Genomic DNA, 115,007 nt, shown 5'->3' on the forward strand with positions numbered 1-115,007 from the left:
ACGCTGGATCGCTCTCAGTGACGATCGCTCGGAGAAGGCGCCCGCTCGCTTCTACAAGCTGACGCTCGACTATGACGCCTCGGGCTTTCGCGCGGTGACAATCGACCAGGCCGTGCCCCTTCGTGACGCCGATGGGAAGCCATTCCCGACACGACGTGTCGACCCGGAGGCGCTGCGCCTCGATCCGGGAAGTGGCGCGCTCTACTGGACGAGCGAAGGGGACGCGACCGCCGGGATCGACCCCGTGCTGCGGGCCAGCACCGCTGACGGGCACCATCTGCGCGAGATCCCGCTGCCTGCCCGCTACCGCGTCAGCACCGATGGCAAACGCGGGCCGCGCAACAATCTCGCCTTTGAAGGACTGGCGCTGACCCCGGACGCGGGAACATTGATCGCGGCGCTGGAGAATGCGCTGGTTGAGGACGGCCCTAAGGCCTCACTGACTGAAACCAGCCCTGTACGTGTTTCCACCTTCAACATGGTATCCGGACAGGCCGGCCCCGAATGGGTCTATGTCACGGATCCGATCCGCATGGCCCCTGCCAAGCCCGGCGGCTTCGCAGACAATGGCGTCTCCGACATTCTCGCTCTCGACGAAGGATCCCTGCTCGTCATGGAACGCGGCTACAGCGCGGGCAAAGGAAACGATATCCGTCTTTACCGTGCGGACCGGCGGAATGCGACCGACGTTTCCGCCATCGACGCTCTTTCCGGCGCAAGCTGGGTGCCGCTCGCGAAAACGCTGGTCCTGGATCTTGCCACCCTCGGCACAGCGCTCGACAACTTCGAGGGCATGGATTTCGGCCCCCGGCTGAATAACGGCAACCGCACGCTGGTGATCGTCTCCGACGACAATTTCAACGAGGCGCAGACCACGAAATTCCTGGCCTTCGAGGTCATCGAAACAGGCGGGACATAAGGCCTATCGACATTCACGCTCTTGGCGCGGATGTAATGCGGCCTCATCCGGACGTTACCGCTCCAACAGGACGGCGCCGTGTAACGGAAGGTGGGCCCCTTGGGCCGTACCGTTACCGGATCCCGGCGCGAGCCCGCGCTCGTCCCAGATGACGTCGCGGGCTATCGATGCGTGTTGTTGGGCTAGAACGGAATATCGTCGTCAAGGTCACTGGCGTATTTTGAACCGCCGCTCGCGGCCGGGCGCCGGTCCGGGGAGCGCTGCTCCATGGGCGAGGCCCGACCAAAGTCGCCTCCACGCGAGCCCCCATAGCTGTCGTCCTCAATGGCCCCACCGCCTTCGCCGCCGCGGCTGTCGAGAATCGTGAGCTCGCCGCGAAAGCGCTGCAGCACGATCTCCGTCGTGTAGCGCTCCTGACCATCTTTGTCCTGCCATTTGCGGGTCTGCAGCTGCCCCTCGAGGTAAACCTTCGATCCCTTGCGCAGATATTGCTCGGCGATCTTCGCGAGATTTTCGTTGAAGATCACTACACTATGCCATTCCGTGCGCTCCCGGCGCTCACCGGTGGCCTTGTCACGCCAAGTCTCCGAGGTGGCGATGCGCAGGTTGACGACGGGGTCGCCCGAGCCGAGCCGACGAGTCTCGGGGTCGCGCCCGAGATTCCCCACCAGAATAACCTTATTGACGCTGCCTGCCATCACGGACCTCCACGGCCAAGCCGAACCAACTAATCACGAACGCAGCCACACAGTCGGAAACCAATCGGGCGCATAAGAGCTACCCAGGCTCTCCTGACGTGGGCACCGGGATTTGGCTCAGCAAATTCCAAAGCCTACACTTGGTCCGGACACTAGCCGATCATCCCCGCTGCCGTCGCCCGAAGGCACCGGCTTGTCCACATGCAATGGCAGCCGTGATGACAACCCGCAACACGCCCGAACCGCGGCGCGATAAAATGTTCCCTTTCTGTTCTAGACAGAATATCCAAAGTCTGCAACTCTCCGTGAGCCAGAAAAACTCATCGACCAGTCCGGGAACGGAGCCGTAGCGTCGGCATGGGCGCTCCGGTGAGATCCTGGTCGGCAGGATGTGGGGATTGCGGAGGCTAACCCGTGATCGGCCCAACCAGCGTGCCTGACCGCAGCGCCCGTGTCCGGGGATTTCCCGTCAGATACGCAGCCACTGGCATAAATGGAGTGGAAGGCCCATGTAGTTGCCCGAACCTGCCCTTGAATACGGGGTTACGATCTCGTCCTTCCCGCAAGCGACAAGCCATGCGAGAAGAACGGGCTCATTCTTCAAGTCGTTCGTCGTTCAGCGCTCCAGGCGCCGTCCGCTCCTGTCGATCCCACTTGTCCGTTGAGAGCCATGGCTCAGAAATCGAAGAAGAATCCCGCAGCCACCGTTTCCGCGGCGGCCAAGTCACTGGCTCCCGAGGCGCCGGCCGCCAAGGCACGGACCGCGAAGGAACCCGCGGCCGAGACATCCGTCGCGGGGATCTCCGTCGCGAGGTCTGCAGTCATGCTGCCCGAAAGCAAGCGCCTCCGTCATGACGGCCCGACGCGCATGCTCACCATTCGCGGAGCGCGGGAGCACAATCTCAAGAACGTCGACCTCGCGGTTCCGCGAGACAAGCTGGTCGTCTTCACGGGCCTTTCCGGGTCGGGCAAATCCTCACTCGCTTTTGACACGATCTACGCAGAGGGCCAGCGGCGGTACGTCGAATCGCTTTCAGCCTACGCTCGGCAGTTCCTCGAGATGATGCAGAAGCCGGACGTCGACGAGATCGACGGTCTGTCGCCCGCGATCTCCATCGAGCAGAAGACCACGTCGAAAAACCCGCGCTCGACCGTCGGCACCGTCACTGAAATCTATGACTACATGCGCCTTCTCTGGGCGCGCGCCGGCGTGCCTTATTCCCCGGCCACCGGCCTGCCCATCGAGAGCCAGACCGTCAGCCAGATGGTCGACCGCATCCTGGCCTTGCCGGAAAAGACGCGCCTCTACCTGCTCGCGCCGGTGGTGCGAGGCCGCAAGGGCGAGTATCGCAAGGAACTTGCGGACTTCATGAAGCGCGGCTTCCAGCGCGTGAAGATCGACGGGACCTATTACGAGATCGCCGACGCACCCAATCTCGACAAAAAGCTGAAGCACGACATCGATGTGGTGGTTGATCGCGTCGTCGTTCGCCCCGATATCGCCGCGCGCCTCGCGGAGTCGCTGGAGACGGCGCTGGAGCTCGCCGAAGGCATCGCGGTTATCGAATTTGCCGATGAAACAGACGCCAAAGGCAGTCCACGCCGCGATGTGCTCTCGTCGAAATTCGCCTGCCCGGTGTCCGGTTTCACGATCCCGGAGATCGAGCCGCGGCTTTTCTCCTTCAACAATCCCTACGGCGCCTGCCCGGTCTGCGACGGGCTCGGGCATGAGATGCGGATCGATCCCGACCTCGTGGTGCCGGATCATACACTGACATTGCGCGGCGGCGCGATCGCTCCTTGGGCGCGCTCGACGTCGCCCTATTACGGCCAGACGCTCGACGCACTGGCGCGCCACTATGGTTTCTCCGTCACGAAGCCGTGGAGCGAGCTTCCGGACAAGGCGCGGGACGTCATCCTTTACGGCAGCGGCTCGACCTCGGTGCGCTTCTCTTACGAGGACGGACTGCGCGCCTACGAGGTCAACAAGCCCTTCGAGGGCGTGATCTCAAACCTCGAACGCCGCTGGAAAGAAACCGAAAGCGACTGGGCACGCGAGGAGATCGGCCGCTTCATGAGCGAGACGCCCTGCGCGGCCTGCGGGGGGCACCGGCTCAAACCGGAAGCGCTCGCGGTCAAAGTGGGCCGTCATCACATCAGCGAGGTGGCGCAACTGTCCGTGCGCGCTGCCCGGGACTGGTTCGATGCCGTTCCTGATCAGCTCAACGCCAAGCAGAACGAGATCGCCGGTCGTATCCTCAAGGAGATCCGCGACCGTCTGGTGTTTCTGCTGGACGTCGGCCTCGACTATCTCACCCTGGCGCGAGCCTCCGGCACCCTCTCGGGCGGCGAGAGCCAGCGCATCCGTCTGGCGAGCCAGATCGGCTCGGGGCTCACGGGCGTGCTCTACGTGCTCGATGAACCGTCGATCGGCCTGCACCAGCGCGACAACGAGCGGCTGCTGCAGACCCTGAAGCGGCTACGTGACCTCGGCAACACGGTCATCGTCGTCGAACACGATGAAGACGCCATCCTGACGGCCGATTATGTGGTCGATGTCGGGCCGGGTGCGGGCATCCATGGCGGCGAGATCGTCGCGCAGGGTACGCCCGACGAAATCCTCGCCAATCCAGCCTCTCTGACTGGCCGCTATCTCACCGGCGAACTCGGCGTGCCGCTGCCGGCGAAGCGCCGCAAGCCGCAGAAAGGGCGCGAGCTCACCATTACCGGAGCGCGCGGCAACAACCTCAAGGACGTGACCGCTTCATTTCCGCTCGGCACCTTCACCTGTGTCACGGGTGTGTCCGGAGGCGGCAAGTCGACGCTCGTCATCGACACGCTCTACAAGGCCGTGGCGCGGCGGTTGAATAACGCTCTTGAGCATCCCACGCCGTTCGAGGCCATCGAGGGCTTGGAACATCTCGACAAGGTCATCGACATCGACCAGTCGCCGATCGGCCGCACGCCACGGTCGAACCCGGCGACCTATACCGGCGCGTTCACGCCGATCCGCGAATGGTTTGCCGGCCTGCCCGAAGCCAAGGCGCGCGGTTATCAGCCGGGACGTTTCTCCTTCAACGTCAAGGGCGGACGCTGTGAAGCCTGCCAGGGCGACGGCGTCATCAAGATCGAGATGCACTTCCTGCCCGACGTCTACGTCACCTGCGACGTCTGCAAGGGCAAGCGTTATGACCGCGAGACGCTGGAGGTGAAGTACCGCCAGCGCTCCATAGCCGACGTGCTCGATATGACGGTCGACGAGGCCCGCGACCTGTTCCATGCCGTGCCGGCAATCCGCGACAAGATGGAAACGCTGTCGCGCGTCGGCCTTGGCTACATCAAGGTTGGGCAGCAGGCGACCACACTGTCGGGCGGCGAGGCGCAACGGGTGAAGCTGTCCAAGGAACTGTCGAAGCGCGCTACCGGACGGACTCTCTATATCCTCGACGAACCGACCACCGGCCTGCATTTCCACGATGTGGCGAAGCTGATGGAGGTCCTCCATGAGCTCGTCGAGCAGGGCAACACCGTCATCGTGATCGAGCACAACCTCGAGGTCATCAAGACGGCCGACTGGGTCATCGACATGGGGCCTGAAGGCGGCGACGGCGGCGGCACCATTGTGGCGCAGGGAACGCCGGAGACGATTGCCAAATCTTCGAGCAGTCATACGGGCAAATTTCTGGCAGAGGTCCTCGAGAGGCGCCCACTTCGCACACGCAAACAAGCGGCTGCGGAATAGCTCCGTGCCGCGATTTCGCCGTTTTTGCGGAATTTCGACCCAAATGTAACTAAATCCTTACCCTGCTGACGCCTTCGTCATGCTCCCCACGCATGACTGTCATACAGAATCTCCCCTGCCTGAAATCGAGGCAAAGGCCTATATGCTGCATCGCAACAAGGCGAGATCGGCAGCATCCGCTAAGCCCCTCGCCGTCAGGAGATTAAAATGATCGTCACGCATATCCTCGCTAAGATCCGCAGCTACCTGCGCTACCGCGACACCGTCCGCGAGCTTTCTCGTCTGTCGGACCGCGAACTCAACGATCTCGGCCTGTCCCGTTGGGATATCCCCTTCATTGCGCGCAAGCACACGAAGGTCGGCGCCTGATCGTCGGGATCACTCACAAGATCCTGGCTCGTAACGCCCGCCCGTTTGGCGGGCGTTCGTGTTTTGAGACTACGAACGCGCCGGATGCTCCCAGCGCGCCTTCAATAAGCCGTGACATCGCTGTTTGTCGCTGCCGCCGACAAAGCCCGGCTGATGTTACGGAGAACGACCATGACAAAGATATACGCTGTCGATGAAGCTGGCAGGCGCACGCTCATCCCATCCCGCCTGGTGGTCGTCGAGACAGCGGCTGGTGATCACATGAAGATCGAGGCCGGCATGCACCGCTTGGGAGAGGTCACGCTCTTAGCCGAGGCGGATCCGGCCCGCGCCGCGGTGCTGGCAGTGCGCAGCGGCGGTTGCAATGTCCTCCATATAACGCTCGAACGACTGAACAAATCTTGACGATGGCCAAGCCACCCGACACATAGGGCGGCATGACGCTTCAACCAACTCACATCATCGGCGGTGGCCTCGCCGGCTCCGAAGCCGCCTGGCAGATCGCCCAGTCGGGCCAACGCGTCATTCTCCATGAGATGCGGCCGACCACGGCGACGCCCGCCCACAAGGGCGAGGGCCTGGCGGAGCTCGTCTGCTCCAACTCCTTCCGCTCCGACGACGCCGAAACGAACGCTGTCGGCCTTCTCCATCAGGAGATGCGTGGGCTGTCCTCGCTCATCATGACAATGGCAGACCGTCACCAGGTGCCGGCCGGAGGCGCATTGGCCGTCGACCGTGAAGGCTTTTCCGCCGCTGTCACCGCCGCTCTCGCGAACCACCCGAATGTCCACATCGCCCGGGCAGAGGTCTCCGGACTGCCGCCGGAGGACTGGGGCGAAACCATCATCGCCACAGGTCCCCTCACCTCTCCGTCCCTGGCGGATGCCATCAGGGCGCTCACCGGCGAGGGGGAACTCGCGTTCTTCGATGCCATCGCCCCCATCATCCATCGCGATTCCATCAATATGGACATCGCCTGGGCGCAATCGCGCTATGACAAGGCCGGTCCGGGCGGCACGGGAGCCGACTATCTCAATTGCCCCATGACCCGCGAGGAATACGAGGCCTTCGTTGATGCCTTGCTCGCAGGTGAAACCAGCGACTTCCGCGAATGGGAGAAGGATACCCCCTACTTCAATGGTTGCCTGCCGATCGAGGTCATGGCCGCGCGCGGACGTGAAACGCTGCGGCACGGGCCCATGAAGCCGGTTGGCCTCACCAACCCGCGCAACCCCGACGAAAAACCCTATGCCATCGTGCAGTTGCGGCAGGACAATGCCCTTGGCACGCTTTTCAACATGGTGGGCTTCCAGACGAAGCTCCGCCACGGCGCGCAGGTGGATGTGCTGCGCATGATCCCCGGCCTGGAGCGCGCGGAATTCGCGCGTCTCGGAGGGCTGCACCGGAACACCTTCCTCAACTCCCCTAAGCTTCTCGATCCGCGCCTGCGCCTGAAGGCCCTGCCACGCCTGCGATTTGCCGGGCAGATCACCGGCTGCGAAGGGTATGTGGAGAGCGCAGCCATCGGGCTGATCGCCGGTCGGCTTGCGGCGGCTGAGCGCGAGGGGGGCGGCGAGATCACAATGCCGCCGGCGACGACCGCCCTCGGCGCCCTCATCAACCACATAACCGGCGGGCACATCGCGGCAATCGACGCTGGACCGCAGTCCTTCCAGCCGATGAACGTCAATTTCGGCCTGTTCCCGCCACTCGAAGGCGCGATCAAGAGCCCCGACGGCAAACGCCTGCGCGGCCCCGCCAAGGCCGTCGCCAAAAAGAAGGCGTTGACCGACAGGGCAAGGGCTGATTTTGCGCGCTGGCGAGCGACGTTGCCGGAACCTGCGGTGGCCGCGATCTGATCGATCAGCGGCGAAATTTAGAATGCGCCGCGTCTTGAGCCACTCCCGCCGTCATTCCGGGTCCTCCAGTGAGCGAGGAGCCGGACCCATAGGCACGGGACAAGAAGACACGCCGACTCAGAGGGTTTCCGGCTTGCCGTCGTGCTCGTCGATTCCGGGTTTGGGCTATCGGCTCGCCTCGGAATGACTAGGTGGCTCGGTATGAGATCAGCTAAGTTCTAGCGCAACCGCCGCGAAGCGCGCCACAGCAGCCATTGTTTGCGCCATTGCGGGAGGTCGACGATCGACCGATACGGGTCATAGTCGCGCCGCTCAAATTCCCTGAGATAAGCTGGTACAAGCATCGCCGGCAGATAAACCGGCCGGACGCGCGCCGGCACTTGAGCGAGCCCATCGAGGCCGGCGCGATAGTGCCGTTCCGCTAGACCGCGCATGGCTGCGATGACCCTCCCAAGGCCCGGCGTCCGCTCGCCGGCCAAGAGCTCCGATGCCGCCATCCCGGCTTCCGCCAGGATATCCGCCGGTACATAGACCTGACCGCGCCTGAGATGCCAGGGCAAGGCCCTGAGTAAACCGGTCACCGCCTGAGCCACACCGAGGTGCCCGGCGGCATCGGCCGCGCCCGCGTCGCCGCCATCGGCCAAGATCAGCGAAGCGAGCCGCAGCAGCGCCGAGCTGGTCTCCCCGCTGTAGCCCTCGAGATCGCTGGTCGGCCCCATCGGATCGTCATAGAGGTCGAAGATCCGCGCATCGATCAGATCAAGAAGGGCCTGCTGCGGTAGTCGGAAGCGCGCGACGGTCGCAAGCAGGGCAGCAACGACAGGATGGGCGGCGACATCGCCGCGCGCCTCCTCCTCACCAAGTGCATCCCGCCACCACTGGTAGCGAAGCTCCCCCGGCAGTGGTGAGTTCACCAATTCCCTGACGCGCGCGATTTCATGGCTGAAAGCGTAGAGCGCGAAGCAATAGCGCCTCTTGTCGGCCGGAATGAACAGGCCTGCGAGGAAGCGATCGATATCGTTGTCGCGGACGAGTTGCTCGCAATGGGAAAACGCTGGCGCCAGGGTAGTTTCGTCGCCCGGGCCAGCCCAGTCGGCCATCATGTCTAGCTTACCGCGATCAGCGCGGCCGCGACATGACGGTCTTCGGCGAGCAGTACGTTGTAGGTGCGGGCCGCGGCCCCAGTCTGCATGACGTCGACTTTAAGGCCCGCCTCGCTGAGGGCCTGCCGGATAGCGGGTGCCAGCGGAACCATGTCCGAGCCCGTACCTATCAACAGGAGTTCGATATCCGCCGCCTCGGCGATGACCGGCGCGAAATGGTCGATCCGAAGCTCATCCGCATCCGTGACCTCCCAGGCTTTGATGCCGGACGGCAAGGTCAGGATGGAGCCGCGGTGTGACATCTCGGCGAAGCGGAAACCGCCGTTGCCGTAGGCGTCGAGCTTGAAGCGGCCGGGAACGAAACCGTCGTAACGTCGGCTCTCGGCCATTACACTCTCCGTCAGGATGCCGGGCGCGGCGCCTTCTTGCTGTCGGATGCGGGCGCCGGAGCCGCCGGAGCTGGCGCGCGCGCACTGCGCATGCCGAGATAGATCAGCACAGGCGTGGAGACATACATTGCGGAATAGGTGCAGACGAAGACGCCGAACAGCATGACCTGCGCAAAGCCCTGAATGGCCTCTCCGCCGACCACCACCAGCGCGACCAGCGAGAGAATCGTCGTGGTCGCGGTCATCGAGGTGCGCGAGAGGGTAGAATTCACGGACAGGTCGAGCAGCTCCTCGATAGGCATGGTCTTGTATCGCCGCAGAAGTTCGCGCGTCCGGTCGAACACCACGACTGTTTCGTTCAACGAATAGCCCACGATGGTCAGAATCGCGGCTATCGAGGTCATATTGAACTCGATCTGCGTGATGACGAAGAACCCGACCGTCAGAAGGATGTCGTGCATCGTGCCGATGATGGCGCCGATGGCAAAGGTGAGCTCGAAGCGGAACCAGAGATAGGCAAGCACCGCGATGATGGCGAGCACGACGCCGAGCGTGCCGGATTGCACCAGCTCACCCGAAACGCGGGGCCCGACCGTCTCGACCCGACGGAACTCATAGTCCTTCTCGAACACATCACGCGTCTTCTGGACCACCGTTCCCTGTGCCTCTTCGCCGCCCTCCTGAATGGGGAAGCGAATTGACACACCGCCGGCATTGCCGAACTCCTGCACCTCCGGCGTGCCGAAGCCGAAGCCCTCGGCCGCCTCGCGGATGGCGCCGACATCGGCCTTGCCCGAGCGGGCCTGGATCTCGACGAGAGTACCGCCTTTGAAGTCGATGCCGAAGTTCAGCCCGATCGTCAGGGCAAGGATAACGGTGATAACCGATATCGCAGCCGAAAACGGGATCGTGACGCGCCGAAAGCGGACGAAGCGGAACTTTGTGTTGTCGGGGACGATGCGGATCAGGCGCACGCGCGAAAAGCTCCGGTTCAGAACGGCAGTTGTTTCGGCCTGGCGACGCGGTACCACAACGCGATCATCATGCGCGTCATGGTCACCGCGGTGATCACCGTGGTCAAAATACCGAGGATAAAGACGACAGCAAAGCCGCGCACGGGTCCTGATCCCAGGAAGAACAGGATCAAGGCGGCGATCAACATCGTGGAATTGGAATCGAAGATCGTCGCGAAGGCCCGGGTGAAGCCCGCATCGATCGCCGAGATGATCGACCGGCCGCCATGGGCCTCCTCCCTGATACGCTCATAGATCAGCACGTTGGAATCGACTGCGGTGCCGATGGTCAGCACGATGCCCGCGATGCCCGGCAATGTAAGCGTCGCGCCAAGCAATGACATCAGGGCCAGGATGAAGACCACATGGACCAGCAGGGCGATGTTCGCGAAAATGCCGAACAGGCCGTACGTCGCCAGCATGAACAACGCCACGAAGATCGTCGCGACGTAGATCGCCATGGTCCCGGCCTCGATCGAGTCCTGCCCGAGGCCAGGTCCCACCGTGCGCTCCTCGACGATCGTGAGCTTGGCCGGCAGGGCACCGGCACGCAGCAGCACTGCCAGATCATTGGCCTGCTGCACGCTGAAGCTGCCTGAGATCTGGCCCTGACCGCCCGTGATCGGGGTCTGGATGCGGGGCGCCGAGATCACCTCATTATCAAGAACGATGGCCAGGAGCCGCCCGACACCTTCCGACGTGGCTTGGCCGAACCGCTGCGCCCCGCGAAGGTTGAAGCGGAAGTTCACGATTGGCTGCGATGTCTGCGAATCAAAGGCGGGCTGGGCATCGGTCAGATCCTCGCCCTCGACAATGACCCGCCGCTCGACAGGCACCGGCTGACCGGCATTGTCACGCGACGGGATCATGTCCACGTCGGCCGGATTCGCGCCGCCTTCCGCGATGAAGCGGAATTGCAGCTTTGCCGTCCGGCCAAGAATTTCCTTAAGGCGCTGGGGATCCTGTAGGCCCGGCACCTGCACCAGCACGCGGCCGGCGCCCTCGCGCTGGATATTCGGCTCGGTCGTGCCCAGCGCATCGACGCGGCGCCGAAGCACCTCGATGGTCTGGTCTACCGCGCGTCGGACCCGATCGGTAACACCGACGTCGGTCAAGGTGACCTGAACGAGCCCGTCCGCGCCTTCCGACACATTGATCGTACTGTTCCCCGGCGTGCCGAGGATGGCATTGCCCGCCGGGCGCGCCAGCTCATTGAGCCGCGCCAGCAGACGCTGGCGATCGGCTTCGCTCGGCACACGCATCTGCAGGCCGCGCGGCAACGCCACGATACCGCCCTGGGGCGCTATACGCGTCTCGCGGAGAATACGGCGGACGTCGTCGCGAAGGCTGTTGACCTGCGTGCGGATCAGGTCGTTCTCGTCGACCTCCAGCACAACATGCGAGCCGCCTTGCAGGTCAAGACCGAGCACCATGGCGCGATGCGGCACGATCCAGGCGGGGATCCAGCTTGGCACCGATGCCGCGATCCGCTCGCGCGTTGTCTCAGAAAACAGGTTTGGCGCCGCATAGGCGAAGCCAAGCAGCGTCAACAGGAGGATCGAGATGATCTTGGCTTTTGAATAGCGCAGCATGGGCGGCGGCCTCCGCCTCAGCTCTTGACCGGCTCGGCCTTGGAACGCACATCCGAAATCATACCACGCACCACGCGCACTTTGACCCCATCCGCGATCTCAGCCTCGACTTCCCCATCATCGACCACCTTCGTCACCTTGGCGATAAAGCCGCCCGAGGTCACGATCGTATCGCCGCGGCGCACGTTCTTGATCATCTCCTGATGCGCCTTCTGCCGCTTCTGCTGAGGACGGAGAATCAGGAACCACATGATGACGAAGATGAGGATGAACGGGACGAACTGAATGAGCATGTCGCCCCCGCCAGCGGCAGGAGCCGTGGACTGGGCGAAGGCTGGCGTGATCACGAGAGGTCCCTCCGAAACAAGGCCCGACTGAAGGCGGGTGGAAGCGTGCGGTTTGTATGAGGCGCGGACTATACCCATCGATCGATGGAAAGCAATCCAGCCGTGTGCTTAGAGCATGGACCGCACCTGTGAAAGGCAATATCCAACGGTCAAGATTTGCGGAGCGAAACGGAGAAGCTGATAATGGGGTTGAAAAATCAGCAGCATGAAGATCCTGGCCTTCACGAAAGCGTGCTCGCCCTCACGCTGGAGCGCATTGCCCAGGCCCTGGAGCGCCTTTCGCCACCGCCGCCGGCCCCGACCGACCTTTCCTCCGCCGATGCTTTCGTATGGCACCCTCCGGCGCGGCTCCAGCCCGTTCCGCGTGTGAACCGCGTGGAGATGTCGTTGCTGCGGGGCATCGACCGGGTGCGCGACACCCTCGCCGAAAACACCGAGCGCTTCGCCCGCGGTCTTCCGGCCAACAACGCGCTCCTCTGGGGCGCGCGCGGCATGGGCAAATCGTCGCTGGTCAAGGCCGTCCACGCCGAGACCAACAAGCGCCTTTCGGATACGGGGCAATCCACCGACGCCAGCCGGTTGAAGCTCATCGAGATCCACCGCGAGGACATCGAGAGCCTGCCGAACCTGATGGGCCTGATCCGCGATTCCCATCATCGCTTCATTATCTTCTGCGATGATCTGTCCTTCGATACGGACGATACCTCTTACAAGTCACTTAAGGCTGTGCTTGAAGGCGGCATCGAGGGGCGACCCGATAATGTCGTGTTCTACGCCACCTCAAACCGCAGGCACCTCCTGCCTCGGGACATGATGGACAACGAACGCTCCACAGCCATCAATCCTGGCGAGGCGATCGAGGAAAAAGTCTCCCTGTCAGACCGATTCGGGCTCTGGCTCGGCTTCCATAAATGCAGCCAAGACGAGTACCTGGACATGGTGTTTGGTTATGCCAGCCACCTCGGCCTGTCCTATGACCAGGCGAAGCTGCGTGCCGAGGCGCTGGAATGGGCCACCACACGCGGAGCGCGCTCTGGCCGGACAGCCTGGCAGTTCGTCCAGGATCTCGCCGGCCGGATCGGGACCGTAATACCGTCCTGAGGGAGCGCTCCAGCCGTATGGCGATGGGTTCGCGCTCGACAACGACATCGTCATAAAAAACCCGGCACGTCGCGCGTGCCGGGTTTCTTGTTTCAGAAGCGGAATTGTTGCGGTGGGTCAGAGACCGGCCAGATGGTTCATGGGATCGACCGGGGTCGAGCCCTTGCGCAACTCAAAGTGCAGCTGGGGCGAGGAGACATTGCCCGTCTGCCCTGACTTGGCGATGGTCTGGCCGCGCTTCACCTTTTCGCCGCGCTTCACGAGAAGCTCGCCATTGTTGGCATAGGCGCTGACCCAGCCGTCCTCATGCCGGATCAGCACGAGATTGCCGTAGCCCTTCAGTTCGTTGCCGGAATAGGCGACGGTGCCGCCCTCGGCCGCCTTGACGGGCGTTCCCTCCGGCACGGCGATGTTGATGCCCTCATTGCCGCCTCGGCCACCGAAGCCCTGAATGACACGGCCACGGGCCGGCCAACGGAACTCATTGGCGGAAGCGCTCGCCTTCGGAATGCTCGCCGTCGTCTCCGGCTCTGTGGGATGGGCCACGGCGACCTGCTGCGGAGCCGCTGGCTTCTCGGGCTGAGATTGTGCAGGCGCCGGCTTCGCCGCCGCGACCGAGGCTGCTGGCTGCGCCGGTTTCGTTTCAGGAGCCGTAGGCTTGGTCGCGGTCTTTGCCGGCGGCGTGAGGACCTGCGTCTTCGCGGCCTCGACAGCCTGCGTGGCGGGCTTGGTCACCGTGGAGGTGGTGAGACGCGGGGCGGCCGGTGGCTGCACCTTCGAGATCTGCGTGCGCGCGGACTGGTCGAGCGCCGCAACCTGACGCTGCGGCTGCGCAGCGAGATTGCCTACCGCTGCTCGGCCGTTGGATACCGTGGACTGGAGCTGGTTGCGCTGGGCAGTCAGGGACTGGCTGGCCTGCTGGACCGGCGCGGCGGCAACCTGGCGAGCCACAGTCGGCGCCGCAGATGGGTTATAGACCGGGATGGTGATCTGCTGACCAGGCGCCACGCCCGAGCCCTTCAGGCCATTGGCGGCAACGAGGGCTGAGACTGGAACATTGTAGCGGGCGGAGATGGCCGCCAGCGTGTCACCGGACCCGACCACGAACGGGGTGCCGCCCTGCGCCGTCCAGCCGGTGGCGCTGCCGATGACAGCCTCTGCCGGCGCGTTCGAGCGGGGTGCGGATTCGGGCGCTGCAAGCGGCGCGCTGGCGACCTGGGCAGGCGGCGTGTAGCCTCCCTGGCCGGCGTCATAGCCACTGACGGGCGCGGAGCCCCCGAGGCTGCCGGTTGCCACCTCGTCCTGCCCCTGCGACTTGAAGGGGTCCGAGAAGGGGTTTTGAACGAAGCGCATGCTGTCCGAGCCGCAGCCGGACGCGACGCTCGCGAGAAGCCCTACAATAGCCACCCGCGACAACAGCCGCGGCCGCAACGACGCTAGACGATCACGCATCGACACACCCACTTCAACGCAACAAATCCGCAAGCTGATTAAAAACGGATTCAGGTTAAGCAAGCGTTGCTTTGGGGGGTGTTATGGATAATTTCCGCTATCGAATCGTCGCAATCTTCAAAGCGCTTTCGCAGCTCCATGCGCCAAAGGCGGGAGGCGGATTGCGACACCCAACTCTTCGGTGAGCGTGTCCTCGGCGCCTCGCGTGATGCGCAGCAGTTGTTGCCGGCCATCCACCGTGCGCGCGCCGATCAAGCGCCCGCCTGGCGCGAGCCTCGCCGTCAGCGATGGGGGCGGCGGTTCGTCGAGGGCCCCGTTCAACAAAATACGGTCGAATAGCCCAATATCCTCGTCCTCGCCCTGATTGGCCGCTCCTATTGCCAAGCCATCAGCGGCCATGATGGCAACATTGTCGAGATCGAGCGTGGCGATGCGCTCGGTCGCTGCGAGCGCCAGCGTCCGGAAGCGCTCGACCGACACCACCGAGCGGCCGAGATGCCCAAGCACGGCCGCCACATAACCTGAACCGGTTCCTACCTCCAGCACGCGGTGGCCGCGCTCGACGCCAAGAGAAAGCAGCATGGTGGCGATCGTGGCTGGCGCGGTCATTGTCTGGCCGCAAGGCAGGGGCAGCGAAACGTCAGCCCGCGCCAGATCGCTGAAACGCCGGGGCGCGAAGAGATCGCGGGGCACCATTTCCATGGCGCGCAGCAAGGTCGTATCGCGGATGCCGCGCGCCCTGAGGCTCAGCAGGAAGGCGACTGTCTCCTCCGCACCCGATACAGGGCCGCCGCGCTCAGCATCGACGCCCGGACCTGGGATGGTGAAGGGAGCAGCCTGTTGCGGCATCGAATCAGCCGAACAGCTGCGCAAAACGCGTCATGGTAGGCTCGTGGGTCATATTGAGCTGCAGCGGCGTCACCGAGATCTTGTGCTCGGCGAGCGCCTTCAGATCCGTGCCATTGGCGAGTTGCGGCGTACCGCGCGTGGGCGTTAGCCAGAAATAGGGATTGTTGCGGCCGTCCACCCGTTCATCCAGCCGGAGCACGTCGAGGCCACGACGCCCCTGCATGGTCACTGCCACGCCCTTGACCTCTTCAGGCTGACAAGCCGGAAAGTTGATGTTCACGAGCGTGCCCTCGTCGAGGCCGTCTTCCAGAAGCTTGCTGACAAGCGACGCGGCATGCGTGGCAGCGCAATCCCACGGGGTCTTGTCGCGCTGCCCCGCCGGAAACGCCTGCGACATGGCGATGGCGGGCAGGCCTAGAATGGCGCCTTCCATGGCCCCGGCGATCGTGCCCGAATAGATCACGTCCTCGGCGACGTTCTGCCCGCGATTGACGCCTGATAGCACGAGATCAGGAGCCTTGTCGGCGAGCACCTTGCGCAGACCCATGATCACGCAGTCGGAGGGCGTCCCCTTGACCGCGAACTCGCGATCCCCCACCTGCCGAAGCCGAAGCGGATCATGAAGCGACAGGGAATGGGACACGCCGCTCTGGTCGGTCTCCGGAGCCACCGTCCATACATCGTCCGACAGCTCATGCGCGATCTTCTGCAGGACCTTCAGTCCCGGCGCATGGATGCCGTCGTCATTGGTCACGATGATGCGCATGGCGTTTCCAGTTCCTGTCTTGCGAATGGCATGGACGGGAGAATGCTCGCCGTCCGGACATCTCTGGTCATCGCGGCATGGTGCCACCGCCAGAGCGTAAACCTCAAAAGTTACCTGATCTTGCCAGCTTGGATCATGCGTTCGCCAGGGCCCTCTCGCCACGAGCCGCGAACTGCCGGATCGCAATCGCCGGCGTAGCAATCAGGCCGGGCGTTCCAGCGTGGTCTGGCCCATCATATACGGGCGCAACGCCGGTGGGATGGTGACCGATCCATCTTCGTTCTGCCAGGTTTCCAGCACAGCGACCAGCGCACGGCCTACCGCCGTGCCCGATCCGTTGAGCGTATGAACAAGCCGCGTCTGCTTGGCGCCGGCCGCACGGAACCGCGCCTGCATGCGCCGCGCCTGGAAGTCGCCGCAGACCGAGCAGCTCGAGATCTCGCGATAGGCGTCCTGCCCGGGCAGCCAAACCTCGATGTCGTAGGTCTTCTGCGAGGCAAAGCCCATGTCGCCGGTGCAGAGCGTCACGACCCGATAATGCAGCTCGAGGCGCTTCAGGATCTCTTCGGCAGCGGCGAGCATACGTTCATGCTCCTCGCCGGATTTCTCCGGCGTGGTGATGGAGACGAGCTCGACCTTGGTGAACTGGTGTTGGCGGATCATGCCGCGCGTGTCCCGTCCGGCCGAGCCTGCCTCGGCGCGGAAACAGGGGGTGAGGGCGGTGAATCGCTTTGGCAGCTCTTCCTCGGAAAGGATTGATTCACGGACCAGATTCGTCAGTGGCACTTCCGCGGTCGGGATCAGCCAGTGGCTGCCCGCGGCGCTGTCCGCCTCGGGCCGTCCCGCTGTCACGCTGAACTGGTCTTCCTCGAACTTCGGCAGCTGCGCCGTACCGAACATCGCGTCGTCGCGCACCAGAAGCGGTGGATTGACCTCCGTGTAGCCATGCTCGCCCGTGTGGACATCGAGCATGAACTGGCCGAGCGCCCGCTCCAGCCGCGCGAGCTGACCCTTGAGCACGACGAAACGCGCGCCGGAGAGCTTCGCCGCCGTCTCGAAGTCCATGAGGCCAAGCCCCTCGCCGATCTCGAAATGCTGCTTCGGCGCGAAGGCATAGTTGCGCTTGGCGCCATGCTGATGGTGCTCGACATTGTCGTGCTCGTCGGCGCCGGTCGGCACCTCGTCGAGCGGCGTGTTGGGGATCGCCGCCAGTTCCCGGTCGAGTTCCGCCAGCGCCTGCCGTTCCTCGGCCTCGAGCTCAGGCGCTTTGTCTTTCAACGCAGCGACCTCGGCCATCAACGCCTGCGCGCGCGTCTCATCCTTCGCCTTCTTGGCCTCACCGACCTCCCGCGACAGCGCATTGCGCCGCTCCTGCACCGACTGGGCCGCAGCGATGGCCCCGCGCCGGCGGTCATCGAGTTCGAGAAGCCTGTCAAGAAGGGCTTGCGCCTCCGCCTTGGAGGAGCCACGGCGGATCAACCCTGTCACGAAGGGCTCAGGGTTGTCGCGAATGAGGCGAATGTCGTGCATGGGCCTGTGCTATCTCAGCCGCCGGGCGGTCTTCAACGGCGTGCTTGCTGCAAGGCTCACTCCGCTTCGCGCGCGGCCTCGGCTTCCGCCCGCTTCTTCTCGACCATGCGGACCGAGACGATAGAAAGCTCGTAAAGGAGGAGCGTAGGCAGGGCAAGGGCTACCTGGCTGATCACATCCGGCGGCGTCAGCACGGCCGCCACGATGAACACGCCGACGATGGCGTAGCGCCGCTTGTCCTTAAGGAATTGGCTGTCGATCAGCCCCGCCCGCGCCAGAAGCGTGAGAATCACCGGCAACTGGAAGCAGATGCCGAAAGCGAAAATCAGCGTCATGATCAGCGAGAGATACTCGCTGACCTTCGGCAGAAGCTCGATCGCCGCATGGCCCGCGCCGCCTGCCTGCTGCTGCCCGAGCGAGAAATTCATCACCATCGGCATGGCGATGAAATAGACCACGGCAGCGCCCAGAACGAAGAAGAACGGGGTGGCGACGAGATAGGGCAGGAAGGCTTGTCGCTCGTTCTTGTACAGCCCCGGCGCGACAAATTTGTAGATCTGCGTTGCCACCACGGGGAATGACAGGAATGCCGCTCCGAATACGGCAATCTTGATCTGGGTAAAGAGGTACTCGAGCGGCGCAGTGTAGATCAGACGCACGTCAGCGCCAGGCCCCGCAGCGAACACATAGGGCCAGACCAGGATGTTGTAGATCTGCTTCGCCAAGAGGAAGCAGAGGAAGAACATCACGATGAAGCTGATCAGCGCCTTGATCAGACGCGAGCGCAACTCGATGAGATGATCGATCAAGGGCGCCCGTGAGGCCTCAACCTCGTCGAGCTCCTCCTCGACGGGTGGCACGCTGGTCTGAACCTCGCTCATGTCAGGCTTCCCTCGCCCGGCACGTCAGGCTTGGCCACAGGAGATATACCGGTCGGCACGGACTCGCTCGCGACCGGAAGCGCAGACGGTTCGGTCCCCGGGGCGTTCGCGGATGCACCGCCCTGCCCTGATTGAGGCTGAGATCCCGATCTTGAGCCCGTCCTGGATCTGGGGGCGGTCCCAGACTTGGAGGCAGTCTTGGTCTCGCGTGGCGGCGCGTCTGCCTTGGGCGCAGCTTTGGTGGCAATCTTCGCCTTGCGACCCCTTGCGGGTTCGCTCGACACCACGGCCGCATCACCCTCCATCGCGGACGCCGGTTTCACCGCGGCTCGGGGCTTGGTTGCCCGCGCGGTCGTGGCGCGATCGTCCGTTAGATCCGCGTTGGGCACCTTGCGCCTGGATTTGGCCGCAGGTTTCGGCGTCGCACCCTGTCCTTCCTGGGCGGCGAGGGTGGTCGCCGGGAGCTTTGGCGGCTCAGCGCCCGCAGCTGGCACGGCCGGGGCCGGGACGCCCTTGGCGGCCTCTGGCTTGCTCGGCTCGGCGGCCTTCGCGGATGAGTTCGCCGCATGCAGCACCACCGCAGGCTCGGGCGCTGCGGGTAACTGGGCGAGACCGAGATCAAGGGGTGGCAGCGGATGGTCCGGATGCGGTGCCGCGAGGCTGTCCGATGCCGATGCCTGGATGGTGTCGGAGGTCCCGCCGACAACCGTGTCACCGGGCTGCGTCTCGGTACCGGGGGCGAACTCGGCCGGTTCTGGCGAACCCGTATCTACCGGCTTTGCCTCAACGCTATTGCGGATATCGTTTCGAACCGTCTGCAGCTCGTCCCGTACCTTCTGGAGCGGGTTGAACGACTTGGTTGCGTCCTTCACGCTGTCAACGCTGCGCTTGATGTCGTCGAGTTCGGCCTCGCGCATCGCCTCGTTGAACTGGGACTGAAACTCCGCAGCCATGCGCTTGAGCTTGGTCGTAAACTGCCCAACCGTCTTCAATGCGCGCGGCAAATCCTTGGGTCCGATGACGACGAGCGCCACCGCACCGACAAGGAGTAATTCGCTCCAACCTATATCGAACATGTCAGGCTCAACGGCGTCCGGCGATCCGATCGCACCATAGTCTTGAATGCGGCCGGGCCGCCGCGCGCATTATCGTGCTTAGCCGGCCTTACGCTCGCCAGCGGGCGCCTCGACGGTCGCGCCGGTGGTGGACTGATGGCTAAGCGGACGCGGCGGCTCAGAGGCGGAGGGCTGCGCCGCCTTCTCCTCGTCCTCACTCATGCCCTTCTTGAAGGCCTTGATGCCCTTGGCGACGTCGCCCATCATGTCCGAAATCTTGCCCCGCCCGAACAAGAGCAGCACGATCACGCCGACGACGATCCAGTGCCAAATGCTAGCTCCACCCATAACTCAATCTCCGAGAGCACCTCTTCGGCGCACCACAAATGCCTACACGCTCTGCAGGCTGGACTTTCATCGAAACTAGGCGTCCGCAACGGCGAAAACAAGCACTTCGTCATCGCCATTGCGTGACCGCTGTGAAGCTTGCGCTGCACGCGGCAACACCTACGCTCGAGCTTGTCAGGCGCTGTCTTCGTCGAGCCCGCGCTCGTCACCAAGCCGGTCGAACAGATTATCCTCGAGCGGGCCGTCCTCGAGGGGGTCCTCGTCCCCGGTCAGGGCGGGACTGTCGCTCGGCAGGGGCACGCTGAAGGCCGATGGCACACGGCCCTCGATGAAACCGGCTCCCTTCAACTCGTCGAGCCCCGGCAGGTCGTCAATGGCATCAAGCCCGAAATGGCTCAGGAAGGTCGCCGTAGTCCCGTATGTGACGGGACGCCCCGGCGTCCGCCGCCGGCCACGCAGCCGGATCCATGAACTCTCCAGAAGCGTGTCGAGCGTTCCACGAGAGGTCGCCACGCCGCGGATCTCCTCTATCTCGGCGCGTGTGACAGGCTGATGATAGGCGATGATAGCCAGTGTCTCGAGGGCAGCCCGCGACAATTTGCGCGGTTCCTCGACCTCGCGTGCCAGGGAGGCAGCGAGGTCCGGCGCCGTGCGGAACGCCCACATGCCCGCGACGCGGACGAGGTTGACGCCGCGACCGGAATAATGCGCCTGCAGCCGCTCAAGCACAGCCGGCACGTCAATGCTCGGTGGAAGGCGGCCCGCAAGATCTCGCTCGCTGACAGGCTCGCGAGATGCAAACAGGACGGCTTCCGCTGCGCGCAACGCCTGTGCGAAGACAAAAGCCTCCTCGTCGTCAGTCGCGATGGCCGCCATGTCGGCCGTCATGCCGCGTCCTCTTGAATCTCGCCTTGTGAAACACGGCCTCCATGGCCGTGCCCTTCCGGCGAAGCGCCGCCCTCGACATCATTTCCGACATGGCCAACAGCACCCTTCGCGGTGCCCCTCACCTTCTCGCGCCGGCGCACCCAGAGCGGCGTAAAGGCTCCGTCCTGCTGCAGGTCGAGGAGACCTTCGCGCACCATCTCGAGCGTCGCGGAGAAGGCGGACGCCCGCACGGTCGTGCGCATGGCGGGGTCGACGGCGTAGTCGACGAGAAAATCGTCCAGTTGTGTCCAATTCGTGGCGACGCCAACGAGCCGCTCAAGCGCCTCGCGGGCATCGACCAAGGACCACACGAACCGCTTGCGCAGCGTGACCCGCGCATTGACGTTCTTCATCCGTTGGCGGGCATAGGCGCTCAAGAGATCGTAGAGCGTCGCCTCCCATTGCGGACGCGCCACATCGCCGATGGCCTCTGGTTGACCGCGGCCGAAGAACTCGCGCCCCAGCTGCGGACGCTCGGCAAGCTTCTTCGCCGCCTCCCGCATGGCCTCCAGCCGTCGCAGGCGAAGGGCGAGGGCCGTCGCGAGATCCGCCGCGCTCGGTTCATCACCCTCTCCTTTCGGAGCCTCCGGGAGGAGCAGCCGCGATTTGAGATAGGCGAGCCAGGCCGCCATGACGAGATAATCAGCGGCAAGCTCGAGGCGCACACGGCGCGCCTCTTCCACGAAGCCGAGATACTGCTCCGCAAGCGCCAGAATGGAGATCCGCGCCAGGTCGACTTTCTGTCGCCGCGCAAGTTCCAGCAGCAGGTCGAGCGGACCTTCAAATCCGTCCACATCGACGATCAGGGCCGGATCGTCATCGTCGCGCTCAGGTTGCGCGACATCTTCGAACGCGAGTTCGCGAGTCACGGCATTTCGCTCCGGATGCGATGATTCGTGCCAGCGTTAACCTTCAGCGCGTCACGCGGCCGTCGCAAGCGCTAGATTGAGGCAAGCCATGCCTTCCACAGGATCGAAGGGCTCCGCCCCCGCGGCAGTCGCCCTCAGCGCCGCCGTCGCACGTGCCTCCGGCTCTCCGGCGAGCAGCGGCACCTCCGCGGCGACAAGGCGCATCTCGGCGAGATCGCCGTTGCAGTGAAGAACGACATCGCAGCCCCCGTTCAAGGAAGCCCGAGCGCGCTCCGCAGCCGTGCCGGAGAGCGCGTTCATGGAGAGATCGTCACTCATCAAAAGCCCGCCGAACCCGATCGCTTGGCGAATAACGCGGCTGATGACGACCGCTGAAGTGGTCGCGGGATGGCGCTCGTCGATGGCCTTGTAGACCACATGGGCTGTCATCGCGAGCGGCAGGTCCGACAGAAGCCGGAAGGGCACGAAATCGCACATCTCCAATTCGGACAGGGGGACGTCCACGACGGGCAACTCATGGTGACTATCGACGCCGCCTCGCCCATGCCCAGGCATGTGCTTGATCACCGGCAGCACCCCGCCCGCCATCAACCCGTCGGCAACTGCCCGGCCGAGATCCGCAACGAGGCGTGGCTGCGAGCCATAGGCACGATCACCTATCACCGAACTGGCCCCCGGGATCGGAATATCGAGAACAGGCATGCAGTCGGCGGTGATGCCGAGAGAGAGGAGATCATGCGCAATCAGGCGTGCTCCAAGCCGCGCGATCTCCCGACCGAAGGCCTCATCCCGCTCGTAGAGCTCGCCATAGGCGCGGGCCGGCGGATAATCCGGCCAGTGGGGAGGCCTCAACCGCTGCACCCGGCCGCCCTCCTGGTCGATGAGGATGGGCGCATCCGCGCGGCCAACGGCCTCCCGCAACGCGGCGGTCAACGCCCGCACCTGGTCTGGCGTATCCACATTGCGCTTGAAAAGGATGAAACCCCACGGGTCCGCATCCCGATAGAAGCGCGCTTCCTCTGCGTTCAAAGTTAAACCGGAACAACCGGCGATCATCGCGCGCATCATGGCACACCGTAGCTGTTGGGATGGCTTAGAAGGAAATCTAGCGACCTGCGGGCCGCAGACACAACCCTGGGGCAAGCTCGTCTCGTGCGGCCTTGTGCCACTGAAATCGAGATTACCACCGGCCATCTGACCTCAGAAACAACAATCCCCCGGGCATGACACCCGGGGGAGCGTTGGGCAACCCGATAAGCGGCAGCGATATCCTTCACCGCCACCATCGTTAACTCAGTTGCGGGCTACGAAGCACTGCCCGCCAGAGGCCTGAAGTCGCGTGCACAGCGAGGTTGCGTCTTCACGGGAAAACGGTCCGACGCGGAGACGGTAAATCGTGCGATCATTGACCTCTGCCCGACGGATCTGCGGACGGTACCCACCAAGGTCGCCATAGCGACGCTGAAGGGACGCAAAAAGATCCCGTGCTTCCTTCTCGCTGCCGGGAGCCCCGAGCTGCACGGCGAAGCTGCCGCCGCTCGTTGCGGCCGGCGCCGCGCCACTGGCGGTCGGGGCCTGGGTGTTGACGGAAGCGACCTGCTCGGGCTGAGCGGGCGCGGGCGCTGCCGCGCGCTGCTGGGCCGGCGGCGTGATCCGCAGCGGTGCCCGTGTCGGTGGACGGGGCGGAGTCGGAGGCGCGACGGCCGGTTGGGCCTCCGCTTGGGCTGGCGGCTCATTGGAACGCTGGGGCGGCGTCGCCGGCGTAGCGTTCACCGGCGTCGGGTCAGCCGCAGCAACACGGGCAGCCTGCGGCGGAGGCGCCTGAGGCGCATCCGTCATGATCGTTCCGTCAGGACGCACGGATACGGTCTTTACCTTCCGGGGCTCGCCCAGGACGGCGGTGGCTGGATGCGGAGCCGTCGGGCCGCCCATGCCCATCTCGCTCGTTCCGGATGGCGAAAGCGCATTCGGCACACCGTCAATTGGCCCGGTCGCCCCCGTGGCCGAGGGCTGTTCCTGGCGCAGCGCCTGATTCACGTCGAGCGGCTGCTCCTGACGACTGACGACCTTTGTTTCCGTGGCGATGGGATCGCCTGCGCGTTCATAGATCGCCTTATTTTGATCCGGCACGACAACGCCGCCCGGATTCTCGGGCTGCACCTTGACCGGTTGATCATCAGCCGCGATCACCGGCGGACCATCGCTGGAGACGCTCGATCCCCCCCTGAACACAAGCGCTGATGCGACACCAACGCCCGCCATGCCCAGGATAAGCAAAACGGCGATCAACCCCTTGCGCGAACGGCGCTCGGGTATTGTCTCATCAGCATAGGCCGACTGATCATAGTCGCCTTCGCGGCCATCGGACCGTCGCTCATCATCGTCTTGGAATTCATCAGGACCACCATCCTGGTAGCCAGGATAGGCATAGGTTCCCGTCGTCGGATCAAAGCGTGGCTCTGCGCCGATCTCGGGCGCGTAGGACTGGTCGTAATGCCCCGGCCGCGGCTCCTCATCCGATTCAGCCGCGAAAGACCTGGCGGGCTGATCACCGCGGGCCTGCGTAAGCCATGCCGGCGGCTCGACCGGATCGTAGTGGTCGGCGCGCGGAGGCGCCATCCGGTCATCGGCTCCGAAGCCCGGCAAGCCGCCACGCAGCGGCGCCCGGTCGTCAGGCTGTCCGAAACCGGGGGCGAAGTCGTCGTTCAGTGGCTTAGGTGAATACCGTGAACCAGCATTGTTCTCGCCCTGCGAGCGAAAATTCCTATCGTCAGCCAGCAATCCGCGAAAGGGATCGTCCTGACCGACGATTCGTGCCAGCTCGGCCAGCGGATCATCGCCGGCGAAAGGTTGCTGGTTGCTCCCGGACGGCCGCACGGGACGGTCGTCAAACGTGGGATCCTCAGCAAAGCGGGCCTTGTTTCTCTCAATCATGGGCGCAGTCCGAACTCGCGGCGCAGCCGAAGGAGCTACCCCTGTCCAATACTCGCACGCCGCCTACGACCTTTGCCAGCGATTCAGCGACATTATGTCGCGCACAATAAAAGCCGCGGTTAGCGCATCTCGTCTGGTGCCGCAACCCCAAGAATTGCAAGACCAGATGCAAGGACGGATCTAACAGCTAGGACTAGACCCAGCCTTGCAGTGGTCAAATCTCGATCGTCAGCATTAATAAATCGTAATTGGGGCGAGTCTTTGCCTTTATTCCATAAACTATGAAACGCACTTGCCAGTTCATACAGGAAGAACGCTACCCGGTGCGGCTCATGTGACGCAGCCGACGCCTGCACGACTCGGGGATACTGGGCCAAGCGACGCAAAATCTCGACTTCCGAATCATCATTCAATCGAGAAAAGTCAGCGGATGCAAGGGCCTCGCCGGTCATACCCACATCCGCCAGCGCTTCCCCCGCCTGCCGGAAGACCGATGCGCAACGCGCGTGGGCGTACTGCACATAGAAAACCGGGTTGTCCTTAGACTGTTCGACCACCTTCGCGAGATCGAAATCAAGCGTCGCGTCATTCTTGCGGAAAAGCATCATGAAGCGCACCGCATCGCGCCCGACTTCATCGATCACCTCACGCAGCGTGACGAAATCGCCCGAGCGCTTCGACATCTTCACGGGCTCGCCATCGCGCAAGAGACGGACGAGCTGGCAGAGCAGCACGATCACCTCCGTGTCCTTACCACCGATGGCGCGACCAACCGCCTGCAGGCGCTTGACATAGCCGCCGTGGTCAGCGCCGAGGACGTAAATCAGCTCGCGAAAGCCGCGCGCATGCTTGTCCTCGAGATAGGCGACGTCAGCTGCAAAATAGGTGTAGCTGCCGTTGGACTTCATCAGAGGACGGTCAATGTCGTCACCGACGTCCGTTGCCCGGAACAGAAGCTGCTCACGGTCCTCCCAATCCTCGGGCAGCTGTCCCTTGGGTGGAGGAACGCGACCGCGATACACAAAACCGCGCTGCGTCAGCTCATCGATGACTGTCTTGATGGCCCCGCCGTTGGCGCCATGTAAAGTGCGTTCCGAGAAGAAAACATCGTGGTGAATGCCGAGCGCCGCAAGGTCATCACGGATCATCGCCATCATGCCATCGATGGCGACCTCGCGCACGATCGGCAGCCATTCCGCCTCGGACTTGGACAGCAGCGTATCGCCGAAGCGCGCCGCGAGCTCCGCCCCCACCGGTCTCAGGTAGTCACCGGGATAGAGCCCCTCCGGGATTTCACCGATGTCCTGGCCAAGCGCCTCGCGATAGCGCAGGAACGCCGAGCGGGCGAGGACATCGACCTGCCCACCGGCGTCGTTGATATAATACTCACGCGTCACCTGCCGTCCCGCGAAGGCAAGCACGTTCGCCAAAGCATCGCCGAAGACGGCTCCGCGGCCATGACCTACATGCATCGGCCCGGTTGGATTCGCCGACACATATTCGACATTGACCGGAGCCGCCGCATCGGCTGTGCCGCGGCCGAAATCAGAAGCGCCTGTGAGCACCGCGCGCATCACATCGTGGTAGACACCCGGCTCGAGCGTCAGATTGATGAAGCCCGGCCCGGCTACCGCAACGTCCGCAACCCCGGGGGCAGCCTTGAGCGCATTGCTGAGGAGCTCAGCCAAGGCGCGCGGATTGGTCTTGGCATCCCTTGCCAGCACCATCGCGGCATTCGTCGCGAGATCGCCCATCGTGGCATCGCGCGGTGGCTCGACCACAACGCGCGACAAGTCGAGCCCTCCAGCGAGATGGCCCGAAGCCACCTGTTCCTCGATGATGGTGGACAAATGGCGCTGATACAGGTCGAAGATATTCATGGGATGTCCATGCGGGCTTCGCGGCCGAAAACCAGAGCTCAATCAGGTTTTCAGCTGCTCGAACGCGGCGAACGCCAGCCAATCGCGCAGACAGCGACTGAAAAACCGGATATAACCGCCTGAATTTAAACGACAATATGATAATCGTATCACATTGTCAGATGGGTTCCACTAGCGCAAATCAGGTGTTGCGTCAAACAAGCGCCGGTGTTCCTCCAAAGCGTAGCGATCGGTCATCCCGGCGATGTAATCCGCGACGCGCCTCATCAGGCGGCTGTCGTCAGCCCCCGCGAGGTCCACGCACCACTCCGCAGGCATCAGTCGAGGCTCCGCCACGAAACGTTGGAAGAGCTCGCGGACCACGCGATCAGCCTGGTGGCGCACCGCCATGACCGTCGGGTGCCGATACATATGAGGATAGAGGAAGCCCTTAACGCCCGCCTCCGCCTCGGCCATGCCCGCAGAGAAGGCAACCACCGCATCGCCCGCGGCGCGAATGGCGTCGGCGTCCGCTGGCGCAAGCAGCGCAAGGCGTCGTTCGCTCTCGGCGATCACATCTTCGACGAAGCGGGTAATGATGCGGCGCACGAGCTCGTGAATGACGCGACTGCGCTCAAGCCCAGGATAGGCCCGGTCGATCTCACGGAGGATGTCGCGCAGGAAAGGAACACCGGCGAGATCGACGAGGTCGAACAGTTCGGCCCGCAATCCATCGTCTATGTCATGCGCATCATAGGCGATGTCGTCTGCGATGGCCGCGCATTGGGCCTCGGCGCTGGCAAAACTCGCAAGCTGCAGGTCCTGCAGCGCGCAATATTCCAGGATGGCGCCGGGTACCCCGTGCTCCCGATAGGCACCGATCCCCCGGCCCTCCGCATCCACCAGCGGGCCATTATGCTTCACCAGCCCCTCGAGCGTCTCCCACGTGAGATTGAGCCCATCGTAAGCGGCATAGCGACGTTCCAGGCGCGTGACGATGCGCAAGGCCTGCGCGTTGTGATCAAAACCGCCCTGCCCCAGCATTTCCGCGTCCAACGCATCCTCGCCGGTGTGACCGAACGGGGTATGGCCAAGATCATGCGAGAGAGCGAGCGCCTCCGCGAGGTCCTCGTCGAGACCAAGCGCGCGGGCAAGTGCGCGGGCGATCTGGCTGACCTCGATGGTATGTGTCAGCCGCGTCCGATAATGGTCGCCCTCATGGTAGACGAACACCTGCGTCTTGTGCTTCAGCCGCCGGAATGCCGTGGAGTGGATGATACGGTCGCGATCGCGCTGGAAAGGACTGCGCGTGGGCGAATCGCTCTCTGGATGGAGCCTGCCACGGCTCGCTCCGGGGTCGCAGGCATAGGGGGCTCGCCAGCGTTCGCCATTGGGCCGCACGTCTCACTCCACCGTTGAACGTCCATCGCGCCGCACTTATCTATGAGCTAGGCGCTTTGCCAAGGAGATATTGGCGAAGCGAGCGGGTTGGCCGAGCGGTTCGGCCGTGCCTGTCCTGGTAAGCGGGCGCGGGCGGCTTTGCAGTAGACTACGCGCGTGGCAGTGTGACGACGCTATGAGCAGCATGGGTGACATGAGCATGACGCCGATTTCCCTCACTGAGCGTGCCGCGGCGCGCATCCAGGAAGTCCTCGCCGGAGAACAGGCCGGGGCCATGCTGCGGGTCAGCGTCAACGGTGGCGGTTGCTCCGGCTTTCAATATGTCTTCGACGTAGACCATGAACGCGCGGATGACGATCTCGTCGTCGAGCGTGATGGGGCCACCGTGCTGGTCGATTCCGTCTCGCTGCAATACATGGACGGGGCAGTGATCGATTTCGTGGACGATCTCATTGGTCAGTCCTTCAAGATCGAAAATCCGCACGCAACCGCTTCATGCGGCTGCGGCACGTCATTCTCGCTGTAAGCGGCGCATTCGCTCCTACCGGCGCGTGAAAGTTTCGGCGAATTCCTGCAGCGGAAACGATCGTCATCCGGTTGTTCCCGCGCGCTACTGCATGCACTACGGTAGATTGGGCAGGAACCGCCCATCCCCACGATCTGAGGAAAACCACCATGGCCCGGCCGCGCTCGAAAGCCGTCTTGCTGTCCGCAGTTTCATTGGCCGCTCTTGCGGGCGTTGGCGCCTTAGGCGCAAAATTCGCAACCGAACACGGCGTTGTTGCGGCCGCAGCACGGGCGGGCGTCACCATTGGCATGGTGGACGCCAACCCGATCAACGGGCGGATCATCCTGCAGGATCTGCGTCTTGCTGGTGAAAGCGCAGCGATTGCGATCGGTCGCGTCAGCACCACCGGCAGCCTGGCGCTGATCGCGCCTGCCATTGCCGCCGAAGACGTGACGCTCGAGAACGTCACCGTGACCGTCGGCCCCATCCGCTACGACATTCCGCGCATGAGCTTCACCGGCTCAAACCTCGATCGCACGAGCCTTGCAGCGCTGTTCGCCCCCAATGCGCCGGACACGCTCGCCAGCCGGCTGGCGAAGATCTCGGCCAGCAGCGTGGTCATTCCCGAACTTAAATACGAATCGAACTTTTCCTTCGACGGCGCCTCGAGCCATACGACCGGCACGTACACGGGCATCGTATTTCGTGATGTGGTGAATGGTGTTGCCGCCACCTTCTCGCAGGATAGCGGCCGTTACAGCACGACGGCACGGGCGGACAAACCCGCCTCCCCCACTCAGGGGAGTGGCGACGGTGCCAACAACCAAGCCAACCCCGTACCGGAAGTAAGTACCACGAGCGGCAGCTTCGGTGCGCTGACCATACAGGCGTTCGACATTGGCGCGATGACACGCCTTTATACCGAGCGTGCGAGCGCGGGCTCCAATCCGCCCATGAAAATCCATGGTCCCTACACCATGGTCAATATGGTCATCACAGATCCGGAAAGCACAAAAATCAGCATCGCGGAGATTTCCGGCGATGGCTTCGTCGCGCGGCAGAGCAAGACACCCCTGCTCTCTCTGGTGGAGAGCTTGCAGAACCTGCCTATGGACGACGCGCATAAGCAGGAAAGCTCGTTCAAGATCCTGACCGAAGCCTTGTCGATGTGGGACAGCATCGTCGCTACCGCGGCAACGATCAAAAACATCCAGGTTGAGGTTACCGAGCCCACGCCGTCAAAGTTCAGTGTGGGCGATGTCGTGGTCGGCGTTGGCAACAATCCGAACCCGCAACAGGCGAACCCGGCCTATCCTGCGCAGGGTGGGCTACGGCTAGCGGTCAACAATGCCCTCTTCGCCCTGCCCGCGGATGCGGAGAACGATTTCGCCAAACGCCTCACAGCGATGGGATACAAGGATCTGTCCCTCTCCTTTGCCATCGAGGGCCGGCTCAATGAGAGCGGCAAGGAACTCCTGCTGAACGAGTTTTCGTTCGGCGGCAAGGACATGGGCAAGGCCACCGTCAGCGCGGTTGTCGGCAACGTCACGCCCGACCTGCTGTCCTCGGACGAGGCCGTTCGCAATGCAGCCGGCATGGCGCTGACCGTGAAGAACCTTGCGCTCACTGTGGATAACGCGGGCCTCGCGGACAAGCTGCTGGCGGAAGAAGCGGCCAAGCAGAACAAGTCTCCTGAGGCGCTCAAAACAGAATACGGCATGATCGCCACCGTCGGCGTGCCGAGCTTCCTCGGCGGCAGCGCGGAGAGCAAGGCGCTGGGCGCAGCAATCGCGCGCTTCATCGCGAAGCCGGGGCAGCTCGCCGTGAGAGCGGCGGCCAAGGACCCCGCCGGCTTCGGCCTCGCCGATTATGGCGCGACCGGCGGTCAGCCTGCCGCGATCCTCGAGCACATCGATCTCAGCGCCGAGGCGAAGTAGAGCGTTCCCATCCCATAGTGGGTGCGAACGCCCGGATCGGTGAACGATCCGGGCTTTTTCGTTGCCGGCCGGACGAATGTCCGATCTTCAACTTGTGAAGTTTGGGAGCGAGCGCGGGCGCACTTGTCGCAGTCTTTAAAAGCTGAATTGAAGTATAAAAGGCATGGGGCTGGAGTCACTAGGACATCGAACCATGAAGCCTCGTCTTATTGCGTTGTATGCAGGCATTGGCCTGGCCCTCAGTGCAGGACCTGCTTTTGCCACTGATCCCGATCTCTTCATATTTCAGCAGCAAGACGCCGCCCGAATGCAGCAGGATCACAATCTCGCCGGTATTCGCGACGCGCAGGAAAACGTGAAGGCCTATCAGCGACTTCTCAACGCGGAGCAGATGCAGCAGCATGCCGCGCCGGCTCCGCAGACGCATCCGACGATGCACCGCCGTCACGCTTCGTAAGTTGCAGCAACAAGGGCGGCGGTGAACGCCGGATCTGGCGCAACACACCGCCCTTCCTCAGCCGACTACTGAAACGACGATCGCGCAGTCCCGGCTCTGCAGCTCAAGCCTTCGCGGTCGTGCTTTCACCGTTGCTGGCCTGCGCTTCCACGACCGCCACGGCCGTCATGTTGACGATACCGCGTGTCGTGACCGATGGCGTCAGAATATGGGCAGGTTTTGCCGGCCCGAGAATGATGGGGCCGACCGGCAAGGCGTCTGCGAGAATCTTGGTGAGTTGGTAGGCGATATTTGCCGAGTCGAGATTCGGCATGATCAGCACATTCGCCGCCCCCTTGAGCCGCGACGTCGGCAACACCTTTTCGCGGATGACCTGGGACAGCGCCGAATCGGCTTGCATCTCGCCGTCGACCTCCAGGGAGGGCGCACGTTCGCGGATGAGCGCCAATGCTTGGCGCATCTTCACCGCGCTGCCCGTATCAGCCGAACCAAAATCCGAGTCGGCAAGCAGCGCGATCTGCGGCTCGATGCCGAAGCGGCGCACGTGCTCGGCGCACATGACCGTCATTTCGGCAATCTCATCTGCGGTCGGGTCATCACGGACGTGGGTATCGGCGAGGAAGTAGTGTCCTTTTGAGGTGATGATCAGGCTCATCGCCGAAAGAGCACGCACACCCGGCGCCAGGCCGATGATGTCCTCGATATGCTTGATGCGGGAGGAGAAGCGTCCCTCCAGCCCGCAGAGCATCGCGTCCGCATCGCCACGGGCGAGTGCCAGCGCCGCAATGACTGTGGTGCTGGTGCGCACCAGGGTGCGCGCGATATCCGGAGTGATCCCCTTGCGACCGGCCACTTCGAGGTAGGTCGCCACGTAGTCGCGATAGCGGGGGTCATCTTCCGGGTTGATGAGCTCGAAGTCCCTCCCCGCCTGGATGGAGAGACCGAAGCGTTTGAGGCGCGTCTCGACGACGGCCGGACGGCCGATGAGAACCGGCTGTGCGATACCATCCTCCAGCACCGCCTGCGCCGCGCGCAACACGCGTTCGTCCTCGCCCTCCGCATAGATCACGCGCTTTGGCTCCTTGCGGGCCAAGGCGAATACCGGCTTCATGATGAAACCGGACCGGAACACGAAGCGCGAGAGCGACTCCGTATAAGCCGCCATGTCCGTGATCGGCTTGCGGGCTACGCCTGATTCCATGGCCGCGCGGGCAACCGCCGGGGCAATGCGCAGGATAAGCCGGGGATCGAAGGGATTGGGGATCAGCGAGGTCGGGCCGAAGCCGCTGACATCCCCGCCATAGGCCCGCGCCACGACATCGGACGGCGCCTCACGGGCGAGCGCTGCAATGGCCTTGACGGCCGCGGCCTTCATCGCCTCGTTGATTGTCGAGGCTTCGACGTCGAGCGCTCCGCGGAAGATGTAGGGAAAGCAGAGGACGTTGTTGACCTGGTTCGGGAAATCCGACCGGCCGGTGCAGATCATGGCATCCGGGCGCGCTGCAATCGCGGCATCGGGCATGATCTCGGGATAGGGATTGGCAAGTGCCAGGATCAGGGGTTTGTCCGCCATGGTCTTGACCATGTCCGCCTTGAGCACGCCCCCGGCGGAAAGGCCGAGGAACACGTCCGCGCCCGGAATGACCTCGGCGAGTGTTCGTGCGTCGGTCTTCTGGGCATAGACGCTCTTCCAGCGATCCATCAGGGCTTCTCGTCCTTCATAGACGACACCCTCGATATCGGTGACCCAGATGTTCTCGCGCCGCGCGCCAAGCGTCACCAGAAGATTGAGGCACGCAAGCGCCGCCGCGCCGGCTCCTGAGGTCACGATCTTGACGTCGGCGAGCGACTTGCCCGCGAGCTCGAGCGCATTGCTCACGGCGGCGCCGACGATGATCGCCGTGCCGTGCTGGTCGTCGTGGAAGACCGGGATCCCCATGCGGGCTTTCAGGCTTTCCTCGACTTCGAAGCACTCCGGCGCCTTGATATCCTCTAGATTGATGCCTCCGAATGTCGGCTCCAGCGCTGCCACGACATCGACGAGCCGCGCGGCATCGTTTTCCGCCACCTCGATATCGAAGACATCGATCCCGGCGAATTTCTTGAACAGGACAGCCTTGCCTTCCATGACCGGCTTGGAGGCCAGCGGCCCGATGTTGCCAAGCCCGAGTACCGCCGTGCCATTGGAAATCACGGCAACGAGATTTTGGCGGGAGGTGAGCTGCGAAGCCTCCGCCGGATCGGCGACGATCGCCTCGCAGGCGGCCGCGACGCCGGGAGAATAGGCATGTGCCAGGTCCCGCTGGTTGCCGAGCGGCTTGGTGGGCTGGATCTCGAGCTTTCCGGGCCGGGGAAAACGATGGTAGTAAAGGGCTCCGGCTTTCAGATCATTCGACATTTCATCAGCCATCGCCGCGCTCTCCCATCGTTCCGCTCCAGTACATAAGCCTTGTGCGCGCTAAGGTACGATGGCGTCAATGTCGATTTGGCGTCACAGGAATGCGCTGGGAGCAAAGCAACAGGGGTGAGATCGTCGATGCGGCTTTTCGAGCGTCTGAGAGTGAACCGAAATCCGCACAACGAGACCCGCCTTCACCTCGAAAAGCTCATCCGCAAACATGGCGCAGCGATCGGGCCTTATTCCTACGGCCGGCCAAAGGTACGCTTCGCCGATTGGGGAGCGAGACTGACGATCGGGCCCTATTGCTCCATAGCCGATCAGGTGGAAATCATGCTCGGCGGCAATCATCGCGCCGATTTCGCGAGCACCTACCCCTTTTCCGCCTTCCCTGAGCAGTGGCCGGAGGCTCCCGGTGGCCTCGATCATCAAGGGCGGACTGGAGATGTGGTGATTGGCGCGGATGTCTGGATCGGCTCAGGCGCCCTCATCCTGCCCGGCGTGACGATTGGGCCGGGAGCCATCATCGCCGCCCGCGCGGTGGTCAGCCGCGACGTTCCGCCCTACGCCGTGGTGGCGGGTGTGCCGGGGCGGATCATGCGCAAACGGTTCGACGATGACACGATCGCCGCACTTGTGGACTGCGCCTGGTGGGAGCTGCCGCGCGACGATGTGGCGGCTCTCATTCCCCTACTTCAGAGTGGCGATGTCCACGCCCTCATCGCCGCCGTCAGGGCGCGACGGATGGAGCGTCCTGGCGGCGTCCGTGATTGAGAATACGAGCCTTGAGGCCGAGCGCCGGCTTCTCCACCAGATGCCAAGAGACCAACGCGACGAGGAGAGACAAGCCCATTGCGATGGGGAGCATCGCCTCAATGGGCATCTGAGGCGAGAAGGCCTGAAGGGTCTGCTGCACCGGCCAGCCGAGTAGATAGACGCCGTACGACAGATCTGTCTTCAGGTCGAAGGCCCGTGAGGACAGCCCGGGCGCAACTGCCAGCCAGATGATGCCGTATGCCCCCGCCATGAAATTGAGCGCCTTGTAGAAAGCGGTGTCCTGTGCAAGCCACGTCGCGCCCACGAGCATGAGCACGAGCCAGGAGGTGATCCGCACCTCATCGCGGTACAGGAAGAAGACCGCCCCCAGCCCGAACAGGAACGGCAGCCGGAGAGACGTCTGCACGGCCTTTCCGGCCTCCGGATCGAGCGCATCCAGGAGGACGATCGCGATGCCGAGTCCGGCGACGATGGCCAACGCGATACCGCGACGGCTCAGGCCGACGGTCACTCCGAAGACGAGCACGCCGAGATAGCACAGCACCTCATATTTCAGCGTCCAGACCGTGCCGAGCGGATAACGCAGGGGATTGTCCGCAAACACACCGGGCAGAAGGCCGGCGCTCTTGAAGGTGGTGAGCGTCGCGACGACGAAGCGGCCGACCTGCGGATCACGCCAGTAATCGGCGAAGCTCAAGGTGGTGATCACCGAGCCGAATGCCGCCATCGCGAGCGTCACGACAATGAAGGCCGGGGCGATGCGCAACGTGCGCGCGACGATGTAGTCGCGCCAGCCGCGCCGCGCGAAGCTCATGGTCACAAGGAAACCGGAGACCGTGAAAAAGCCATTGACCGCATACTCGCCCAGGCTGAAGCCGGTCGAGAGGTAAAAAGGCTCATGGCCGCCGGTCGAGACGCTGAAGGCGTGGGAGACCACCACGGCAAGCGCCAGGATGAGTCGCAATATGGAAAAGTTGTCGTAAGGGCGCGCAATGCAGTCCGCCAGAGTTGGCAGCTCGGCGAGCAGCCCCGGCCGGGCGGAGGACGTCGCGGTTGTCGAGGTCATTACGACTGCTATTCACCTGATGATACAGATATCGCCTGAAGGATGATCGTCGGCCTTGCTCTCGCCTCGGTCGCCGCGGGAAACACCCGGGACGACGCTCCAGGTAGAGTTCAAGGCCGCCGCGCCTCCTCCCTGCTCGGAAGCCCTTGATAAGCCAGCGCGTCGGCTCCACGCAAGGCGGCGATAGCCCCCGCCGCCGATCCGCCGTAGCGCGCCATGCGACCGCGATGGAACAGCAACGCGGCTCCCAGCCACTTCAGCGCGTTCTTGAAGGCCATCGCCGGCGCCGGATTCGGCAAGCCGTACTTACGGCTGACGTAGGCGCGCGACCAGGCCTGATGCCAGCGGCCGCGAAAGATGCGTCCCGGCGCCGGGGCGCTGGAACGACCGCGCCCATGGCGCGCCACCGCTCCGGCTACATGGATAAGAGAATGGCCGGCATCCGCCACGCGCCGGCAGAGGTCATCATCCTCGTAAAACAGGAAGATGCGCGGGTCGAAGCCGCCGAGCCCAAGGAAGAGCTCGCGGCGCATGAGGAAAACTGCCCCCGACAGGAAGGGGGTGCAGCAATCGCCCTCCGGTAAGCGTTCAATACCCGCGGGATTGTGAAGATACGGGGCGAGTAGCGAGCGCGGCTGGAAGAAGTGGCGCCCATCCGGCTCGATCAGGACGGGCGCGAGAAGGCCGGCGTCGGGATAGCGCTCCGCGGCCTTCAGAAGCGCTGCCGCGGCTCCCTCTTCGAGGATCACGTCCGGGTTGATAATCAGGACAAAGGGCGTAAGGGCCGCAGCGACACCGCGGTTATTCGCGCGCCCATAGCCTTCATTGAGCGGATTGCGAATGACCTCGGCGCCAAGGCGCCCCGCCACCTCGGCGGAGCCATCGGCGCTCGCATTGTCGACCACGACCGCCGGCACGCCCTCCCGCGCCAAGGCGCCGAGACAATCCGGCAAGGCATGGGCGCTGTCGAAGGCGACGACGACGGCGGTAACGGGGGCGATCCGCATCTATGGCTCCCGTCCAGCGCGCAAACGCCGCTCATCCCTCCCCCGCGAGGGAGGGTACTCCGCGAAGCGGAGGGGGTGGGAAAAAGCCTCGGCACCCCACCCGGCTCCGCGATCCGCGCGGATCGACCCTCCCCCGAAAGGGAGGGATGGAATCCTCACTTCTGGTCCGGCAGGTTGAGCCGGATGTGGAGTTCCCGCAACTGCTTCGCCGAGACATCGGACGGGGCGCCCATGGTGAGGTCGAGCGCCTGCTGGTTCATGGGGAACAGCGAGATCTCGCGCAGATTGGTCACGCCGCAGAGCAGCATGACGATGCGATCGACGCCCGCCGCCATGCCACCGTGGGGAGGCGCGCCGTACTGGAAGGCACGGTACATGCCGCCGAAGCGCTCGACCACCGTGTCCTCGCCATAGCCGGCGATCTCGAAGGCCTTCACCATGGCATCGGGGCGATGATTGCGGATGCCGCCCGAGGCGATCTCATAGCCGTTGCAGGCGATGTCGTACTGGAACGCGTTGATCGTCAGGGGGTCCCGCGTCTGAAGGGCCTCCAAGCCGCCTTGGGGCATCGAGAAGGGATTGTGGGAGAAATCGACCTTCTTCTCGTCCTCGTTCCACTCGTACATCGGGAAATCGACGATCCAGGCGAGCTCGAATCGATCGTGGTCGACGAGGTTCAGGTCCTCACCTACCTTCGTGCGCGCGGCTCCGGCGAACTTAACGAATTTGGCCGGGTCACCCGCGACGAAGAAGGCGGCATCGCCATCCTTCAGGCCGAGCTGAGCCTTGATGGCAGCAGTGCGCTCCGGTCCGATGTTGTTGGCGATGGGACCCGCGCCCTCCCCGCCTTCCCGCCACATGATGTAGCCGAGACCGGGCTGGCCCTCACCCTGCGCCCAGGCGTTCATGCGGTCGCAGAACGCGCGTGAACCGCCGCCGGGACCGGGGATCGCCCAGACTTCATTCTTCTCATCCTCGAGCATGCGCGCGAAGACCTTGAAGCCCGAGCCGCGGAAGTGCTCGGAGACATTCTGCATGACGAGCGGGTTACGCAGATCCGGCTTGTCCGAACCGTATTTGCGCAGGGCCTCGGCATAGGGAATGCGCGGCCAGTTGTGCGTGACGGGCTTGCCCTCGGCGAAGTCCTCGAAGACGCCCGTTATGACCGGCTCCATGGCCGCGAAGACGTCCTCCTGCGTCACGAAGCTCATCTCGAGGTCGAGCTGGTAGAACTCGCCCGGCAGACGATCGGCGCGCGGGTCCTCGTCACGGAAGCAGGGCGCGATCTGGAAATAGCGATCGAAGCCCGACATCATGATGAGCTGCTTGTACTGCTGCGGCGCCTGCGGCAGGGCATAGAACTTGCCGGGATGGAGCCGCGACGGCACCAGGAAGTCACGCGCGCCCTCGGGCGAGGACGCCGTCAGGATCGGCGTCTGGAATTCGAAGAAACCTTGATCCTTCATGCGGCGGCGCATCGAGTCGATGATGGCGCCACGCGTCATGATGTTCTTGTGCAGCTTCTCGCGGCGCAGGTCGAGGAAGCGATATTTGAGGCGTGTCTCCTCCGGAAACACTTGGTCGCCGAAAACCTGCAGCGGCAATTCGGCGGCCGGGCCAAGAACCTCGATCTCGCTGACATAGACCTCGACATCGCCGGTCGGCAGCTCTGCGTTCTCCGTGCCGGCGGGGCGCGCACGAACGAGGCCATCGATTCGCACCACCCATTCGGCGCGCAGCGCTTCCGCCGCCTTGAAGGCCGGCGAATCCGGATCGATGACGGCCTGCGTCAGTCCATAGTGGTCGCGCAGGTCGATGAACAGCACGCCGCCGTGGTCGCGGATGCGGTGGCACCAGCCCGACAGGCGGACCTTTTCACCAATGTCGGTCCCGCGGAGCGCGCCGCAGGTGTGAGAACGATAGCGATGCATGGCGAGACCGCCCAGGGATGAGCGGGGCTCCTGCGGCCCCGCGATTTCAAAGGCCGGAAAAACCCATGAGATGCGCTTCTTGTCAAGGATGAGCGCGACAAATGCGCCTGTCTCGGTTATAGCGCGGTTTCATGGATCTGATCGACTCAACAGAAATGCTGCAGGCCGCCTGTGACAGGCTCCGCCAGCACCCCTTCGTCACCGTGGACACCGAGTTCCTGCGGGAGACGACCTTTTACTCAAAGCTCTGCCTGATCCAGCTGGCGAGCCCGGACGAGGCCATCCTGGTCGACCCGCTGGCGCCGGAGATCGACCTCTCCCCATTTTTCGCGCTGATGGCGGATCAGACGACCGTCAAGGTCTTTCATTCCGCGCGCCAGGATGTGGAAATCATCTGGCAGAAGGGCGGCGTCATCCCCTGCCCTCTGTTCGACACCCAGGTCGCGGCCATGGTCTGCGGCTACGGCGACTCGGTCTCTTACGAGCAGCTCGCCAACGACATCGCCAAGGCGCGCATCGACAAGACCTCGCGCTTCACGGACTGGTCGCATCGGCCGCTCAGTGAGCAACAGCTCGCCTATGCCCTCTCCGACGTGACCCATCTGCGCACGCTCTACCGCTCCCTCGCCGACGAGCTGGCCAAGACCGGCCGAGAAAGCTGGGTCGAGGAAGAAATGGCTGTGCTGACCTCGCCGGCGACCTACGAGATGAAACCGGAGAATGCGTGGACGCGTCTGCGGGGACGGGTGAAGAAGACGCGTGACCTCGCGGTTCTGATGGAGGTGGCGGCCTGGCGCGAGCAGGAGGCCCAGAGCCGCGACGTGCCGCGCTCACGGGTCATGAAGGACGACAGTCTCATCGACATCGCGACCCATGCGCCACGCTCAGCGGAGGCCCTCGGCCACCTGCGCTCCGTCCCCAATGGTTTCGAGCGTTCGCGCGGCGGCGCGGACGTCCTCGCGGCTATCGAGCGCGGGCTCGCGCGGGATCCCAAGACCGTCCCCTCGCTGGAGAAGCCGCGCGGCAAGACGACAAACGGTGCTGTGCTCGAGATGCTGAAGGTGCTGTTGAAAGCTGTGGCAGAAAAGGAGCGTGTCGCACCGAAGATCCTCGCGACGGTCGATGACCTCGAAGCCATCGCCGGCAGCGATCACGCCGACGTTCCAAGCTTGCGCGGCTGGCGCTACGAGCTGTTCGGCGAGCGAGCCATCGCGCTCAAACATGGCCGTCTAGCGCTCTCGATCGAGCGGGGCCGCGTGGTCACCTTCGAGCGCTGACGCCGGTCAGATCCCTCCCATTCACGGCGGGGAGATGCGCAGACGGACAGGCTGTCACCTTCCTGTCCCCTATTTGCCGGTGACGACCGCAGGCTGGCAGCCGATCAGCCGCGCGAGCTGCTTCACACGGCCTTGCAGCTTTTCATTCGCAAGATCCATCAAATCCGCCGGGACATGCAATTGCAGCTTTTGATGGCTGAGGGTGAGCGGCATCCGCGGCAAGGTGCCAGGCATGGCAGCGGAGGCAATATAGGCAATCCGCATGGCGCCAGCCAGAATGCGGGCACGGTCCATGAGACGTGTCGTCATCAGCTCGCGCAGGCGAAAACCAAAGTCCACTGACAGGCCGATATGGCGCAGGGCGACCGCGAGAGCGATATAAGCCCTGCCGGGATGATCGATACCGACGAAGGCGGCCTGGGATATCGCATCCATGCTCTGGTCGCCGCGGTAGTCCGGATGCGAGCGCCAGCTGATATCGGAGAGGAGGCATGCCGTGTGCCGCAGCCGCTTCTCATCCGCCGTCTCGTCGATATGGAGCGACTTCATTAATCGGTCGGTCCAGACGATAAGCTCTTCGGCATGGGCAGGTGAGCGCGAGCGCAGACAGTTGATCTCGCGGGCAGCATAAAGCAGGGGATCGACAATACGACTGTCGGTGTCCAGGCGGGTATGCAGCAGCCCTTCCCGCACGCCTGCCGCCGAGATCACGATCTCCTTGGGTTTACCCCGCCGCACGATCTCCTCGAGCACGAGCGCGCCATAAGCGAGAAGCGGCTGGCGGGCATCGGAGACAGCGTCGATATCGCTCAAGGCCTCGACGCCGGTGCGCTCGATGATCTTGGCGAATTCGATAGCCTCGCCTGCCGTCAGCGTATAGCCGTGCAGCACGTGCAGGGGATAGCCCTTCTGTCCCATGTGGAGCCGCGCCAGCGCCCGCCACGTCCCGCCGACGGCATAGAACGACCGGCCGCGCAGCCCATCAAGCGGTCCGGCGCTCAGGAGTGCCTGACGCACGACCTTCTTCGCCTTGCGGACCGACCCTCCCGACACGTCGCGGAGATTGAGCCCGCCTATGGGCAGGGTGATGCCATCAGCGAGCGCCCTGCCCTTGACATTGATCAGCTCGAGGCTGCCACCGCCAAGGTCACCGACGACGCCGTCCGGCTTGTGGAAGCTGGATATAACGCCATAAGCGGAGAGTTCCGCCTCCTCCCGGCCCGACAGCAACTCGACCGAGTGCCCGATGGCCTCCTCTGCCGCCGTGAGGAACGCGGGGCCATTCGTCGCATCCCGCGCCGCCGCTGTGGCCAGCACATGGACAGACGAAATCTGCATATGCGCGCAAATAACCCGGAAACGACGCAGAGCCCTCAGCGCCTTGGTCATGGCGCCTTCATCGAGCTTGCCCGTCAGCGCAACATTGTGACCGAGCCCGCACAGGACCTTTTCGTTGAAAAGAGGCGTCGGCGCGGGGGTCAGACCATCATAGGCAACGAGACGGACGGAGTTGGAACCGATATCAACGATGGCGACCGGCTCCAGGGACCTGCGCAAGCCAGTCGCGATCGCTCGGTCAGCGGTCACCTCGCCCGGACTTCTTGGCGAGGGTACGTGGGCGGGAGTCTTTGAGGGATTTTCCACGTCCGGATAAGCTCGGGTTCGTCATGAAATATTGATGGGCGTTGAAATGCAGCTCGTTCGCCGCAGGCTTCACACGCTGGCTGGTCCCATCCGGTAGAATGGTCCAGCTCTGCTCGTTATCGAGCAGATTCGCCAAGAGGATCTGGTCGAGGATCTGTTGATGCACCGTCTCGTTCGTTATTGGACATAGGCATTCCACTCGCCGATCGAGGTTGCGCGGCATCAAGTCCGCAGACGATACATACAAGTGCGCTTGCGGATGCGGCAACCCATGGCCGTTGCCGAATGCGTAGATTCGGCTGTGTTCGAGGAAGCGGCCCACAATCGATTTCACCCGGATGTTCTCCGAGAGGCCCTTTAGTCCCGGCCGCAGGCAGCAGATCCCCCGCACCACAAGATCGATCTGCACGCCGGCGGAGCTCGCCTCATAGAGTGCGTCGATGATCACCGGGTCGACCAACGAATTGCATTTTCCCCAGATCGCGGCTGGGCGACCGGCCTTCGCGTGTTCGATCTCTTCTGCGATGTGCTGCAGGATACGCGGCTTCAGCGTCACCGGAGATACCGCCATACGCTCAAGACCCGCCGGCTCCGCATAGCCGGTGATGTAGTTGAAGATCCGCCCCACGTCGCGCGCGATGACCGGATCGGCGGTGAAGAACGACAGGTCCGTATAGATACGGGCGGTGACGGGGTGATAGTTGCCCGTGCCGACATGGCAGTAGGTCACGAGCTGGTTGCCCTCGCGCCGCACCACGGACGAGAGCTTGGCATGGGTCTTCAACTCGATGAAGCCGAAGACGACCTGGACGCCGGCGCGCTCCAGATCGCGTGCCCAACGTATATTGGCTTCTTCATCAAAGCGCGCCTTGAGTTCGACGAGCGCCGTGACCGACTTGCCGGCCTCGGCCGCCTCGGCGAGCGCCTTGACGATCGGCGAATTTGAGGATGTGCGATAGAGCGTCTGCTTGATGGCGACCACGTCGGGATCGCGTGCGGCCTGCTGCAGAAATTGCACGACCACGTCGAAGGACTCGTAGGGGTGGTGGACGACGATGTCCTTTTCGCGGATTGCCGCGAAGCAATCGCCGGCGTGCTCCCGGATGCGCTCGGGGAAGCGTGGATTATAGGGCTTGAACTTCAGATCGGGCCGTTCCAGCGAGACCAGCTGGCTCAATTCGTTCAGGGCGGGCATGCCCTCCACGAGGAAGACCGCGTCCTGCTCGATCTTGAGCTCCTTCACGACGAACGCCCGCAGCGAGTCAGGCATCGTCGAGTCGATTTCCAGCCGGATGACGCTGCCGCGGCGACGCTGCTTCAGCGCCGTTTCGAACAGGCGAACAAGGTCCTCAGCCTCTTCCTCGACCTCGATGTCGCTGTCGCGGATCACCCGGAACCCGCCGCCGCCGGTCACGGTGTAACCAGGGAAGAGCCGCGACGTGAACATCACGATCAGCTGCTCGAGCGTAACGAAGCGCGCGGCACCGGTTTCTGCGAAATCCGGCAGCCGCACGAAGCGCTCGACCTTGTTCGGGACGCGGATCAGCGCATTGAGGGCGCGGTTGTCGCTCTGCCGGAACAATGAAAGGGCGATCGAAAAGCCGAGATTGGGAATGAAAGGAAACGGATGGGCGGGATCGACCGCGAGCGGTGTCAAGATCGGGAAGATATGGTCGAGGAAGTAATCCCCCAGCCAGGCCCATTCGGCTTTCGTCAGGTTCTCGCCATCGACGAGGATGATCCCGTTCAGGAGGAGATCGTCGCGCAGTTCCCGCCAGCGCTGCTGCTGGTCGTTCGCCAGCGAGGAGACCTCATTGCCGATCTGCGCGAGCTGCTCTGCGGGTGTCAGGCCATCCTGAGATGCCATCTGGACGCCAGAACGCACCTGACCGCGCAGACCCGCCACGCGAACCATGAAGAACTCATCGAGATTATTCGCCGAGATCGACAGGAAGCGCAGACGCTCGAGCAGCGGGTGGCTCGGATTTGATGCCTCCTCGAGAACGCGGCGGTTGAACTGAAGCCACGACAGCTCGCGATTGATGAAGCGGGCGGGTGAGTAGCGAAGGTCGCTGGTGGGCGCTGCTCCGCTTTTCTTCGAAACCGCCTCGACTGCTGGTGTCTCATGGACCGCCTTGTCCTCGACCGCATCGCCGACACCATCGGCAATGGCGTTGGCTTGGCCCCGCTTATATTCTGACTCGACGCTCACCACAGCCTCCACCGGCTCCACACGCATTTGGGTATCGATTGTCCCAAGACTGCGCGACGTTTCCAAGACATTTGAATCCAAGGTATCCGGATCCGCGATGTCTGACCGAACGTTGACGGTTGATCGAGCCGTCCTGCCGGCGGGGTTATTCGGCGTCTGTGTACGCCGTCTTTGCGTTTTCTTTTGAAGCGGTTTCTTGCGCACCGGAGGTTTTCGCATCAGGGCATACCCTGCAGCACCGCATTGGCCATCACCCGCGTAATCCGCCGTCCCCGGCTGAGCGCCTCATGGTCGAGCGCGGCGATGATCCTCTGCGCGGCCGCGAAAGAACGTTCCATGCGTGTCACTAGTGTTTCGATGACCCCTGCGTCGACCATCAGTTGCCTGTCCACCATCAGCTTCACGAGCACCGCCCGCAGCAACGCATCGTCAGGGGAACCCATTTCTGCCAGGGTGGCAAGGCGCAGTCGGGAGAGAAGGTCGGGCACGGACAATCCCCACGCTCCCGGCAAGCTGCGCGCGGTCAACAGAGCATGCCCCCGCGTCCGCATGACGTTGAGGAGATGGAACAGCGCGTGCTCGTCAACCAGGCCCCTGTCGCAATCCTCCACGAGGATGGCCTGCGGCTTGGCGGCCAGCAGGGTCTCTTCGAGGCTGCTTTCATCGAGATCGCTCGCCCGGACGACCATTGCCCCGCTGCGCTCGCGCCAGATGGCGGCCAGGTGGCTCTTGCCCGAACCTTCCGGCCCGACCAGCAACACGACGGGATCGGGCCAGTGCGGCCATGCCTCGACAAGGCTGAAGGCCGCAGTATTTGCAGGGCCGACCAGGAAGTCCTCAGCGCCCTGACGCGGCTCGACAGGCAGATCTAGCGGCAGTTGGCGCGGCGTCTCAAACATCCGGATCTGAACTCTTGCGTGGCTTGACCGCCGTCGTCCTGCCGTCAGCCGAACTGGTCACCGAAAGAACGGGTCCATGCTGCAGTTCGCTCGTTTCCTCCGCCGAGAGAACCAGACGCCGCGAATCATAGAACGGACTTTTCAGATATTGGCGCAGAGCAAACCTCATCAGGACGCCGATCGCGGCAGCAATCGGGACCGCGAGGAGAAGCCCGAGGAAGCCGAACAGCGATCCAAATGCCAGCAGCGCAAACATCAGCCACACGGGATGCACACCAACCGCGTCACCGACCAATTTCGGGGAGAGGATGTTGCCCTCCACGAACTGCCCGAAGAAGAAGATCGCGAAGGTCGCGGCGATCATCGTCCAGTCCGGCCAGAACTGAACAATGGCGACACCCCCGGAAAGCACGAGCCCCGTGAGCGAGCCAACGTAAGGAATGAAGGTCAGGATACCGCTGACGAGACCGATCAACACACCGAAATTGAGGCCGACAAAGGAAAGACCGACCGCGTAGAAGGTGCCGAGAATGATGCAGACGAGGGCCTGACCGCGCAGGAACCCGGCGATGGCCCGATCCATCTCCCTCGCCAGCTCCCGGATCGTCGCCACATGGCGCCGGGGCAGCCAGTTGTCGACCTTGTCGACCATCCGATCCCAGTCCACCAGGAGATAGAACGCGACGACAGGCGTGATGACGAGCAGCGAGAAGATGCCGACGACGGCCTGGCCGCCCGACCACAATGACTGCAGGAACGTCCCGAACCAGCTCGCGGCTTGGGTCATGATGTTGCCAAGCGAGCTCTCCACGTCCCGGATCGCGTCCGGGCCTCCAAAACGCTCGATGATCGGGCCACCATGCTCGACGGCCAATTGCTGGAGGCGGCCAACCGTCGCCGGGAGCTTGGCGACGAAAGCCGCGAGCTGGTTGGCAGCGATCGGAACGATCAGCATCAGCGCGAGGATGAAGAACAGGACGAAAAGGCAGAGGATCGCGATCGTAGCCGGCAACCGCCCGATTCCGAGGCGTTCGAAGCGGTCGGCCAGGGGATCGAGCAGATAGGCGAGAGCAAGCCCCGCGACAAAGGGCAACAGAATTCCGCGCAGAAGAATGAGCGCCAGAATGGCGACAGCGAGCGCCGTTAGCCAGAACCCGACCTGCCGCTGAAAGCTCATCACGCACCCATATCCAATGCCCGCCGCCTATTTCGCCATATGGCGCAACCACACTGCGAGATAGGCGCCAGCTGACGCCAGCGTCAAGCAGGCGACGGCAATCATCAAGATATCGATCAACGGTCCCCAGTCTAATCCAAAGCCACGTGAGCCAAGAACGATAGCAGCGAGAGCGATTTGCAGCCCTGTATTCAGCTTGCTCACGATCAGCGGTCTGATCTCGACCGGCCGGCTCATGAGCCAGGATACGATCACCGCCATCAGGATCATCACGTCGCGCGACACCACCAGGATCGCGAGCCAGCCCGGCAGCACTCCAACGATCGCCAGGGCGACATAGATCGAGACGAGAAGCGCCTTGTCTGCAAGCGCGTCGATATACGCCCCGAGCTCGCTCTTCATATCGAAGCGCCGCGCGATAAACCCATCCACGGCATCAGACACACCGGCGACGACAAAAAGTGTGAAAGCGGCCTGCCAGCGTTCCGCGCCGATCATGGCGATGACCACAGGGACAAGCAGCAAACGTGCAATGGTGATAAAATTGGGCAGCGTCATCATGAATGCAGCCAGATCCGCGCAAGCATGAACGGTAAGACGGGAGCCTCACCTCCCAACCGGTAATCTAAGGTGCAAGTGCGGCCAGTGCGAGGGTCTATGCAGCGCGCGCGCAGGCTGCCGCACCGGCCAATCTCCCCGGGCCCTCTTGCGTGGACGACGCAGGCGTCGTACTCGCGAGGAATGCTGCCGGCTCCCTGCCGGCGCGTGACACATTCCGTCCGAGTTGCGAGATGCCCGACATGCCCCAGCCGCCCGAGAACCGGTCGAAGAACGGATTGACCTATGCCGAGGCGGGCGTCGACATCGACGCCGGCAATGCCATGGTCGAGGCGATCAAGCCGCTGGTGCGCTCCACCCGACGGCCAGGCGCTGACGGGGAGATAGGCGGCTTCGGGGGCCTCTTTGACCTCAAGGCGGCCGGATTTAAGGATCCCATCCTCGTCGCCGCGAACGATGGTGTCGGCACGAAGGTGAAGATAGCCATCGAGACCGGGATCAACGACACGGTCGGCATCGACCTCGTGGCGATGTGCGTCAACGATCTCGTCGTGCAGGGCGCCGAGCCCCTGTTTTTCCTGGACTACTATGCCACTGGCCGGCTCGATCCAGCCGTCGGCACGGCGATCGTCGCGGGCATCGCGGAGGGCTGCCGACAGGCCGGCTGTGCGCTGATCGGCGGCGAGACAGCGGAGATGCCGGGTGTTTATTCCGGCACGGATTACGATCTCGCCGGTTTTGCCGTCGGCGCCGCCGAGCGTGGCGGGCTCCTGCCGCGCGGCGACGTCGCGCCCGGCGATGTCATCATCGGACTGGCGTCCTCCGGCGTGCATTCCAACGGCTTCTCGCTGGTGCGCAAGGTGGTCTCGCTGACCGGCCTCAATTGGGATGCGCCCGCGCCCTTCGCCCCGGGCAAGACCCTAGGCGAAGCATTGCTGGCGCCAACGCGCATCTACGTGAAAGGCTTGATCGCGGCGCTGAAGGAAACGGATGCGATCAAGGCTCTCGCCCATATCACCGGCGGCGGCTTTCCCGACAACATCCCGCGCGTGCTGCCCGAGGGCGTCGCCGCACGGCTCGATCTCGATACGATCACTGTTCCCCCGGTCTTCGGGTGGCTCGCGGCCGAAGGAGGCATCGCGGAGGCGGAGATGCTGCGCACCTTCAACTGCGGTGTCGGCATGATCGTCGTTGTCCCGGCGACCGCGAAGGAGGAGGCGCTGGCCTCGCTTGCCCGACAGGGCGAGGCGCCGTTCGTGCTTGGAGAAATCATACCGGCCGGCGAGGACGCGCCGCGCGTGACGACGACGGGCAGCCTGCGGTACGGGCGGTAGGATTGAAAAGGCAATGACGTCAGGAACGACTGGGCAGCCAACGCCCACCCGCCTCAGGACGGCCGTCTTCATTTCGGGGCGCGGCTCGAACATGACAGCATTGGTCGAGGCCGCCCACTCGCCCGGTTTTCCTGCCGAGATCACTCTCGTGCTCTCCAATCGCGCTGACGCGGCCGGGCTCGCCTATGCGAGCGAAGCCGGCATAGCGACAGCGGTGGTGGACCACAAGCCTTTCAAGGGCGACCGCGAGGCCTTCGAGCGCGCGATTGATGCGGTGCTTGCCGAACATGGGGTGCAACTCGTCTGCCTCGCCGGCTTCCTCCGCGTGCTGACGCCCTGGTTCGTCACCCGTTGGGCTGGGCGCCTCATCAATATCCACCCCTCCCTGCTGCCGGCGTTCCGGGGGCTCGACACACATGCGCGGGCGCTCGCGGCAAACGTCCGCCTGCACGGCTGCACGGTCCACTTTGTGACGCCCGAACTGGACGACGGCCCCGTTATCGCGCAGGCAGCCGTGCCGATCCTGGAAGGCGACAATCCGGAGACGCTCGCCAAGCGTGTGCTCGTTCAAGAACATGTGATCTATCCGGCAGCGCTCGCCCACGTCGCGTCAGGCCGGGCAAAGCTGGTGGATGGCCGCGTGGTGCTCGCCGACGACGCGACACGGCCCGATGCCGTGCTGGTGGTGCCGTCGTAAGCTGCGCGAGCGATGTACAGGGTCCGCACGCCGGGTTACAAGAAAAACGATCCCATCAAGCGCTGGGCTCTCCCAGATCGCGTATTCTTCGCCTGTGGCGCGTGCCATATCCTGGCCTATGCCTTCCTCGAGCGCTATAGCCGACCGGACATGGCCGCGGTGTGGCTAAAACCCGATGCCGGATACACGGGCAACCACATCGTCATCGCGACTGCAGACTGGATTTTTGACTACCACGGCTACGCGCGCCGGGACGCGTTTCTCGCCCACACGTTCCGTCGCGCGCGACATTTCTGGCCCGGCTGGGACGCCCGCCTCGTTACGCTCCCGCAAGGCGTCCTGATTTCGGAAGCGCAATCACGAGCCTACGAGGGGCTTTGGCTGCGCGAACCGCAGCAGTTCCTCCATGACGCACTGCCGCGAGCACGCCGCTATCTCACGCGTTTCGCACCGCCTCCGGCGCCGGCGTCACCGCTCAGCGCTTGACGTTGCAAGCCGCCAAGGCCGCTTCAGCCTTCGGGCGTGTCACGTCGCTGAAGTAACCTGTGCGGCGGAAGGCGTTGAACTCATCCGGGGACATCCCCGCCGTCACGCGCCTCGCATAGCAGCCACAGCGGTCGGCGTAGTTGTCGCGCTGCGAGGTCGCGGTCTGCCACTGCGTCACGACGCAGGCATCGAGGATCGACGTGCGGATTTCATCCTCGGACATCGTGGCATAGCTCGCTCCCGCGGTGCCCGACGGCGGCCTGCCGCCGGCGTGAGCGGAACAGGCAACAGCCAAAGACATCGCGCAACCGACCACCGCAACGGTCAAGACACGGATCATGATCCCCACCCTCGTCCTTGAGCGGCAAGCCAGAGCTCCCCGGCGACGGCCGCAAGCGTAACTTACAAAAGTTGATGAGAATTTGCTTGGCGGCATTCGCCCACGAAAGCATCCCGAAGCTTGGGAGCGCCCGCCGGTGCCAACCGTGCTGAAAAGGCGAGAGTCCGCGTCTAGTAAAGTCGCGGACTAGGGCCAGGCGAACGCCTGGGGTAAAGAGGAGATAGCAAGTCCGTCTGTCGCAGACTTGCTCCGCCCAGGAAGCTGCCGGCAAATCGACGGCTTGGATAGAAATACCCCTGTCCAAGCCGGATTGGCTCCGGGCAGATCAGCCGACGATGTCGTTTCCGGAAAAGAACTGCGCGATCTCGACAGCCGCCGTCTCAGGCGCGTCAGAGCCATGCACGGTGTTCTCGCCCACTGAGAGCGCGAACTGCTTGCGGATGGTGCCCTCGGCGGCATTGGCCGGATTGGTCGCCCCCATGACCTCGCGGTACTTGGCGATGGCGTTCTCGCCCTCGAGCACCTGCACGATAACAGGGCCGGAGGTCATGAAGGAAACGAGCTCACCGAAGAAGGGACGCTCCTTGTGGACCGCGTAGAAAGTCTCGGCCTGCTGCGTGGTCATCTGGATGCGGCGCTGGGCGACGATCCGCAGGCCGGCGGCCTCGATGACGGCGTTGACAGCGCCTGTCAGGTTGCGGGCGGTGGCGTCGGGTTTCAGAATGGAGAAGGTGCGCTCAAGGGCCATTGTTTCATCATCGGTTGTGCGTTGCAGCGATGGCGCGGCTTATAGCGAGGCAAGGCCGCCGAAACAAGCTGGCTGAATGATCTTCACAGCATCACTTTCGATCGCGGCGGACGACCGCGAAGCTACCCTTCAGCCGTCCTGCTCGCCGCGCTTGCGCCCGTCAGCCCCGATCGCTAGCGCCCGTTGCACCGCTGGACGTGCCTTGATGGCCATCAGCCAACGCTTGATAGCCGGGAAACGCTCGATATCGATGCCTTGGCGATCCCACAGCTTGACCCAGCCGAAACTCGCAATGTCGGCGATCGTGTAGTCCTCGCCGGCGAGATAAGCGTGCTGGGACAGGCGACGGTCGAGCACCGTGTAGAGCCGCTCGACTTCCGCCGTGAAGCGATCGATGGCATACGGGATCTTCTCAGGAGCATAGATACGGAAATGGTGGGCTTGACCCGCCATCGGCCCAAGGCCTGCCACCTGCCAGAACAGCCACTCGTCAACGGCCACCCGCTGGCGTTCGTCACGTGGATAGAACTGGCCGCTCTTGTCCCCGAGGTAGCGCAGGATCGCGCCAGATTCGAAGATCGAGATGGGTTCGCCGCCCGGTCCATCTGGATCGATGATGGCGGGAATTTTGTTGTTAGGCGCGATCGCCAGAAACTCTTCCCGAAATTGCTCGCCTTTGCCGATGTGAACCGGACGAACCACATAGGGAAGCCCGCATTCTTCGAGCATGATCGTAATCTTCCAGCCGTTTGGAGTCGGCCAATAAAAGACCTCGATCGGTTTAGGGTCGCTCATGAAAGCTCCATCCGGCCTGCTGCCCCTCTCGCGACAGCACCATGAGAAAACCTATGCCTATCGCGAAACGATACCAAGTGGGATAGCGCACAATTGCGCCACAAGCATTAATATGAGGTGCTCCGCGGCGTTCAATTGCTGTTCAGCTAACGGAGCGCAACCTGCCGGCGGTGCATTGGGGGTAACCTGAAAGCCGCCTCAGCGCGCTTATTGCGAGGAAACACCATGTTTAAGAGGGCGTTTGGAAATTAACCTTGAGCGAGCCGGTTGAGCATGAGGCGGGCTGCTGCGATGTCGATCATCGTCTCTGACGTCTGTACACGGTACTCATAGTCCTTGCTAAGCCGACGATTGCGACCGAGCCAGGCGAAGCTGCGCTCGACGATCCAAGTCAAGCCCGTGATCTTGAAGGCGCGCTGACGACGCTTGACGATCTGCAGCCGCCAACCTTGCTGTTCTGCCAGCGCGCGGGAGAGTTTCTTGCTCTCATGACCCGCGTCGGCGATGATGGTGGTGATCGCCGGAAAGAGCGCGCGCAATCCGTTTGTCAGCAAGGCACCGGCGCGCCGATCCGAAACATCGGCAGCTTCGACGCGGTTGGCGATCGGCAGGCCGAGCGTGTCGACCAGAATGTGACGCTTTCTGCCCTTCACCCGCTTGAAGGCGTCAAAACCGCGGGTTCCGCCGACCTCGGTGGTCTTGACCGACTGTCCATCCATGATCACGACGGTCGGACATTCCGCGCGACCGGCCCGAAGTCGGGTAAGCCGGTAGAGTTCACGTTGCAGACAAACCCAGATGCCGGTTCGCTGCCATGACCGAAAGTACCAGTAGACCGTGTTCCAGGCAGGGAAATCTCTCGGCAGTTGGCGCCATTGGCAGCCGGTACGCAGCAGATAGAAGATCGCGTCCAGGACGGCACGAAGACTGATCCGTCGTCGTCGGCCGCGCCGGCTCGCTTTCGGCAGTAGCGGCTCAACAATCGACCATTGTTCATCCGTCACGTTCGATACGTACTGGCTACCGCCCATCCCTTGCCTCCGTTCAACGGACGGCAAGGAACACCGCAATCCTTAATTTCCAAACGCCCTCTGAGAATACGCGGCGGCGGAACGGCCCTGGACCTCGGGAAGGCTCTGCGCTCCAAGGCCTCGGTTCGGGTGTCATAGACTGCGAGATACTCGTAGAATCGGCGAAGCACTCCGTGACGAGTGGCGCGGCTGTTGGCGGCTCCTCCAAACGACAGCGCGAAGTCCAGCGCCATCGTTCGAGTGGCGGGCCCATCGAGCTGAGCGCGCTCAACGTAGCGGACGAAAGCCCGCAACGTCCCGGCTTGCTTGCTGAAGGCGTAGCCGAGGGAGTGGCGCAGTTCGATGTAACGCTCGGCCTTCTCGCCGAGGAATCGGGCAAAGGCGGTCATGCGACGCCTCCCGGAAAGGGGAGTGCGACCTCGGCGAGCTGCGAGACCGCAACCTTCACGTACAACGCTGTCGTGTTGATGCTGCGGTGGCCGAGAAGATCGGCGACCTCGTTAATCGGCCTTCGCTGCCCCACGAGCTGGGTGGCCAAGCTGTGGCGCAGGAGATGCGCACCTGCGACCCGCCCGAGTTTGATTCCGCCATGTTGCAACCGCTTCCGTACGATCCTCGAAACAGGCGACGCGCACTTGAAAGGTCCCACCGGCGGCGTGAAGGACAGGAACAGATACGGACTGTCCACCTTCGGTCGAGCGCGTAGGATGTAGTCGGCGAGTGCCGCGCCGGTCTCCTCGAGGAGCGGCACCACCCGATCACGCTTGCCCTTGGTACGCCGGACAAAGATCTCGCCGGTTCGCCAGTCGATATCCTGAAGTTGAAGGGCGCGCAGCTCGCCGTTGGGAATGCCCGTTGTGGCGAGTAGCAGCAAGACAGCTCGATCGCGGATGTCGACGGGTGTCGTTGCGCCGATTGCGTCGATGGCGTGCCGAACGGCATCCCATGCAAGGCGCGGCGGCAAATGCGCCAAACGCCAGTGGGGCGTTCCTGGGACGACGCGGGCAAGTTCCTGGTCGTGGTGGCCAGCCCAATGCAAAAACCGAAGAAATGTTCGGATGCGAGAAGTCGCTGCCGTACGGGTGCCGGAGGTCGCCGATAGCGACAGCTGATGCTCGACAGCAGCAAGGACGTGCTCAGCCGTCAGCGCAGCGAGGTCTTGGCCGGAATGATGATGGCGGAACCAATCCAGAAAGCGGCGGCCACCCAGGAGAACGCCTTCGCGGGACTTCGGCTCAAGCCCTCGCACCCTGCGCAAATAGTCCGAAAAGGAGGCCAGAAGCGGAGCATCCGGATCATCTTCTACACTGGGAACGGAAGCAATGAATCGCTCCGGAGCAACTCGCCGTGCGTGTCCCAGCGCCGACACTGCGCCAATGCGTGGAGAATCCGTAATAAACCTGCATAAATAGCTATCAACGACATCTTGATGGATCGGCATCGGACCACAGCGCGGCGCGGCAAATTGGCTAAAACGCGCAATCCGGCTCAGATAAATCTTGGCGGATGCTTGCTTGTAACCAAGCGTGAAAAAATGCTCCGCTAGACGATCCATCTCGTCACCGAGCGCACCGCTACGCAGGCGCTTGAGCACCCTACCATACGAAAAATAGAACTCGAGCATGTTGCACCCTCCGGGATACCGGCGCAGGGAAATCCCGCGCCCACCCGAAAGGTACGAAACGTTATGTGGCGGAGGATGCCAGATTTGGCGGTCCCCGGCTGGTGCCCGGACGGCTCCGCCACATAATCTTCCCCGATGCATAAGAACGGTTAGGTGGCGCGCCACCTAACCGTTCAGCGGTGCGGTCTACGTCTTCCGTGCCAAACGGACGGACCGGATAAAGCTGATCTTTTGGGACGGCACCGGCGTCTGCCTTTACGCCAAGCGCCTGGAGGATGGCGAGTTCCGCTGGCCGAAAGTGCAGGACGGCGTGATGCGGTTGACGGCAGCGCAGCTATCGGCGCTGCTTGAAGGGCTCGACTGGCGGCGGGTCCATGAAGCGCGGCGGACACGCGTTCCCGTCCAGGCCGGCTGATCCGCGACGAAGTGAATCAGACGGGATTCCGTTGTCGCCCGGCAGGGGCAAATATGGTCTGGTCCTGTCATGGCGATGACGGCGGACCAGCTTCCCGACGATCCGGATGCGCTGAAGGCGATGGTCCTGGCGCGGGATGTTGAGAACGCCCGTCTCTACCAGATCATCAAGGAATTGCAGCGCCACCGTTTTGGCCGTCGTGCCGAAACGCTGCCGGAAGACCAGCTTCTGCTGGGTCTGGAAGAAGCCGAGCAGATCGAGGCCGCCGGCGAGGAAGCGAAGGAACAGGTCGCCTCCGCGGAGCGCAATGCAAAGGCTGCGAAGCGCCGGGCGAACCGTGGCGCGCTGCCGCCCCATCTTCCGCGCATCGAAATGGTCGTCGACATCGATAACCACGCCTGCCCGTGTTGCCGCAACGGGCTTCACCGGATTGGCGAAGATGTGAGCGAGCGGCTCGATATCGTGCCGGCGCAGCTGCGCGTGATCGTGGTGCGCCGGCCCAAATACGCCTGCCGCGCCTGCGAGGACGTCGTTGTCCAAGCGCCGGCGCCGACGCGCCTCGTGGAGGGCGGGCTGCCAACCGAAGCGACGGTCGCCCAGGTTCTGGTCTCCAAATACGCCGATCATCTGCCGCTCTATCGCCAGGCGCAGATCTACGCCCGGCAGGGCATCCATCTTGACCGCTCCACGCTCGCCGACTGGGTCGGCCGTGCCGCCTGGCATCTGCGTCCGGTGCATGAGCGGCTGCTTGAGAAGCTGAAGACCTCACCGAAGCTCTTCGCCGACGAGACCACGGCGCCGGTGCTCGATCCCGGCCGCGGCAAAACCAAGACCGGGCAGCTCTGGGCCTATGCTCGCGACGACCGGCCATGGGACGGAGCCGATCCACCGGGCGTCGCCTATGTCTATGCGTCGGACCGCAAGGCGGAGCGGCCGATCGCCCATCTCGCCGGCTTCAGCGGAATCCTGCAGGTCGATGGCTATGGCGGTTATCGCACGTTGGCTGAAAAGAGCGGCGCAACGCTTGCCTTCTGTTGGGCACATGTCCGCCGGCGCTTCTATGAGTTGGCCGCATCCGGCCCGGCGCCGATCGCGAGCGAGGCGCTCCGGCGTGCGCATTCCGACGAAGCCGGCCAGTGATTCCGATCAATTACCGGCCACCCATTCCAATTTCATTCCGGCCGGGATTCCGATTTGAAGCCGGCCACCTTTGTGGATCACCTGGGTCGTTGTTGAGGTTTGGTTCGAGTTTCGTTTCTGGTCAAGTCTGAGCTGGTTCCGGGTTTTCTGGCGCGCGCCGTTTTCGCATGCTGTCGCCGGTCAGTTCGATGCGGTAGGCGTTATGCACGAGGCGGTCGAGGATGGCGTCGGCGATGGTGGGATTTCCGATGATCTCATACCAATGGTCGACGGGCACCTGGCTGGTGACGATGGTCGAGCGCCGCTCATAGCGGTCCTCGATGATCTCGAGGAGATCGCGGCGCTGTTCGTCGTTGAGCTTTTCAGGCCCCCAATCGTCGAGGATGAGCAGGTCGGTGCGGGCCAGCGCCTTCAGCATCCTGGCATAGCGACCGTCTCCCCTTGCGAGAGCGAGCGAGGCGAAGAGCCGTGGCGCGCGGTGATAGACGACGGAGAAGTCCTCGCGACAGGCCTTGTGGCCGAGAGCGCAGGCGAGCCAACTCTTGCCGACACCGGCCGGGCCTGTGATCAGGAGCCCGTGACGCTGGCGGATCCAATCGCAGCCTGCGAGCTTGAGGAAGAGGGAACGGTCGAGCCCGCGTTCGGCACGGAAGTCGGCGTCTTCGACCTGCGCATCATGGCGTAGCCTGGCGGCGCGGGCACGCGCCTCGAAGCGCTTCTGACGGCGCAGCGTCGCTTCGTTATCAAGCAGGATGGCGAGCCATTCGCCATGATCGAGGGCGCGCGCTTCCGGCTGCGCGTCGAGATCCTGGAAGCCTTTGGCCATGCCGTGCAGTCCGAGGTCGCGCAGCATGTCGAGGGTGGGATGGGTCAGCATGATCTTTATCTCCTCAATGGAAGTAACCAGGACCACGCAGATTGGCGTGGTCGATGATGGCGCCGGGATTGCCGGCGGGCCGGGCGGCTTTGTGGTTGGTGATGAGGGCGGCGATGCTCTTGCAGGTCAGTCCGCCGATCTCGACGGCGCGTGCCGAGACCGCCTCGGCGCGATCACGATGAAGATCGCGATAGAGACGCAAAACACCCAGGCAGGTGCGGAACCCCTGCTCGGGATGGGGCCGGCTGGCCAGAATGGCGATGATCAGCCCCTCGGTCTGTGGTCCGATCGACGCGGCCCAGCGCCGGAAGCGTGCCGGCGTCCACTCCGCATATCGACGGTGGGAACTGGGCATGTGCTCAGGGTTGGTGCCGTAACGGCGTCCGCCATAGCGGCGCTGATGAACGGCGACGCGCTTGCCGCGATGGAAGATCTCGATCGTCCTGCTGGTCGCGCGGATGTCGACCTGCTGGCGAATGAGGCTGTGCGGCACGGAATAGAAGAAGGTCTTGAACTCGACATGGTAGTCGGTGGCGACGCGGGCCAGGCGCCATTCGGCGAACTCGTAATCCTGCACCGGCAGGCTCGCCAGCGCCGGCCGTTCCACCGTCTCGAACAAATGGCGACGGCTGACGCCAAGGCGGCGCATGACATGGTCATTGATGCGGTCGAGCGCCCCGGCGATTGCGGTATTGGCCTCGGCTAACGAGAAGAATGTCTGCCGCCGCAGCCGGCCGAGGATGCAGGTCTGGGCAAAACGCACGCCGTTCTCGACCTTGGCCTTGTCCTTCGGGCGACGCGGCCGCGCCGGCAGCACGCCGACGCCATAGTGCGAGGCCATCATGCCGTAGCTGCGGTTGATCTCCGGATCATAGAAGGAGGCATGATTGACACCGGACTTCAGGTTGTCGGGCACGATCAGGCGCGGGACGCCGACGAAGAAGCTGAACATGCGTACATGCGCGCCGATCCAATCCGGCAATGTCTGCGTCCAGGTCGCTTCCGCATAGGTGTAGCCGGATGCGCCCAGGACGCCGACGAAAATCTCCGCCTCACGGATCTCGCCGGTCAGCGGATCGATGATGGCGATCTTCTTGCCGGAATAGTCCACGAACACCTTGTCGCCGACGACATGCTCTTGGCGCATCGTCGGCGACAGGCGCTTCTCGAAGCCGCGAAACAGGTCGCAGAAACGGCTGTAGCCATAGCCGCCGGCATGGACGGCGCGGTACTCCTCCCAAAGCAGCATCAGCGTGACGCCGGGCTTCTTCAACTCCAGAGCAAGATCTGCCCAGTTCGGTTCCGGCAGCCGGCGCGCACCCTGCTTCACCCCGGCGCGGGCGAACAGCCGGTTCTCCAGCGCGTCGTCGGTCAGTTCGCCTGGTAGCGGCCAACTCAGCCCTGAAGCTTCTGCCCGCTTCAGATTATCCTGCACGGTGCTGCGCGCGATGCCCAGCCTCTGTGCGATCTCGCGGGCGCTGGTTCCGTCGCCGGCAAGCCGCAGCATCTGTCGTAGTTGTCTCATGGTCAGCCTTCTCTTTGCCGGCATTACGCGTCCCTTGTTCAAAAGGACCGTCATGCCAAAGTTGCTGACCCAGGTGCTCCTGCTCAGGCCTTCAAAGTGGCCGGATATTGATCGGAATGGTGGCCGGCTTCACGTCGGAACGGGGGCCGGCTTCAGGTTGGAATGCCCGGCCGGATTACGTCGGAATCCGCACTCCGGCGCATCGCTGAACTCTATCGGATCGAGGACGATATCCGCGGCCAGCCGGCGGACGCACGCCGTGTGTTGCGCCAGGAAAAGAGCCTGCCGATCATTGCCGAACTCGAGCCTTGGCTGCGCGAGAAGCTCGTGTTGATCAGCCAGAAAACCAAGCTCGCCGAGGCGATCCGCTATGCACTCTCGCGGTGGCAAGGCCTCACCCGGTTCCTGGATGATGGCCGCATCGAGATCGACAGCAACGTGGTCGAGCGCTCCATCCGGCCGATCGCCCTCAACCGCAAGAACGCGCTCTTCGCAGGCTCTGACGGCGGCGCGGAGCATTGGGCCGTCGTCGCGTCGCTGATCGAAACCTGCAAACTCAACGCTGTCGAGCCGCTCGGCTATCTCGCCGACGTGCTCACCAGGGTCGTCAACGGCCACCCCAACAGCCAGATCGACGACCTCCTGCCCTGGGCCTACATCATCGAGCCCGAGATCAAGGCCGTGGCCTGAGAACACCGCTCTGATGTCCGCTGTCAAGGTTTGGAACGCGAGGGCGCAACCGATTGTGGGATCGGCTGCTCATTCTGATGATCGCGCATGGGTGGAGGCGGAACTGAAGGACGTCGGTGATCAAGCTCTGATGCGCGGGTTGGTTACCGCATTCCCGATTATGCGTCCGGGGCTGTTCCTATCTTACTGCGGGCGTCGGCCAGATTGCCGGCCACAAAGCGTCTGACGGGCATTCCCCTGCCGTGGTCCCGCCTCCGCCCATGCGCGAAGGATGTATGTCGCTGCGGCGGCTGGATCAGGCTGCTTGCGCCTCCCTTGCAACGGCCCACATGAAGCCGGCCAACTCACGGGCGATCGCTGTGCAGACCACCGTTGTCTTCTTGCCCCGGCCGCTCAACATCCGATATCGGGTCGTCAGTCGGGTCTGCGCCTTCCAGGCGATCTCTCGCACCCTTGGAGATGCTTGCTCCAGACGGTATAGCTTCTTCGCCCCGACCCTCGGCGCATGCCTATAGGTCCAGGCGCTCTCGACCAGCATATGGCGAACGCGGCCGTTTCCCGCCTTGGTGATGCCGCCCCGTCTGACTGTCTCGCCGGTCGATCGTTCTCCAGGAACGAGGCCGAGATATCCCATGAGCTGGCGCGGACTGTCGAACCGGGTCACGTCGCCAACCTCGGTGGCGAATGTCACGGCGACGATCAGGTCTACGCCGCGCAAAGTCTGCAGCGCTCGCACGATCGGCGCCAACGACCAGGCCGAAACGAACTCCTCGATCACACGCTCAAGTCGCTCGACCCGCTCTTTCGAGATTCGGACCGCTTCGACCAGTTCCTGGAGCGCAATCTGATGTGCGGGATGATCGAACGGTTGCTCTTGTAGCCAGCGCAGATAGCGCATCGTCCAGCCCTTTTTGCGAGGATAGATGCGTCCGTGCTTGAGCATGAAGGCGCTCACATGCTGCCGATGGACCCGAAGCGTCTCGACCGCGGCCGCCCGGGCACGGACGAGATCTCGCATGGCTTCGTGGCCTTCATCAGGAACCCATACCGCCGTCAGTTCGCCGGCGCGCAGCAGCCGGGCCAGAGAAAGAGCGTCCCGGCGGTTTGTCTTCACCCTGTCGCCTGGCTTTCTCGGAATCAGCGACGGGGCCACCACGATGCATTCGTGACCCAGCGAACGGATCAGCCGATAGAGGCCATAGCCGGTCGGGCCAGCCTCGTAGCAGAAATGAACTCGATCGAACCTGCCGGCGATCCGCTGGATAACACGGCGCATGCTCGCATCCGAGGCGTCGACCTCGCCGAAGAAGCGAACTTCTCCCTCCCGGCCGGAACCCGCAATCGCGATGGCGTTCCTCAGTTTTGCGACATCGATTCCGACAAATGCTTCCCTATAATCTGCCACGGCTCGTCCTCCTGTGATGAGGATCGGCTCGGCCGCCCGAGCAACCCTCGGACGCGCAGTGTAGGGCGAGCCACCTCACCAGCAGAGCCGGACATACGGTCTTACATTGATGACCGCCACTCGGCAGTTAAAGCGAGAAGGGCAATTTTATCACAAAACTCAGGATGTAGATGATTCCGACAACACTTGTCAGGCTGCCGAGCAGCCCGTTCAGCACGTGTTCTGGCACATAAAGCTGAGTTTTCGATGCGCACCATGAGCCGAACAGACCGCCGGCCGCGGTGAAAAAGCCCCACGACCACTCAGGACTGATAGCTTCGATGCCAATGGCAGGCAGAACAAGTACGAACGTCAGGATTCCGACAAAGGACAGAACAATGGAGTACGGAATTGTGGCAGCCACCATGACGTAAAGCGGAAGACGATAAGCAATTGCAAAGATCGGAACCAGCAGAAATCCACCGCCTACGCCCAATGCTGAGGAAAAGACACCGACGCCGGCTCCGATAGCAAACAGTTGCAGGTTTGGTAGTGTACGATGATGCCGGCCGAACTTGATTGAAATGGAGCGCCAGTTTTTTTCTGTCGTCGTGATTTCGAACCGCATCGTTGATGGACTACTGTCTTCGGCGAAATCACGCCCCATGGAACGGCCAAATCGCGAATAGTCGCGTGCTGCCTTCCAGCATAGTTGGAGGCCGAATGCCGCCAGGGCGATCCCGAGCGTTAGCCGAAACGGGTCAGCATGCATGAGTACGGTAGCACGGAAAAGCGGCCCGACAATTGCTCCGGCTACTCCACCGAGGCAGACAGCCAACGCTAGGTCAAGATTCCATTGGCCACTGCGCCGGTAGCCAAGAAGCGCACCGGCCGGGTTGACGAATGTGAGAACAAGCATGGTCGGACTGACGTGTGGATTGCTGAACTGAAGAACGGATGTGCTGTAGGGCAGCGCGAAGATGCCTGCCGCCTGCCCGACCAACGCCATTGTGTACCCCGTCCAGATTCCCATCCAGACCAGGTGCCAGATGGCGATAGATACGCCTGCTATCGCATATGGGCGATCGCCGTTAGGGATGAAGCCATACTGAAGCCACGCCGCGCCAAAGCCTAAGGCTGTAACCACTACGATCATCGGCAATTGCTCAATGAAAAATTCGCCAATAAGGGCACGGAATTTCAATGCGCGGCCCGCCGGCGCCAGTACGGCTGTCTCGGGGCGGCCTCGACGCCTTGCTTTAGCCATGACGGGTTACCAGAGCGGTGAGAAGTGATATCGTTACGATGGCAAAATCAGGCCGCGGGCAGTGAAGCTCAGCATACTCACTGTCAGCATACGTAACTCGCAATGTGGAACCGGAACAGTAGCTTCGCGGCCGCGGTCTGCCGCCGGCCCAAGGGACTGGCACAAACCTACTCCTGCCAGCTCTGAATTCACGATCACTCCGACAGGCATGAATATTTGAGCTCGCTTTTTGTGCTACGCTGCTAATGCTAGCTGGTATACAATAATTTAACATTTGAGCTTTCAGCCGCCGCCTGCGGCAAAGTCGCCGCTAGGTAAGCGAATTGTTGTTCGAAAGTGAGAAGCAATCATCACGCCTTCGATTGCACTAAGCCATTGGCAAAGCCGTTCTCTGGATCACATTTTCCAAAGCGGCGCCTATTCGAAATAAATCGACTTCGCAATATGGCTTTGCAACTGCCTGCAAGCCGACGGGAAGACCTGCCGACGTGAAACCTGCGGGGATCGATGCAGCGGGCTGCCCCGTGAGGTTGAAAGGATATGTGTAGGCCACCCATCCCGTGAGATTGTTGTCGCCGTACTCCGGCGGCACGTTCAGTCCTACGTCAAACGGCGGGACTGGCAACGTCGGGGTAAGCAGTACATCAATTGTCTTGAACAATTGGCGGATCTTATCGAAAAAGATGAATCGATCAAATACGTTTGCGTAGTAGGTTTTTAGATCTTGCTCTAGCCCGCGGATCAACACTTTGGCCACCGCAGAATCCAATTTGTCAACAGAGGTTCTGAGAGCATCTGCGAGGCGCGTGCCGACGCCAGCAAAAAACTCCGCTTCCCAAATTCCTATTGGATCATTGCCTAGCGGAGCATCCAGTAATACTAACTCGCATCCCATCCCCTCTAATCGTCGTACAGCATTTTCAACAATAGATAAGACGTCACTTGTGGGGTTTGCGTAACCAAGGGTAGGACTCCAGCCAAGCCGCAATTTAGAAACTGGGACGTCGCAAGCCGCGACAAAGTTCGGAACTTCGGCGGCCACGGAAAAAGGATCTCGATCGTCGTATCCACTAATCGCGGACAATAACAGCGCTGCATCTCGTACGCTGCGAGCTAATAGGCCAATATGGGCCAAGCTTGGCGTTGCGGTTGGTGGGTAAATCGGTACTCGGCCAAACTGCGGCTTGATCCCAAAGAGATTTGTGAATGAGCTAGGAACACGTATCGATCCACCACCATCTGTACCGATCGCGAATGGAGTAACGCCGCTCGCAACACTAGCTGCTGCTCCGCAACTCGATCCTCCTGGGGTTTTGTTCAAGTTCCAAGGATTCCGAGTGATCCCCGTTAGTGGCGAATCACCCACTGCTTTGCACCCGAATTCACTGGTTGTCGTTTTACCAATAAGACAAGCCCCCGCAGCTCGCAGTCGCTCGACAACGGGGGCATCGACGGTGGCAATGTTGTCCATCATCAGTTGGGAACCGAACATCTCCTTAACACCAGCGACTGGCAACAAATCTTTGACGGAAATGGGCAACCCGTGGAGTAGGCCCACTCTTTCTCCCGACATAACCGCTTGTTCTGCAAGCCGCGCTGAGCATCTAGCTCTCTCTGCGGTTACCGTCGCAAAGCAATTCAGTCGCGGCTCGACCAATTGCAGACGCTGAAGCGACGCCTCGACAACCTCCACCGGCGAGAGTTGCTTGATCTTAATTGCTTTGCTGACTTCAATCGCCGACGAAAATGCAAGATCAATCGTCATCGTAGCGAGCGGCCCACAAGACTCAGACCCTCCGTCAGCGAACGTTCAGAGCTCAACTTCAAACCCATCAAAGGTGAGTTTTACGTTGGCTTGCGCTAATTCCCTGGCTAGGCGAGCAAATTCTTCTTCCCACGTTGCCAGGATATGATGCACGAATACTTGTTCGAGCTTGTGTTCTTGAGCAAATCTGATGAGCTCCGAAGGCGAAAAGTGTGCGCCTTCGACGAAGATGGTATCGGCGCCATCTACAAGGTGATCGATCTCTTCGAAGCTGGCGAGATCGCTCGAATATAGGCATTTGCGACCCAGAGTCTCAATCATAATCGTATAACTTGAAAGCACTGCGTCGGTATTCTGAAGCTCAGGGTAGAATTCACGAATATGAGCGTTCGGATATGCTACAAGTTTAAAGTTTTCATCGCTGTGAAATTCACCCTCCCCATAAGGAAGTACACTTACACTGTACTTTGCGAAAACCTCTGGCCTCATATAAAGGGCCGAGAGATATTGCGTCATCGTTTCTTCCACCCCCGCGGGAACATAAATGTTCAGCCACGGATTTACATTGTTCAATTCATTCCGGTGTGGATGTCGGAGGTTATCTTTGATAAACCCATCGTTACGGTCTAAAAACACCCTCGGAGGTTTATTGTCGAATAAAACATGCTTTAGGTGAGCCAATTGCCCAACCCCCGTAACATGATCGGCGTGCATATGGGTGATGACGACCGTATCTACCGATACAATGTCTACACCGTGGTGGTAGAGTAGTTCGCTCGCGGGCTGAGCGCAATCGATTAGGAGAGTTCTCGCCCCTTCCAGGATTGCCAATGACGTGTTGAATCGACCCTTCGCTGGTAATGCCGCGCCTGAACCCAACATCAGAGCTTTCGCCATAATCAGAGACCTTTCTCTTGTCCAACAATAATGTGTCAACGTTGTTATTTTATGTAGAGATTTTCTACCGGCTTGATGTCGGAGAGGGACGGATGCTTTCCCTCACGAATCTCTCTCTGTGCCCTCAAGATAAAGCTGTCATCCACCATCGCAGCAACATCAACTTTTTCTGTGATAAGATTGCGCGTATACAAGTAGTCCATGACCCGTTGCATTTCCTTGATTTCACCTGGAAGTAGCTCGAAGGTCATGTCGTTGATATTTTTGTGAGGAGCTCGCAAATATCGATCCCCTTCAGGGCCAGCCTTGACGTATTCTACTGGGAATCCTGACGTCTCGGCAAACCATTCGTTCGCTTGTTCGATGTTATTGGAGGTCCACCAAACAGCCATGATCCATGCTTTTAGAAATCGAACTGCACCTTCTTCGCCATACTTCGCAAGCCAAGGCCCCGAGAGGCCTTGAATCCCGAGCCCGTCGCCTTGCTTGGCTGCCCACAGTACTCTCGCTGCACCAGTGTCAACCAATTTTTTGAACATTGGGTGCCAAGTTGTAACGGCGTCGACTTGCCCACTAGCTAGAGCTAGCGGCTGATCAGAAAGATCTTGATTGATCAGCTTAAGGTCTTTGAAAGGGTCTTTGATCCCCGCGTCAATGAGCTTGAGCATCGAGCTCATAAACGTTCCCGTCACGAATGGCCCGGAAAGCCTTGCGCCGCGCAAACTAGCTAGATCCTTTCCTGGAAAATCGGGGCGCACTAGTATCCCAAAGACCCAGTCCGTAGTACGATGCAGAATCTTCGTTCCCGGTACGCGCGCCGCCATGCGAATAACGGGAGAATCCGCCCCGAACGCATTATCGATTAGACCACCCAATAGTGCCTCTCCAAGCGGCGGCGCATAGCTAAATCCGCGGCATTTTGCATCAAACCCGTTAAGCTCAAAGATGTTCGTCCGGCAAAGAACATCATAGATCTCACCTCCCGGTGTCCACGTCGTTATGCTTCCGACAGTAATAGGAGTCTTCTGCTGCGCTCGCGCTCCACTGAACGAAGTCGACACGAGAACACCGACACTTAGAGCCAAGGTGATGCCAGTGACGGTGAGGCGCGACCTATTACAAGGAGCCTCAAAAGGCTTATTCATACGTTTCTTAAGTGCCCGCCGTATTATAGTCATCGTCTCCTCCCTGTATTTTTCTTTACTTCACGACTTGGCGATTTGCGTAAGTCTATTTTGCATGCCATGGGGTAAGCCGCTGCTCGAGATAGAGCATGGACTGGTTCATTGCGAACCCAACCAATCCAATAATGACCATGCCTCCTATGATTCGGTCGGTCTCCATTAGATTTCGAGCGAGTTGGATCATGTAACCGAGGCCAGACGTTGCTGCGATCATCTCGGCCGCGATCACGCACATCCATCCAAATCCGAGACCTATTCGCATTCCTGTCAGAATGTGCGGAAGCGCCGACGGAAGAAGAACGGCGCGAAAAAAGAGCCACCGTTTCGCGCCAAAACACTCAGCTGCCTGAACGTGGACGCGATCTACCGAGCAAAATCCTGCATATGCATTCGTAAAAATTGGAAAGACCGAGCCGAGAAAGATAATGAACCACGCAGGTTTATTGCCGAGGCCGAACCACAAGATAGCCATCGGAATCCAGGCAATCACGGAAATCGGCCGGATGACTTCAACAATCGGCATAACATAGTAAGATAGCCCTTCAAGTCTCGCTAACAGCGCCGCAAGCGTGATGCCAACTACTGTCGCTATCACGAATCCAATCAATACGCGCAAAATGCTTGCGCTAATGTCGCCCCACAGCGATCCAAATTCTGCTAGCTGCTTGATTCCAGCAAGCACTTTGGTTGGCGGAGGGAAAAATTGAGGGTTTATCAAATTCATGCGTGCTGCAAATTCCCAAAGCACCAACAGAAACAGCAGGAGCGCAAACCGACGAATGCTTAAAAAGCCGGCGCCGACACGTCGGATGATACGGTCGCTAACCGAGGGGTTAGACGAGAGACTCGCGGAGTGCCTATTGTCCAAGAATGCTGCCAATTTCTTTCCTCAACGAATGGGTTAGGTGTTCTTTGTAGGCAAGGAACTTTTGGCTAGTAGATCTCATTTCCGGATCGCGTGGGCGCGGAAGCTCTATGTCCACTACTTCCTTAATAGTTCCTGGCCTCGCGGTCATGACGAAAACACGGTCCGCTAAGAAAATCGCTTCATCGATACTGTGAGTGATGAGCACGACCGTTTTTCTCCTTTGCTCCCAAATCCGCAGTATTTCTTCTTGCATTTGGTCTCTGGTTAGTGAGTCAAGCGCACCGAATGGCTCGTCCATCAGCACGACGTCCGGATCGGCAGCCAGCGCACGTGCAATTCCTACACGCTGCTTCATTCCGCCTGAGATGTGCTTGGGATAACGATTCTCGAAGCCCGCGAGGCCAACGAGTGAAATGTAGTCACGAACAATGCTGTTACGATCAGAACGCGCAAGTCCTTTTGCGCGCAAACCGAATTCAATGTTTTCACGAACCGTAAACCATGGGAAAAGACCGTACTCTTGAAAGATTACTATGCGCTCTGGTCCAGGTCCGCTAATCGGATGCCCCTTGTAAAGTACTTCGCCATTTGTTGGAAAAGTGAATCCAGCAATCATGTGAAGGAGTGTCGTTTTCCCACACCCAGAGGGCCCAATGATGCAGATAAATTCGCCGCTGTTTATGGACAAGGAGATGTTGTGCAAGGCTATAACCTTCGATCGGTTGAGCCCGCCCGGAAACACCTTCGAGATATCTCTCACGTTTATCGAATTCACGTCTCGCCCTTCATCAAAACGAACGTTCAATCTATTCGACTAAACAGGACGAATAGACATGGTTTTAACAACTGCCAATAGGGTTTGTGTGGCTCTGTTGCAAAGTATCTTGCAATCGCCGATATCGTGCTTTTACCGGCAGTTCCTCTCATCGCTATTTATTGAATTCAGAAGTCTGAACGCAGAGTACACAACCCTTCGCGCTTGTCAAGCTCCTTCCATATTGCCCTGATATTGCCGCTTTGGGTATTTTCGAGATGGAGACAGAATTGGAATCGTTGACGGCACCAAGAAGCCTTGTAGATCAAGCTTATGAAGTCATTTTACATGCCCTTTCCAACGGCACTTTCGAACCGGTGAACGGTAGGCTCAGGCGGCAAAGACCGCACGGTGATGCTGTCGGCGCAGCTTCTGCGGATCCTGCGGGTCTATTGGCGTCTGGCGAAGCCGCAGGTCTGGCTGTTTCCCGGCCGCGACGCGATCGCCCCATGGATGTGCAGGTCTTGTATTCGGCCTGCCGCTCGGCACGCGCCGCCGCCGGCATCGACAAGCGTGGACGGTCCACACGCTCAGACACAGCTTCGCCACCCATCTGCTGGAGAACGGCACCGATATCCGCATCATCCAGGTGCTGCTTGGCCACAACAATCTTTCCTCGACGGCGCGCTACACCAAAGTCTCGAACGGTCTGATCCGGCGCACGACAAGCCCGCTCGACCGGCTGAACATCGAGGTGGTGCCGCCCAGTTGATCGGTTCCGCCCATGTCGGCGAGACTGGAGGTGGCGGATATCTTCCGCCGCCATGGCGAGGCGTATCGGCAGGTTCATGACGGTCATCTCGGACGCGTCGAGCGCCGCGTGATGAGCGCCATCGAACTGTGCCGGACCGCCGAACTCGGCGGCCATGTCGATAGCTGCCGCTCCTGCGGGACGATCCGCGTGGCCTATAATTCCTGCCGCAACCGGCATTGCTCCAAGTGCCAGGGCAGGCCTGCCGGGACTGGCTCGCCGCGCGGCAGGACGAGCTTCTTCCGGTTGCCTACTTCCACGTGGTGTTCACGCTGCCGGCCGAGATCGCCGCGATCGCTTTCCAGAACAAGGCAGTGATGTACACGATCCTGTTCAAGGCGGCCGCCGAGACGCTGCGCACCATCGCCGCTGATCCCAAACATCTCGGCGCCCAGATCGGCCTCATCGCGGTGCTGCACAGTTGGGGTCAAACTCTCACCTACCACCCCCATCTGCATTGTATCGTGCCGGGTGGTGGCATCTCGCCCGACGGCACACGCTGGATCTCGTGCAGGCCGGGCCTCTTTTTGCCCGTGCGGGTGCTGTCGTGCTTGTTTCGCTGCCGCTTCCTGGAGGAACTGCGAGTGGCCCATAACGCGGGTCACCTGGGCTTCTTCGGCGACCTTGCCCACCTGGACACGTTTCTGTAATTGGTCAACGGGTTCTCCGTTCTGAAGTGCTCGTCGTCTGCGGGCTTCACGCTTCTGTTCGTGGTCGTCGCGATGGACGCCACACTCTGGGCTCTTCGATGGTGGGTTTGAATGCTGCAAGCTTCTGTAATTGGTCAACGGGTTCTCCGTTCTGAAGTGCTCGTCGTCTGCGGGCTTCACGCTTCTGTTCGTGGTCGTCGCGATGGACGCCACACTCTGGGCTCTTCGATGGTGGGTTTGAATGCTGCAAGCTTCTGTAATTGGTCAACGGGTTCTCCGTTCTGAAGTGCTCGTCGTCTGCGGGCTTCACGCTTCTGTTCGTGGTCGTCGCGATGGACGCCACACTCTGGGCTCTTCGATGGTGGGTTTGAATGCTGCAAGCTCGAAAGCGTGATCATTGGGTCACAAGGTGTCCAACGCAGTCATTCTGGCCCACACGCTCTCCGCATTCTCACGACGGGCGTGATGGGTGATCAGTTCAGCTGTTCATGGCGGCCGGCCTTTCGATGGAGAATTCGGTTTCATCGCTCCACATGCGGTGCAACACCACGGCAAGACGGCGCGCCAAGGCGACCTTGGCTTTGCGAGCTCCGCGTCGGCGTGCAATGCCGAGGGCCCAGGACTTCAGCCAGTTATCCGCCTTGCAGCGCGTCATCATGACGTTGGCGGCTTCATAGAGCATGGCGCGCACCATGGCGTCGCCGCACTTGGAGATACGTCCGACCTGCTCCATTTCTCCGGATGCATGCACCCGTGGGGTCAGGCCGAAGACGGCGGCGACAAGCCGGGAACTGTCGAAGCGCCAGGGAACGTCTACGCCGGTCCGGAAGGTGAGCGCGGTGACCGGGCCAACGCCCGGCATCGTCATCAACAGGCGGCAGGTCGCGTCCTTCTTCACGATGTCGAGCACCATCTTGTCGATCACCGCCAAAGTGCGAAGTCCGTCTTCATAGGCGACGAGCAGCGGTTCGGTCATCGCCAGCAGCACCGGATCGTCGATGGCCTCGCGGACCCGGCGCGCATAGAGCGTGTTCTTGCCGCCACCGGTGCGGATGCCGAATGCCTTCAGCGTGCCGCGCACGGTGTTGATCAGATCCTTGTTGCGCCGGACCATGGACTGACGATGGCGCAACAGCAATCTGATCCGCTGGCTGTAATCGGTCTTCACATGGGTTGCCTTGAACAGGCCGGTGCGTATCGCCTGGGCGATCAGGCGGGCATCGCGGCGATCCGTCTTCACCGGCGAGGCTTTGGCGAACGCCTTCATCTGCCGAACCTCGATGCAGAACACCGGCAGGCCGCGTTCTGCCAGGCCACTATAGAGCCATGGCGCCAGAGGGCCGGCCTCGAAGCCAACGCGCATGATCGTTCCGTCGAGGTCAGCGAGGCAGGCGCCGATATCATCGGGGTGGCTGGCGACACTGCGCTCCATGACAACCCGGCCGTCTTCACCGAGCACGCACACGGCGGTCTGTTCCAATGACACGTCCAATCCGACATAGTAGTTCACGGCGGTTCTCCTTCTCTGTTTCATCACAGAGCGATCCTATCGCTCAACAGGGAGAACCGTCGCCTCAGGGCTATGCCCAAATTATTCCAGCTCGAAAAACCTCGCGTTTTGGGCCGGGATTTGATTCCATTGCCGTGCTGATTTGCACGGAGAGGGTGGATGCGGGGACAGGCGGGATTTTGGGACATCGATGAGCGCTATGCGCGGCTGAGCGAGGCCGGCGACCCGCTGGAGAAGCTGAACAGCGTGGTGCCGTGGGAGGTGTTCCGCAAGCCGTTGGCTAAGGCGCTGAAGCGCTCGGACGGGTCCAAGGGTGGCCGCCCTGCCTATGACATGGTCCTGATGTTCAAAATCATGGTGCTGCAAGCACTTTACAGTCTGTCGGACGATCAGGCGGAGTTCCAGATCCAGGACCGGCTTTCCTTCATGCGCTTCCTGGGCCTTGGGCTGGGCGATCACGTTCCCGACGCCAAGACGATCTGGCTGTTCAGGGAGCATCTCGTGCAGGCCCGAGCAATAGAGAACCTGTTCGCTCGTTTCGACAAGCACCTCGCCAGGGCTGGATACCTGGCCATGGGCGGTCAGATCGTCGACGCCACGGTGGTTGCCGCACCCAAACAGAGAAACACCGACGATGAGAAGGCGGATATCAAGGCGGGCAAGATCCCCGACGAATGGAAGGACAGGCCCGCGAAGCTGCGGCAGAAGGATCGCGATGCGCGATGGACAGTGAAGTTCTCGAAAGCGAAGGTCGATGAGGATGGTAAGGAGCATAAGCGCGACATCGCCGTTCCCGTCTTTGGTTATAAAAGCCATGCCTCGATCGATCAGCGTCACGGCTTCATCCGTGGCTCGACCGTCACCCATGCCGCCGCCTATGACGGTGCACAGCTCCGCAACGTGGTGAAACGGCCAAACACCGGCTCGACCGTGTGGGCCGACACGGCCTATCGGTCGAAGAAGAACGAGGCCTGGCTCGACAAGAACGGCTTCGTCTCCGACATCCACCAGAAGAAGCCGAATGGTCGGCCGATGAGCGAGGCGATGGCGCGGGCCAATGGCCGGCGATCAAAGATCCGATCGTGCATCGAACACGTCTTCGCTCACCAGAAGGCCAGGATGGGCCTGTTTGTCAGGACCATTGGCATCGCAAGGGCCACGATGAAAATCGGCATGGTCAATCTTGCCTACAGTGCGCCTCGACCCGGATTGTCCGGGGCGCATATGTTCGGAATGCAATGAGAAAGGAGGGAAATCAGAGGGCGTTTGGAAATTAACCTTGAGCGAGCCGGTTGAGCATGAGGCGGGCTGCTGCGATGTCGATCATCGTCTCTGACGTCTGTACACGGTACTCATAGTCCTTGCTAAGCCGACGATTGCGACCGAGCCAGGCGAAGCTGCGCTCGACGATCCAAGTCAAGCCCGTGATCTTGAAGGCGCGCTGACGACGCTTGACGATCTGCAGCCGCCAACCTTGCTGTTCTGCCAGCGCGCGGGAGAGTTTCTTGCTCTCATGACCCGCGTCGGCGATGATGGTGGTGATCGCCGGAAAGAGCGCGCGCAATCCGTTTGTCAGCAAGGCACCGGCGCGCCGATCCGAAACATCGGCAGCTTCGACGCGGTTGGCGATCGGCAGGCCGAGCGTGTCGACCAGAATGTGACGCTTTCTGCCCTTCACCCGCTTGAAGGCGTCAAAACCGCGGGTTCCGCCGACCTCGGTGGTCTTGACCGACTGTCCATCCATGATCACGACGGTCGGACATTCCGCGCGACCGGCCCGAAGTCGGGTAAGCCGGTAGAGTTCACGTTGCAGACAAACCCAGATGCCGGTTCGCTGCCATGACCGAAAGTACCAGTAGACCGTGTTCCAGGCAGGGAAATCTCTCGGCAGTTGGCGCCATTGGCAGCCGGTACGCAGCAGATAGAAGATCGCGTCCAGGACGGCACGAAGACTGATCCGTCGTCGTCGGCCGCGCCGGCTCGCTTTCGGCAGTAGCGGCTCAACAATCGACCATTGTTCATCCGTCACGTTCGATACGTACTGGCTACCGCCCATCCCTTGCCTCCGTTCAACGGACGGCAAGGAACACCGCAATCCTTAATTTCCAAACGCCCTCTAAGCCACGTCCCGGCGCAGGTCATCCTGATAGCGCCGCACGCGCCGACGAAACGCGGCTTTGGTCAGGTCATCCGATGGCCAGATCGGCTCCCACGGCTCCAGGAAAGCCCGGCTCTCCTCCCGCAGCGCAGCCCAGGCCGCGTGATCCGACATCTGAGGCACCCGGAGGTAGACACCGTCGCCCCGGATCGCGGGAGGCGGTTCATGGATCGGCGCAAAGCGGAAGATGACCATCACCCTTCTCCAACCGGACCGGAGCCAACCGCCGCAGGGAACAGCCGTTCTGCAATGCGCCCGAGCGGCGGCAATCCCTCGAGCGCGCCGATAGCCGCCAGTATCGGCGGCGATGCCGTGAGAGCGGCCGCCGCTTTACGTACATCCGACACTGAAACCGCCTCCAGCCGGGCGACGACCTCGGCGCTCGGGATGACGCGATCGAGCGCAATGAGTTGCCGGGCGATCTGCTCCACGCGGCTCGCTGGTGACTCCAGCGCCGTGAAATGAGCGACGCGGAGCTGGGCTTTGGCCCTGGCGATCTCCACGTCAGTGGCGCTGTCGGTGGCGTCACGCAAACAATCCAGCGCAACCGGCATCAGCTCGGCCAGATCCTCCGGCGCGGTCGCGGCGGAGATGCCGAACACGCCGGCATCTGCGAAGGACCAGTGGAAGGCCTCCACCGCATAGGCGAGCCCCCGCGCCTCGCGCACCTCCTGGAAAAGGCGCGATGACATGCCCCCGCCGAGAAGGTTGGCGAAAACCTGCAAGGGATAGAACGCCTCGTTGAGAAAGGAGGCGCCGGCAAAGCCGATGAGCATGTGTACTTGCTCAAGATCGCGATCGAGCCGGACTTCCGTGCCGCCCCGGTATTGCGCGGGCGCGGGCGCCGCGGCACAGCCCGGCGGCAGGGCGGCGAACAGCCGCTCGACGGAAGCAACGACGGCCTCATGGTCAACGGCGCCGGCCGCGGCAACAACCATCCGGCCGGCACGATATTCCCGCGCCAGAAAGCGCTTCACCGCACCCGGATCGAAGCTCGCGACTGTCGCGGGCGTGCCCAGGATTGGCCGGCCGAGCGGCTGACCCGTGAAAGCACCTTCGAGAAAAAGATCATTGATGAGATCGTCAGGGGTGTCCTCGACGGCCCCGATCTCCTGGAGGATCACAGCCTTCTCGCGTTCGAGCTCGGCGGCGTCGATGACGGACTCGATGATGATGTCAGCGAGGATGTCGAGCGCAAGGTCGACGTCCCCGGCCATCACACGCGCGGTATAGGCCGTGTGCTCGATTCCCGTCTCCGCGTTGAGGTCGCCGCCCACCGCCTCGATAGCCTCGGCGATAGCCCGCGCCGAGCGTCGGCGCGTGCCTTTGAAGGCCATATGCTCCAGAAGATGGGACAAGCCGTGCTCGCTTGCCCCTTCATGCCGCGAGCCCGTGCCCACCCAGACGCCGACCGCAGCCGTCGCTACATGTGGAAAATGTTCCGTCGCGACCCTCAGCCCCCCGGCGAGGGTCGTTACACGGACATTGGTATCGATCTGCGGCGGGGAGCGCAGGTTCATGCACCGCTCACTGCAAGGCTCGCGCGCGATTACGGATGAAGGCCTCGATGGCCGACGCATCATTCGCCACAACGGTGAAATGTTCCGGCCTTTCATAGAGATCGGCCAGATGATCTGGAAGCGGCGGGCGGACGCCAGACGCCTGCTCGACGGCATCCGGGAACTTGGCCGGATGGGCCGTCGACAGCGCGACCATCGGCACCGAAGGGTCGGCGGATTGCGCGCGCCGTGCTGCCGCGAGCGCGACCGCCGTATGCGGATCGGTGAGATAGCCAGCCGTCTTCCATGTCTGCGCGATCTCCGCGCTGGTCTCCTCCTCCGACACCGCCTCCGCGCCGAACTCGGATCGGATCGCAGCAAGCGATGGGTCTCCAATGGTGAACGAGCCGGCTTGCGTCAAATGCGCCATCAAGCGGCGGACCTCATTCGCGTCCCGGCCATAGGCGTCGAACAGAAGGCGCTCGAAATTGGACGAGACCTGGATATCCATTGACGGCGACGATGTCGGCTTGACGCCCGTTACGGTGTAGCTGCCTGTGTTCAACGTCCGCGCCAGGATATCGTTGTCATTGGTGGCAATGGTGAATCCGGCGACAGGCAAGCCCATGCGCTTGGCCGCATAGCCGGCGAAGACATCACCGAAATTGCCTGTCGGCACACTGAAGGATACCGGACGGTGCGGCGCGCCGAGGCTGACCCCTGCCGTGAAATAGTAGACCGTCTGAGCGACGATCCGCGCCCAGTTGATGGAATTGACCCCCGAGAGCTTCAAGGCGTCTCGGAAGGCGTGATTGTTGAAGAGCCCCTTCAGGATCGCCTGGCAATCATCGAACGTGCCCTCCACCGCAATGGCGTGGACATTCGGCGCATCGACGGTCGTCATCTGCCGCCGCTGGACTTCGGACACCCGCCCATGCGGATAGAGGATGAACACGTCAACCTGATCGAGGCCCCGGAAGGCCTCAATCGCGGCCGAGCCGGTATCGCCCGAGGTCGCCCCTACGATGGTCGCGCGCTCGCCACGTGCCTTGAGCACATGGTCCATCATGCGGCCGAGAAGCTGCATGGCCACGTCCTTGAAGGCAAGTGTCGGCCCGTGGAACAGCTCGAGCACGAAGAGGTTGTCGTCAAGCTGCACGAGCGGGCAAACTGCGGGGTGCCGGAATGTGGCGTAGGCTTCCTTGATCATGCCGGCCAGGACGTCATCCGGAATTTCGCCACCCGTCAGACGCCCGACAACCATGCCGGCAATGGCCTCATAGGACCGGCCGGCAAAACCTGCGATCTCTTCTTGAGAGAGAACCGGCCAGTTTCCAGGCACATAGAGGCCGCCATCACGCGCGAGGCCGGCAAGCAAGGCTTCCGTGAAACCTATGACGGGTGCTTCGCCCCGGGTCGACACATGCAACAAAATCTGTCTCCTCGAACACTCGGCGGACACTACGCCCGTGTCATTCGTGAGACAAGAAAGTCTTACGTTTCAGCGATCTCCGCGCGGTCGCTCACGGCGATAGCCGCGGCTGTCGGCGTCGCAGAGCCCAGGCGAGGAACACCGCGATGAGCGTCGCCGCGAGCCCAAACCAGGTCAGCGCGTATTCGAGATGTCGGTTCGGGAAGGTGAGCACCGTCAATCCCCCGCGCGGCCAGGCCGGCCCTCCTTCCACCAAGGCCTGATCGACGAGGAAGGGCGCGACACGCTCGAAGCCGAGCGACGCGCCAATACGAACAGGGTCTCGTGTGAACCAGTCCCCCTCTGCAGGATTATCCCGCGCGGGCCTGTCCTCCGGCACGAACCATCCCTGCTCCTGCGGCGCCCGCATGAGACCTGTGACCACAACCGGGGGCGTGGCCGCGCCCGCGTCGATACGCAGAGTGTCCCGTAGTTCCCGGGGAACGAAGCCCCTGTTGACGATCACGATGCTGCCATCGGCGAGCTTGAGCGGCGTCAGGACCATGTAGCCGAGCGTCGCCCCTCCTTTTGGGCGCAGCTCAGCATTGGCTGTCACATAGACGGTCTTGTCGTCCAGGAACCGGCCTTCCGCCCTGACGGGCCGATACTCATCCTGCGCTGCGGACCAGGTCGCCCATGTCGTCTCTGGCGGCAAGGCGACGGGCGCATCATGGATGCGCGCGCTGATCCGTGTGATGAGCTGTTCTTTCCATTGGAGCCGCTCGAGCTGCCAGAAACCAAGTCCGAGCAGGATGGCGAGCGCCACGAGTGTGCACAGGCCGGGAACGAGAAGTTGCCGAAAGCGGCTCATCAGCGCTCTAACCGTCCTTCCTCGGCCTTGTTATGGTATTGCAGCGCCACCATCACGCCCTTGAAGGGGCGCAACATGCCGAGGCACACGATGAGCGCCACCGGCAAGGTCGTGACAAGATGAACCCACCACGGCGGCTCATAGGATACCTCGAGCCAGAGGGCCAGGCCGCAGACGATGAAGCCGCCGATCAACATGATGAAGACGGCTGGGCCATCCGCGGAATCGGCGAAGCTGTAGTCTAGGCCGCAGGCTTCACAGCGGGACTTGAGCGCGATGAAGCCGTCGAAGAGCCTCCCCTGGCCGCAGCGCGGACAGCGCCCGGCAAGTCCTGTCGGAATTGGCGACTGCGGAGGATAGTCCTGATCGCTCATGACATGGTTCCCTCGTTATGGGCCATCTTCCTTCAAGATGGTCCATGCGTGGCCCCTGAATGCGGCAAAGGCGCGGACCGCGAGACGGCCGCGCCTTTGCCATGACTGCCTCGCCCGTGCGTGGCTCCTGATCCCTGTCAGGCCGACTGATTGACAGCCCGCCCCGAATGCCACCCGGCTCAACGGCCGCATGATGCTCAAAGGAGAGACCCCGAGCACCACGCGTCAACTCACACCCGCGCCACCGGTCAATGGCTCGGGCCAGCGCCCCACACGTAGATCGCGGCGAAAAGGAACAGCCACACCACGTCGACGAAATGCCAATACCAGGCGGCGAACTCAAAGCCGAGATGCTGGGTTGGCGTGAAATGGCCGATGTACATCCTGTAAAGGCAGACCGCCAAGAAGATGGTGCCGATGATGACGTGGAAGCCGTGGAAGCCGGTCGCCATGAAGAACGTGGCGCCGTAGATGTTCCCGGAGAAGCCGAAGTGGGCGTGGCTGTACTCGATGGCCTGAACCACGCTGAAGAGAAGGCCGAGCGCGACGGTGAGCCACAGGGCCTGCTTCACGCCGGCCCGATCACCGTGGATCATGGCATGGTGCGCCCAAGTCACCGTCGTGCCCGAGGTCAGAAGGATCAGCGTGTTGAACAGCGGCAGATGCCAGGGATCGAACGTCTCGATGCCCTTTGGTGGCCAGACACCGCCGGTGAACTCCGCACGGGCGTACTGAATAGCCTCATGGGGGAACAGGCTCGCATCGAAATAGGCCCAGAACCAGGCTACGAAGAACATCACCTCCGAGGCGATGAACATCATCATGCCGTAACGGTGATGGAGCTGCACCACACGGGTGTGATCACCCGTGTTGGCTTCGTGAACCACATCGGTCCACCAGGCGAGCATGGTGTAGAGCACGCCGATAAGACCGAGGCCGAAGAGCAGCGGACCCGCGTGCAGGCCACCCACCGCCATGTTCTTCATCCACATCACGGCGCCGACGGCCATGATGAAGGCGCTGAAGGAGCCCACGAAAGGCCATGGGCTCGGATTGACCAAGTGATAATCGTGATGCTTGGCGTGCGCCTCAGCCATGACCTAGATCTCCGGTGCCTCGTTCGAGCGTGGGGCCGGCGCCCTCACAGTTGTGACTTGTCGCTGCCCTTGCGGTTGTCGCCCTCGGCATCAGCCAGCGGAGCGCCATCCTTGGAAGGGAACATGGTGTAAGACAGCGTGATCGTGGATAGATCACGCAAATTGCGGTCCTTGGCGAGGGCTGGATCGACGTAGAAGACGACCGGAGCCTCGATCACCTCGCCGGGCTGCAGCGTCTGCTCCGTGAAGCAGAAGCACTGTATCTTCACGAAATAGGCGCCAGCGAGGTCCGGCTGAACGTTGAAGCTTGCGATCCCGGTCGTGGGCCGGGTCGATGTATTGGAGATCCTGTAAAAGATGGTCTTCGTCTCGCCAAGCCTGACATCGACGGTGCGAACCTCCGGCTTGAATTGCCAGGATACGCCTTGCGATGTGTTCGCGTCGAAACGGACGGACATGCCACGGTCACTGACGACATCGGCAGGACCGGTTCCCACCCGCGGCGTGCCTCCAAAGCCGGTGACGCGACAGAAGAGATCATAAAGAGGGACGGCTGCAAACGACAGGCCCGTCATTACAGCCACCACACCACAGCAGATGACCGCGGTGCGTCGGGCCGCTCGCTGTGCCGCAACGCGGCGCGCCTGCTTTTCCTCAGGCGTGAAAGCAAGAACGGCTGATTTTCCGGCGGGGTCATGAGGCGTTGTCATCAGCGTCCCCTCCCGTCACAAAGGCCGGTTCATGACGTTGGAGCCGAGGCGCGCGAGCGTCATCACGTAGAACAAGATAACGAGCGCACCGAGCGTCAGAGCAATGGCGATATTGCGGGTCCGCCGGCGGCGCGTTTCGGCAGCGCTCAGCACGATACCCTGGTCTTCCTTGCCAGACTGGCCGGTGGAGCCTTTCGACGCTGGTTGCCCCTGCTTCGAAGGCTCCTTGGGAGCGGGCGTGGTGTTGGCGGGCTTGGCACCGGAACTCATGACAGGCTCCCGGCCATCCACTGCCACAATCCGACGACGCGCGTGAGATCCAGGCTGCCATGCCCGCCGAAGCCGGACAGATGCTCGACCAGAAGCGTCGCGAACAGAAGAAAGAGATAGAAGATCGAGAAGGCGAACAGGTGATAGGCCGCTCGCGTGGCCGGCTGCCCGACCCGATTCCGGTAAACCCGCCAAGCCAGCACGAGCATGGCTGCACCCGCGATCATGGCGATCACGGCATAGGCCGTACCACCGAAGCCAAGGATGAAAGGCAGCATGCCGCAGGGCACGAGAACGAGCGTGTACAGAAGAATCTGGAACCGCGTCGCGTCCGGGCCAGCAACGTTCGGCAGCATCGGGATGCCCGCCCGTGCGTAATCGTCAGACTTCACCAGAGCGAGCGCCCAAAAATGGGGTGGCGTCCAAAGGAAGATGATGAGGAACAGCGCCAATCCATCCAGGCTGACCTGCCCCGTGACGACGGCCTCGCCGATCATCGGCGGGAATGCACCGGCAGCGCCCCCAATCACGATGTTCTGCGGGGTCGAGCGCTTCAGCCACATCGAGTACACGACGGCGTAGAAGAAGATCGTGAATGCGAGGAAGGCCGCCGCGAACCAGTTCGATGCGAGCCCAAGCACGACCACCGAACCGCCCGCCAGCATCATCCCGAAGGACAGCGCCTCGCTCGGCAAGATGCGGCCTGCCGGAATCGGCCGGTTGCGGGTGCGCGACATCACAGCGTCGATATCGGCGTCCCACCACATGTTGAGACAACCCGAGGCGCCCGCGCCGATGGCAATCGCCAGGACGGAAACGAAACCGAGAATCGGATTGACGTGCCCAGGCGTCACGATCAGGCCGACGAGGGCAGTGAACACGACGAGTGACATGACCCGCGGCTTGAGCAGGCTGACGAAATCGCGGATCTCGCCCGTCGACATCGTCGAGAGCGCCGCGCCGTGCGTATCGCCTGAAACTGCAGCGCCACCGGCCTTCACGAACTCATCCCTCACAACAGCCATGATGCTAAACCCGAGGGCCGGCACAGGCCGGCCCGTAGACCTCATCGTGATTAACGGTGCAGGCTGCCAAGCAACCCGCGAGAACTTATCACAAAGCGGGGCGCGGGACGGCAGATGCAAACCCGCGCAGCTTCCCGCTCTGCTCAGTGGCTCGAACCCGTGATGCGCGGCAGGGTTTCGAACTGGTGGAACGGAGGCGGCGAAGACAGCGTCCATTCCAGCGTGGTTGCACCCTCGCCCCACGGGTTGTCAGCCGCGCGCTCCTTGCGCGCGAAGGCCACGAACACGCCGTAGAAGAACACGAGAAGGCTGAACGCGAAGATATAGGAACCGATCGACGCCACATAATGCCAACCCGCATAGGCATTCGGGTAGTCGACATAGTGGCGCGGCATGCCGGCGAGGCCGAGGAAGTGCATCGGGAAGAACAGGACGTTCGCACCGATGAAGGCCAGCCAGAAATGGAGCCTGCCGATCCAGTCCGGGCAGATGTAGCCCGTCATCTTCGGGAACCAGTAGTACCAGCTTGCGAAAATGCCGAAGACAGCGCCCAGCGACAGCACGTAATGGAAATGCGCCACCACGTAGTAGGTATTGTGCAGCTCACGGTCGATACCGGCGTTGGCCAGCACGACGCCGGTGACGCCACCGACCGTGAACAGGAACACGAAGCCGATGGCCCAGATCATCGGAGCGGTGAAGCGAATGGAGCCGCCCCACATCGTCGCGATCCACGAGAAGATCTTGATGCCTGTCGGCACCGCGATAACCATCGTCGCGAACACGAAGTAGCGCTGGGTGTCGAGCGACAGGCCGACCGTATACATGTGGTGCGCCCACACGATGAAGCCGACGACGCCGATCGCGACCATGGCATAGGCCATGCCGAGATAGCCGAAGATGGGCTTGCGCGCGAAAGTCGAAATGATGTGGCTGATCGCGCCGAAGGCCGGCAGGATCATGATGTACACTTCCGGATGCCCGAAGAACCAGAACAGATGCTGGTAGAGCACGGGATCACCGCCGCCGGACGGATCGAAGAAGGTCGTGCCGAAGTTGCGGTCCGTCAGCAACATGGTGATGGCGCCGGCGAGAACAGGCAGCGACAGAAGAAGCAGGAACGCCGTCACCAACACGCCCCAGGCGAAGAGCGGCATCTTGTGCAGCGTCATGCCTGGCGCGCGCATGTTGAGAATGGTGGTGATGAAATTGATCGCGCCGAGGATCGACGATGCGCCGGCCAGATGGAGGGCAAGGATGCCGAAATCGAGCGCGGGCCCCGGATGTCCCGAGACGGACAACGGCGGGTAAACCGTCCAGCCGCCGCCGAAGCCCATGGTGCCCGGCGCGCCCTCCACGAACAACGAGACCAGCAGGAGGCAGAAGCCTGAGACCGTGAGCCAGAACGAGATGTTGTTCATGCGCGGAAAGGCCATGTCTGGCGCGCCGATCATAATCGGGACGAACCAGTTGCCGAAGCCGCCGATCAGCGCCGGCATGATCACGAAGAACACCATGATCAGGCCGTGGCCCGTCACCACGACGTTATAGGCCTGCCCGTTGGCGAAGATCTGAAGCCCGGGCTCCTGCAACTCGATGCGCATCAGGATCGACAGGAAGCCGCCGATCAGGCCCGAACCCAAGGCGAAGATCAGATAGAGCGTGCCGATGTCCTTGTGGTTGGTGGACAACACCCACCGCCGCCATCCCGTTGGGTAGGCGTGACCGTCGTGCGCATGCGCCGCCGTCGAAGCCATTGAGCTTACTCCGTCCATCTTCTTGGTGGCGCCTCCCTTGGGGGCGCTCAGTCTCTCTTATTCCGCGCTCAGCACTTCCGTCCGCGAAGCCACCGCCAGGGGGGCCTTGCTGGTCGAAGCGAATTTCTGCTTCGCCTCCGTCAGCCACGCAGCATACTGCTGCTCGCTGACGATGCGAATGGCGATGGGCATAAAGGCGTGGTTCTGGCCACAGATCAGCGAGCACTGGCCGTAGAAAATGCCCTCCTTCTCTGCCTTGAACCACGTCTCGTTCAGGCGGCCCGGGATCGCGTCGATCTTAAGGCCGAACGAAGGCATCGCGAAAGCATGGATGACATCGGCCGCGGTGACCTGCACGCGCACCGTCTTGCCGACGGGCAGAACCACTTCGTTGTCCACGGCCAGCAGACGCGGCTGACCATTGGCATCCATGTTGGAATCAAAGCTGAAACCGCCGTTTTGATCCTCAGGATATTCATAGGACCAGTACCACTGATGGCCAGTCGCCTTGATCGTGATGTCGGCCGGCGGGGTCACGAGCTGCAGGCGCAGCAGGCGGAATGACGGCACCGCGATGACCACGAGGATGAGCACGGGAACGATGGTCCACGCCACTTCCAGGAGCGCGTTGTGCGTCGTCTTGGACGGAACGGGGTTCCGCTTCTCATTGAACCGAAATACGACGTAAATGATGAGGGCGAGCACAAACACCACGATAATGCTGATAATCCACAGCAATCCATCGTGGAACCAATGCATGAATTCGGCGACACCGGTGACGGGAACCTGCAACCCCATCTGCCATGGGGATGGCTGGCCAACACCCGCAAAGGCCGCTCCCGACTGCACGACAAGCGCAGCTGCAGCGACAAGTGCGGCCAGGAACCGCAAACGAAAACTATCCATTCCCATCGGTCGTCCGAAGCTCCCATGGCCAGCGAAGCGTTACACGCCATCCCACGGGTAAGACCCCTTGCGGTTCTTCCCCCATGAGCAGGCGTTACGCTTCTACGCCACCTACCTACTTGACCCAACTCAGAAATCACAAGAGCGTCTTCCGTGCAACGTCGTTCGGCGCAGCCGTTCATGCGGCATAAAAGCGCGAACATCGACAATGCTTGCAGGCCTTAGTGTAGAACGCTTCAAAGCTTCGCAAGCCGGTTCGCCATGCTCGCGTCACATTCCCCAGTGGTTGTGTTTCTTGACACCGCGCCGACGGCGTGGTCGGAACACAGCATATGATTGCGGCTCCGGAGACACAGGCGATTCGCTCCGAAGGCGCGTTTGTCAGCCACAGCGCATCCCAGGGGAACCGCTCCACCATGCATCGCTGGAAAGCCCGCCTCATTCTGGCCTGTCTCGCGTTCCTCACCTCTCTCTTCGGCATTGGCACGATGAATGCGGCGATGGCGCAGGGCGCGGTTCGCGGCAGCTACGGCGAATGGCAGATGCGCTGTGAGGTGCCGCCTGGCGCCAAGAACGAGCAGTGCGCGCTTGTCCAGAGCGTGGCCGCCGAGGATCGGCCGAATGTCACGCTGCTGGTCATTATCCTGAAGACTGCCGACAACAAGAGCAGGCTTCTGCGCGTAGTCGCGCCGCTCGGCGTGCTGCTGCCGGCGGGTCTTGGCCTAAAGATCGACCAGACCGACGTCGGCCGCGCGGGCTTCGTCCGCTGCCTGACAACGGGCTGTGTGGCTGAGGTCGTCATGGACGACAACCTCACAAATCAGCTTCGCACGGGCAAGGCCGCGACCTTCATCGTCTTCCAGACGCCTGAGGAAGGCATCGGCATCCCGGTTTCACTGACCGGCTTTGACAAGGGGCTGGAAAGCCTCCCCTGAAAGCACCGGCGCGCCGAAGCGCACTGGAGCCGTCCACCTGGAGCCGTCCACCTCCTGGCAGCGTGGTCTAGACCCGCTGCGGACGCTGATGGCGGCGATGAGCTGCTCGACGAGCCATGTGGCGGACCACATCGTGGGCCGAGGAATGCGCCGGGCGGTGGTAGCGAAAGCGATACCAGGCACGGATGACGTTACGAGCGCTAAGCCAGACCAGCAGCATGCTGCCTGCCGCGATCATTCGCAGCGGCATCGGCAAGCGTATCCAGTAGCTGTGCGCCTTCAACGCTGCTTGCATGAACTGTCCCTCCGGCAGCCGGCTGGTCTGACGCTGCTCCTGAAACTGCCTGACTTCGCTCTCCACCGTCGCGGCGGCGCAAACCGCGAGAAGCCGACCATGATCACCCAGACTGGCGGAAGCCGCACCGCGCATCATGTCATGAATCAAAATCGGGCGAGTCTTGGCCTCCGCCTCGCATCGAGCAATCATCGATTCAGCCCGGCGTCGATAGTAAAAATAAACGCCGGTGGTGACGAGGCAACGCACATCCGCCTGGGATAGCCTGAGATACAGATCCCAGTCCTCATAGGCTCGCAATTCCTCCCTGTAGGGGAAGCGCTGCAGCAGCGTCTTTCTGAAGACCGCCGTCGCGGTCGAAAACCTGTTTTCGGTCAGGCCTGCGACGGCCGCCTCGCCTGTGAAGATTGCGTAGTCAATGAAATTTGCCTGCTCTCCGGGGAGAGGAATTCCACTCGTTTCGTTGAAGTAGCCGGCCTGGGTGACGACGAAGTCAAATTCAGGATTGCGCTCGAGCCCGTCGACCGCGAGAGACAGAAAGCCCGGATGCAGAAGATCGTCGGCGTCGAGAGTCAGGATGTATTGACCCGCCGCATGGGCGACGCCGACGTTGCGGGCATTGGCAAGGCCGCGATTACATTCGAGCGTTACGACTTTCAGTCGTGGATCATCCTTGCGCCGCAGCTGTTCGACAATGAAGCGGCTAGCCTCTTCTGTTGACGCGTCATCCACAACGACAATCTCGATATTGTCATAGCTGAGATCGAGAATGCTCTGGATCGCTTCCGGTATGTAGGCGCCAAGATTGAAATGCGGAATCACGACCGAGACGAGCGGCTCGCTCGTCACAGCATACCGGCGTCCGACCGGTGGCAGGTTCTCCCACGGCCAGGGATCAAGAGGTAGTGAGACTGGCTGCAGGTGAAGCGTCGGGGAAAAAATGCGCTCCAGCGCATCGGTAAGGCCGAGGGCCGTTCCGTCGAACTTGACGCAGTTCTCGCCATCAATCCATGGCGTACCCACTCCGAAGGCCGGATTGGCGCCATTCAGCACGACCCGTGCGCCGAGAAGGGAGGCCTCGTAGGCCGCGAGGCAAAAAGACTCGATTTCGCTCGGCACAACCACCGTACTCGCCGCTATCATCGCCTGACGCTGGCGATCACCCGTATTGGGGCCTTTTTGGAAGCGAGGCCCGAGGTCGGACGGGATCAACGAGTCGATATAAGTGTAGTAGTCCGGCTCGAAGGCATGGGCATTGAGGGCAGCCGTACCGACGTAGCCGGCTTCGCGGCGCATGAAGCCTGAAACGCCTCGCACGAACAGGTCGGGTCGCTTGAAGGGCTGCACTTTGGAAATGAAGCGGATTGCCTGGTCGGAAGCGGCGTCAATGGTCTGAGCCGCCGGCTCGCGCCCGTCGAGGAGCACGGGCGGCGCGTGCATGATGAGACGTCGCTCCCAATCGGCGGGATCGAGGCCGAAGATCGCGCGCGCCAGTTCCGCGAAGGGACGCGACTGGCCAACCACGACATCGCAATCGCGCAGGCACTTCCGCTCGAGATCACACAGGTTGAGATCGTTGCGCGAGATCGCCCGGGGCTCGGCCTGCAACAGGACGCGATGGGCGCTATGGAGGCGGACCGCGACAACGGCATTGCCGAGAAAGCCTCGCAGCCGGTGTTCCTGGATAGTGGCGAAGCCGAGCCCGCCCCAATCCGGAAATTCGACATAGTCGAGCACGTGGCGTGTGGCGGCTTCGGCGAGGGCCTGCTGCACGACGACCGACCGCCAGTGATGCGGGCTATGTCCATAGGCTGCCGCAGGTGCCACATGCGCGCCGAGCATCCGGGCCTGGCGACTTGGCTCGTGCCGCGACGTATCGACCTTCACGAGCCCAACGCCAGGGAAAAGTTCGGCAAAGCCATCCGTCGCCACGTCAGCATCGACCAGGATGACGAGAGAGCGGTTGCGGTCCTCGTCGCTCATGCTGGCAAGCATGTTGTGCAGCACGCGACCGATCCCCCCGGCGTGAAGGGCGCAAGCTCGAAAGTCACGAATGCCAAGATACCCATCGCCTCAGAGCTCCAGGAATTCACGGTAACGGTCAATCGCGATGGCATTGCTCTGCGCCTGGTAGTCGCGCGTGAGATGTTCGCGTTCATCGCGGGGGATATCGAGCACACGCTCGATGGCGGCTCTCACCTCCGTCGCTGCCGAGACATCATCGACTTGGGTGAGGCGTACATACGGATGATCCTCCAGCGCATCGAGGAAGAGAGGACCGCGGATACATGGCCGACCGAGGCTCTGTGCCTCAAGATTGACCACCGGATGACAATCGATAAGCGACGCATTCAGACACATTTGCGACGCCGCCATACGACGGAACGTGTCCTCCCGGTCCCGGAACTGTATGTGCTGTAGCTTTGCGTCGAGCGGCGGCGGCAAAGCGAGATCTTCCGCGTAGACCCAGATCTTCTCGACGGACGGCGACAACGCCGCACCGAGGACGTTGGTAGAAACGTTCTTGATCCAGCCGGCCCACCCCGGAGCAAAAACCGTCGCGGGGAGCGGATCGCTCCTGAAACAATCCGAAGCGCCATGTTGCGGCGAGAGGTTGAACAGCAGTGGCCTGAACAGTCCGCAGACCGGAAAGTCAAAGCCTGGGCGCATGAAATGCGCCTTGCGCAGGCGCCCCCTTCTCAGGAGGTCGATAACGCCAAAGGCATAGTGACGCTCCCGGTTATTGATCCACTGGGTCGTTCCGCCATGGTGCACCAGGAACATCCGCTCACCAAACCCCTGACCGGCAAGCCCTTCCACAATCGCTGGCGTGTTTTCCGAGAAGCCGTGAAAAACGATGCGCTGAACCCCCGCCGCCAGAATGGCGCGTACGGTCTCTCGCAGAACGCGGCCATTTACCGGCTCTGCGGACAGAGCGAGCTTTCGGCCTGGGAGCGCGCCGGCAGCGGCTCTTATCCCGAACCACTCCTTGTGGAAGACGTGGAGCACCTGGCCAAAGCCCGGGACGTCATGGGCATAGCGCGTGTCAGGCTCTATATCCCAGAGGCTGAAAGGCGAAGCGCTCTGCCTGGCCGGCGGGGTCGGTTGCTGATCGACTTCGGGGCGCCTCGCCGTTCCGAGGACAGCACCAAGTGTCTCATCCAGCCGCTCGCGCTTGCCACGCGCTTCCCTCATTTCCCTAATAACGCGCTCAAGATGAGTATTGCGCTCCGACAGATCATGAACGCGGGCCTGGGCCGCGCTATCGAGGCTTCCTGACGGATCGGGCGGTCCGTTCGGCGCACCTCTCAATTGCTCCAGCGTGTAAGAAAGCGCGAGCACGCGCAGCTCCTCGAGATCCAGCGACCTGTCGTGGAGCGTCGATGGGTCCCGATAAGTGAAGCGACTGTCTCGCGGCCCATCGAGGGGGGCAAGAATGTAGATCCCGTGCTGATCGGTAACGCCTTCGATGACAGCGACATCCCACACCCCCGCGGCGTAGTCTGCGAAAGCATGAACCCAGCAACCGGCATGCCAAGTGTTCTGGAACAGTGTCGCCGCCACGAGACGGTTCTCGATGAGAACGAGTCGCCCTTCCGGTGCGAGCCGCCGAGACATCTGGCTGATGAGTTCCTGCGCCTGAGCCTCGTTGTTGTGGATAAGGACCGAGATTGTAAAAATGATATCAAAGCAATCGGTCGGAAAAGCCGCTTCGATCGAGTCCGCCACCCGGACGCGGTCGCGCGCCACCTCCGCGAGCGCCGGGGGCGGCGCGGTGAGGAGATCCGCGACCATGGCCGATGAAAAATCGTAGCCGTGATAGGCGACCCCTTGCAGCGCGCTTATGGGCCCTGCGAGTCGTCCAAAACCACAGCCGAAGTCGAGCACGCGCAGAGGCCTATCGAGTTTTTGACGACGCCGCTCCTGCTCCAGATATGACAGGAGCCAGGCCTCCTGCTGTCTATAAGCACTGTTGCCTGTTTCTATCCTGTAGGCCTGTTGCTGCTGATAATCACGACCTGACTTTTCTTTCCAATACTGTCTGTTGGCGATGTTCATGTCATCTACCGCAATTTTTTCTTATGAAAAAAGAAGAGGAATTCTTTCACTATATATTCATACACTATGAACGACATGCTCTTGGCATGGCAAGATGTTTTTCAATATTCGTTCGCTGCCCTGGCGCTGAGAGAACCCCTGCGTCGAGCGATGGTTTGACCAGGGCGCTCCTCTATGGCTCTTTGTTCAGATCCAACCTATGCAGGAATGCTGATGAACTGGCAGGGAGATCGTGAATGGTTGTGATGGCTCGAGACCGGCATATCGTCAGGCCGGCCCTTCGGAGCGGTGCAATCGCTTTGGCTGTCGGCCTGATGCTGGCAGGCTGCTCATCCTCTTCCGGGACGTCGAGCGGCGGCACTTCGGTCGGCAATTTCCTGCTCTATGGCGGAGCCACCGTGCCCCCGGAAGCAGCGGTGCCAGAGTACGAGGTCGTTTGCCCCAAGGTCGATATCACCGAAGGCGGCTCCGCCATTCGGGTCGGCGGCGAGAATCCACGCTACCAGGTCTCCATCACCGATGTCGCCCGGGAATGCACCATGACCGGCGGCGGTGGTTATCAGCTGAAGATCGGCGTCGAAGCGCTCGCGCTGCTCGGTTCCGGCGGCAATGTCGGCCGCGTTACCGTCCCGGTGCATTTCACCGTCAAGCGCGGCAATACAGTCGTCGCCAATCGCACCCGCACAACCGCCGTGGCGTTCGCCTCTGGGGAAACGCAAACCGCCTTCACTGTGGTTGAGGACGGTATCGATGTTCCAGCCGGTGAAGGCGAAGTCACCATCATGGTTGGCCTCGGCAGCGCCCCAGCACAGGCGCGCACAGGCGGTCGTCGCCGCTAGAGCAATCCGGGATGAAGAAATGCCGTTTCCCCGCAAAATTGCGCAGGAATAGAAGCTCCGGGTGATTCAGCGCCCGAAAAGACGTGCAGCGCAAAAGCGGAATCACTCCGCGCCGATTGACAGATCTGGCCGAGGGCTTATGACGGTCACTGTCGTTCATCCCTGCGGAAGAGCCCGGACCGCCCCACGGTCCGGCGCCGAAGGCGCAACCACCCCGGAAACGCTCAGGCACAAGGGACCGCACGGGATTTGACACTCTGGAAAGCGGGTTGCCCCTTGGGCCGCCTCACCGACGGGGGTAATCGCGGGATGGCTATGACGCCGTCCAGGCGGGAAATCTCTCAGGTCCACAGACAGAGGGGGTGCGCATGGATCCGGTTTCCATTGGGACCGGATGCCCGTTTGGGCAATTATAACCATGGGCGTCCCTATTTTGTGGAAGGATCTGGAATGGCGGGCCAGTCGAACGACGATCTCCCCTTGCGTACTCCATTATACGAGCGGCACGTTGCCCTTGGCGCTCGCATGGCGCCCTTTGCCGGCTATGAAATGCCTATCCAGTACAGCAAGGGCATCCTGCACGAGCATCTTCATACCCGGGCGGCGGCTGGATTGTTCGATGTCTCGCACATGGGGCAGGCTGTTCTCGTCGGTCCCGATCACGCGACGACCGCAGCCGCGCTGGAAGCTCTCGTTCCCGCCGATATTGCCGGGCTGGGCCTCGGTCGGCAGCGCTATACTCAGTTCCTCAACGAGCAGGGCGGTATCCTTGACGATCTCATGGTTGCGCGCGGCCCCGACCCGGCGGACGACGGCAAGCTTATGCTCGTGGTGAACGCAGGCTGCAAGGAATCCGATTACGTCCACCTCAACCTGAACCTGCCGGAAGAGGTCAAGCTGCAGCGCAACGACGACAGAGCACTGCTCGCGCTCCAGGGTCCCCAGGCCGCAGCCGTTCTCGCACGCTACGACGAAGCAGCCGCGGGAATGGGCTTTATGACCGTCGCCGCGCTCACCATCGGCGATATTTCGACGCTCGTCTCACGTTCCGGCTACACGGGTGAGGACGGCTATGAGATCTCCGTCGCCAACGGTGACGCGGTGGCGCTCTGGGATCTGCTCATGAGCCAGCCTGAGGTCGAGCCGGTTGGCCTCGGCGCGCGCGATTCGCTGAGACTCGAGGCGGGCCTCTGCCTCTACGGTCATGACATCAATCAGGAGACCTCTCCCGTGGAGGCAGGCCTCTCCTGGTCCATCCAGAAGCGCCGACGCACCGATGGCGGCTTCCCCGGCTATCGCCGCATCGTAGGCGAGCTCGCCGAGGGGCCGCTGCGGCAGCGCGTCGGTATCCTGCCCCAGGGGCGGGCGCCGGCACGGGAGGGCACGCAGATTCTCGATGCCAGCGGCGAACTCATCGGCGAGGTGACCTCAGGCGGCTTCGGACCGACGGCTGAGGGCCCCATCGCTATGGGCTATGTCGTCCGTGACTTCGCGGCGGTGGGCACGGATATTCAGCTGTCCGTACGCGGCAAGCTTCTTCCTGCGAGCATCGTTCCCCTTCCCTTTGTCGCTCATCGCTACAAACGCTGATCAACAGAAGACCTTCCGGAGAAAGATATGACCACACGGTATTCCAAGGACCACGAATACGTCCGCCTTGAAGGTGATACGGCGACCGTCGGTATCACCGACTATGCCCAGGAGCAGCTCGGGGACGTCGTGTTCATCGAACTCCCCGAGATCGGCAAGGTGTTTGCCAAGGGCGACGATGCCGCCGTGGTGGAGAGCGTGAAGGCCGCGAGTGAAGTCTACGCGCCGCTGGCGGGTGAAGTGGTCTCCATCAATTCTGAGTTGGAGGCCGCTCCCGGGACCATCAATGAAGATCCCACCGGCAAGGGCTGGTTCTTCAAGATGAAGCTCGCTGATCCAGCCGAGTTCGAGAGCCTGATGAGCGAAAGCGACTACGAGGACTTCCTGAAGTCGATCAGCTGATCTCATCTGCATCGCCGCCTAAAACGACGAACCCCGGCGCACGCCGGGGTTTTTTCGTTGGGCCGTCGCCGTTCATCGGCGGGGATGTCCCGGCCAGGGTTGCGAAACCGCAGGTGAAAAAAGAAAGCCCGGCTCCGCATACCAGAGCCGGGCTTCCTATTGAACCGGAGCAGAATGCTCAGGTGTTATCAGTTAAGCTTCGAACGCAGGTCGGCAAGGCTCGACGCAAAGATCGAAGCGCCCTTCTCACCCTGGACGGCATCCTTGAGGACGACCTCGGATGCCTTCAGGGCGGCATCGATAGCCGCTGCCCGCACTTCCGCCGTGGCCTGAGCCTCCGCCTGAGCGATCTTCGCCTCGGCGGAAGCCGTGCGGCGCGCCACAAAGTCGCTCATCCGCTGGTGGGCCTCATTGGCAACGCGCTCAGCTTCCGCCTTCGCATTCGCGACAATGTCCGCGGCTTCCTTCTCGGCCGCAGCCCGCTTGGCCTGATATTCCTTCAGGAGGGCCTCGGCCTCAGCACGGAAGCGCGTCGCCTCGGCCAGTTCATCGGAGATGCGCTTGGCACGGGCATCGAGCCCCGCAACGATAGCCCGACCGCCACCCAGATAAAGCGCCAGAACGAGAAAGAGAACGAACGAGACGGCGGCCCAGAAAGTGGCGTCCATGATCTTACCCCTTCAAGGCTGTCTTGACGGCCGCGGAGACCTGTTCCTGGGGCGGCTTGTCGCCGAGCACGCGCTGAAGGATTGCGTCAGCCGCATCGGTGGCGATGCCCTCGACATGGGTGAGCGCTGCCGCCTTTGTCTCCGAGATGACCTTCTCGGCCGCAGCCAGCTTCTCGGCCAGGGCCGCGTCAAGCTCACGACGCTTGGCGTCCGTTTCGGCCTGCAGGCGCTGATGCGTCTCGGCCGCGATCGCCTGCGAACGGGACTTTGCATCCGACAGCGCCGCCTCATAGGCGAGACCAGCCGCTTCGGCTTCCTTCTTGGCGGCAATCGCCTCATGAAGGTCGCCCTGAATTTTTTCGTGCCGCTGCGCAATAGTTCCGCCGATGCGCGGCAATGCCACTTTCGCGAGGAACCAGTAAAGCAGAGCGAATGTCACCGCCAACCAGAACAGCTGCGACGCAAACGTCTCGGCTTGGAACGGCGGGAATGCGCCGCTGCCATGGGCTTCGGCCCCAGTCGTGACCGGTTCGGCCATTCGTCAACTCCGCATCGCGCGATGACCCCCGGACGCGAGTTCCGAAGGTCTGGTCGCCATCACTCGAATGTAGCTTCGCCTCAGACGGCGAAGAGCAGAAGCAGCGCGACGAGAAGCGAGAAGATGCCGAGAGCTTCCGTCAGCGCGAAGCCGAGGAGCAGGGTCGGGCGCTGGCCATCAGCCGCAGACGGGTTGCGCAGGGCGCCGGCGAAGAACTGACCGAAGAGGTTGCCGAGGCCAATGGCGGCGCCGGCCATACCGAGGCACGCGAGACCCGCGCCGATGTACTTTGCTGCAACAGGATCCATCTTTAGTGCTCCTTGGGAGATGGCGGAAAAACCGGCCGGGGTATCAGTGGCCGGGATGCAGGGCGTCGTGCAGATAAATGCTTGTCAGCACGGCGAAGACATAGGCCTGCAGAACCGCGACGAGCACCTCAAGCGCAGTCAATGCGACAGTGAAGATGAGCGGCAGAGGCGACAGGATGGCGAGGAAGCCCTGGGCCAGCAGGATCGTGACAAAACCCGCGAAGATCTTGAGGGCAATGTGTCCGGCCAACATGTTGGCAAAAAGACGAACAGCCAGGCTGATCGGGCGGGACAGGAAGGAGACGACCTCAACGGCCACGAGCAGCGGCAAGAGCCAGCCTGGCACGCCGGAGGGCACGAAGAGCTTGAGGAAGCCCATGCCATGTTTGGCGAAGCCATAGACGATCACGACGCCAATGACGAGAAGCGACAGCGCTCCCGTGACGATGATCTGGCTCGTGACCGTAAACGAGTACGGCAGCAGACCCAGCACGTTCGCCATCAGAATGAAGCTGAAGAGCGAGAACACGAACGGCAGGAAAACCATGCCGTCCTTGCCGGCGGATTGTCTTACGGTGTTGGCCACGAACTCGTAGGTTAATTCCCCGAGATTCTGGAGGCGGCCGGGCACCATAGCGCGCCGGCTCGAGGTCAGCAGCAGGAAGACGATGACGATCGCCACCGAGGCGACCATGAAGGCCGCAGAATTGGTGAAGTGAATCGGGGATTCACTGATGTGGAAAAGCGGACCCGAGAGGGGCTTAATCTGGAACTGTTCGGTGGGACTGGCCATTGGCCGCTCGGCTCCCGCTTCCATGTCCGCGCCGGATGACCGGACGCACTCCGCCTAACCAAAGACCAGGATCGCTATTTCCTCGATCCCGACCTCACGAACCCGGCCGCGCGCATGACGTTCATCACGCCCGCCGCAAAACCGAGCAATAGAAGGATCATCAGGCCCCACGGCTTGGTGCCGAAGAACTGATCCACTCCCCATCCAAGGGCCGCCCCGACGATGACGCCGGAAACGAACTCCCCGGCAAGCCGCATGGCGCTTCCAAGCGACGAGGCATCCGCCTTGTCACCGGCGCCAGCCTCTCCCGAAGGAGATTGCCTTGCCTTCTCCGCCACAGCGAGCCTGTCACCAAGATCATGGAGCCGCTTGGCGAGCTCCTGATCTCTGGATCCTGCCGGGCCGTTTGTCCCGGATGGCGGCGGCTTATCACCAGCCATGGCAGATCCCTAGGAATGACGGCGCACAATGGCGCAGCTAGATGAGATCCATGTAGACAAACGTCAAGCCGGCACTCTTTTTGAGGGTGTCGGCGTGAAGTTCAAGGCTCCATGAACGCGGCGCACAATAGTGAGCGACCGGGAGAGTGTCAAGAATACGGCGAAAAAGTATAAGTCCTTGAGATAATTGGAAAAATTACAACTCCACCGTGACCCGGGAGAAATACTTTCCTCCCTATCCAAACATTAGGTCGCTTCGAGGATGCGTTCGGCGACCTCAAGGTCCACTGAGACAAGCTGCGAAACCCCGCGCTCGGCCATCGTCACGCCGAACAGCCGGTCCATCTGCGCCATGGTGATCGGATTGTGGGTAATGACGATGAAGCGCGTTTCCGTCTGCCGGGCCATGTCACGCAAGAGCTGGCAATAGCGCTCGACATTGGCATCATCGAGGGGTGCGTCCACCTCGTCCAGAACGCAGACGGGCGAGGGGTTTGTGAGGAACACCGCGAAAATGAGCGCCGTCGCGGTCAGGGCCTGCTCGCCACCGGACAGAAGCGTCATCACCTGGGGCTTCTTGCCGGGCGGCCGCACGAGGATCTCCAGGCCGGCCTCAAGCGGATCGTCCGAATCAATCAGCGTCAGCTCGGCCGTGCCCCCGCCAAAAAGGCTGGTGAACAAGCGCTGGAAATGTCCGTTCACGATATCGAAGGCGGCGAGCAGCCGCTCGCGCCCCTCACGATTGAGATTGCCGATCGCCTGGCGCAGGCGCCGAATCGCCTCCGTCAGGTCACTGCGCTCGCCGGTGAGACTGTCTCGCTTCTCCTCGGCTTCCGCCAATTCCATCTCGGCGCGCAGGTTGACCGCGCCCAGCCGTTCGCGATCAGCCTTCAGGTCGGCAAGCCTTGTCTCCACGGTCGAGGCTTCCGGCAATTGCGAATCGACGGCGACGCCCGCCTGCTCGTGGAGCGTGGCCGGCGAGGCCTCCAGCGTTTCGGCAACGTCGCGCATGACCTCCGTAAGCCTGGCGCGTGCCGCCTCGAGGCGGGCTTCCGTTCCGGCGCGTGCCTCGCGGGCGGTCGCGAGTTCTTCGAGCGCAACCTTGGCGAGCCGATCCGCGTCTACGAGAGCCTTTTCAGCCTCGGCGAGACGATCGGCGGCCGCCTGGCGCCGCTCCTCGGCCTCGGCAATCTCCGAGAGAAGCGTGCGGCGGCGCAGCAGAAACGTATCGGACGCCTCCGCGAGCTGTTCGAGCTCGGTCTCGGTGGCGGCACGACGCTCGGCGAGTTCCTCACTGGCTTCCGCCGCGCGCGTCGCGCGGGCTGTCCAGGCGTCGATCTCCGCAGCGATCGCGGCGTGGCGTTGGCGGCGCAGTTCCGCCTCGCGCTGCTGGCTCTGGACCTTTGCCCTGACATCAGCGGTCGCGCCGCGCTGGGCGGCCACGATCGCCGCCGAACTATCAAGCCGCCCCTTTATCTCGGGCAAAGTATCGAGTTCGTCCAGCCGCGCCTCGATTTCCTCGATACGGGCCAGCCCTTCCTCCTCCGCCGCGCAAAGCCGGGCCTGAGCCTCAACGAGGCCGAGCCGGCGCGCTGCCGCCGCCGCGTCGTTGCGCTCGGCCGTGGTGAATGCCTCGCGGGCCCTGTCCATTTCGCGGCGGGCAGCGCGCTCGGCCTCGATCGCGGCTCCCTCCCGGCGAGCGGCCTCGGCGACGCTTTCGCGGGCGTCGTGCAACCCTTCGGCCGCTTCATCTGCGGCGAGACGCGCCTCGGCAGCCTCGGCCTCGAGCTCGGCGAGACGATTGCGTTCGGCGAGTCGGCGTGCCGCTGGGGATGGTGCCTCGGCGGCGACCGTGAAGCCGTCCCAGCGCCAGAGATCACCTTCGCGCGAGACGAGCCGTTGTCCGGGCTTCAGCGAAGGGCGAAGCCGCGCTCCGTCACGACGCTCCACAACGCCGATCTGGCTCAAGCGACGGGCGAGAGCGGACGGTCCGTCGACACTGTCGGCCAGCGGCACTGCCCCATCTGGAAGTGCCGGGTCTTCCGCCGCCATGGCCGAGACATCCGCCCAGTGTGAAGGCGCAGAGCACGCGAGCGGGGCGTCGAGATCCTCGCCGAGCGCAGCGGCAAGCGCGGCTTCATAGCCCTTGCTAACCGTGATGGTCTCTATGACACCCTGCCAGGGGCCGTCCGTCGGCGCCGCAACAAGCTTTGCGAGGGTCCGCGCCTCGGTGTCCAGGCGCTGCGCCCGACGCTCCAGCTCGGCGGCGGGGCCTGCGACTTGGGCTTCGCGATCGCGCGCCATCTCGACGGCGAGGCGCGCCTCGGCGATCCCCTCCTCGGCGATCGCGGAACGCTCTTCGGCCAAAGCCAGGCCCTCGCGGAGCGCTTCCAGGGCGTCCGCTCCGGCAGTGCCGTCGTCCAGCTCGGCGAGTTGATCTTCAATGACCCTGCGTTCATGTGCGGCGCGCTCGACGCGGGATCGCTCATCCCGCAGCGACCGCTCGAAGGCAGCGTGTTTGGCGCTCGCTTCCGCGAGCTCTGCCTGAAAGGCGACCAGCTCGCGCTCGGCGCTCGCCAGGCGCGCCTCCGCCGTCGCCAGTTCTGCCTTGAGGGCCTTTGCGTCGTCCGTGTCGCCCGAGGCAGCGCTGAGTTCGTCCTGTTCGCCCCGCAGCTTCAGCAGCGTCATCGCCGCGTCGCTACCCGACGCCTGTTCACGCGCCAGATCACGGTCGATTTCGACCAGCCGGCGCTCCAGCTCGGTCTGTCGCTCGCGCGAGCGCCGCTCCTCGCCATCGAGCTCGTTGCGCGCCAGGGTCAAGCGCTGCAGAGCCGCCGCAGCCTCGACCTCTACCTGTCGCAACCCCGGAAGCGCGTGAGCTGCAATGGCCTGCGCCTTGACAGCCTCAGCCTGCGCCTGGGTGCGTTCTGCAACCAGCCTCACTTCAGCAGCCAGCGCCTGCTCGGATTGCGCCACGGTGGCACGCGCCTCGGTGAAAGCAATGAGCAGGATGAGCGCTTCAAGCTTGCGGATGTCGGCCGACAGCGAGCGGTATCGCTGGGCCTGCCGTCCTTGCCGGCGGAGCGCATCGACTTGCGTCTCGATCTCGCGCATCACGTCATCGAGCCGCAGCAGGTTGTCCTCGGCCGCCTTGAGGCGCAATTCGGCTTCATGGCGGCGGGTATGCAGGCCAGCGACGCCGGCCGCATCCTCCAGGATACGGCGGCGCGCCTGAGGCTTCGCCGCGATGATCTCGCCGATCTGCCCCTGGCGCACCATCGCGTGGGAACGTGCGCCGGTCGCCGCGTCCGCGAACAGGAGTTGCACGTCGCGGGCACGGACCTCGCGACCGTTGATGCGATAGGAGGAGCCCGACTCACGCTCAATCCGGCGGGCGATTTCCAGATTGTCGGAATCGTTGAAGGCAGCAGGCGCCGTCCGGCCGCTGTTGTCCACGACGACCATCACCTCGGCGCTGTTGCGCGCCGGCCGACCATTGGTGCCGGCAAAGATGACGTCATCCATGCCCGAAGCACGCAGGGACTTATACGAGCTTTCGCCCATGACCCAACGAAGCGCCTCGACGAGATTCGACTTCCCGCAGCCATTGGGGCCGACGACACCCGTGAGGCCCGGCTCGATCAGGAACTCGGACGGCTCGACGAAGGACTTGAAGCCCGCGATCTTGAGGCGAGTGAGCTTCATGGTGTGACCATAACGGGCTGCCGCCGGGCGCCCGCGGCTCCGGCGGTCAACACACATTGTTCGGCCCAGCCGGAATCAGCGCCGGCTACTAACGCCGGCAGGTCCCGCGATGGAGCATCTTGTCCCATCGAAAGTCCGGTGCGCGGCGCCAGCCACGTGGGAGCGCGCGCCGCCACATACGCCGCGTGATCCTTACCCGCCGACGAGGGGTGTAAGAATCTGCTCCAGACGATCAACCGAAATCGCTCCGTTCTCAGCCTTCCCATTGATGAAGAAGGTGGGGGTGGCATTGACGCCGAGCTTGTTGGCGCCGTTGTCCCTTACCCAGTTCACCGCATCATAGGTCTTCTGGTCCTTCAAGCAGGCTTCGAAACTTTCCTGTGTGAAACCAGCCTGCTTGGCTAGTTGCAGCAAGGCATCGAGCGGCTTGTCGTTGAAGGCCCAGTTGCGCTGCTGATCGAACAGCAGATCCGTCACGGCATAGTATTTATCGTTGCCAGCGCAACGGGCCAACATGAAGCCCGCCGTCGCCAGCGGATCCAGCGGGAACTCGCGCAGGATGAAGCGCACCTTGCCGGTATCGATGTATTTCGACTTCAATGTGGGATAGGTCGCCTCGTGAAAATGCGCGCAATGCGAGCATGTCAGAGAGGCGTATTCGATGATGGTAACCTTGGCATCGGGAGAGCCAAGCACGACGTCGCCGAGCGGCCCCTGCGCGTTGAGATCGGTCGGCGACTGGGCCATGGCCGATTGCAAGGAAAGCCCCGGGAGACCTATGACACCTGCGGCAATGGTACCGACAAGGCAAGCAGCGAAAGTGCGACGGCTGAGCGTCATCGCGATAGTCTCCTTGATAGGGCGCCGCCTCCGGCGGCGAGTTCGAGCTACACAGGCAAGTCAGATTGCTGGCCACGCCTGTTCGGCGCACACCATAGATGCGGCAACGCATCTGGCAAGCGACCGTTCAGTCACGGTTACGTGCAATAGCGGCCTAAAGGCGGCGAAAGGTTGTCTACCGCGACAGCACCGCCTGACCAAGACGTCTGAGCGCCTGTTGCAAGCCTTCGTCGGCCACTTCCGCGATGCGGTCCTCAACAGCGCGCGCGGCCGCCGACGACAGGTGCCGGGGCGGCTCGGCGACCACGGGTCTGCGCTGCAGCGGTCCCTGGCGCAGGGCGAGTCGCGCTACGCAGCGCCAGCCGAAATGGCTGTTCACGCGCTCGATGACGACAGGCGCCATATGCTGCAACTCAAGCGCGAAAGCGCCCGTGACACGCACCACAAGCGTCGCGGGCTCTGCCTCATCGGCATAGCGCCGCCGGGCCCCTCCTGGCCAGTCGAGCCTGATAGGTTCAGCGTGGCGCGCCAGCCGCTCTCCAACGATTTCGGGCCAGGCCATGATAATGTCGGCCGCCGCGAAGCCCTGCTTTGCGAGCACCGGCGCGATGCAGTCATCCACAAGATCGGCTAGAGGCTTCGCCAGAAGCCGCTGATGCGGCCGCGCGAAGGCCCCCCCCGGAGCGCGTGGAACAAGTCGCTGGTTAGACCGGAAAGATTGCGTCATAGCTCGATCCAAGGCTCATCCCGATGTCCGAACGCCCCCAAAGCGGCCAACCCCAGAGGGGCCGAGCGGTCCCTTGAGCCAATCACAAGCAACGGACTTGCTCTAGCCTGACCGCGAGCAGGCCGCTACAGATCACATCATGGTAGACACCGAAGCCGCCGCCGTGAAGCCCGCTCGCAAGCCAGCCCAGTCGAGGCGCCCTTCACGCGCGATCCCGGAACAGGCCGATCTTCTCGCACCAGCGGCCAGCTCGGAGCCTGTGGAGGCCGCGGCCCTGCTCGCCTGGTACGACCGCCACCGCCGCGACCTGCCCTGGCGGGCAAAGCCCGGCGAAACGGCCGATCCCTACCGCGTGTGGCTGTCGGAGATCATGCTGCAGCAGACCACCGTGACAGCCGTGAAGCCATTTTTTGAACGCTTCCTGCAGCGCTTCCCGACGGTCGGTGATCTCGCACGCGCCCCTCAGGAGGCGGTGATGCAAGCTTGGGCGGGGCTTGGCTACTACTCTCGCGCGCGCAATCTGCATGCCTGCGCGCAGATGGTCGTGGCTCGCCATGGCGCACGCTTCCCGGCCGACATTGAACAGTTGCGTGCCCTGCCCGGCATCGGCGCCTACACGTCAGCCGCTGTGGCCGCTATCGCGTTCGACATTCCCGCCGCGGCCGTCGATGGCAATGTCGAGCGGGTGCTGGCGCGCCTTTATGCGGTGGAAGAGCCGCTGCCCAAGGCTAAACCGCTGTTCCACGCGCTCGCCCAGGCGCTTGTTCCGCCCCAACGCGCCGGGGACTTCGCGCAGGCCTTCATGGATCTCGGCGCGACCATCTGCACACCGAAGCGGCCGGCCTGCGTGTTGTGCCCCTGGTCCGCCGCTTGTCTGGCGCGCGCCGCGGGCACCGCGGAAACCTTTCCGCGCAAGGCTGCCAAGAAGGAGGGCACGTTGCGTCTCGGCACGAGCTTCGTGGCCGTGCGGAGTGATGGCGCGGTCCTGCTTCGCACCCGGCCGCCGGAGGGGCTGCTCGGCGGCATGGCAGAGCTGCCCGGGAGTCCATGGTCTCCGGAGGGGCCCGGCCCTGACGTGCTGGCGCACGCGCCGCTGCAGGCGCGCTGGGCTGCGCTGAACGGAGCGGTGCGCCACGTTTTCACGCATTTTCCACTGGAGCTGACGGTTCTGCGCGCTGACGTGTCCCAGAAGACCCCTGCCCCGGTAGGCATGCGCTGGGTGGCCGCCGCGAAGCTCAATACCGAGGCCCTGCCCAGTCTGATGCGCAAGGTGCTCGCCAAGGCTCGGATCGAGACCCGCCGCTCCTGAGCGCCTGTTACCTCACTATTCCGGCAAACGTCTTATCCGGGCGGTAAAATATAGCGCCGATCATGAAGGCCTCGGTGCCCGGTGTGCGGGCCGGATGGACGAAGATCGATGCTGACCGCCGCGAACCGCCGCTCCCTCGTCGATAATGCCATCGACAATATCCGCAGCGCGATCGAGGCCGGCACCTGGTCTATCGGCTCGCGCATTCCAACTGAGACGGAACTTGCGGGCCATCTGAAAATCAGCCGCAACACCGTGCGCGAGGCGGTGAGAGCCCTAGCCCATGCCGGCATTCTCGAGGTCCGCCAGGGCGATGGCACCTATGTGCGCAGCCAGACTGATTCCGCTGCCCTGTTGAAGGCCCTCGCTGACACGAGCTTCGATGACAGGCTCGACCTTTGGCGGATGTTGAACGAAGCCCTGGCGCGTCTAGCGGCCGAACGTCGCGATTTCGAGGATGTCGGCCGCATCACTTCCGCTATCGAGGACATCTTCACCTCCCCGTCAAAAGGTCGCGGTTCCGGGCCCAGTGAATATCGTTTCCACTGCTCCGTCGCCGACGCGGCCCACAATAAGGCCATTTCCTCACTCTATCGCGTCGTCGCGTCATCCGTCAGTCTACTTTCACCGCGCGCCCAAAATCTGCTAGATACGGGACGCGATGCTGGCGCGGCACGTCCCGCGCAAGATGATTATAGGGCGCTGCTCGACGCCATCGTCAGCCAGGCTCCCCAAGATGCCGCGCGGGCCGCGCGACATCTCGTCGATTGTTCTTTTGTGGCCGTGGCCGGGCCTCAGGCGGAAGACCCCTCCCCGCCGCCCTGAAAGCTGATGCAATGACGACAGAGGTAGCGGGACCAACCGCGCCCGGTTTGCCCGAAGGACATATATCGTCCAAGGGCCCAACTTCTCCCACCCTCGCAGACGAACTCCTTCCCGAAGCGTCACTGGTTGAACCACCTCAAGCTCCAGCTGCCAGCCCAGGGGTGCCGCGTTGGTGGCTAGCCATCGTGCTGGTTCTCGTTTCCATCAACCTTCGGCCGGCGCTTTCCAGTGTCGGCTCGGTGCTCGAGGAACTGATGCGCGACACCGGCGCATCCACCACCTTCGTCAGCGTGCTCACCACGCTTCCGGTCCTGTGCCTCGGAGCGCTGGGCCTGACGGCGCCCCCGCTCGCCCGCCGCTTCGGCACGGAGCGGGTCGTGCTGGTCGTTCTTCTCGCCATGGCAGCGGGCCTCGCACTGCGCCTCTTCCCATCCATGCTGCCGCTACTCGGGAGCACGATCGTCGCCGGCGCCGCAATCGGCATCATCGGCGTGCTGATGCCGGGGCTTGTCAAGCGGGACTTCCCAAAACACGCCAGTCTGATGACCGGCGTCTATACAATGGCGCTCTGTGCCGGTGGCGCGCTCGGGGCCGGCGCGACTGTGCCATTGGCCAGGGCCTTCGACAGCTGGCCCGCCGCGCTCGCCTTCTGGGCGGTGCCCGCCGTGCTCGCCGCCATCCTATGGTGGCCCTGCATCCCCAAGCGGCTCAGCGATCACGCCAAGCCCGTCCAATATGCCGTCACCGGCTTGTGGCGAGATCGCCTGGCCTGGCAGGTAACCCTTTTCACCGGCCTGCAATCGCTGCTCGCCTATATCGTCTTCGGCTGGCTCATTCAGATCCTGCGTGACCGCGGCCTCGATCCCATGACGGCCGGGCTCACGGTGTCGGGTTCGGTGCTGGCTCAGGTGCCAGCGGCGCTGATCGCGCCGATCCTCGCCGCGCGGAGGCGGGACCAGCGTGGCATGATCATCATCATCATGTCGATCGGCCTCCTCGGTATGCTCGGTTGCCTTTTCGCCCCCCTCTCCACCGTCGCGATCTGGGCCTTGCTGCTGGGTATCGGCCAGGGCGGGAATTTCGCGCTGGCGCTTCTCACCATCGTGCTGCGGTCCCCCGATGCCCATGTAGCCGCGCGGCTCTCGAGCATGGCGCAGAGCGTCGGCTATACGCTAGCCGCCACCGGGCCATTCGCAACCGGGCTCCTGCACAGCTGGACAGGCTCCTGGGACAGCGTCGCGCTGCTTTACGCCGGTGTCACGATCGCGGGCATGCTCTTCGGGCTCGGAGCCGGCCGCGCGCGGCACGTGAATGTGACGGTGACCGCAGTGCCGCAGAAGCCGGATTCACGCTAGCGGCGGCAGCTGGAGGGTAGGACTGTCTGGAAGAGCCTACCGGGTATCTTGTCCCAGAAGCATCTGCGCCTCCCGCAGCCGGTCCTGCAAAATGGCAAGCTCAGACCGCGCAACGCGAGCGTCTCTTTCCGCCTTCGTTACCCGTTCCTGAAAGGCCGCACGCTCAGCATCCCGATCTTGACGTTCGAGCTCCAGCTTGCTTTGCAAATTCTGTGGGAGGTCCGGAAAGACGAAGGCATCGACGAAGATCAGGTTCACGTCGGTCTTCCCGACCAGAACGTAGTTCTGCGATGCGAGGTAATCGATGATCGCTTGAGCGTTTCCTGAGATATGGTGCTCGGACGGCTCAGCCTGGACGATATACGGGCGGAAGCGACCAAAATCAGTATCCTTCAGCACCTGCAGGTCCATGCCCTCGATGTCGATCGACAAATAGATGGGCGGATCGCTCGCAAAATGCTGTGCCAAGAGATCGTTGATCCGCAGAGCTGGCACATCGACCTCAACGACGAGGCCACCCCCGGCACCTGGCCATCGCGTGACGAAGGCCCGGTCGAGCGAACTTAGCTCGCTGGCTCGAGCAATCGCCAAACGCACGATCTCAGCATCGGCATCGGTGATCGCCGCATGCACAATCTCATCCTGGGGCCGGGCTGCGCGCAGGTCATCCAGCAGGGCCGGATTGGCCTCGACGATGACGCCGGTCATGCCAAGCTTGCGGTTGAGCAGGAAAGTCGCGCTGGTCGCGATCGGGTGATTGCCCCCGATCTCGCAATACCGTTGCCTAGCAGGATCCAGCCCCAGCCTAAGACAGCGTGCCTCGATCAGCGCCGCCACGATCAGATCTTCCGCGCATTGCGCGAAATGCTCTGCAAGATAAGTCGGCAGATCGGGAGGCCTAAGGCCCACGGCAGCGATCAGCTCATATGCAAAAACATTGATACGCCTGCCGGATTCGATCGTCATTGCGATTTAGCCTTTAGACACGTCCCCGCATTTTTGCGATAAAGCGGCGGAATGGATAGAGCTTTCGCCATGCCCAGCGAGGCCCGCGGAGCATCTGGTTAATGGTATGCAACGTGGGTTCGAACTGGCGGAGTTGACTGCTCAGTTGGTCGCTAAGCTGCTGGTTAAGCCAACGGATCTCCTCCTGCTGCTGGCTCATCCGCTTCAGAAGAATATGCATTAGTCCTATATGGCCTGGACTATCACGAAGTAAAGGCCTTATCAAACTATTCGCATAATACACGCCATATATATCGTGCTTTGTCTGGCCCTTGCCCACAGAATTCCCATAAACATTGGCTTCAGCAGAGTAAGATCTTTGATGGTAATAGCACAAATTTTCATTGATCGTTCCAATATCGCCGGCCAGCATAATACGTAGATTATAATCCCAGTCCCCCAATACCGGCAGATGGCGATTGAACTCCCCTATTGTATCCACCACTGAGCGGCGTATGAGCAGGCAGATCGGGGGGATGCAATTCGTATGGAGCATCCCACCAAAATCAATCAGCTCCCTCCAGTATCCCCATTCCATCCGCGCTTCTTCGACGACCATATCGCCCTGGATGCGCTCCATGACGACCTGGCACCGCGCCGCAACCGCTGCACAATTGGCATTGCTTGCATTGTTGAGAAAGCCAACCGTTCTCGCGAGAAAATGGGGGTGCCAAGCATCATCATCATCATGAACCGCGATGAAATCCCCCTGCGACGCGTGGAGCGCCGCATTAGACGCCGCCTCCATTCCCTTTGATGTTTCGTGATGAATCGTCGTCAGACGATCACCGAAAGCGCCCGCATATTGCGCGCAGATTTCATCCACCGGACCCGGCCTGCCGCCATCATTGACGAGGTATAGATGCCAGTCCTGATGGGTCTGATTGAGCACACTGGCAAAGGCGCGAACGAGAAGAACAGGACGATCCTTCGTACGCATAAGTATAGAAACGCGAGATCCAGGGCTCGCATCAACATCATCCATGCTAGTTGGAAATAACTTGCTCATATCTCGACTATTCTACCAGAACTGGCGAAGGACTCGCTCACCCAGATGGGCGAGGTTGCTGCGGGCGAATTCGTTGACGATCTGTCGGTCGACGTCACCGCCGGTTGCGCGCCAATGTCGCAACATGCCTAAACGCCACCCCGTTCTTTGGAAGGCCGCCATACGCTCTTCGGGTGATGCTGGAAGGCTGTTTGGAAAAACCGGATTGAAGGCGGCATGGTCGAACGTTGAGCAGTGGCCAAGCGTCGCAAGCATGTCAAGCTCAGCGCTGCTTGGGGAAAGAATGACCGCTGCCAGCGCGGCCTTGGCGTTCTCGACCGTAAGATCATCGATGGTCAGCCCGCGATAGCTTCCGTTATTGAAAAGCTCAGCAATACCTTCGACTACGCCATCCTGAAAGTGACGGGTCACTGATTGATATTGCTGCTTTTCACCAGGACTATCGGCCAGAGCTGGCTTCCAGCCATTACCTTCGCGCTCATAGCCCCTCACGGTCCCGTGCGGGGCCGAATGAAGCTCCTCAAGCAACTCCACAGCTCCATGGACCGCGGATTGCTCGTTGAAGCTCTGGAATTCGTTTGCAAATGCCGCTTCCATATAGCCGGCGGCGAATCGATTAGCCAAGGCTGTCGGCCAAAGCCCATAGTAAAAACCTGCAATCTCAAAGTCTGTCCGAACCGATCGCCCGACCTTGCGAAGCGACCGCTGCATCGTGCCGTTCCAACCCATGTCGATCATGGCCACCTTGCCGTCCGCGAACAGTCCCTCCTGCTCGAGATAGCCAAGGATGGAATCATAGGCCGGCTTGAGGATGGCGTGAACCTCACTTGCATGGCGCTGAAGAAGCGAGTGGAGCGTCGTAATATGCCCTGCTTTCCAGAGCAACGGCGTATCGGGCGGGCCGATCTCCTGGCGCGCATCGGCGACCAGGCCGGGAATTCCGTCCAGTCCTGCGCGCTTGAGCACGGTATCAACAGTGACGATACCGTCACTCGTTGAAAGAAAATCTATAAGTTCCGACGAAAGCCGCTTGGGCGTACTGTCCAGGTAGCCGCAGGCCAGATTGAGCGGGCGCCGAGCGATATAGAGATAGCTGTCCGTTACGGCGCTGGCATAGTCGAGGCCGGCCGCGCGCCAAGCCCGCTGAATGAGCCAGCCGTCCCGCGCGCAGAAATAGACGCGATCGATCTTGTGTCGGCGCAACCGCTCGTCAAGCCAGCGCACATAGGTTCCGACGACGAGAACGCCTAGTGCCTCGCCCAACTGCCGGGCGGTTGCCTCCTGGCCGAGCACCTTCCCCGCGTCTTCGCGCGCAGCCAGCTCACCGAGCCGCTGGGCTCGCGAGAACGGAAGCAAAGCCGGCGTGAGCGGCGCGCCGACACGACGCTCCGACTTGGCGCGGCTATAGAGCAACGTCGTGACGCCATAATCACGAGGTTTCGTGTAGTCGGCCCAATGATCGTCGCCAATATGGAGGATCCGCCGGTCTGGCGCGCCGACCACCGGCCATACCGCACCGGTCGATTTTGTGACCTTGGCATGACCCGACATCAGAAGTTCGGACCATCCCGCAAAGCCGTTCTCGACAAGCCTCTCCGCCACGAAGGCAACGGGAAGATACATGTCAGAAACGAACATGAACGGGATCTCGCGACGGCGCAGCTCCGCGATCAGTGCAAGCGTATCAGGGACAGCAACGAGAAGCTCCGTCTCGACGGCCAGCTCCAACTGGCGGCCTTCCGCCACAATCTGCGGGTTGCCTTTCCACAGGAGCGCGAAATGTTCGTAGATCTCATCGAATGTGATGTCTTCCGCGCCGAAATTGCCATGATGAATCCGCGCGGCACGCTCAGCGTCTTCACGCGCGAGCGCGAACCCATCTGCTTCAGCATTGAACTGACTGGTAAGACGCCGCTCGACTTCGGCAAATACATCAACAGGACTATCCAACAGTCGCGTCAGAACTGTGTCAAAAATATCAAATGAGACAATGTCAACCGCCTGTGCCTTATCAAGTGCAGACCTAATGAATTGAATATCGCTCTGCCACGATCCTAGAACGTCCCGCTGAAAAACCATTCCCCCACCTATACTCACTCCGCGATAAATCTTGGGCTCAAGAAGGTGCCGCAGATCCCCCAGACCGCCGAAAGAAATACGTCCTCCTTAGGCGACCGCAGTTTGCATAGGATAGTAACGAAATAGTGGCAAGTCGCCGCAAACGATAGCGGCCTTATTGCATTCCATACCTCCGACAAAAGAGCGCTTGACCTACCCATGACAGCGGCGACAGCCGCGGCCGGACTATGGGAAGCACGTCTCCTTCAGGTATATAGTTGTCACTAATGACTACACGGGTGCCGGAGGTAACAACAACGCTCGGGTTTCATCACCTAAGAATGCGATCCTGCCCAGCCCAACCGCCGGAACGGCCATATCCAGAATATGCTGGACGTCTTAGACGCTTGACTAGAATTGCAACCAGCGCGCGCGCAATCCCCGCAACGGAAGACGACCGTCGTCTGATGATATCCAAAATCCTGATCGGGAGCCGGAATTCACATGAGCCGCAATTCATGACCACCCAGCCGGCCCGCGTAGCTCGTGGATTAAGCGCTGAGCCATCACCACGTATGGTGCGTCAAATCCATCGCACCCGATGATATGATCGGTTTTTATCGCTGGCTCCACGCGCCATGACCAGCACCCGCCACTCTTGGGTCGGCGAAAGGCCGGCCTTTCAGCCGGCTCGCCCTCCGCCGCAGGGGTGCACGCATCAAGCCGCCTTGGCGATCTCCGCGCGTATCGTTGTGCGCAGGTCATCGATCGGGATGCGGGCGCCGTTGCGCTCCAGATGCCAGAAGGTCCAGCCGTTGCACGAGGGGAAGCCTTGCACGAGCGCGCCGATCTTGTGAATGGATCCCACCGCCGGGCCGGCGCAAAGCGTGCCGTCGGCACGGACGACCGCGTGATGGCGGCCGGCATGATCCGTCACCATTTCGCCTGGTGTGACCAGCCCTGCCTCGACGAGAGCCAGAAAGGGCACCCGCGGCTCCGTCCGTTTCGCCGGGGCCGCCGCAATGACCGGGCCCGAGAAGCGCTCAATGCCGGCAATGCGCTCGCGCGCAGCCGCGGCATAGCCGGGATCACGCTCCAGGCCGATGAAATGACGGCCTAGACGCTTAGCGACGGCGCCCGTGGTGCCCGTGCCAAAGAAGGGGTCGAGGACAACATCCCCCGGATTGCTGGCGGCGAGGAGAACACGCGCGAGTAACGCTTCAGGCTTCTGCGTTGCATGAAGCTTTTGGCCGTTCGCGTCCTTCAGGCGCTCCTCGCCGGTGCATAGAGGGAAATGCCAGTCCGAACGCATCTGCACGTCGTCATTGCCGGCTTTCAGCGTTTCGTAATGGAAGGTGTAGTTCTTGCTGTCCGCGCTGTGTGCCGCCCAAATGAGCGTCTCATGCGCATTCGTGAAGCGCCGGCCGCGGAAATTCGGCATCGGGTTGGCTTTGCGCCAGACGATATCATTGAGGATCCAATAGCCGAGGTCCTGCAGCGATGAACCAACGCGGAAAATATTGTGGTAGGAACCTATGACAAACAACGTGCCGTTCTTCTTGAGAACACGGCGGCAGGCCGCCAGCCAGGCACGCGTGAAGGCGTCATATTCGGTAAAACTATTGAACTTATCCCAGTCGTCATCGACGGCATCGACGAGGCTATTATCCGGCCGCGTCAGCGTACCCTCAAGCTGCAGATTGTAGGGAGGATCCGCGAAGACGAGGTCAACACTGTTTGCCGGGAGGGAATTCAGGGAGGCGACGCAATCGCCGACCAAAACCTGATCGACAGGGAGCGGATGAAATTCCGCTGCTTCCACTGGCACCCTCGCCCCGGTACGCGAGACCTTACTCCGGGGCGAGGCTCCAGCGGCATGGTTAAAAGCAATACCCATGACGCGATAATCCGGTTACGCAACTGACAATCCGGATCATGCGGGGTTTAGGTAAAAATCAGGTTGAGCAGAAGTAATTCACAATGTGCCGTTTTGGGGCTGCAAATTTTGCAGTGTGCTGAGCCTGCTTTGCGAAGCGCTCAACGCATTGCCTTGAACGGCGCCATGCCGGCCCGGGCCAGCGCGTCGACACGCTCGTTTTCGGCGTGGCCGGCGTGGCCCCTCACCCAATGCCAGGAAACCGTGTGCCGCGCCTGCGCCTCGTCGAGGCGTCGCCACAGGTCCTCGTTCTTCACAGGCTTCTTGTCCGCCGTGCGCCACCCCCGCGCTTTCCAGTTCGCGAGCCACTGGGTAACGCCGGAGCGGACATATTGGGAATCCGTGTAGAGATCGACGGCGCAGGCGCGCTTCAGCGACTCGAGGGCGGAAATCGCGGCCATCAACTCCATCCGGTTGTTGGTGGTCATCGCCTCGCCGCCCGAGAGTTCCTTCTCATGACCTTTATAAGCAAGCACGGCCCCCCAGCCGCCCGGGCCGGGATTCCCGGAACACGCGCCATCCGTGTGGATCACGACACGGTCGGCCGTCACCGGCGCAGCCCGTAGTCACGCGCGTCGATAACACGGCGATGGAAAGCGAGCTTACGGTCGTATTCCAGGGGATCCTTTGGCCTTACCAAGGCACCCGGCGGAACATTCAGCCAGTCGACAAGTCGGGTCAACATGAAGCGCAGCGCCGAACCGCGGCAAAGGATAGGCAACGCCGCCACTTCCTCCGGCGTCAGGGGGCGCTGCGCCTCATAGCCATCGATCAGCGCCTGGCCCTTGGTGAGGTTGAAGGATCCGTCCGCCTCGAAACACCAGGCATTGAGGCAGATCGCCAGGTCATAAGCGAGGGCGTCATTGCAGGCGAAATAAAAATCGATCAGCCCGGACAGCGTCTCTCCGATGAAGAACACGTTGTCGGGGAAGAGATCCGCATGGATGACCCCCTGAGGCAGGCCGGTCGGCCAGTCACGCTCCAGTTCCACGAGCGCGGCGGCGGTGCGCGCGGTTAAGCCGGCGGCCACGCGATCGGCGCCATCGCCCGCCTGCTCGAAAAGGGGGCGCCAGCCGGACAAAGACAGGTTGTTCGGGCGCCGGATGGAGAAATCCGCGCCGGCCTTGTGAAAAGCGGCGAGCGCGCCGCCGACGGCGCGGCAGTGCGTGGCCGTCGGCCGCTTGACCCAGACACCGTCGAGAAAGGTCACGATCGCGGCCGGTCGGCCCGCGAGCCTGCCCAGGGTTTCGCCTGAACGCATGCGCACAGGCTCGGGGCAGATGATGCCGCGCCTGGCGAGATGGTCCATCAAGCCGATGAAGAACGGCAGGTCCTCCTGGCGGACACGCTTCTCATAGAGGGTCAGGATATAAAAGCCGCGCTCGGTATGGAGCAGGAAGTTCGAATTCTCGACGCCCTCGGCGATGCCCTTCACCGAGAGCACCTGGCCAATGTCGTAGCCTGCGACGAAGCTCGCGAGCTCCTCGTCGCCCACCTCCGTGTAAACCGCCATCGCCTACTCCGCCGCCTGGTCCCGCAAGGCCCGCGGCAGCGGGAAGAACACGCTTTCATCCGCAGTCGAGACCGTTTCCACCGTTACCGCGAAACGTTCGGCAAAAGCATCGATAATTTCTTCCACCAGAATCTCGGGCGCGGAAGCGCCTGCGGTCACACCAAGGGTCCTGATACCGGAGAAAAGGCTCCAGTCTATCTCGTCGTTGCGCAGCACGAGACGGGCTACAGGGCAGCCGGCGCGCTCCGCGACCTCGCGCAGACGCTGGGAATTGGATGAATTCGGAGATCCCACCACGATCATGGCATCCACCTGGGGCGCCACGCGCTTCACCGCCTCCTGGCGATTGGTCGTGGCATAGCAGATGTCTTCCTTATGCGGTGCGGCAATCGTGGGAAAACGCGCCTTCAGGGCATCGACGACCGCCTGGGTATCGTCCACCGACAAGGTCGTTTGCGTGACATAGGCGAGATTGTCCGGGTCCGCGACCGCGATCGTGCCAACATCTTCGATCGTCTCGACGAGGGTTATCGCACCTGGCGGCAGCTGCCCCATCGTGCCGACCACTTCGGGGTGGCCAGCGTGGCCGATCAATAACACGTGTCGGCCCTTCTTGTGATGCACCTCGGCCTCACGGTGAACTTTGGTCACCAGCGGGCAGGTTGCGTCAATTCCGAAAAGACGGCGTTTCAGAGCCTCGTCGGGCACGGATTTCGGCACGCCATGGGCAGAGAAGATAACAGGCGCCTCAGTGTCCGGCACTTCATCCAGCTCGTCCACGAAGACGGCGCCCTTCCGCTTGAGGCTCTCCACGACATATTTGTTGTGGACGATCTCGTGACGCACGTAGACTGGCGGACCATAGAGCGCGAGGGCCTTTTCAACCGCGTCGATAGCGCGGACGACCCCTGCACAGAACCCACGCGGCGCACAGATCAGCACCGTCAGTGGCGGCTTTGCAACAGGGGTATCTAAGACAGCGGTCATCGTGCTTTCCGGCTAGGCATAGCTGGATGTGGCGGTAGCAGGCATGGCATGTCAAGCCGAGCGCGGTTCAATAGGTTGAATATCATGTCTCAGTTGAAGCTCGCCATCTTCGATATGGACGACGTTCTCTGCACCTATGATCGCGCGGCCCGCATCGACACCCTCGCCGCCCTCAGCGGCCGCTCCCCAGACTACATCCTCTCCGCGATATGGGATTCGGGCTTCGAGGCGCGGTCCGACGCCGGGGATCTCGACGCGGCCCGCTATCTCGCCGGCTTCGGCGAGCGTCTCGGCTACCCGTTGACCCGCACGGAATGGGTCGACGCGCGACGGCTTGCGATGCATCCCCGTCCAGAAGTTCTGTTGATGGTGGAGGCGGTGAAAACGCGCGTGCCGGTGGCACTTCTCACTAACAACGGCTTTCTCGTCGCAGAGGAAATCGCGACCCTTTTTCCCGCGCTCCCCGCGCTGTTTGGTGAGCGGCTGTTCGTCTCAGCCATGTTCGGCCTGAAAAAACCTGATCCCGAGATCTATCGCGCAGTCGCGAGGCGCGTGGGCGTCGCCCCGCACGAGGCCTTTTTCACCGACGACAAACCGCGTAATGTCCGGGGCGCCGAGATGGCGGGACTTACCGGTCATGTCTTCGTCTCTCCAGAGGGCTTGGCCTCCGCGCTTGCGCGACATGGCTTGATCGACAGCGCCCTCCCCCCGCCTTAGTTCATAGCGACAGAAGTGCAACGACGCCTCCGTCGAGGCATCGCGCGCATCCGGCAATGGCTCCGTCCATCTCTTTCCTTCGAGCTCGCAGAGCATTCCATGAACGACAGCGCCTCCCATGCCAGCTACCTGCTGCCGGTCCTCGTCTTCTGCGGCGCAGCCGTCGTAGCCGTGCCGATCTTCCGGCGCATCGGCCTTGGAGCTGTGCTTGGCTATCTCTGCGCTGGCGTCTTCATCGGTCCGGATGGGCTGGCATTGATCGGCGAGCCTGAAACGGTTGCCGGGGTCGCCGAGATCGGCGTGGTGCTCCTCCTCTTCATTGTAGGGCTCGAACTCAACCTGTCGCGGCTCTTCGCCATGCGCCGCGACATTTTCGGCCTGGGCCTGACGCAGCTTCTGATGACGGGTGGTGTTGCAATGCTGGCGCTTACCGCCGCCGGCATTCCGATGCGCGGCAGCGTTGTCACCGGCCTCGCGCTCGCGCTGTCGGCGACGGCCATCGCCCTGCAGACCCTGGAGGAGCGGGGCGATCTGCATGCCACCTATGGCGAGCGCAGTTTCGCGATCCTCCTGTTCCAGGACCTGTCGATCGTCCCGATCCTCGCACTCGTGCCCCTGCTCGCCACCACGACAGTGCTCAGCGCTGGCGGCGGCAGCCTCGTCATGACTCTCTTCGAGATCGCTCGCGCGCTGATCGCCGTTGCCGCGGTCGTGCTCATCGGCCGCTATCTGCTCAATCCGTTCTTCCGGCTGCTCGCTTCAAGCGGCGCGCGTGAGGTGATGACCGCAGCGGCATTGCTCGTCGTACTTGGTGCGGCTTTCATCATGGAGAAAGTCGGGCTGTCGATGGCGATGGGGGCCTTCCTCGCCGGCGTGCTGCTCGCGGAATCGAACTTCCGCCACCAGCTGGAGGCCGATATCGAGCCCTTCCGCGGCGTGCTGCTGGGCCTGTTCTTCATGAGCGTCGGCATGTCCATCGACATCGACGTGATCATCGCGCATGTAGGCCTGCTGGCGCTTGCTGTCCCGGCGCTCGTCATCGCCAAAACGCTGATTGGGGCCACCGCGGGCCGCATCTTCGGCAGCAGCTGGCGCGATAGCTTTCGGATGGGTGCCTTGCTTGGTCCGGCGGGCGAATTCTCGTTCGTCATCTTTCCCCTGGCGGGTTCGCGAGGACTGCTCGACGGTGATCAGGTGCAGATCGTGACCGCGATGGCCGCACTGACGATGCTCATCGGTCCGATCTTCGCCAAAGTCGTGGACAGGGTCCTCGAACGAACGCGCCCGCAGGTGGACGCCGGAGACACGGATCTCGAGGCGCTCGCCGATGCGAACGGCAAGGTCATCGTCATCGGCTTCGGGCGCTTCGGACAGGTGGTGAACCAGATCCTGCTCGCCCAGCGGATCGACGTCACCGTCATCGATCACGATGTCGACCGCATTCGCGAGGCATCTCGCTTTGGCTTCAAGGTCTATTATGGTGATGGAACGCGGCTTGATGTGCTGCGCGCTTCGGGCGCCGCGCAGGCGACTGTCATCTGTGTCTGTGTGGACAGCCCCGAGACGGCGACCACGATCGTCGAGCTTCTGCGAGCCGAATTTCCCGACGCGGCCGTCTACGCCCGGGCGATCGATCGCGCCCATGCAATCGCACTGATGCAGCAGGAGGTTGATTATCAGCTGCGCGAAACATTCGAATCCGCGCTGACACTGGGGCGCGCCGCGCTCGAGGAGCTCGGCTATAGTCGCGAGGACGCGATTGCCGTTCAGGATGACGTCCGGCGACGCGACGTTGCGCGGCTGATGCTGCAGAAGAGCGATGGCTTCCTGGGGGGAGCGGACCTGCTTCACCACGGTCTGGCGGCGGTCGTCACGCCGGAACCGCTGACGGAACCTCCGACCTCTTCTCAAGCGCTCAGCGCCGAAACACGGGACATTCTCGCCGAGGGCGATGCAGCACGGTAGCTCTGACGAGAGGTCGTATTCCGCGATGGGCGACCGCAACTCCGCTTGCGCTGAAAAGAAAAGGGCCACTGACTGAAATCAATGGCCCTCGTGGTCACCTGAAGTCATGGGACTATGTCGTCCCGGATCTTGTCGCGATGTATTCATGCGCGGCGCATGGATTTACGAACGCGCTTCTCCGCACGCTCGGCGAGAATGACGGAAGGATCGCTATGGAGGGGCTGGGACAACGCGCCGGCCACATCGCTGCGCGACAATCCGATGTCGTGCAGGGCGCGCTCGTCGAACTCCGTCAGCTGCCACACCTCACGCCGGTGACGCAGGGCCCGCGCAGTGCGAGCGATCCGGAAAGCCACAACCCAGCCCAGCCTCTGAAGCCGCGCACCCCAGACTGATGCCTGAACTAGCCTGCCACCCTTCTGGCTGTGCGCTAATCTACTGTTTTCACTGGATAAAACTTCTTCCATCGATCCGATCCTTCTGCCACGAGGGGCGAAAAAAACGTAGCCGCGCGCCATCACGCCTCGAAAAGAAGCGCAACATGGCCACCGCCTTCGGTCCCTCTTTCTGGATACAAGGCCACTATAACCGAAGCGGACGAATCACTACAGAGAATGTTTTTCATTGAAATCATCACGAAATATGATTGAATTCGTTCTCATCGAAATCGCGCGGGGGATGCCATGTCCCATCTTCTCGACTCGGATCAGCTCAAGACCTTCGTTGCCATCGCGGATACGGGGTCGTTCACGCGTGCCGCGGAGCTCGTTCACAAGACCCAGTCGGCAGTCTCCATGCAGATGAAGCGGCTCGAGGAGCGGCTTGGCCTCGCCGTGTTCGAACGTGATGGCCGGCACTCGCGGTTGACGGAGGATGGCGAGCGTCTCCTCGATTACGCGCGCCGCATCATCCAGCTCAACCGCGAATGTCTGGCGAGCTTCGGCGAGGCCGACCTGGCCGGCCGCGTACGCCTTGGGCTGCCCGATGACTATGCCGACCGCTATCTGCCGGAGATCCTGGCCCGCTTCTCGCGCTCGAATCCGAAGGTGGAAGTCACCGTCGTCTGCGAGCCCACTCCTATCCTGCTCGAACGGATCCAGGCGGGAGATCTCGACCTCGCGATCATCACGCATATCGAAAGCCGGCCCCATCTGGCGGAGGTGGTCCGCGTGGAGCAACTCCTTTGGGTCACATCGACACGACATTGCACCCACGAGGAGACACCAGTCCCCCTCGCATTGGGACGCTCGACATGCAACTGGCGGCAAAGCGCAACGGAAGCGCTCGACAGTGCCGGCAAGCATTATCGCATTCTCTATTCGAGCTGGAACTCCACCGCGGTTGGTGCCGCGGTCATGGCAGGGCTCGCGGTGGCGGTGCTACCCGAAAGCGCCGTTCGTCCCGGCATGCGGGTGCTCGGTCCATCGGACGGCTTCCCCGCGCTTCCCTCCTGCAAGATCGGGCTCGTTCGTAACAATCGCGCCTCGTCGGCACTGAGCGCCGCGCTTGCCGAGCACATCATCCAAAGCCTCGACAATCTCCGTCGCGACCGCCAGTTCATCGAAATGGCGGCCGAGTAGCGAAGATCTCCGGCGGCTGGGCGCACCGGGCATCGAGGGTGCGAGCGCTCCGTGCCGGTCGCATCTTTTCACCGACCAGAGGCATCCTTTCCGGCGGGATGATCATATCCCGCCAGCAAGGCTCAGCGCAGCGAGCTGGAGGCGGTCTCGATCAGCCTGAGAATGCTGGGGCCGATGATCGAGAGATTGGCGATGATGCCGACAACGACGAAGGCGGCGATAACCCCGTATTCGATCGTTGTGGCCGCCTTCTCGTTCCGCAAATACGCTTTGAACATGCCAGTCTCCCGTCACGCTGAGAGCATCGGGGGCAAGCCCTGTCGAACACGTTAAAGCCACACCGGCGGGCCGGCTTATCACGGCTCAGGGTATATGAGCGGTAAAGACCGGATCGGACCATTTGCTCTATCCGACGCAGGGAGGCAGATGCTCGCAGCGTTGCTTCACGCGCGTTCCCCTTGACACGTCTCAGCCGATATCATTTAGTTGCATGATACAACTAAATGATATCGGCTGATCATGTCTCCTCCCGCGGCGCCCCGGTTCATCGATGCCATCCGTGCAGCATCGCGTCAGCTCGTGCGGGAACTCGGCTTTATGGGCGGATCCTTCGCTGGGACCGACCTCTCTCCCTCAGCGGTTCATGCGCTGATCGAGATCGACGCAGGGGGGGTCACGGCCCGCGATCTGGCGGAGCGCCTTCACCTCGAAAAATCGAGCATCAGCAGAATGCTGCGCAAGTTGGTGGCTTCGGGATTGGTGGGAGAGGCCCCCGGAGATGAAGATGGGCGCCTCAAAATGCTGTCGCTGACGACTTTCGGAAAAGATCGTGTCGACGCCATCCATGCTTTCGCGCGCAATCAAGTGGCTGATGCGCTTGGCCGCCTCAAGCCCGGCGAGGAGCGCGTGGTCCTCGAAGGCTTGCGCCTTTACGCCGACGCGCTCGCCACTCCGCGTGAAGGCCACGCCGGAGTTAGTTCTATGGAGATCGTGAGCGGATACCGCCCCGGGCTTATCGCGCGCCTCACGCAAATGCATGCGCTCTATTATTCGCGAGTTGCGGGCTTCGGCCAACGGTTCGAGTCCGTCGTCGCGACCGGCGTGGCCGAGTTCTGCAACCGCCTGGATTCACCCCGGAATGCGATATGGACCGTGACGCAAGGCGGGGAAATCATCGGCTCGGTTGCGATCGACGGCGAAGATCTCGGCGCCGACATTGCGCATCTACGGTGGTTCATTGTCGATGACACCGTGCGAAACAGCGGTGTCGGGCGCAGGCTGCTTGCGACGGCGCTGGCCTTCGCCGATGAGAAAGGCTTCTCCGCAACGCATTTATGGACGTTCAGCGGCCTTGCCGCCGCCCGGCACCTTTATGAGAAACACGGCTTCGTCTGTGCCGAGGAGTGGACAGGCACCCAATGGGGCCATGAAGTCCTTGAGCAGCGTTTCGAACGCGCCCGCCCATGAAAGACAAGGGTCCGCTGAACCGGCGGCCACGTATTTGAGCCGGCAGGGCGTTCCGATATCCGCATCGCGTTCACGTCAATAAACGTATGTCTTGAAGACGGGCTCGACGTTCTCCCGCCACGTGTCGGCATAGCGCGCGAGCATGCGCTGTGCGGCATTTTCGCCGCTGGTGACCACCTCATCCAATATGTCCAGGAAATGGCCCTCATCGCGGCCCTGAGCATCGCGGCGGCCTCGCCGGGCGAGGCCCGCGCGCGAAAGGTCAAGCACGTCGCGCGCCACCTCCCGGAGTGGGCGCCCCGCAACGGTCGCGGCCAACCCCCGCACGGGAACGTCGCGACGCAGGGTCTCGCGATCCACGTTGCTCCAGCCCTTGACAAGCTCCCAGGCGCCATCACGCGCGACATCGTCATAAAGCAGG

Annotated in this window: 102 protein-coding genes, 5 pseudogenes and 1 riboswitch (2 of these 108 cut by a window edge); of the genes and pseudogenes, 31 read left to right on the top strand and 76 right to left on the bottom strand. The window is 62.3% G+C overall.

Annotated features, from left to right (window positions below; all coding sequences use genetic code 11):
• Positions 1-919 carry the 3' portion of an esterase-like activity of phytase family protein gene (locus KIO76_RS00255; RefSeq protein ID WP_213320938.1) on the top strand. Its footprint begins 191 nt before the window's first position, so 919 of the gene's 1,110 nt are visible here — the last part of the coding sequence; its start codon lies off the left edge, out of view; its stop codon occupies positions 917-919.
• Between the two features lie 182 nt (positions 920-1,101).
• Here KIO76_RS00255 and ssb read toward each other — a convergent pair whose 3' ends face one another.
• A complete protein-coding gene (ssb, locus tag KIO76_RS00260; protein ID WP_249729419.1) occupies positions 1,102-1,617 on the bottom strand; it encodes a single-stranded DNA-binding protein in 516 nt (171 codons plus the stop codon).
• Positions 1,618-2,440: 823 nt separating this feature from the next.
• On the opposite strand from ssb, the gene uvrA reads away from it, so the two are divergent.
• From uvrA to trmFO, 4 genes are all read left to right on the top strand, one after another.
• Positions 2,441-5,359: an excinuclease ABC subunit UvrA gene (gene uvrA / locus KIO76_RS00265; RefSeq protein ID WP_213324910.1), complete on the top strand. Its 2,919-nt coding sequence runs from the start codon at positions 2,441-2,443 to the stop codon at positions 5,357-5,359.
• Positions 5,360-5,566: 207 nt separating this feature from the next.
• Positions 5,567-5,728 (top strand): DUF1127 domain-containing protein, encoded by a 162-nt coding sequence (locus KIO76_RS00270; RefSeq protein WP_213320940.1) that lies wholly within the window; start codon positions 5,567-5,569, stop codon positions 5,726-5,728.
• A 171-nt stretch (positions 5,729-5,899) separates the two neighbouring features.
• Positions 5,900-6,133 carry a hypothetical protein gene (locus KIO76_RS00275; protein ID WP_213320941.1) on the top strand — a complete coding sequence of 78 codons (234 nt, stop codon included), beginning with the start codon at positions 5,900-5,902 and terminating at the stop codon, positions 6,131-6,133.
• A 32-nt stretch (positions 6,134-6,165) separates the two neighbouring features.
• Positions 6,166-7,587, top strand: coding sequence for a methylenetetrahydrofolate--tRNA-(uracil(54)-C(5))-methyltransferase (FADH(2)-oxidizing) TrmFO (gene trmFO / locus KIO76_RS00280; protein ID WP_213320942.1), 1,422 nt, complete (start codon positions 6,166-6,168; stop codon positions 7,585-7,587).
• 218 nt (positions 7,588-7,805) lie between these two features.
• On the opposite strand, the gene KIO76_RS00285 is transcribed toward trmFO, so the two are convergent.
• The 5 genes from KIO76_RS00285 to yajC are packed head-to-tail and all read right to left on the bottom strand — an operon-like array spanning position 7,806 to position 11,977.
• Positions 7,806-8,687, bottom strand: coding sequence for a phytoene/squalene synthase family protein (locus KIO76_RS00285; RefSeq protein WP_502761866.1), 882 nt, complete (start codon positions 8,685-8,687; stop codon positions 7,806-7,808).
• Between the two features lie 5 nt (positions 8,688-8,692).
• Positions 8,693-9,079, bottom strand: a complete 387-nt coding sequence (locus KIO76_RS00290) for an Mth938-like domain-containing protein (RefSeq protein WP_213320944.1) — start codon at positions 9,077-9,079, stop codon at positions 8,693-8,695.
• Between the two features lie 11 nt (positions 9,080-9,090).
• On the bottom strand, positions 9,091-10,053 hold the full coding sequence (secF, locus tag KIO76_RS00295; protein ID WP_213320945.1) for a protein translocase subunit SecF: 963 nt from the start codon (positions 10,051-10,053) through the stop codon (positions 9,091-9,093).
• Positions 10,054-10,070: 17 nt separating this feature from the next.
• Complete coding sequence (gene secD, locus KIO76_RS00300; RefSeq protein WP_213320946.1) at positions 10,071-11,684, bottom strand: protein translocase subunit SecD; 1,614 nt, start codon at positions 11,682-11,684, stop codon at positions 10,071-10,073.
• Positions 11,685-11,701: 17 nt separating this feature from the next.
• Positions 11,702-11,977, bottom strand: a complete 276-nt coding sequence (yajC, locus tag KIO76_RS00305; RefSeq protein WP_213324911.1) for a preprotein translocase subunit YajC — start codon at positions 11,975-11,977, stop codon at positions 11,702-11,704.
• Positions 11,978-12,214: 237 nt separating this feature from the next.
• Between yajC and KIO76_RS00310 the strand changes: the two genes are divergently transcribed.
• Positions 12,215-13,132, top strand: coding sequence for an ATP-binding protein (locus tag KIO76_RS00310; RefSeq protein ID WP_213320947.1), 918 nt, complete (start codon positions 12,215-12,217; stop codon positions 13,130-13,132).
• Between the two features lie 117 nt (positions 13,133-13,249).
• Here KIO76_RS00310 and KIO76_RS00315 read toward each other — a convergent pair whose 3' ends face one another.
• The 13 genes from KIO76_RS00315 to KIO76_RS00375 form a co-directional block, all read right to left on the bottom strand.
• Complete coding sequence (locus KIO76_RS00315) at positions 13,250-14,584, bottom strand: peptidoglycan DD-metalloendopeptidase family protein (RefSeq protein WP_249729420.1); 1,335 nt, start codon at positions 14,582-14,584, stop codon at positions 13,250-13,252.
• 117 nt (positions 14,585-14,701) lie between these two features.
• Complete coding sequence (locus KIO76_RS00320; protein ID WP_213320948.1) at positions 14,702-15,433, bottom strand: protein-L-isoaspartate O-methyltransferase family protein; 732 nt, start codon at positions 15,431-15,433, stop codon at positions 14,702-14,704.
• Between the two features lie 4 nt (positions 15,434-15,437).
• On the bottom strand, positions 15,438-16,199 hold the full coding sequence (surE, locus tag KIO76_RS00325; protein WP_213320949.1) for a 5'/3'-nucleotidase SurE: 762 nt from the start codon (positions 16,197-16,199) through the stop codon (positions 15,438-15,440).
• A 201-nt stretch (positions 16,200-16,400) separates the two neighbouring features.
• Positions 16,401-17,729 carry a serine--tRNA ligase gene (serS, locus tag KIO76_RS00330; RefSeq protein WP_213320950.1) on the bottom strand — a complete coding sequence of 443 codons (1,329 nt, stop codon included), beginning with the start codon at positions 17,727-17,729 and terminating at the stop codon, positions 16,401-16,403.
• 56 nt (positions 17,730-17,785) lie between these two features.
• Positions 17,786-18,610, bottom strand: a complete 825-nt coding sequence (tatC, locus tag KIO76_RS00335; protein ID WP_213320951.1) for a twin-arginine translocase subunit TatC — start codon at positions 18,608-18,610, stop codon at positions 17,786-17,788.
• A complete protein-coding gene (gene tatB, locus KIO76_RS00340) occupies positions 18,607-19,686 on the bottom strand; it encodes a Sec-independent protein translocase protein TatB (RefSeq protein ID WP_213320952.1) in 1,080 nt (359 codons plus the stop codon). Before tatB ends, tatC begins: the two co-directional genes overlap by 4 nt.
• A gap of 78 nt (positions 19,687-19,764) precedes the next feature.
• Positions 19,765-20,013 carry a twin-arginine translocase TatA/TatE family subunit gene (locus tag KIO76_RS00345; RefSeq protein WP_213320953.1) on the bottom strand — a complete coding sequence of 83 codons (249 nt, stop codon included), beginning with the start codon at positions 20,011-20,013 and terminating at the stop codon, positions 19,765-19,767.
• Between the two features lie 174 nt (positions 20,014-20,187).
• A complete protein-coding gene (gene scpB, locus KIO76_RS00350) occupies positions 20,188-20,889 on the bottom strand; it encodes an SMC-Scp complex subunit ScpB (RefSeq protein ID WP_502761867.1) in 702 nt (233 codons plus the stop codon).
• An 8-nt stretch (positions 20,890-20,897) separates the two neighbouring features.
• The gene (locus tag KIO76_RS00355; protein ID WP_213320955.1) at positions 20,898-21,809 is read right to left on the bottom strand and encodes a segregation and condensation protein A; all 912 of its coding nucleotides are present in this window, start codon (positions 21,807-21,809) and stop codon (positions 20,898-20,900) included.
• A 51-nt stretch (positions 21,810-21,860) separates the two neighbouring features.
• Positions 21,861-22,874: a beta-N-acetylhexosaminidase gene (gene nagZ / locus KIO76_RS00360; RefSeq protein ID WP_249729666.1), complete on the bottom strand. Its 1,014-nt coding sequence runs from the start codon at positions 22,872-22,874 to the stop codon at positions 21,861-21,863.
• Positions 22,875-23,102: 228 nt separating this feature from the next.
• A complete protein-coding gene (locus tag KIO76_RS00365; protein ID WP_213320957.1) occupies positions 23,103-24,743 on the bottom strand; it encodes an SPOR domain-containing protein in 1,641 nt (546 codons plus the stop codon).
• Positions 24,744-24,862: 119 nt separating this feature from the next.
• A complete protein-coding gene (argS, locus tag KIO76_RS00370; protein ID WP_213320958.1) occupies positions 24,863-26,623 on the bottom strand; it encodes an arginine--tRNA ligase in 1,761 nt (586 codons plus the stop codon).
• Between the two features lie 171 nt (positions 26,624-26,794).
• Complete coding sequence (locus KIO76_RS00375; RefSeq protein ID WP_213320959.1) at positions 26,795-28,003, bottom strand: deoxyguanosinetriphosphate triphosphohydrolase; 1,209 nt, start codon at positions 28,001-28,003, stop codon at positions 26,795-26,797.
• Positions 28,004-28,202: 199 nt separating this feature from the next.
• On the opposite strand from KIO76_RS00375, the gene erpA reads away from it, so the two are divergent.
• The 3 genes from erpA to KIO76_RS00390 all read left to right on the top strand — a co-directional run bounded on the left by erpA (position 28,203) and on the right by KIO76_RS00390 (position 30,905).
• Positions 28,203-28,529, top strand: coding sequence for an iron-sulfur cluster insertion protein ErpA (gene erpA, locus KIO76_RS00380; RefSeq protein ID WP_213324913.1), 327 nt, complete (start codon positions 28,203-28,205; stop codon positions 28,527-28,529).
• Positions 28,530-28,678: 149 nt separating this feature from the next.
• Positions 28,679-30,448 (top strand): aq_1923 C-terminal domain, encoded by a 1,770-nt coding sequence (locus tag KIO76_RS00385; protein ID WP_213320960.1) that lies wholly within the window; start codon positions 28,679-28,681, stop codon positions 30,446-30,448.
• Positions 30,449-30,611: 163 nt separating this feature from the next.
• Positions 30,612-30,905: a hypothetical protein gene (locus KIO76_RS00390; protein WP_213320961.1), complete on the top strand. Its 294-nt coding sequence runs from the start codon at positions 30,612-30,614 to the stop codon at positions 30,903-30,905.
• A 103-nt stretch (positions 30,906-31,008) separates the two neighbouring features.
• Here the strand turns inward: KIO76_RS00390 and KIO76_RS00395 are convergent, their stop codons facing one another.
• Positions 31,009-33,315 carry an NADP-dependent malic enzyme gene (locus KIO76_RS00395; RefSeq protein WP_283771394.1) on the bottom strand — a complete coding sequence of 769 codons (2,307 nt, stop codon included), beginning with the start codon at positions 33,313-33,315 and terminating at the stop codon, positions 31,009-31,011.
• A 126-nt stretch (positions 33,316-33,441) separates the two neighbouring features.
• Here KIO76_RS00395 and KIO76_RS00400 point away from each other — a divergent pair, with 126 nt between their 5' ends.
• Positions 33,442-34,077, top strand: coding sequence for a CatB-related O-acetyltransferase (locus KIO76_RS00400; protein ID WP_213320962.1), 636 nt, complete (start codon positions 33,442-33,444; stop codon positions 34,075-34,077).
• On the opposite strand, the gene KIO76_RS00405 is transcribed toward KIO76_RS00400, so the two are convergent.
• The 3 genes from KIO76_RS00405 to aspS all read right to left on the bottom strand — a co-directional run bounded on the left by KIO76_RS00405 (position 34,034) and on the right by aspS (position 38,084).
• Positions 34,034-35,146: an acyltransferase family protein gene (locus KIO76_RS00405; RefSeq protein WP_213320963.1), complete on the bottom strand. Its 1,113-nt coding sequence runs from the start codon at positions 35,144-35,146 to the stop codon at positions 34,034-34,036. The genes KIO76_RS00400 and KIO76_RS00405 overlap by 44 nt on opposite strands.
• A gap of 110 nt (positions 35,147-35,256) precedes the next feature.
• Positions 35,257-36,153 carry a glycosyltransferase family 2 protein gene (locus KIO76_RS00410; RefSeq protein WP_213320964.1) on the bottom strand — a complete coding sequence of 299 codons (897 nt, stop codon included), beginning with the start codon at positions 36,151-36,153 and terminating at the stop codon, positions 35,257-35,259.
• A gap of 155 nt (positions 36,154-36,308) precedes the next feature.
• On the bottom strand, positions 36,309-38,084 hold the full coding sequence (gene aspS / locus KIO76_RS00415; protein ID WP_213320965.1) for an aspartate--tRNA ligase: 1,776 nt from the start codon (positions 38,082-38,084) through the stop codon (positions 36,309-36,311).
• A 131-nt stretch (positions 38,085-38,215) separates the two neighbouring features.
• Between aspS and rnd the strand changes: the two genes are divergently transcribed.
• On the top strand, positions 38,216-39,361 hold the full coding sequence (gene rnd, locus KIO76_RS00420) for a ribonuclease D (protein ID WP_213320966.1): 1,146 nt from the start codon (positions 38,216-38,218) through the stop codon (positions 39,359-39,361).
• 69 nt (positions 39,362-39,430) lie between these two features.
• On the opposite strand, the gene ppx is transcribed toward rnd, so the two are convergent.
• The 5 genes from ppx to KIO76_RS00445 form a co-directional block, all read right to left on the bottom strand.
• Positions 39,431-40,948 carry an exopolyphosphatase gene (ppx, locus tag KIO76_RS00425; protein WP_291976540.1) on the bottom strand — a complete coding sequence of 506 codons (1,518 nt, stop codon included), beginning with the start codon at positions 40,946-40,948 and terminating at the stop codon, positions 39,431-39,433.
• Positions 40,938-43,175: an RNA degradosome polyphosphate kinase gene (locus tag KIO76_RS00430; RefSeq protein ID WP_502761868.1), complete on the bottom strand. Its 2,238-nt coding sequence runs from the start codon at positions 43,173-43,175 to the stop codon at positions 40,938-40,940. Before KIO76_RS00430 ends, ppx begins: the two co-directional genes overlap by 11 nt.
• A gap of 260 nt (positions 43,176-43,435) precedes the next feature.
• On the bottom strand, positions 43,436-44,116 hold the full coding sequence (locus KIO76_RS00435) for a P-loop NTPase family protein (protein WP_213320968.1): 681 nt from the start codon (positions 44,114-44,116) through the stop codon (positions 43,436-43,438).
• Positions 44,109-45,293, bottom strand: coding sequence for an AI-2E family transporter (locus tag KIO76_RS00440; protein ID WP_213324916.1), 1,185 nt, complete (start codon positions 45,291-45,293; stop codon positions 44,109-44,111). Before KIO76_RS00440 ends, KIO76_RS00435 begins: the two co-directional genes overlap by 8 nt.
• 27 nt (positions 45,294-45,320) lie before the next feature.
• Positions 45,321-45,851, bottom strand: a complete 531-nt coding sequence (locus tag KIO76_RS00445) for a CDP-alcohol phosphatidyltransferase family protein (protein ID WP_213324917.1) — start codon at positions 45,849-45,851, stop codon at positions 45,321-45,323.
• 242 nt (positions 45,852-46,093) lie between these two features.
• Here KIO76_RS00445 and purM point away from each other — a divergent pair, with 242 nt between their 5' ends.
• Genes purM through KIO76_RS00460 form a run of 3 tightly spaced genes read left to right on the top strand, consistent with a single transcriptional unit; the run spans position 46,094 to position 48,368 of the window.
• Positions 46,094-47,185: a phosphoribosylformylglycinamidine cyclo-ligase gene (gene purM / locus KIO76_RS00450; RefSeq protein WP_213320969.1), complete on the top strand. Its 1,092-nt coding sequence runs from the start codon at positions 46,094-46,096 to the stop codon at positions 47,183-47,185.
• Between the two features lie 13 nt (positions 47,186-47,198).
• The gene (gene purN, locus KIO76_RS00455) at positions 47,199-47,882 is read left to right on the top strand and encodes a phosphoribosylglycinamide formyltransferase (RefSeq protein ID WP_213320970.1); all 684 of its coding nucleotides are present in this window, start codon (positions 47,199-47,201) and stop codon (positions 47,880-47,882) included.
• A 12-nt stretch (positions 47,883-47,894) separates the two neighbouring features.
• On the top strand, positions 47,895-48,368 hold the full coding sequence (locus tag KIO76_RS00460; RefSeq protein ID WP_213320971.1) for a hypothetical protein: 474 nt from the start codon (positions 47,895-47,897) through the stop codon (positions 48,366-48,368).
• On the opposite strand, the gene KIO76_RS00465 is transcribed toward KIO76_RS00460, so the two are convergent.
• From KIO76_RS00465 to KIO76_RS00490, 6 genes are all read right to left on the bottom strand, one after another.
• A complete protein-coding gene (locus KIO76_RS00465) occupies positions 48,358-48,708 on the bottom strand; it encodes a hypothetical protein (RefSeq protein ID WP_213320972.1) in 351 nt (116 codons plus the stop codon). The two genes, KIO76_RS00460 and KIO76_RS00465, sit on opposite strands and share 11 nt — an antisense overlap.
• A gap of 325 nt (positions 48,709-49,033) precedes the next feature.
• A complete protein-coding gene (gene ndk, locus KIO76_RS00470) occupies positions 49,034-49,456 on the bottom strand; it encodes a nucleoside-diphosphate kinase (protein ID WP_213320973.1) in 423 nt (140 codons plus the stop codon).
• A gap of 129 nt (positions 49,457-49,585) precedes the next feature.
• On the bottom strand, positions 49,586-50,251 hold the full coding sequence (locus KIO76_RS00475; RefSeq protein ID WP_213320974.1) for a glutathione binding-like protein: 666 nt from the start codon (positions 50,249-50,251) through the stop codon (positions 49,586-49,588).
• A 248-nt stretch (positions 50,252-50,499) separates the two neighbouring features.
• Positions 50,500-51,282 (bottom strand): IS5 family transposase, encoded by a 783-nt coding sequence (locus KIO76_RS00480; protein ID WP_213320975.1) that lies wholly within the window; start codon positions 51,280-51,282, stop codon positions 50,500-50,502.
• A complete protein-coding gene (locus tag KIO76_RS00485; RefSeq protein WP_249729421.1) occupies positions 51,252-51,671 on the bottom strand; it encodes a hypothetical protein in 420 nt (139 codons plus the stop codon). Before KIO76_RS00485 ends, KIO76_RS00480 begins: the two co-directional genes overlap by 31 nt.
• Positions 51,668-52,906: a site-specific integrase gene (locus KIO76_RS00490; RefSeq protein ID WP_213320976.1), complete on the bottom strand. Its 1,239-nt coding sequence runs from the start codon at positions 52,904-52,906 to the stop codon at positions 51,668-51,670. Before KIO76_RS00490 ends, KIO76_RS00485 begins: the two co-directional genes overlap by 4 nt.
• Positions 52,907-53,087: 181 nt before the next feature.
• On the opposite strand from KIO76_RS00490, the pseudogene tnpB reads away from it, so the two are divergent.
• Both tnpB and tnpC read left to right on the top strand, forming a co-directional pair.
• A pseudogene (tnpB, locus tag KIO76_RS00495) lies at positions 53,088-53,321 on the top strand (IS66 family insertion sequence element accessory protein TnpB); the annotation flags it as partial.
• Positions 53,322-53,390: 69 nt separating this feature from the next.
• Positions 53,391-54,434 (top strand): annotated as a pseudogene (tnpC, locus tag KIO76_RS00500) (IS66 family transposase); the annotation flags it as partial.
• Between the two features lie 148 nt (positions 54,435-54,582).
• On the opposite strand, the gene istB reads toward tnpC, so the two are convergent.
• Both istB and istA read right to left on the bottom strand, forming a co-directional pair.
• Positions 54,583-55,338 carry an IS21-like element helper ATPase IstB gene (gene istB / locus KIO76_RS00505; RefSeq protein WP_213320977.1) on the bottom strand — a complete coding sequence of 252 codons (756 nt, stop codon included), beginning with the start codon at positions 55,336-55,338 and terminating at the stop codon, positions 54,583-54,585.
• A 13-nt stretch (positions 55,339-55,351) separates the two neighbouring features.
• A complete protein-coding gene (gene istA, locus KIO76_RS00510; RefSeq protein ID WP_213320978.1) occupies positions 55,352-56,887 on the bottom strand; it encodes an IS21 family transposase in 1,536 nt (511 codons plus the stop codon).
• Between the two features lie 96 nt (positions 56,888-56,983).
• Here istA and KIO76_RS00515 point away from each other — a divergent pair.
• Positions 56,984-57,553 (top strand): annotated as a pseudogene (locus KIO76_RS00515) (IS66 family transposase); the annotation flags it as partial.
• A 295-nt stretch (positions 57,554-57,848) separates the two neighbouring features.
• Here the strand turns inward: KIO76_RS00515 and KIO76_RS00520 are convergent.
• The 7 genes from KIO76_RS00520 to KIO76_RS00550 all read right to left on the bottom strand — a co-directional run bounded on the left by KIO76_RS00520 (position 57,849) and on the right by KIO76_RS00550 (position 65,693).
• Positions 57,849-58,958 (bottom strand): IS110 family RNA-guided transposase, encoded by a 1,110-nt coding sequence (locus KIO76_RS00520; protein ID WP_213320979.1) that lies wholly within the window; start codon positions 58,956-58,958, stop codon positions 57,849-57,851.
• Between the two features lie 127 nt (positions 58,959-59,085).
• Positions 59,086-60,204, bottom strand: a complete 1,119-nt coding sequence (locus tag KIO76_RS00525; protein WP_213320980.1) for a sulfite exporter TauE/SafE family protein — start codon at positions 60,202-60,204, stop codon at positions 59,086-59,088.
• A gap of 367 nt (positions 60,205-60,571) precedes the next feature.
• Positions 60,572-61,969 (bottom strand): amidase, encoded by a 1,398-nt coding sequence (locus tag KIO76_RS00530; protein WP_213320981.1) that lies wholly within the window; start codon positions 61,967-61,969, stop codon positions 60,572-60,574.
• A 45-nt stretch (positions 61,970-62,014) separates the two neighbouring features.
• Positions 62,015-62,866 (bottom strand): MBL fold metallo-hydrolase, encoded by an 852-nt coding sequence (locus KIO76_RS00535; RefSeq protein ID WP_213320982.1) that lies wholly within the window; start codon positions 62,864-62,866, stop codon positions 62,015-62,017.
• Positions 62,867-62,910: 44 nt separating this feature from the next.
• Positions 62,911-64,011, bottom strand: a complete 1,101-nt coding sequence (locus KIO76_RS00540) for an ABC transporter substrate-binding protein (RefSeq protein WP_213320983.1) — start codon at positions 64,009-64,011, stop codon at positions 62,911-62,913.
• 85 nt (positions 64,012-64,096) lie between these two features.
• Positions 64,097-64,930 (bottom strand): ABC transporter permease, encoded by an 834-nt coding sequence (locus KIO76_RS00545; RefSeq protein WP_213320984.1) that lies wholly within the window; start codon positions 64,928-64,930, stop codon positions 64,097-64,099.
• The gene (locus tag KIO76_RS00550; RefSeq protein ID WP_213320985.1) at positions 64,908-65,693 is read right to left on the bottom strand and encodes an ABC transporter ATP-binding protein; all 786 of its coding nucleotides are present in this window, start codon (positions 65,691-65,693) and stop codon (positions 64,908-64,910) included. The genes KIO76_RS00545 and KIO76_RS00550 overlap by 23 nt, the downstream gene beginning before the upstream one ends.
• Before the next feature lie 366 nt (positions 65,694-66,059).
• Here KIO76_RS00550 and KIO76_RS31280 point away from each other — a divergent pair.
• Together KIO76_RS31280 and KIO76_RS00560 are read left to right on the top strand one after the other, a co-directional pair.
• A pseudogene (locus KIO76_RS31280) lies at positions 66,060-66,444 on the top strand (tyrosine-type recombinase/integrase); the annotation flags it as partial.
• A gap of 12 nt (positions 66,445-66,456) precedes the next feature.
• A pseudogene (locus KIO76_RS00560) lies at positions 66,457-67,118 on the top strand (IS91 family transposase); the annotation flags it as partial.
• A gap of 493 nt (positions 67,119-67,611) precedes the next feature.
• Here KIO76_RS00560 and KIO76_RS00565 read toward each other — a convergent pair.
• Entirely contained in the window at positions 67,612-68,643 is a 1,032-nt protein-coding gene (locus KIO76_RS00565) for an IS110 family RNA-guided transposase (protein ID WP_267215846.1), read from the bottom strand.
• A 159-nt stretch (positions 68,644-68,802) separates the two neighbouring features.
• Between KIO76_RS00565 and KIO76_RS00570 the strand changes: the two genes are divergently transcribed.
• Positions 68,803-69,885 (top strand): IS5 family transposase, encoded by a 1,083-nt coding sequence (locus KIO76_RS00570; RefSeq protein ID WP_213320987.1) that lies wholly within the window; start codon positions 68,803-68,805, stop codon positions 69,883-69,885.
• Positions 69,886-69,916: 31 nt separating this feature from the next.
• Here the strand turns inward: KIO76_RS00570 and KIO76_RS00575 are convergent, their stop codons facing one another.
• The 12 genes from KIO76_RS00575 to coxB form a co-directional block, all read right to left on the bottom strand.
• Entirely contained in the window at positions 69,917-70,699 is a 783-nt protein-coding gene (locus tag KIO76_RS00575; RefSeq protein ID WP_213320975.1) for an IS5 family transposase, read from the bottom strand.
• Positions 70,700-70,759: 60 nt separating this feature from the next.
• Positions 70,760-70,996 carry a hypothetical protein gene (locus tag KIO76_RS00580; RefSeq protein ID WP_213320988.1) on the bottom strand — a complete coding sequence of 79 codons (237 nt, stop codon included), beginning with the start codon at positions 70,994-70,996 and terminating at the stop codon, positions 70,760-70,762.
• Positions 70,996-72,321, bottom strand: coding sequence for a M16 family metallopeptidase (locus KIO76_RS00585; protein ID WP_213320989.1), 1,326 nt, complete (start codon positions 72,319-72,321; stop codon positions 70,996-70,998). Before KIO76_RS00585 ends, KIO76_RS00580 begins: the two co-directional genes overlap by 1 nt.
• 7 nt (positions 72,322-72,328) lie before the next feature.
• Positions 72,329-73,732 carry a threonine synthase gene (gene thrC, locus KIO76_RS00590; protein WP_213320990.1) on the bottom strand — a complete coding sequence of 468 codons (1,404 nt, stop codon included), beginning with the start codon at positions 73,730-73,732 and terminating at the stop codon, positions 72,329-72,331.
• 91 nt (positions 73,733-73,823) lie between these two features.
• The gene (locus KIO76_RS00595) at positions 73,824-74,582 is read right to left on the bottom strand and encodes an SURF1 family protein (protein WP_213320991.1); all 759 of its coding nucleotides are present in this window, start codon (positions 74,580-74,582) and stop codon (positions 73,824-73,826) included.
• On the bottom strand, positions 74,582-74,956 hold the full coding sequence (locus KIO76_RS00600; RefSeq protein WP_213320992.1) for a DUF983 domain-containing protein: 375 nt from the start codon (positions 74,954-74,956) through the stop codon (positions 74,582-74,584). Before KIO76_RS00600 ends, KIO76_RS00595 begins: the two co-directional genes overlap by 1 nt.
• Positions 74,957-75,204: 248 nt before the next feature.
• Complete coding sequence (locus KIO76_RS00605) at positions 75,205-76,053, bottom strand: cytochrome c oxidase subunit 3 (protein WP_213320993.1); 849 nt, start codon at positions 76,051-76,053, stop codon at positions 75,205-75,207.
• Positions 76,054-76,097: 44 nt separating this feature from the next.
• On the bottom strand, positions 76,098-76,763 hold the full coding sequence (locus tag KIO76_RS00610; protein WP_213320994.1) for a cytochrome c oxidase assembly protein: 666 nt from the start codon (positions 76,761-76,763) through the stop codon (positions 76,098-76,100).
• Positions 76,764-76,778: 15 nt separating this feature from the next.
• Entirely contained in the window at positions 76,779-77,033 is a 255-nt protein-coding gene (locus KIO76_RS00615; protein WP_213325370.1) for a cytochrome c oxidase system small membrane protein, read from the bottom strand.
• Positions 77,030-78,058: a heme o synthase gene (locus KIO76_RS00620; protein ID WP_213320995.1), complete on the bottom strand. Its 1,029-nt coding sequence runs from the start codon at positions 78,056-78,058 to the stop codon at positions 77,030-77,032. Before KIO76_RS00620 ends, KIO76_RS00615 begins: the two co-directional genes overlap by 4 nt.
• A gap of 143 nt (positions 78,059-78,201) precedes the next feature.
• Positions 78,202-79,815 (bottom strand): cytochrome c oxidase subunit I, encoded by a 1,614-nt coding sequence (gene ctaD, locus KIO76_RS00625; RefSeq protein ID WP_213320996.1) that lies wholly within the window; start codon positions 79,813-79,815, stop codon positions 78,202-78,204.
• A gap of 57 nt (positions 79,816-79,872) precedes the next feature.
• On the bottom strand, positions 79,873-80,721 hold the full coding sequence (gene coxB / locus KIO76_RS00630) for a cytochrome c oxidase subunit II (protein ID WP_213320997.1): 849 nt from the start codon (positions 80,719-80,721) through the stop codon (positions 79,873-79,875).
• Between the two features lie 488 nt (positions 80,722-81,209).
• On the opposite strand from coxB, the gene KIO76_RS00635 reads away from it, so the two are divergent.
• Positions 81,210-81,656: an invasion associated locus B family protein gene (locus tag KIO76_RS00635; RefSeq protein WP_249729671.1), complete on the top strand. Its 447-nt coding sequence runs from the start codon at positions 81,210-81,212 to the stop codon at positions 81,654-81,656.
• Positions 81,657-81,723: 67 nt separating this feature from the next.
• On the opposite strand, the gene KIO76_RS00640 is transcribed toward KIO76_RS00635, so the two are convergent.
• Together KIO76_RS00640 and KIO76_RS00645 are read right to left on the bottom strand one after the other, a co-directional pair.
• On the bottom strand, positions 81,724-83,958 hold the full coding sequence (locus tag KIO76_RS00640) for a glycosyltransferase family 2 protein (protein WP_213320998.1): 2,235 nt from the start codon (positions 83,956-83,958) through the stop codon (positions 81,724-81,726).
• 66 nt (positions 83,959-84,024) lie between these two features.
• Positions 84,025-86,010, bottom strand: a complete 1,986-nt coding sequence (locus KIO76_RS00645) for a class I SAM-dependent methyltransferase (protein ID WP_213320999.1) — start codon at positions 86,008-86,010, stop codon at positions 84,025-84,027.
• Between the two features lie 236 nt (positions 86,011-86,246).
• Between KIO76_RS00645 and KIO76_RS00650 the strand changes: the two genes are divergently transcribed.
• The 3 genes from KIO76_RS00650 (at position 86,247) to gcvH (ending at position 88,841) form a co-directional block, all read left to right on the top strand.
• A complete protein-coding gene (locus KIO76_RS00650) occupies positions 86,247-86,849 on the top strand; it encodes a hypothetical protein (RefSeq protein WP_213321000.1) in 603 nt (200 codons plus the stop codon).
• Between the two features lie 155 nt (positions 86,850-87,004).
• A riboswitch (glycine riboswitch) is annotated at positions 87,005-87,100 on the top strand.
• A gap of 199 nt (positions 87,101-87,299) precedes the next feature.
• Positions 87,300-88,439 carry a glycine cleavage system aminomethyltransferase GcvT gene (gene gcvT / locus KIO76_RS00655; RefSeq protein WP_213321001.1) on the top strand — a complete coding sequence of 380 codons (1,140 nt, stop codon included), beginning with the start codon at positions 87,300-87,302 and terminating at the stop codon, positions 88,437-88,439.
• Between the two features lie 27 nt (positions 88,440-88,466).
• A complete protein-coding gene (gene gcvH / locus KIO76_RS00660) occupies positions 88,467-88,841 on the top strand; it encodes a glycine cleavage system protein GcvH (protein ID WP_213321002.1) in 375 nt (124 codons plus the stop codon).
• 188 nt (positions 88,842-89,029) lie between these two features.
• Here gcvH and KIO76_RS00665 read toward each other — a convergent pair whose 3' ends face one another.
• The 8 genes from KIO76_RS00665 to KIO76_RS00700 all read right to left on the bottom strand — a co-directional run bounded on the left by KIO76_RS00665 (position 89,030) and on the right by KIO76_RS00700 (position 96,860).
• Entirely contained in the window at positions 89,030-89,512 is a 483-nt protein-coding gene (locus KIO76_RS00665) for a F0F1 ATP synthase subunit B family protein (protein WP_213324920.1), read from the bottom strand.
• Position 89,513: 1 nt separating this feature from the next.
• A complete protein-coding gene (locus KIO76_RS00670) occupies positions 89,514-90,047 on the bottom strand; it encodes a F0F1 ATP synthase subunit B family protein (RefSeq protein WP_213321003.1) in 534 nt (177 codons plus the stop codon).
• Between the two features lie 80 nt (positions 90,048-90,127).
• Positions 90,128-90,355: a F0F1 ATP synthase subunit C gene (locus tag KIO76_RS00675; RefSeq protein ID WP_110376230.1), complete on the bottom strand. Its 228-nt coding sequence runs from the start codon at positions 90,353-90,355 to the stop codon at positions 90,128-90,130.
• A 43-nt stretch (positions 90,356-90,398) separates the two neighbouring features.
• Complete coding sequence (locus KIO76_RS00680; protein ID WP_213321004.1) at positions 90,399-91,148, bottom strand: F0F1 ATP synthase subunit A; 750 nt, start codon at positions 91,146-91,148, stop codon at positions 90,399-90,401.
• A 74-nt stretch (positions 91,149-91,222) separates the two neighbouring features.
• Entirely contained in the window at positions 91,223-91,588 is a 366-nt protein-coding gene (locus KIO76_RS00685; protein ID WP_213321005.1) for an AtpZ/AtpI family protein, read from the bottom strand.
• 246 nt (positions 91,589-91,834) lie between these two features.
• Positions 91,835-95,293, bottom strand: a complete 3,459-nt coding sequence (gene smc / locus KIO76_RS00690; protein ID WP_213321006.1) for a chromosome segregation protein SMC — start codon at positions 95,291-95,293, stop codon at positions 91,835-91,837.
• A 192-nt stretch (positions 95,294-95,485) separates the two neighbouring features.
• Positions 95,486-96,133, bottom strand: a complete 648-nt coding sequence (locus tag KIO76_RS00695; protein ID WP_213321007.1) for a DsbA family protein — start codon at positions 96,131-96,133, stop codon at positions 95,486-95,488.
• A gap of 175 nt (positions 96,134-96,308) precedes the next feature.
• On the bottom strand, positions 96,309-96,860 hold the full coding sequence (locus KIO76_RS00700; protein ID WP_213321008.1) for a DUF721 domain-containing protein: 552 nt from the start codon (positions 96,858-96,860) through the stop codon (positions 96,309-96,311).
• 211 nt (positions 96,861-97,071) lie between these two features.
• Between KIO76_RS00700 and mutY the strand changes: the two genes are divergently transcribed.
• From mutY to KIO76_RS00715, 3 genes are all read left to right on the top strand, one after another.
• On the top strand, positions 97,072-98,169 hold the full coding sequence (gene mutY / locus KIO76_RS00705; protein WP_502761869.1) for an A/G-specific adenine glycosylase: 1,098 nt from the start codon (positions 97,072-97,074) through the stop codon (positions 98,167-98,169).
• Between the two features lie 108 nt (positions 98,170-98,277).
• On the top strand, positions 98,278-98,994 hold the full coding sequence (locus KIO76_RS00710; RefSeq protein WP_213321010.1) for a FadR/GntR family transcriptional regulator: 717 nt from the start codon (positions 98,278-98,280) through the stop codon (positions 98,992-98,994).
• A 185-nt stretch (positions 98,995-99,179) separates the two neighbouring features.
• Positions 99,180-100,349: a CynX/NimT family MFS transporter gene (locus KIO76_RS00715; protein WP_291976083.1), complete on the top strand. Its 1,170-nt coding sequence runs from the start codon at positions 99,180-99,182 to the stop codon at positions 100,347-100,349.
• Between the two features lie 36 nt (positions 100,350-100,385).
• Here KIO76_RS00715 and KIO76_RS00720 read toward each other — a convergent pair whose 3' ends face one another.
• The 7 genes from KIO76_RS00720 to ispH form a co-directional block, all read right to left on the bottom strand.
• Positions 100,386-101,315, bottom strand: coding sequence for an FkbM family methyltransferase (locus KIO76_RS00720; protein ID WP_213321011.1), 930 nt, complete (start codon positions 101,313-101,315; stop codon positions 100,386-100,388).
• A gap of 13 nt (positions 101,316-101,328) precedes the next feature.
• Positions 101,329-102,363, bottom strand: a complete 1,035-nt coding sequence (locus KIO76_RS00725; protein ID WP_213321012.1) for a glycosyltransferase family 2 protein — start codon at positions 102,361-102,363, stop codon at positions 101,329-101,331.
• A gap of 12 nt (positions 102,364-102,375) precedes the next feature.
• Positions 102,376-104,313 carry a hypothetical protein gene (locus tag KIO76_RS00730; protein WP_213321013.1) on the bottom strand — a complete coding sequence of 646 codons (1,938 nt, stop codon included), beginning with the start codon at positions 104,311-104,313 and terminating at the stop codon, positions 102,376-102,378.
• An 826-nt stretch (positions 104,314-105,139) separates the two neighbouring features.
• Positions 105,140-106,318: a site-specific DNA-methyltransferase gene (locus KIO76_RS00735; protein ID WP_213321014.1), complete on the bottom strand. Its 1,179-nt coding sequence runs from the start codon at positions 106,316-106,318 to the stop codon at positions 105,140-105,142.
• Between the two features lie 140 nt (positions 106,319-106,458).
• Complete coding sequence (rnhA, locus tag KIO76_RS00740) at positions 106,459-106,908, bottom strand: ribonuclease HI (protein WP_213321015.1); 450 nt, start codon at positions 106,906-106,908, stop codon at positions 106,459-106,461.
• A complete protein-coding gene (gene thrB / locus KIO76_RS00745; RefSeq protein ID WP_213321016.1) occupies positions 106,905-107,870 on the bottom strand; it encodes a homoserine kinase in 966 nt (321 codons plus the stop codon). The genes rnhA and thrB overlap by 4 nt, the downstream gene beginning before the upstream one ends.
• A 3-nt stretch (positions 107,871-107,873) precedes the next feature.
• On the bottom strand, positions 107,874-108,857 hold the full coding sequence (gene ispH, locus KIO76_RS00750) for a 4-hydroxy-3-methylbut-2-enyl diphosphate reductase (protein ID WP_213321017.1): 984 nt from the start codon (positions 108,855-108,857) through the stop codon (positions 107,874-107,876).
• An 84-nt stretch (positions 108,858-108,941) separates the two neighbouring features.
• Between ispH and KIO76_RS00755 the strand changes: the two genes are divergently transcribed.
• Together KIO76_RS00755 and KIO76_RS00760 are read left to right on the top strand one after the other, a co-directional pair.
• Positions 108,942-109,574, top strand: a complete 633-nt coding sequence (locus tag KIO76_RS00755; protein WP_213321018.1) for an HAD family hydrolase — start codon at positions 108,942-108,944, stop codon at positions 109,572-109,574.
• Positions 109,575-109,673: 99 nt separating this feature from the next.
• Positions 109,674-111,539, top strand: a complete 1,866-nt coding sequence (locus tag KIO76_RS00760; RefSeq protein WP_213321019.1) for a monovalent cation:proton antiporter-2 (CPA2) family protein — start codon at positions 109,674-109,676, stop codon at positions 111,537-111,539.
• A 143-nt stretch (positions 111,540-111,682) separates the two neighbouring features.
• On the opposite strand, the gene KIO76_RS00765 is transcribed toward KIO76_RS00760, so the two are convergent.
• Positions 111,683-112,057 (bottom strand): YjiS-like domain-containing protein, encoded by a 375-nt coding sequence (locus tag KIO76_RS00765; protein ID WP_213321020.1) that lies wholly within the window; start codon positions 112,055-112,057, stop codon positions 111,683-111,685.
• A 165-nt stretch (positions 112,058-112,222) separates the two neighbouring features.
• Between KIO76_RS00765 and KIO76_RS00770 the strand changes: the two genes are divergently transcribed.
• Positions 112,223-113,119: a LysR substrate-binding domain-containing protein gene (locus tag KIO76_RS00770; protein ID WP_213321021.1), complete on the top strand. Its 897-nt coding sequence runs from the start codon at positions 112,223-112,225 to the stop codon at positions 113,117-113,119.
• Positions 113,120-113,241: 122 nt separating this feature from the next.
• Here KIO76_RS00770 and KIO76_RS00775 read toward each other — a convergent pair whose 3' ends face one another.
• Entirely contained in the window at positions 113,242-113,397 is a 156-nt protein-coding gene (locus tag KIO76_RS00775) for a Flp family type IVb pilin (RefSeq protein ID WP_213321022.1), read from the bottom strand.
• 241 nt (positions 113,398-113,638) lie between these two features.
• Here KIO76_RS00775 and KIO76_RS00780 point away from each other — a divergent pair, with 241 nt between their 5' ends.
• Positions 113,639-114,586, top strand: coding sequence for a bifunctional helix-turn-helix transcriptional regulator/GNAT family N-acetyltransferase (locus tag KIO76_RS00780; protein WP_249729425.1), 948 nt, complete (start codon positions 113,639-113,641; stop codon positions 114,584-114,586).
• Positions 114,587-114,661: 75 nt separating this feature from the next.
• Here KIO76_RS00780 and KIO76_RS00785 read toward each other — a convergent pair whose 3' ends face one another.
• A protein-coding gene (locus KIO76_RS00785) for a glutamate--cysteine ligase (protein WP_213321023.1) crosses the window boundary here: on the bottom strand, positions 114,662-115,007 show its final stretch. The gene runs 1,025 nt beyond the window's last position; 346 of the gene's 1,371 nt are visible here — the last part of the coding sequence; its start codon lies off the right edge, out of view; the stop codon is at positions 114,662-114,664.

The sequence above is a fragment of the Chelatococcus sp. YT9 genome, from assembly GCF_018398315.1.
Lineage (GTDB): Bacteria > Pseudomonadota > Alphaproteobacteria > Rhizobiales > Beijerinckiaceae > Chelatococcus.

What these genes read in the sequence shown, in the direction of transcription:
- KIO76_RS00700 (WP_213321008.1), bottom strand. Translation starts at nt 96,860, where the DNA reads ATGACGCAATCTTTCCGGTCTAACCAGCGACTTGTTCCACGCGCTCCG.
- KIO76_RS00735 (WP_213321014.1), bottom strand. Translation starts at nt 106,318, where the DNA reads ATGGGTATTGCTTTTAACCATGCCGCTGGAGCCTCGCCCCGGAGTAAG.
- uvrA (WP_213324910.1), top strand. Translation starts at nt 2,441, where the DNA reads ATGCTGCCCGAAAGCAAGCGCCTCCGTCATGACGGCCCGACGCGCATG.
- KIO76_RS00780 (WP_249729425.1), top strand. Translation starts at nt 113,639, where the DNA reads ATGTCTCCTCCCGCGGCGCCCCGGTTCATCGATGCCATCCGTGCAGCA.
- rnd (WP_213320966.1), top strand. Translation starts at nt 38,216, where the DNA reads ATGGATCTGATCGACTCAACAGAAATGCTGCAGGCCGCCTGTGACAGG.
- KIO76_RS00695 (WP_213321007.1), bottom strand. Translation starts at nt 96,133, where the DNA reads ATGACGCTCAGCCGTCGCACTTTCGCTGCTTGCCTTGTCGGTACCATT.
- KIO76_RS00635 (WP_249729671.1), top strand. Translation starts at nt 81,210, where the DNA reads ATGAATGCGGCGATGGCGCAGGGCGCGGTTCGCGGCAGCTACGGCGAA.
- KIO76_RS00605 (WP_213320993.1), bottom strand. Translation starts at nt 76,053, where the DNA reads ATGGCTGAGGCGCACGCCAAGCATCACGATTATCACTTGGTCAATCCG.
- KIO76_RS00525 (WP_213320980.1), bottom strand. Translation starts at nt 60,204, where the DNA reads ATGGCTAAAGCAAGGCGTCGAGGCCGCCCCGAGACAGCCGTACTGGCG.
- KIO76_RS00645 (WP_213320999.1), bottom strand. Translation starts at nt 86,010, where the DNA reads ATGAACATCGCCAACAGACAGTATTGGAAAGAAAAGTCAGGTCGTGAT.
- KIO76_RS00725 (WP_213321012.1), bottom strand. Translation starts at nt 102,363, where the DNA reads ATGAGCAAGTTATTTCCAACTAGCATGGATGATGTTGATGCGAGCCCT.
- KIO76_RS00710 (WP_213321010.1), top strand. Translation starts at nt 98,278, where the DNA reads ATGCTGACCGCCGCGAACCGCCGCTCCCTCGTCGATAATGCCATCGAC.
- ndk (WP_213320973.1), bottom strand. Translation starts at nt 49,456, where the DNA reads ATGGCCCTTGAGCGCACCTTCTCCATTCTGAAACCCGACGCCACCGCC.
- KIO76_RS00765 (WP_213321020.1), bottom strand. Translation starts at nt 112,057, where the DNA reads ATGGCGCGCGGCTACGTTTTTTTCGCCCCTCGTGGCAGAAGGATCGGA.
- KIO76_RS00480 (WP_213320975.1), bottom strand. Translation starts at nt 51,282, where the DNA reads ATGGGCGGTAGCCAGTACGTATCGAACGTGACGGATGAACAATGGTCG.
- tatC (WP_213320951.1), bottom strand. Translation starts at nt 18,610, where the DNA reads ATGAGCGAGGTTCAGACCAGCGTGCCACCCGTCGAGGAGGAGCTCGAC.
- KIO76_RS00270 (WP_213320940.1), top strand. Translation starts at nt 5,567, where the DNA reads ATGATCGTCACGCATATCCTCGCTAAGATCCGCAGCTACCTGCGCTAC.
- KIO76_RS00600 (WP_213320992.1), bottom strand. Translation starts at nt 74,956, where the DNA reads ATGAGCGATCAGGACTATCCTCCGCAGTCGCCAATTCCGACAGGACTT.
- trmFO (WP_213320942.1), top strand. Translation starts at nt 6,166, where the DNA reads ATGACGCTTCAACCAACTCACATCATCGGCGGTGGCCTCGCCGGCTCC.
- KIO76_RS00485 (WP_249729421.1), bottom strand. Translation starts at nt 51,671, where the DNA reads ATGACCGCCTTTGCCCGATTCCTCGGCGAGAAGGCCGAGCGTTACATC.
- KIO76_RS00620 (WP_213320995.1), bottom strand. Translation starts at nt 78,058, where the DNA reads ATGGCTGTTGTGAGGGATGAGTTCGTGAAGGCCGGTGGCGCTGCAGTT.
- gcvH (WP_213321002.1), top strand. Translation starts at nt 88,467, where the DNA reads ATGACCACACGGTATTCCAAGGACCACGAATACGTCCGCCTTGAAGGT.
- serS (WP_213320950.1), bottom strand. Translation starts at nt 17,729, where the DNA reads ATGCACGACATTCGCCTCATTCGCGACAACCCTGAGCCCTTCGTGACA.
- purM (WP_213320969.1), top strand. Translation starts at nt 46,094, where the DNA reads ATGCCCCAGCCGCCCGAGAACCGGTCGAAGAACGGATTGACCTATGCC.
- istB (WP_213320977.1), bottom strand. Translation starts at nt 55,338, where the DNA reads ATGCTGACCCATCCCACCCTCGACATGCTGCGCGACCTCGGACTGCAC.
- KIO76_RS00465 (WP_213320972.1), bottom strand. Translation starts at nt 48,708, where the DNA reads ATGATCCGTGTCTTGACCGTTGCGGTGGTCGGTTGCGCGATGTCTTTG.
- KIO76_RS00570 (WP_213320987.1), top strand. Translation starts at nt 68,803, where the DNA reads ATGCGGGGACAGGCGGGATTTTGGGACATCGATGAGCGCTATGCGCGG.
- KIO76_RS00365 (WP_213320957.1), bottom strand. Translation starts at nt 24,743, where the DNA reads ATGATTGAGAGAAACAAGGCCCGCTTTGCTGAGGATCCCACGTTTGAC.
- nagZ (WP_249729666.1), bottom strand. Translation starts at nt 22,874, where the DNA reads ATGCGCGCGATGATCGCCGGTTGTTCCGGTTTAACTTTGAACGCAGAG.
- KIO76_RS00310 (WP_213320947.1), top strand. Translation starts at nt 12,215, where the DNA reads ATGGGGTTGAAAAATCAGCAGCATGAAGATCCTGGCCTTCACGAAAGC.
- KIO76_RS00755 (WP_213321018.1), top strand. Translation starts at nt 108,942, where the DNA reads ATGTCTCAGTTGAAGCTCGCCATCTTCGATATGGACGACGTTCTCTGC.
- KIO76_RS00345 (WP_213320953.1), bottom strand. Translation starts at nt 20,013, where the DNA reads ATGGGTGGAGCTAGCATTTGGCACTGGATCGTCGTCGGCGTGATCGTG.
- aspS (WP_213320965.1), bottom strand. Translation starts at nt 38,084, where the DNA reads ATGCATCGCTATCGTTCTCACACCTGCGGCGCGCTCCGCGGGACCGAC.
- KIO76_RS00670 (WP_213321003.1), bottom strand. Translation starts at nt 90,047, where the DNA reads ATGGCCGAACCGGTCACGACTGGGGCCGAAGCCCATGGCAGCGGCGCA.
- gcvT (WP_213321001.1), top strand. Translation starts at nt 87,300, where the DNA reads ATGGCGGGCCAGTCGAACGACGATCTCCCCTTGCGTACTCCATTATAC.
- smc (WP_213321006.1), bottom strand. Translation starts at nt 95,293, where the DNA reads ATGAAGCTCACTCGCCTCAAGATCGCGGGCTTCAAGTCCTTCGTCGAG.
- KIO76_RS00475 (WP_213320974.1), bottom strand. Translation starts at nt 50,251, where the DNA reads ATGAGCGACCCTAAACCGATCGAGGTCTTTTATTGGCCGACTCCAAAC.
- KIO76_RS00445 (WP_213324917.1), bottom strand. Translation starts at nt 45,851, where the DNA reads ATGACGCTGCCCAATTTTATCACCATTGCACGTTTGCTGCTTGTCCCT.
- KIO76_RS00290 (WP_213320944.1), bottom strand. Translation starts at nt 9,079, where the DNA reads ATGGCCGAGAGCCGACGTTACGACGGTTTCGTTCCCGGCCGCTTCAAG.
- purN (WP_213320970.1), top strand. Translation starts at nt 47,199, where the DNA reads ATGACGTCAGGAACGACTGGGCAGCCAACGCCCACCCGCCTCAGGACG.
- coxB (WP_213320997.1), bottom strand. Translation starts at nt 80,721, where the DNA reads ATGGATAGTTTTCGTTTGCGGTTCCTGGCCGCACTTGTCGCTGCAGCT.
- KIO76_RS00390 (WP_213320961.1), top strand. Translation starts at nt 30,612, where the DNA reads ATGGGGCTGGAGTCACTAGGACATCGAACCATGAAGCCTCGTCTTATT.
- KIO76_RS00595 (WP_213320991.1), bottom strand. Translation starts at nt 74,582, where the DNA reads ATGAGCCGCTTTCGGCAACTTCTCGTTCCCGGCCTGTGCACACTCGTG.
- KIO76_RS00770 (WP_213321021.1), top strand. Translation starts at nt 112,223, where the DNA reads ATGTCCCATCTTCTCGACTCGGATCAGCTCAAGACCTTCGTTGCCATC.
- yajC (WP_213324911.1), bottom strand. Translation starts at nt 11,977, where the DNA reads ATGCTCATTCAGTTCGTCCCGTTCATCCTCATCTTCGTCATCATGTGG.
- KIO76_RS00575 (WP_213320975.1), bottom strand. Translation starts at nt 70,699, where the DNA reads ATGGGCGGTAGCCAGTACGTATCGAACGTGACGGATGAACAATGGTCG.
- tatB (WP_213320952.1), bottom strand. Translation starts at nt 19,686, where the DNA reads ATGTTCGATATAGGTTGGAGCGAATTACTCCTTGTCGGTGCGGTGGCG.
- KIO76_RS00615 (WP_213325370.1), bottom strand. Translation starts at nt 77,033, where the DNA reads ATGAGTTCCGGTGCCAAGCCCGCCAACACCACGCCCGCTCCCAAGGAG.
- KIO76_RS00535 (WP_213320982.1), bottom strand. Translation starts at nt 62,866, where the DNA reads ATGGCGAAAGCTCTGATGTTGGGTTCAGGCGCGGCATTACCAGCGAAG.
- KIO76_RS00680 (WP_213321004.1), bottom strand. Translation starts at nt 91,148, where the DNA reads ATGGCCAGTCCCACCGAACAGTTCCAGATTAAGCCCCTCTCGGGTCCG.
- KIO76_RS00395 (WP_283771394.1), bottom strand. Translation starts at nt 33,315, where the DNA reads ATGGCTGATGAAATGTCGAATGATCTGAAAGCCGGAGCCCTTTACTAC.
- KIO76_RS00650 (WP_213321000.1), top strand. Translation starts at nt 86,247, where the DNA reads ATGGTTGTGATGGCTCGAGACCGGCATATCGTCAGGCCGGCCCTTCGG.
- KIO76_RS00460 (WP_213320971.1), top strand. Translation starts at nt 47,895, where the DNA reads ATGTACAGGGTCCGCACGCCGGGTTACAAGAAAAACGATCCCATCAAG.
- KIO76_RS00400 (WP_213320962.1), top strand. Translation starts at nt 33,442, where the DNA reads ATGCGGCTTTTCGAGCGTCTGAGAGTGAACCGAAATCCGCACAACGAG.
- KIO76_RS00675 (WP_110376230.1), bottom strand. Translation starts at nt 90,355, where the DNA reads ATGGATCCTGTTGCAGCAAAGTACATCGGCGCGGGTCTCGCGTGCCTC.
- KIO76_RS00530 (WP_213320981.1), bottom strand. Translation starts at nt 61,969, where the DNA reads ATGACGATTGATCTTGCATTTTCGTCGGCGATTGAAGTCAGCAAAGCA.
- KIO76_RS00410 (WP_213320964.1), bottom strand. Translation starts at nt 36,153, where the DNA reads ATGCGGATCGCCCCCGTTACCGCCGTCGTCGTCGCCTTCGACAGCGCC.
- KIO76_RS00540 (WP_213320983.1), bottom strand. Translation starts at nt 64,011, where the DNA reads ATGAATAAGCCTTTTGAGGCTCCTTGTAATAGGTCGCGCCTCACCGTC.
- istA (WP_213320978.1), bottom strand. Translation starts at nt 56,887, where the DNA reads ATGCCGGCAAAGAGAAGGCTGACCATGAGACAACTACGACAGATGCTG.
- KIO76_RS00320 (WP_213320948.1), bottom strand. Translation starts at nt 15,433, where the DNA reads ATGCCGCAACAGGCTGCTCCCTTCACCATCCCAGGTCCGGGCGTCGAT.
- scpB (WP_502761867.1), bottom strand. Translation starts at nt 20,889, where the DNA reads ATGGCGGCCATCGCGACTGACGACGAGGAGGCTTTTGTCTTCGCACAG.
- KIO76_RS00405 (WP_213320963.1), bottom strand. Translation starts at nt 35,146, where the DNA reads ATGACCTCGACAACCGCGACGTCCTCCGCCCGGCCGGGGCTGCTCGCC.
- KIO76_RS00580 (WP_213320988.1), bottom strand. Translation starts at nt 70,996, where the DNA reads ATGGTCATCTTCCGCTTTGCGCCGATCCATGAACCGCCTCCCGCGATC.
- ctaD (WP_213320996.1), bottom strand. Translation starts at nt 79,815, where the DNA reads ATGGCTTCGACGGCGGCGCATGCGCACGACGGTCACGCCTACCCAACG.
- erpA (WP_213324913.1), top strand. Translation starts at nt 28,203, where the DNA reads ATGACGCCGATTTCCCTCACTGAGCGTGCCGCGGCGCGCATCCAGGAA.
- ispH (WP_213321017.1), bottom strand. Translation starts at nt 108,857, where the DNA reads ATGACCGCTGTCTTAGATACCCCTGTTGCAAAGCCGCCACTGACGGTG.
- KIO76_RS00275 (WP_213320941.1), top strand. Translation starts at nt 5,900, where the DNA reads ATGACAAAGATATACGCTGTCGATGAAGCTGGCAGGCGCACGCTCATC.
- KIO76_RS00610 (WP_213320994.1), bottom strand. Translation starts at nt 76,763, where the DNA reads ATGACAACGCCTCATGACCCCGCCGGAAAATCAGCCGTTCTTGCTTTC.
- KIO76_RS00775 (WP_213321022.1), bottom strand. Translation starts at nt 113,397, where the DNA reads ATGTTCAAAGCGTATTTGCGGAACGAGAAGGCGGCCACAACGATCGAA.
- KIO76_RS00720 (WP_213321011.1), bottom strand. Translation starts at nt 101,315, where the DNA reads ATGACGATCGAATCCGGCAGGCGTATCAATGTTTTTGCATATGAGCTG.
- ssb (WP_249729419.1), bottom strand. Translation starts at nt 1,617, where the DNA reads ATGGCAGGCAGCGTCAATAAGGTTATTCTGGTGGGGAATCTCGGGCGC.
- KIO76_RS00285 (WP_502761866.1), bottom strand. Translation starts at nt 8,687, where the DNA reads ATGGCCGACTGGGCTGGCCCGGGCGACGAAACTACCCTGGCGCCAGCG.
- KIO76_RS00585 (WP_213320989.1), bottom strand. Translation starts at nt 72,321, where the DNA reads ATGAACCTGCGCTCCCCGCCGCAGATCGATACCAATGTCCGTGTAACG.
- KIO76_RS00490 (WP_213320976.1), bottom strand. Translation starts at nt 52,906, where the DNA reads ATGCTCGAGTTCTATTTTTCGTATGGTAGGGTGCTCAAGCGCCTGCGT.
- surE (WP_213320949.1), bottom strand. Translation starts at nt 16,199, where the DNA reads ATGCGCATCATCGTGACCAATGACGACGGCATCCATGCGCCGGGACTG.
- argS (WP_213320958.1), bottom strand. Translation starts at nt 26,623, where the DNA reads ATGAATATCTTCGACCTGTATCAGCGCCATTTGTCCACCATCATCGAG.
- KIO76_RS00385 (WP_213320960.1), top strand. Translation starts at nt 28,679, where the DNA reads ATGGCCCGGCCGCGCTCGAAAGCCGTCTTGCTGTCCGCAGTTTCATTG.
- KIO76_RS00315 (WP_249729420.1), bottom strand. Translation starts at nt 14,584, where the DNA reads ATGCGTGATCGTCTAGCGTCGTTGCGGCCGCGGCTGTTGTCGCGGGTG.
- KIO76_RS00440 (WP_213324916.1), bottom strand. Translation starts at nt 45,293, where the DNA reads ATGAGCTTTCAGCGGCAGGTCGGGTTCTGGCTAACGGCGCTCGCTGTC.
- thrB (WP_213321016.1), bottom strand. Translation starts at nt 107,870, where the DNA reads ATGGCGGTTTACACGGAGGTGGGCGACGAGGAGCTCGCGAGCTTCGTC.
- KIO76_RS00760 (WP_213321019.1), top strand. Translation starts at nt 109,674, where the DNA reads ATGAACGACAGCGCCTCCCATGCCAGCTACCTGCTGCCGGTCCTCGTC.
- secD (WP_213320946.1), bottom strand. Translation starts at nt 11,684, where the DNA reads ATGCTGCGCTATTCAAAAGCCAAGATCATCTCGATCCTCCTGTTGACG.
- KIO76_RS00435 (WP_213320968.1), bottom strand. Translation starts at nt 44,116, where the DNA reads ATGTTTGAGACGCCGCGCCAACTGCCGCTAGATCTGCCTGTCGAGCCG.
- KIO76_RS00685 (WP_213321005.1), bottom strand. Translation starts at nt 91,588, where the DNA reads ATGGCTGGTGATAAGCCGCCGCCATCCGGGACAAACGGCCCGGCAGGA.